This window comes from Rhodopseudomonas rhenobacensis (assembly GCF_014203125.1).
GTDB classification, from domain to species: Bacteria; Pseudomonadota; Alphaproteobacteria; order Rhizobiales; family Xanthobacteraceae; genus Rhodopseudomonas_A; species Rhodopseudomonas_A rhenobacensis.
Genome location: NZ_JACHIH010000001.1, coordinates 283,342 through 393,697, shown reverse-complemented (window position 1 = coordinate 393,697; position 110,356 = coordinate 283,342). Strand labels below are relative to the sequence as shown.

Below are 110,356 nucleotides of genomic sequence, written 5' to 3'. Positions count from 1 at the left end.
CGGCCAGGTTCGTCGTTGCTAATCGCCGCCGAGCCGATCGCCTAGATGCCGGCGTAGAAGAACGATGCCAGCCGGGTCTGGATGTTCTCGGCGATTTCCTGCGAGGCGCGATCCTCGGCGTCGCGGAACGCGCGTTGCCGCGCGAAGCGCTGCATCTGGCCGGGGACGTCGTAGGACACCCGCGCGAACGTGTTGCCGGTGAGGATCACCTTGTCGGTGGCGTTGTCTTTCAGCACGAAGAACGCATCGATGCCGTAGTTCTCGATCGACGGCAGCGCGGTCGACGGATCGACGATCAGCGAGGACCGCGAGGTGACGAGCTTGATCTCCAGCCGATGCGTCGGCGGCATGCCGGTGGCATTGCCGTAGAGCTTGAACATCAGCGCATTGCGGATCTCGACGCCGAGCCGCGCCACCCGCGAGCCGTTCGGCGCGTCGACCGCCGGAACCTCGATGCTGGCCAGCTTGTCGCGCAAGCCCGGCGCGCCGGCGCTACGCTCGGCATACATCGGCTGGAAACAACCGGCGGTCAGCGCGGCCAATGCGGCGACGACGATCAGTCGGGCGGCAAGGCGGGGACTAGCCCACGACATTCACGATCCTTTGCGGAACAATGATAATCTTGCGGACAGGTTTTCCATCCAGGGCCTGTTTTACCGCATCGAGCGCCAAAACGGCAGCCTCAATTTGCGGATTTTGCGCATCCCTGGCCACTGTGACTTCCGCGCGCTTCTTGCCATTGACTTGAACAGGTAGCGTAATGCTGTCCGAGACCAGCAAGCCGGTCTCGATCTCCGGCCAGCGTGCTTCCGACACCAGGCCGCTATGGCCGATCGTGCTCCAGCACTCCTCCGCCAGATGCGGCATCATCGGCGCGATCAACAGCACCAGGATGTCGACCGCCTCGCGCGCCGCCGCGGCCAGCACCGGATCGGCGGCAAGGCCTTCCGGCGCGTTGGCCAGCATGGTCTCGAGGTCGCCGACATAGATATAGAGCTTGGCCACCGCGGTGTTGAAGCGCAGCCGGTCGATGCCGCCGAGAATGTCGGACAGCGCCCGGTGCGCCGCGACCCGCAGCGCCTGCGCGGCGGGGTGATTCGCGGCGTCGACCTTGCCGCCCGGCGCCGGCAGATGCGGCGCCAGCGTCGACACCAGCCGCCACACCCGCTGCACGAAGCGGCTGGCGCCCTTGACGCCGTCCTCGCTCCAGATCACGTCGCGATCCGGCGGCGAATCCGACAGCATGAACCAGCGCGCGGTGTCGGCGCCGTAGCTGCCGATGATGTCGTCGGGGTCGACGGTGTTGCGCTTAGACTTCGACATCTTCTCGATCGGGCCGATCTCGACCGGCTGACCGCTGTCCAACAGGCTGGCCTGCCGATTGTCGCCGTCGGCGAGAATGCGGATTTCCGCCGGCGAGGCGAACGTGCCGTCGAGCGTCTTGTAGGTCTCGTGCACCACCATGCCCTGGGTGAACATGCCCCGGAACGGCTCGTCGAAGCCGACATGGCCGGTGGCCTGCATCGCCCGGGTGAAGAACCGGCTGTACAACAGATGCAAAATCGCGTGCTCGACGCCGCCGATATATTGGTCGACCGGCATCATGCGGTCGACCACCGCGCGGGTGGTCGGCTCTTCGGTATTCCACGGATCGGTGAAACGCGAGAAGTACCAGGACGAATCGACGAAGGTGTCCATGGTGTCGGTTTCACGCCGCGCCGGGCCAGCGCATTGCGGGCAGGCGACATGCTTCCAGGTCGGATGGCGGTCGAGCGGATTGCCCGGACTATCGAATTCGATGTCGTCGGGCAATTGCACCGGCAGATCCTTGATCGGCACCGGCACCACGCCGCAGACCTCGCAATGGATCACCGGGATCGGGCAGCCCCAATAGCGCTGCCGCGAAATGCCCCAGTCGCGCAGCCGGAAATTGATCTCGCGTTGGCCCCAGCCGTCGCGCTCGAAGATCTCCAGCGAGCGCGCCATCGCCTGTTCGCAGGTCATCACGCCGGGTTCGCCGACCCAATGCACATATTGCACGGTTTCGGTCTTGGCCGGCACGAAGGCTGTGTCCTGCACGCTCTCGTCGCTGCCGAGCGGCTTGAACACGTCGATCACCGGCAGCCCGTATTTGCGGGCGAAGTCGAGGTCGCGCTGGTCATGCGCCGGACAGCCGATGATGGCGCCGGTGCCGTAATCCATCAGCACGAAATTGGCGATGTAGAGCGGCAGATGCCAGGACGGGTCGGCCGGATGCGCGGCCTTGATGCCGGTGTCGAAGCCGAGCTTTTCGGCGGTGTCGATCTCGGCCTGCGAGGTGCCCATCTTGCGGCACTGTTCGTTGAAGGCGGCGATTTGCGGATTCGTTTCAGCCAGCGCCTTGGCGAGCGGATGATCCGGCGAGATCGCCGCGAAGGTCGGGCCGTACATGGTGTCGGGCCGGGTGGTGAACACCGGCAGCGTATCAAATCCCTCCGGCGCGCCGACCAGGCCGAAATTGAAGCGCAGCCCTTCGGACTTGCCGATCCAGTTGCGCTGCATGATGCGCACCTTGTCGGGCCAGCGGTCGAGCCGGTCCAGCGCGCTCAACAGATCGTCGGAATATTTGCTGATCTTGAAGAACCATTGCGTCAATTCGCGCTGCTCGACCAGCGCGCCGGAGCGCCAGCCGCGGCCGTCGATCACCTGCTCGTTGGCCAGCACGGTGTTGTCGACCGGGTCCCAGTTGACTTTTGATTGCTTGCGCTCGACCAGCCCGGCGGCCAGGAAATCGACGAACATCCGCTGCTGGTGCTTGTAGTAGCCGGGATCGCAGGTGGCGAATTCGCGCGACCAGTCCAGCGACAGCCCCATCGATTTCAGCTGCGCCTTCATGGTGGCGATGTTGGCGTAGGTCCAGGATTTCGGGTGCACCTTGTTGGCCATCGCGGCGTTTTCCGCCGGCATGCCGAACGCGTCCCAGCCCATCGGATGCAGCACGTTGTAGCCGCGCGCCCGCATCGTCCGCGCCACCACGTCGCCCATCGTGTAGTTGCGCACGTGGCCCATGTGGATCCGGCCGGACGGGTAGGGGAACATCTCCAGCACGTAGTATTTCGGCCGCGGATCGTCGTTCTTGGTGGCGAAGATCGCGTGGTCGTCCCACTGGCGTTGCCAGCGCGGCTCGGATTCGCGGGCGTTGTAGCGTTCGTTGATCATGGGCTGTTCGAAGACTGGCCGGCCGGTTCAAGCGCCTGTGGCAGCAAAAGGAGGATGCGCGAATGAGGTCGCAAACCGGTGCTCGCTCGGCGCGTGAGGCGGGCGACTAGGCCACAAAAGCCGGTGGCGGGTCAATGGCTTGCGACAAGCCGCGAGACGGTGCCGGGTTGCCTGGCGGGCTTGCCTCAGCTCGCCATCGACAGCCCGGAATCCGAACCGCGGACGAAACCGTGCTCGACCACGGCGTTGCGGCCGCGATGCTTGGCGGCATACAGCGCCGCGTCGGCCGCCTCGATCAGGTCACGCGGCGCATTGGCCGGGTGCGGCACGGTGCGGGCGACGCCGACGCTGACCGTCACCTGCTGGAAAATGCTGGTCTGGTGCGGAATGGCGAGGTGGGCGATGGCGCTGCGCACCATTTCGCCGACCTCGGAGGCGCGGTCCGCCTCCGCCAGCAGCAGGCAGAACTCCTCGCCGCCGTAACGCGCGGCAAAGCCGCCGATCTCGTTGGCGATCGCCGCCAGAGTTTCGCCGATCCGGCTGATGCAGGCGTCGCCTTCGGGATGGCCATAGGTGTCGTTGAACGGCTTGAAATGGTCGACGTCGATCATCAACAGCCCGACATCGGAGCCGTTCTGCTCGGCCTTCATCCATTCGAAGTCGAGCCGGCTCTGGAAGCCGCGGCGGTTGGCGAGCCCGGACAAGACGTCGATCGAGGCCATCACGGTGAGGCGGTTGTTGATCGCCACCAAGCCGCGCTCGCGCTCCACCAGATGCGCCGCCATGGCGTTGAAGGCCCGCGCCAGCGGCACGAACTCCGACGGCAGCTGCTTGCGGCAGACCCGCGCCGACCAATCGCCCTGGCCGAATTTCTGCGCCACCTCGGTCATCAGGTTGATCGGCTTCACGATCAGCCGTTCGGCGGCGATCAAGGCGCCGAGCAGCACGATGAAGCAGACCAGGAACAGCTGCAGATAGGCGGTGCGGATATCGCGGTTGATGCCGGCCGACACCTTGGTCTCGTCGACCGCCACCACCAGCCGCGCCGTGGTGCCGCGAATCGGCGCGAAATACACCGCCCGGTTGTTGGCGGGAGGCTCCGCGAAGAACGCCCGCTCCTCGGCGCCGAGATCGTTGACGCCGGAGCCGACCGGCTCGGCCGGAGCGGAGAACGGGCGGCCGATCAGCTCCATCTGGTCCGGCGGGGCCGCCAGCACGGTGCCGTCGCCGTCGACCAAAGCCGCGGTGACGCCGGGGCGGCCGGCGAGGTTGCCCATCACCCCCGACATCCAGTCGAGGTTGAGGCCGGCGACCACCACGGCCTCTTCGCCGCCGTCGATCGCCGACACCGGATAGGCCGCCAGGATGGTGCCCTTGGCGGTCTGCCGGCCGACCAGGAAATCGCTGACCACGAAATCGTGGGTCTCGATCGCCCTTTTGAAATAGGCGCGGTCGCTGATGTTGGTGCCGACGAAGATCGCCGAGGTCGAACAGCGCACGATGCCGTCGGCGCCCGCCACCATCAGCATGCGGATCGACGGCAGGTCGACGCGCAGGCTGGCGCGCAGCGTGGCGCAGCCGCGGCCGATCCGCGACGCCGAGGCGTGGATATAGGCGGACGACTTCAGCACCGCCTCGACCGAGGAAATGATCTCGCGTTGCGAGGCGGCGGTGCGCTCGGCCAGCGCCGCCAGTTCGCTGGACGCCATCGTCACCTGCTTGACGCGGGTGTCCTCCAGCGAGCGGATCCGTTCGACCATCAACGGGCCGACCAGAATCAGCGCCAGCAGCACCAGCCGGGCGCGAATTCCGAATATGCCCTTGAGTTTCGCCTTTTTGCGGTTGAGACCGACGCGTGACATCTTCATCCCCATTCCCCGCCGGATAGGCTATGGGAAAGGGTTCAAGAAGCCTTTCTGCAATTCGCTACAATTCGATCCATCCCCGTAGCATTACCTAGGTTCAACTGCCTTGATCGGGTCCGCAGCCGTCGTCCGAAGTCCGGAAATGTTCTGTTTACCATCGGTGCCGACGCGCCGGGCGGGAGCGCCGGCATGAGCGACGCGGCGGGACTGGCCGAGGTCGAGCGGCAGATCGCGCGGGCCTGCGCCGATGCCGGCCGCGGGCGCGCCGACGTGACGCTGATCGCGGTGTCGAAGACGTTCGAGGCCGAGGGCATCGCCCCGGTGCTCGAGGCGGGGCAACGGGTGTTCGGCGAAAACCGCGTGCAGGAGGCCAAGGCAAAATGGCCGGCGCTGAGCGCGGCCTATCCGGGCGTGCAGTTGCATCTGATCGGGCCGTTGCAATCCAACAAGGCCAAGGAGGCGGTGGCGCTGTTCGACGCCATCCATTCGGTGGACCGGCCAAGCCTGTGCCAGGCGCTGGCCAAGGAAATCGCCGCGCAGGGTCGTGCGGTCGAGCTGTTCGTGCAGCTCAACACCGGCGAGGAGCCGCAAAAGGCCGGCGTGGTGCCGGCCGAGGCCGACGCGTTCATCAAAGCCTGCCGCGACACTTACGGGCTGACGATCGCCGGGCTGATGTGCATTCCGCCGGTCGACCAGGCGCCGGCGCCGCATTTCGCGCTGACCGCCAAGATCGCCGCCCGCAACGGCCTGACCAAGCTGTCGATGGGGATGAGCGCGGATTTCGCCGTCGCCATCCAGTTCGGCGCCACCCATGTGCGGGTCGGCTCGGCGATTTTCGGGCATCGGTGATTGCCGGCTGTCGTGAGTCGTCATCCTGAGAGCCTGTGAATCTATTAGATTTTGCGTTTTTCGAGTTGAGTCAAATCAAGCACTTAGCTGCCACAAAGACGCTGAAATTCGAATAGATTCACAAACTCTGAGGTGCTCGCCGCACTTGCGGCGAGCCTCGAAGGATGACGAACGACGGTGCCTGCGGCCCATCCTTCGAGACGCCCGGCTTCGTCCTTCGGACTTCGCCGGGCTCCTCAGGATGACGCGACCCGCGTGTGAAGGCTCACCCGATCACAATCCTGGTCCGCGGCCCGATCCGCGCCAAGAGCCGCAGCAGCGCGCCGCGGCGCATCGCCACGCAGCCGGCGGTCGGGCCGAAATTGTCGCGGGCGAGATGCAGGAACACCGCACTGCCCCGCCCGGCCACCCGCGGCCCCGCGTTGTGGTCGATTTCGATAATAAGATCATAGAGATGATCGTCGCGCCGGAGCCGATCCCCGGGGCCGCCGGGCGGCCGCCGGACCGGCTGGTTGTAATGCCGGTCGGCGGGGTCTTCGCACCAGGTGTCCTGCGCGGTGATCGGGCGTACCGGCAGAAACGTCGGCGGCCGCGGCAGCCGGTCGGCGCGCCACCACAGCCGTTTGGGGTGAAAGCTGCCGCGCGGCGTGCCGCCGTCGCCCTCGCGCTTGTTGGCCTTGAGGCCGCTTCGGCCGAGCGCGACCGGGATGGTGATGCCGCCGGCGGTCAGCCAGCCGCGTTGCGGGTTGCCGGCGGCGGCGTGGACCAGCACCACGGAGAGCGCGGCGCCGCGCTTCGGCGGGTGCCGCAGAATCGGACGAATCGTCGATAAAGTAACGGGTTGCACCGGATCGCGGGCTTTCCTGCGGTCGCCGCGAACTAAAATTTCACGGCTGTGGAGTTATATTTGGCGGCAAACGTTCCTATCTGGACCACACTACCCCAGCGAATCGCCGCTTGGGAGCGCGATCCGACGAAGGCCCCCGCTCGTCCCGACGCGATCCCGACGCCGCCCAAAGGACCTCATCGATGCCGAACGCTCGCAAGATCCTGATCGTGGACGACGACAACGACCTGCGCGACGCGCTGGTCGAGCAATTGTCGCTGCACGAGGAGTTCGAAGCCTCGGCGGTGGATACCGGCGCCAAGGGGGTGATCGCCGCCAAGGCCGAATCGCCCGACCTGGTGCTGATGGATGTCGGGTTGCCGGATACCGACGGTCGCGAGGTGGTGCGCAGCCTGCGCAAGGGCGGCTTCAAGGCGCCGATCATCATGCTGACCGGCCACGACACCGACTCTGACACCGTGCTCGGGCTGGAATCCGGCGCCAACGACTACGTCGCCAAGCCGTTCCGTTTCGCGGTGTTGCTGGCGCGGATCCGCGCCCAGCTGCGCCAGCACGAGGCCAGCGAAGACGCGGTGTTCACGGTGGGCCCCTACAGCTTCCGCCCCGGCTCCAAGATGCTGACCGGCGCCAACGCCAAGAAGGTGCGGCTGACCGAGAAGGAAACCGCGATCCTGCGCTTCCTGTATCGCTCCGGGCTGTCGCCGGTGTCCCGCGAGACGCTGCTGCAGGAGGTGTGGGGCTACAATTCCGGCGTCACCACCCACACGCTGGAAACCCACATCTACCGGCTACGCCAAAAGATCGAGAAGGACGCGGCGAATCCGGAGATCCTGGTCACCGAAGCCGGTGGCTACAAGCTGGTGCCGTGATACGATTCGGGCGCCGATTCGCTTTTTAGCGAACATTGTCCCTGCGTCCCGATCAGCCGGTCCTTGATGTCGATCGAAGATGATGTTGCCCTGCTCGAGCGCGTCCCGACATTGCGCCTGTTGGGCGACGCCTCGCTACGCATGCTGGCGATCGGCTCCGATCAGCACGTCTATGCCCGCGGCGACGTGCTGTTCAGCGCCGGCGACACCGCGGATGCCGGCTATGTGGTGCAGCGCGGCTCGTTCAAGATCAGCGCCGACGACGCCGGCAGCCACGAGATCATCGCGCAGCCCGGCGCGCTGATCGGCGAACTGGCGCTGCTGCTGGCGATGCCGCGGCCCTCCACCGCGGTGGCGCAGGAATATTCCTCGGTGATTCGCATCGGACGCGGGTTGTTTCAGCGCGTGCTGGAAGCCGATCCCGCCGCCGCCGTCCGGCTGCGCGACGAATTCGCCGCCCGCACCACGAGAATCGCCAGCGAGATTTCCAAGGCTGGGGCGAAGCTGGGGTCGTAGCAGCCCTCTCCTGTTCACTTCTCCCCGCTTGCGGGGAGAGGTCGACCCGGCGTAGCGCAAGCGAAGCCGGGTCGGGTAAGGGGCGCCTCGACAAGGAAGAGCCCCTCACCCCACCCCTCTCCCCGCAAGAGCGGGGCGAGGGAGCGCGCTGCCGTCGCCGCGGCTTCAGCATCCTACTTCACGACACGGCTTCGGCATACTGATTCGGCACTGAGGCAAGCTACGCTTCCACTACAACTCCATCACCACCGTCACCGGCACATGGTCGCTCGGGCGGTCCCAGCCGCGGGCGTCGCGCAGCACCTTGTAGTCCTGCACGCAGGGCCCGAGCGCCGGCGACACCCAGATATGATCGAGCCGCCGTCCCCGATTGGCGATCGTCCAATCCGCGGCGCGGTAGCTCCACCAGGTGTAGATTTTTTCCGACAGCGCAATGCGTTCGCGCGCGACGTCTAGCCAGCCGCCCTGATGCTGCGCGGCCAACAGCTTCTCGCATTCGACCGGGGTATGCGACACCACTTTAAGTAATTGCTTGTGCGACCAGACGTCGTGCTCATGCGGCGCGACGTTGAGGTCGCCGACCAGGATGTGCCGGGCGTCGCCCTGCGGATGCAGCGGTTCGCAACTCTTCATCTCGTCGAGGAAGGCGAGCTTGTGCTTGAACTTCGGATTGAGCGCGGGATCCGGAATGTCGCCGCCGGCCGGCACGTAGAAATTATGCACCACCAGCGGCGACGCGGTGTGCTCGGGCGCGAACGCCACCGAGATGTGCCGGGAATCCAAATTCTCGCAGAACACCCGGATGTCGGTGGAGGCGAACGGCAGGCGCGAAACGATCGCCACGCCGTGGTAGCCCTTCTGCCCGTTCAGCGCGACGTGCTCATAGCCGAGCCGCTTGAACCGCTTCAGCGGAAAGGCGTCGTCGGGGCATTTGGTTTCCTGCAGGCACAGCACGTCGGGCCGCTCGCTCTTGAGAAACTTCGCCACCAGATCGATGCGCAGCCGCACCGAATTGATATTCCAGGTCGAGAGCGAAAAGCGCATGGGGATCCGATCGCGTAAAACGAGGAGGCCTCATCCCGAGGCGCGCGCCCCTGCGCGCGTCTCGAGGGATAAAGCTTGGATGGCGCTAGAGACTCTTTGAAATGGATTGATGCGCTCGCCCAAAACTCACGACGTCATTCCGGGGCGCGAGCAGCGAAGCTGCGAGCGAGCCCGGAATCCATAACCCCGGCAGGAGTATGGATTCCGGACTTGCTCGTTCTTCGAACTCGCAATCCGGAATGACGGCTGTGGTCTTGATTGGACGCCTCAAAACGAAAACGCGCTACCCCGGCGGGGTCGCGTAGTTGGTGAAGTCGATCTTGAACATGCCGGGATCGGGCCGCTTGGTGGCGTCGAGATTGTACACCGCGACGGTGGTGTCGTAGCCCTGCGGATCGGTCACAGTCCATTGCTTGAGCTGATTGTCCTTGGCGCCGATCATCAGCATCAGCCGGCTGGTGCCGACCAGCACCTGCTTTTCCTCGATCACCACCGAGATGAACAGATCGTCGGCGGTGACGCTGACCACGTTGGTATCGCGCAGCAAGTCGATACGGTCGCTGAGCAAGTAGCGCAGCGGGGTCTGCGATAGCGGATAGATGTCCTGGGTGGCGAGCTTGCGGTCGCGCACCGCCACCGAGGAGCCGTCGGCGATGATCGCGATCGGGCTCGGCTCGTCATATTCGAAGCGCACCTTGCCGGGCTTCTGGATGTAGAAGTCGCCCTTGGTGCGGCTGCCGTCGGGCCCGACTTGGACGAAGTTGCCGACCAGCGTCGAGAGCGACGACAGATAGCTGCTGACCTTGGCGGCCTGCGCCTTCTGCGCCGCGTCGAAGGTGACGAACAGCGGGCTCGGCACGTTGCGGCGCGGATCGGGAATCACCGGCTCCGGCGGCGCCTGGGTGGCGGCGCTCGAGGGACCCCGAGTGGGAGTGGTGGTGGCGGTGAGCTGGATGCCGTCGCGCGGCTTCGGCGACGGCTTCGGCAACGGCACGGTCTGCGCCGCGACCGGCCCCGCCAACAGCCCGAGCGCCAGCGCCAGCGCCAGCGCGCGCTGCGCGGCTGCCTTGCGCCGCGAGATCCGGGGCGTGCGGTCGGTTCTCAAAGCGTTGATCGTCACTGCGTCGTCCTGGTCGGCGAGACTGCGGCATTTTACATCGGTTGCGGTCCGGGTGGGGACCGATTTCGCGCGCTGCAACGGGACGGCCACCGGAGATCCTGCAATCCCATCGACCGGCTCGTCGGCCGTCGCGCGCCCTGCGGCTAAGCCAGCGCTGTGGCGATTTCGCGACTCCGGGACGGGATCGATCGGCGGGTTCACGGTCAAAATCCGCTTTCCTCTTCCTCGACCAGGATTTCGCGTTTGCCGGCATGGTTGGCCTGGCCGACGATGCCTTCCAGTTCCATCCGCTCCATCAGCGACGCGGCGCGGTTATAGCCGATCTGCAGCCGTCGCTGAATATAGCTGGTCGAGGCCTTGCGATCGCGCTTGACGATGGCGACCGCCTGCGAGAACAGGTCGCCGCCCTCGCCGCCCATTCCGGTGGCGTCGAATACCGCGCCGTCCTCGTCGGTCGGCTCTTCGGCGGTGACCGCCTCGAGATATTCCGGCTGACCCTGGGTCTTGAGGTGGCGCACCACCTTCTCGACCTCCTCGTCGGAGACGAACGGTCCGTGCACGCGGCTGATGCGGCCGCCGCCGGCCATGTACAGCATGTCGCCCTGGCCGAGCAGTTGCTCGGCGCCCATCTCGCCCAGGATGGTGCGGCTGTCGATTTTCGAGGTGACCTGAAACGAAATGCGGGTCGGGAAGTTCGCCTTGATGGTGCCGGTGATGACGTCGACCGAGGGGCGCTGCGTGGCGAGGATGACGTGGAGGCCGGCGGCGCGCGCCATTTGCGCCAGGCGCTGCACGGCGCCTTCGATGTCCTTGCCGGCGACCATCATCAGGTCGGCCATCTCGTCGACGATGATGACGATGTAGGGCAACGGCTCGAGGTCGAGCTTCTCGGCCTCGTAGATCGCCTTGCCGGTTTCCTTGTCGAAGCCGGTATGCACGGTGCGGGTCAATTCCTCGCCGCGCGCCTTGGCTTCGGAGAGCCTGGAATTGTAGCCGTCGAGGTTGCGCACGCCCAACTTCGACATCTTCTTGTAGCGCTCCTCCATCTCGCGGACCGCCCATTTCAGCGCCACCACGGCCTTCTTCGGGTCGGTGACGACGGGGGTCAGCAGATGCGGGATGCCGTCATAGACCGACAGTTCGAGCATCTTCGGATCGACCATGATCAGCCGGCACTGATCCGGCCTGAGCCGATACACCAGGCTGAGAATCATGGTGTTGATGGCGACGGATTTGCCGGAGCCGGTGGTGCCGGCGATCAACAGATGCGGCATCCGGGCGAGATCGACGATGATCGAATCGCCGCCGATGTTCTTGCCGAGGCACAGCGGCAGTTTCGCCACCGATTCGTTGCCGTCCTTCACCACGAGCAGTTCGCGCAGGTAAACCTTTTCGCGGTGCGGGTTCGGCAGCTCGATGCCGATGGCGTTGCGGCCGGGCACCACCGCGACGCGGGCGGACAGCGCGCTCATCGAACGGGCGATGTCGTCGGCGAGCCCGATGACGCGCGACGACTTGATGCCGGGCGCCGGCTCCAATTCGTACAGCGTCACCACCGGGCCGGGATGCGCCTTGACGATTTCGCCGCGGACGCCGAAATCGCCGAGCACGCCTTCCAGCGCGCGGGAATTGGTTTCCAGCTCGGTCTTAGAGAGCGGCTGGCGGTCGGAGGCCTTCGGCGAGGTCAGCATCGACACCGCGGGCAGTTCGAACTTGTCGGCGGATTTGCGCAGCGGCTGCCGCGGCGCGGCCTTTTTGCGCGGCGCGCGGGCGACCGGGGCTTCGTCCTCCTCGTCGTCCTCAGGCTCGGGCTCGTCGTTTTCGACGACGTCGTCGTGCTCGGCCTCGTCATGATCGGCGTCGGCTTGCGGCGCGATCGACGGGCTGCGGCTGCCGCCGAGCCGCGGCTCCTGGCGTTCGAACGCCGCGGCGCGGCCGGTCGGCGCGCTCGACACCAGCGACCGATAGGCCAGCGTCATGAGACGCGCGAGCCGCGCCTTGGCGCTCATCGCGGCGTGCACCATGAAGCCGAGCGACACCGAGCCGCCGTCCTTGTCGTCTTCCTCCTCGTGGCTGTCGTCGACCACGATCGAGGTCTGTTCCGGTTCGCGGGCGCCGAGCCCGCAGGCCATCACGAACGCGGCCAGCATCGCCGAGCCGAGAATGAGGCCGAGCACCAGCCGGTAGAGAAATCCGGGCGGGCCGAACACCACCGCGGGGGCGCGCACCAAAGCGTCGCCGACCACGCCGCCGACCCCGGTCGGCAGCGGCCAGGCGCCGACCGGCGGCCAGCAGCTGGCGAAGCCGGCGGCGCTCACGGTGCACAGGATCCAGCAGGCGATCCGCAGCGCTTCGCGGTCGAAGGCGCGATGGGTGATCATCCGCCAGCCCCACACCGCGACGGTGAGGATGGTGGCGATGGCACCGAGGCCCAAGATCTGCATCGCCAGATCAGCGCCGATCGCGCCGGAATAACCCAGAATGTTGCGGATCGGCCGCGAGGTGGCGTGGCTGAGGCTGGGGTCCTGCACCGACCAGGTCATCAGCGCCGCGGCGCAGATCATCGCCAGCACCACGAGGCCGACGCCGGCGAGTTCGCGCAGCCGCCGCGCCAGGCTCTCGCGGATGGCGTGGGGCAGATGCCCGACCAGAGGAATCACGCGTTCGATCGCCGGCATGCTCATTGACCCAGTTGCTCATCGAGAATGCGCACCAGCCGATGCAGCGCCTCGGCGGTGGCGTCGGCGTCCTGCACCAGGGCGAGGCGGATATAGCCGGCGCCGGGATTGCTGCCGTCGGGCTGGCGACGCGCCAGATAGCTGCCCGGCACCACGCGGACGCCGCCGTCGCGGTAGAGACTCACCGTCGCGGTCTCGTCGCCGCCGTGCCGCGACACGTCGAGCCACAGGCAGAAGCCGCCGGCGGGCCGCCGATAGCCGTAGCGGTTGCCGAGAATCTGGCCGGCGAGGTCGAATTTCTGTCGGTACAGCCGCCGGTTCTCCTCGACATGGGTTTCGTCGCAATAGGCTGCGACCGCGACGTGCTGCAGCGGCATCGCCACCTGCGGCGCCGCGACGTTGCGCAGCTCGTGGAACAGGTTGAGGAATTTCCTGTCGCCGGCGACGAAGCCGACGCGCAGCCCGGCCAGGTTGGAGCGCTTCGACAGCGACTGGAACGCCACGACATTGACGAAATCCGGCCCGGCCGCCTCCAGCATGCTGCCCGGCGCCTCGCGCGTGTAGATCTCCGAGTAGCATTCGTCGGCCAGCACCATGAAGCCGTAGCGATCCGCCAGCGTTTTCAATTTGGCAAAATAGGCCGGGCTCGCCACCGACCCCTGCGGATTGGCCGGCGACGCGAGATAGATCGCGACCGAGCGCGCCAAGGTCGCCTCGTCGAGCGCGTCGAGGTCCGGCAGAAACCCGGTCGCGGCGGTGGTTTCGAGATAGATCGGCTCGCAGCCGGCGGCGCGGGCGCCGGCGCCATAGGCCGGATAGAACGGGTTCGGCAGCAGGATCGCAGGCGTGCCGGCGCGGGGACCGACGTAGCGCGCAGCGGCAAGCGCGGCGAGGAACAGCCCCTCGCGGCTGCCGTTCAGCACCAGGATTTCGCTCTCCGGATCGATCGGGCGCGGCAGCTTGAAGCGGCGGCCGAGCCATGAGGCTGCGGCTTCGCGGAACGGCGCAATGCCCTTGGCCGCCGGATAGCGGCCGAATTCACCGATATGCTGCGCCAAAACCGGGCCGACGAAGTCCGGCAGCGCGTGCTGCGGCTCGCCGACCGACAGATTGATCAGCGGCAAGGCGGGTTGATAGGGCGCCAGCAACTCGGTCAGCCGCGCGAACGGCGAGCGTTCGGCCTCCGTGCCGGTCGCGCCGGAGCGGTGGCCGGCGTCCTGCGCCGCGCGGGAAGAAGCGGTCTTGGCCATTCGAGGCGCCAGCACTTTCAGGCGATCGATCGCATGCGGGATCGAGCGAAAAACGGATCAGCCACCATAGATACGGCGAGGTTAAGACGCGATTAACCATCGACTTTTGGGTGAAGGAGTTCTGCAGGAGAGCCCTCTCGCGAGGCGTGCCCCGGACGCGGCGCAGCGCGCCGCTGTTGCGGCGTGGTGCGCTGCAGATCCGGGGCCGTTACGGAACGCAGCGCTTGCAACGGTCCCGGCTCACGGCGCCGCGTGAAGTACGCGGCACCGCGTCCGGGACCCGATGCACCCGTAGCCCGGATGAGCGAAGCGAAATCCGGGGCTGTCGCCGCAGCACTCCCGGATTTCGCTTCGCTTCATCCGGGCTACGAATCCCAAACAAAAAAAGGGCTCCAGCTTGCGCCGGAGCCCTGGCGGAGCGGGCGGTGCCCGGTCCGGAAGTCGGGGCGCGGCCTTTCGGTCGCGCCCTCGGGAGACCCTTACATGTTGTAAGCGCGCTCGGTGTGCTCGACGACGTCGAGACCCTCGCGTTCCACCTCGACGGTGGCGCGCAGGCCGACGATCACGTCGACGACCTTGTAGAGGATCGCCGAGCCGATGCCCGACCACACCAAGGTGGTGCCGACGCCCCAGCTCTGCGCGATCAGCTGCGCCACCATGTCGTAATCGGCGATCTTGCCGGCCGCGTAGTCCATGATGCCGGTGCCGCCGAGCGCCGGGTTCACCAGGATGCCGGTGCCGAGCGCGCCGACGATGCCGCCGATGCAGTGCACGCCGAACACGTCGAGCGAGTCGTCATAGCCGAGCGCGTTCTTCACCACGGTGCAGAAGAACAGGCAGACCACGCCGACCACCAGGCCGAGCACGATGGCGCCCATCGGACCGGAGAAGCCGGCCGCGGGCGTCACCGCAACCAGACCGGCGACGGCGCCGGAGATCGCGCCGAGCACCGAGGGGTGACCCTTGATCATCCACTCGGCGAACATCCAGGACAACGCCGCGGCCGCGGTGGCGACGAACGAGTTGGTCATGGCGAGGCCGGCACCGCCGGTGGCTTCCAGGTTGGAGCCGGCGTTGAAGCCGAACCAGCCCACCCACAGCAGCGAGGCGCCGATCATCGACATCGTCAGCGAATGCGGCGACATCAGTTCCTTGCCGTACCCGGTGCGCTTGCCGATCAACAGCGCGCCGACCAGACCGGCGATGCCGGCGTTGATGTGCACCACGGTGCCGCCGGCGAAGTCGATGGCGCCCTTCTTGAACACCCAGCCGGCGTCGGCGTTGACCGCATCAAGTGCGGCCTGCGCGGTGGCCTTGCTGGCGTCGTCGGTCGCAGCGGCGAGCGCCTTGGCGGCGGCGTCGATGGCGTCCGGACCGGCCCAGTACCAAACCATGTGGGCGATCGGGAAGTAGATCAGGGTCAGCCACAGCGGGATGAACAGCGCCACCGCGGCGAAGCGGGTGCGTTCGGCGAAGGCGCCGACGATCAGCGCGGGCGTGATCGCCGCGAAGGTCATCTGGAAGCAGATATAGACCAGTTCCGAGACGTTGGCGTCGACGCTGAAGGTCGCGGCTTTCGAATCGGTGGTCACGCCGGCCAGGAACGCCTTGGAGAAGCCGCCGATGAAATCGGAGCCGCCGGTGAAGGCCAGGCTGTAGCCATACAGCGCCCACAGGATGATCGCGACGCAGACGGTGTAGAACACCTGCATCAGCACCGAGAGCATGTTCTTGGAACGAACCATGCCGCCGTAGAACAGCGCCAAGCCGGGGATCGTCATCAACAGCACCAGAACTGTCGACGTCATCAGCCAGGCGTTGTCGCCCTTGTTGACGGTGGGCTCGGCATAGGCTGCGGTCGCGGCAAACATGCCGACGGCAAGCGCAGCCAGTCCCGCACTGTAGGGACGTTTAGACGTCATATGGTTTACTCCTGATTGAATTTTGGGTGAGCGCGAGATCTTACAGGGCCGCAGCATCGGCCTCGCCGGTGCGGATCCGAACCGCATGGTCGAGTGCGATGACGAAGATTTTGCCGTCACCGATCTGGCCGGTCTTCGCCGCGCTGGTGATGGCCTCAATGGTCTTGTCGACCTGGTTCGAGGCGATCGCGACCTCGATCTTGATCTTGGGCAGGAAGCTCACCGCGTATTCAGCGCCGCGATAGATCTCCGTATGGCCCTTCTGCCGGCCATAGCCCTTGACTTCCGTCACCGTCAAACCGTGAACGCCGATGGCGGTCAAAGCGTCACGGACTTCTTCCAGTTTGAATGGCTTGATAATCGCCATAACAATTTTCATGGGTCCTATCCCCGCTTGGGCCCGGCCTGAACAAGACCGGGCGATCTCGACTGAGGTTCACCACGCGGAGTCTCACTACGCGGGCCAGCCGCCGCCCTATAATCAAATGCCGTGCCAGAACGGCTATATTCCCTAACAGTTTATGACTACGTAGTTTTTCGGGCTCGACCGGGATTTGGTTGCAGCGCGCCAATGCAACCCGCCTAAAGCGTGATCATTCCTGATCAAGAATCGGGCATGACAGGGTTCGACCATAATCGCTGCTCATGGGGAAGGCAGATTGCGCGGCTTTCTCGCGGCAAATCCGCCTGACCGGGCGGGTTCTGGCGCTTCGGCCCGCCGCCCGGTTATTATTTGCGCAGAACGGGCCCAGCGCCCTCGCCTTACTGCAGCGCTTCGCCGTGCTGCGAGATGTCCAGGCCTTCGCGCTCGTGCTCGCGGGAGACCCGCAGCGGCACCATGAGCCGGACCAGCATCAGCAGCATGAAGGTGGCGGCGGCCGACCACGCGAGCGTGACGGCGATGCCGTAGAGCTGGATCAAGGGCTGCATCCAGTTGCCCTCGATCAGGCCGGCGGTGCCGCCGATCGCCGCGGTGGCGAACACCCCGCCGAGCAGCGTGCCGACCAGGCCGCCGACGCCGTGGACGCCGAACACGTCGAGCGAATCGTCATAGCCGAAGCGCTGCTTCAGGCTGGTGCAGGCCCAGAAGCACACCAGCCCGGCGACGATGCCGATAATGATGCCATGCCATGGCGCGACGAAGCCCGAGGCCGGCGTGATGGTGCCGAGCCCGGCGACCGCGCCGGAAATCATGCCGAGCACCGAGGGCTTGCGCCGGGTGATCCATTCGATCGCGCCCCAGGTCAGCGCGCCGGCGCAGGCCGACAGGTGAGTGGCGGTGATCGCCATCACGGCGTGCGCATTGGCGCCGAGCGCCGAGCCGCCGTTGAAGCCGAACCAGCCGACCCACAACAGCCCGGTGCCCATCACCGCCAGCGACAGATCGAACGGCGACAGGTTGTCGGCGCCGTAGCCCTGGCGGCGGCCGATCACTAACGCCGCGACCAGCCCGCCGATCCCGGCCGATAGATGCACCACGAGACCGCCGGCGAAATCCAGCACCCCCGCAGAGCCGAGGAAACCGCCGCCCCAGATCCAATGCGTCAGCGGCACATAGACCACCACGAACCAGCCGATCGAGAACACCAGATAGGCCGAGAACCGCATCCGGTCGGCGACCGATCCCGCCACCAGCGCCACGGTGATGATCGCGAACGTCATCTGGTAGAGCATGAACAGCGCTTCGGGGATGGTCTTGGCGAGCGGGTTGACGCCCTCCATGGTCATGCCGGACAGAAACAGCCGGTCGAACGAGCCGATCAGCGCGCCGTCGCCGGTGAACGCCAGCGAATAGCCGAACGCCACCCACAGGATCGAGATCAGCGCCACGGCGGCCAAGCTCTGCGCCATGGTGGCGAGCACGTTCTTCTTGCGCACCATGCCGGAATAGAACAGCGCCAGGCCGGGGATGGTCATCATCAGCACCAGCGCGGTGGCGACGATCATCCAGGCGGTGTCGGCGCCGTTGATGGTGCCGTCGTCGGCGAGCGCTGCGCTGGAAAAACTCGTTGCCGCATAGCAAGCGGCCAGCGCGGTCGGCGCTGCGCGACGGATCATGGTCATTGGTGAGCCCCCCAGCTCGTGTCGCGTCGCGACGCTGGGTGCGTCGCGCCGGTTAGCGTGACGGCGTCAAAGCGCGTCGCTGTCGGTTTCGCCGGTGCGGATGCGCAGCGCGTGATCGATCGGCGTCACGAAGATCTTGCCGTCGCCGATCTGCCCGGTGCGGGCGCTCTTGGTGATGACGCCGACCGCGGCGTCGGCGAGGCTGGCCTCGACCGCGATTTCGATCCGCAGCTTGGGCAGGAAGTTCACGATGTATTCGGCGCCGCGATAGATCTCGGTGTGGCCGCGCTGGCGCCCATAACCCTTGACCTCGGTCACGGTCATGCCGTGGACCCCGATCTCGGTGAGCGCCTGACGCACCTCGTCAAGCTTGAACGGTTTGATGATCGCGACAACGAGTTTCATGGACCAACCTGGGTTTGAAAAAACGACCCCGGCCGGCAGAATGGCCAGCGGGTTTGTCCCCTCTATATGCCGGGTTTGGCGGCAGCGCGCTTGGAAAATAAGCGAATGGACGGCCGCGAAACGCATTTTCGCCAAAGCCAGCGGCAGCCCAAAATTTGAGCGGGCGAGCTGACTCGCCTAGCCTGCAGGCGTCTCGCTCTCAGGCTTCTCCCGCCGTTCGCGGATCGAGCCCTCCTGCGCGACCGACGCCACCAGCGTGCCGTCGGCCTTGAAGATGGTGCCGCGCGCCAGCGCACGCGCGCCTTGTGCGGAGGGCGAGTCCTGCACATAGAGCAGCCATTCGTCGGCGCGGAACGGGCGATGAAACCACATCGCATGGTCGAGGCTGGCCGGCATCATCCGCTTGTCGAACAGCGTGCGGCCGTAGCGCGCCATCGCGGCATCGAGCAGCGAAAAATCCGACGCATAGGCCAAAGCGCACAGATGCAGCGCCGGATCGTCCGGCAGTTTCGCCGCGGTGCGGATCCAGACGTGAATCTTGCCGTCTTCGATCTTCTTGCCGAAATAGCGCGACAGCTCGACCGGGCGCAGCTCGATCGGCCGGTCGCTCTCGTAATAGCGCCGGATGAATTCCGGCATCTCCTTGAAGAACGGCTGCTTGGAAATCTCCTCGGCGGTCAATTTCTCCGGCGGCGGCACGTCCGGCATCTTGTCCTGATGGTTGAACGACGACTCCTCGTCGTTGTGGAACGACACCATCATCGAGAAGATCGCATGGCCGTGCTGGATCGCGGTGATGCGGCGGGTGGCGTAGCTCCTGCCGTCGCGCAGCCGCTCCACCTCGTAGATGATCGGCACCTGCGGATCGCCCGGCAGGATGAAATAGCAATGCAGCGAGTGCGGCAGCCGGCCCTCGACGGTGCGGCAGGCGGCGACCATCGCCTGGCCGATCACCTGGCCGCCGAACACCCGCTGCCACGAGGTCTTCGGGCTGGTGCCGCGGAACAGGTTCACCTCGAGCGGCTCGAGGTCGAGGATCGAAATCAGGTCAATCAGGCTTCTGGACATCGGCATTCACGGCCTTCCGAGCATTGCGCGCCCTGCCCGCCGCGGTTTCACTCCGCATCGGATGTCTGATAGAACCAAAGGCGGAGCGGCGCGTCTTCCCGCTGCCTGTTTCGCAAAGCTCTGTTTCCCTGGCAAGAGTGAGAACCATCGATATGACGGCACAGCGAGGCATTGTCATCGGAGGCGGCGCGTTCGCCGGACTGGCGCTGGCCTTGGCGTTGCGCCAGGGGCTCGGCCCCGACGTCCCGGTGATCGTCGCCGATCCGGCGCTTTCGCTGCGGCCGTCGCGCGATCCGCGCGCCACCGCGATCGTCGCCGCCTGCCGCCGGCTGTTCGACACGCTCGGGGTGTGGCAGGCGGTGGCGCCGCTCGCCCAGCCGATCCTCGACATGGTGGTGACCGATTCGGCGCTGGAGGACGCCACGCGGCCGGTGTTCCTGACCTTCGCGGGACAAATCGAGCCTGGCGAACCGTTCGCCCATATGGTGGAGAACCGCCATCTGATCGACGCTCTCGCCGAACGCGCCGAGGCCGCCGGCGTCGAGCTGCGCGCCACTGCGGTGGTGAGTTATGAATCCCGGCTCGAGGCCACCAGCGTGACGCTCGGTGATGGCAGCGTGATCGACGCAGCCTTGCTGGTCGCCGCCGACGGCGCCCGCTCCAAGCTGCGCGAGCGCGCCGGCATCGCCACCTATGGCTGGGATTACGATCAGGCCGGCATCGTGGTCACGGTGGAGCATGAGCGCGACCACAAGGGCTGCGCCGAAGAGCACTTCCTGCCGGCCGGCCCGTTCGCGATCCTGCCGCTGACCGGCAAGCGCTCGTCGCTGGTGTGGACCGAAAGCCGCGCCGAAGCGGCGCGGATCGTCGCGTTGTCCGACGCCGAATTTCACCGCGAGCTCGAACAGCGCTTCGGGCTGCGGCTCGGCGAGGTCAAGGCGCTGGACAAGCCGAAATCGTTTCCGCTCGGCTATTTCGTCGCGCAGTCGTTCATCGGGCAGCGGCTGGCGCTGATCGGCGACGCCGCCCATGTGATCCACCCGATCGCCGGCCAGGGTCTCAATATGGGGCTGAAGGACGTCGCGGCCTTGGCCGAGGTGATCGTCGATGCGGCGCGGCTCGGCATCGATTTCGGCCAGGCCGACGTGCTGGAGCGCTATCAGGTGTGGCGGCGGTTCGACACCATGGCGATGGGGGTGGCGACCAATTCGCTGAACCTGTTGTTCTCCAACAAGTCGACGCTGCTGCGCAGCGTCCGCGACATCGGCCTCGGCGTGGTCGACCGGCTGCCGCCGTTGAAGGAATTGTTCATCCGCCAGGCCGCCGGCCTCGGCGGCGAGGTGCCGCGGCTGCTGAAGGGCGAGGCGCTGTAGCGGGCATAAGTGACGCCGCAGCGTTGCCGCGCGCAAAGCCGTCACCACCCGCTTCAAGCGGGTGGCCCAGTACGCCGCAGCGTCGATGGCTGAACGCAATGCACTGGAATACTGGATCCCCGCTTTCGCGGGGATGACGGCTGAGTTTGGAGCGGCGCCAATTTCCAGACGCCGATCGCTTCAGCAAACCCTCACCCGAGCTTGCGGGCTTCTTCCGGCAGCATGATCGGGATGCCGTCGCGGATCGGATAGGCGAGCTTGGCGCCGCGCGAGATCAGCTCCTGGCGCGAGGCGTCGAATTCCAGCGGTCCCTTGGTGATCGGGCAGACCAGGATGTCCAGCAGTTTGCGGTCGACGCCGGCTTCGGGCCGGTCGGAGGCAGAGGTGGTCATGGCAGGCTCCAGCAAAGTTCAATCAAGGCTTCGCGCGTCGGGCAATCATGCACCACGGCGCGGCGGCGCGCGCCGCACCATGGGCACGCGGCGCGGTCGGGCCATTGTAACGCATCATTGTAACGGCGGGTCGCCGCTGGTGCGTTTTTTCGCCAGATCCATCTGCGTCACCGCGACCAGGATTTCGGCGCGGGTCTTGAGATCCGGGGCTTCCAGCATCGCCTGCTTTTCCGGCGGGCCGTAGGGCGACATCATCGCCAGCGCATTGACCAGCGCCTCGTTCGGCGCGGTTTCGATGCCGTCCCAATCGACCTTGAGCCGGTTGGCCTTGAGGAATTCCCGCAGCACCGAAAGCAGCGTCTCGCGGTCGACCGCCTCCTCGCCCTTGCGGGCGGTGAAGTCGTCGACGAACGGCCCATAGTCGACCCGGCATTGCCGGTAGGGCGTGATCGCGGCGAGTTCTTCCACCACCTTGAAGCGGGCGATCCCGGTCAGTTCGAGGATGTAGCGGCCGTCGCCGGCCTCGGCGAACTGGGTGATGCGGCCGACGCAGCCGACCCGAAACAACTCCGGCTTGGCCTCATTGCTGGAATGCGACAGATCCGGCTGGATCATGCCGATCAGCCGGTGCTCGCGCAGCGCGTCGTCGACCATCGCCAGATAGCGCGGCTCGAAGATGTTGAGCGGCATCTGGCCGCGCGGCAGCAGCAGCGCGCCGGGCAGCGGAAACACCGGAATCCGCTCCGGAAGGTCGCCCGGTCCGCGATAGTCGGCATTGCTCGGCATGGACGGCCCCGGTCTGGCTGCGCGCGTGGTCACGACACCCGAATCACGAAAACAGAATGGTCGACAGCCGCTTGCGGCCGTCGACGGTGGCCTCGTCGGTGGCGCCCCAGGCCTCGAACAACAGCACCAGCTGTTTGCGGGCGCCGTCGTCGTCCCATTTGCGGTCGCGCTTGACGATTTCCAAGAGGTGGTCGGTGGCCTCGGTGCGGCGGCCGGCGGCATTCAGCGCCACGGCGAGCTCGAAGCGGGCCTGATGATCCAGCGGGTTTTCGGCGACCTTCTGTTCGAGCTCGGTGATCGGGCCGAGCGCGCTTGCCTGTTCGGCGAGATCGATCGCGGCCTGCACCGCCTTCACGGCGGCATCCTCGCGCTTGCTGTCCGGCACCAGCGCCAGCGTCTGCTTGGCCTGTTCCAGCGCGCCGGTCTCGACGTAGCAGCGCGCGAGGCCAGCCAGCGCCGGCAGATTGTCGGCCTCGACCGCCAGCACTTCGGCATAGACCGCAGCCGCGGTTCCGGCATCGCCCGCGGCGAGCGCGGCCTCGGCCTCCTCGATCAGTTCGCCGACCCCCGGCGCGCCGCCGCCGGCGCCCTGGGTCAGCTTGTCGATGAAGGCATTGATCTGGCTCTCCGGCACCGCGCCCATGAAGCCGTCGGCCGGCTGGCCATTGACGAAGGCGATCACCGCCGGGATCGACTGGATCCCCATCTGGCCCGGAATCGACGGATGCTCGTCAATGTTCATCTTCACCAGCTTGACCTTGCCCTTGGCGGCGCGCACCGCCTTCTCGATCAACGGCGTCAGCTGACGGCACGGCGTGCACCACGGCGCCCAGAAGTCGATCAAGACTGGCTGCCGCTTGGATTCCTCGATCACGTCTTTGACGAAGGTCTGGGTGGAGGTGTCCTTGATCAGATCGGCCGCCGCCGCCCCGTTGCCCTGCTCGATGATCGTCACGTCGCCCTCGCCTTGTTCCAAAGATCGGCCGTTCTAGCACGGCCACAACCTGCACGCATAACCTGGCTCTCGCACCGAATCGCCCCGACCGCCGCGGCACATGGTTTTGTGCGCGAAGGGCGAGGCGCGATAAAGCGTCGCGATGTCGGCCTCGAACCGCATCTTAGGTGGCGCTTGAGCGCACAATTTCAATCGCCTGGCGCAGCATCGGGTTCCAGATGCCGCCATTGCGGCGCAAATTTCCGCGTCCGGGCCGTGGCGCAGCGGTGAAAAGCCGCCGCCGGCGGCAATTTCGGCGCAGTTGGTCGATTCCGCCAAATTGCGGAGCAGATTGCGTCGCCTCGCTGTTGCATTCGTCGGCGGCTTTTGGCATAGGTCTCCGCGTCGCTGGTGACCGCGCGTCGCCAGCCACTCGGATGCGGGTGTAGCTCAGTGGTAGAGCACGACCTTGCCAAGGTCGGGGTCGAGGGTTCGAATCCCTTCGCCCGCTCCAAGTTTTCTCGGCAGTCTCGGATCCTTACGCAGCGCTGCGGCGCGGCTGATCCGTTGACCGTCCCTCCCCACCACATTCCATAGCCGATGCGGGCCCTCTTGCGGGTCCAGCGCAGATCTCGTCAAGGATCGGCGAGAGACCGTCGTTGCGCGCCCGGCGCGGCGCAGACGCTCCCTCCGGACGCAAAAAAGCCCGCGGCGAGCGCGGGCTATTTCTGTCTCTTGGAGGTCTCGAAAGCCTCGCGGCGCGGCGGCTGTGAAAGTCGACGCGCCGGGAGGAGGCCGTCAGGCGCTCTTGGGAATGCCCAGGCTGTTGTGGATCCAGTTCGACCAGGACTGCCGCATGTGCTGGCCGACCATCTGCCCGTCGGACGACAGCATGGTCTTGGCGTTGCGCACCGCGCCCTTCAGGTCGTTCCAGAATTCCTTCAGATTGTTCATCAGACTGGGATGATCCGACACGAAGCGCTGGGTCTTGATGCGGGCGAGTTCAACCAGCGATTCCTGGATCTTGGCGATCGAACGGGCGATCCGGCCGATCTCGTCGGTGCGGCTCAGGGCGTGCAGGCGAACCTGGGTGTTGCCCTTGGCCAACTGGTCGATGTCCTGTTCGAGCTGACCGAGCGGCTCCAGCAGGCCACGGGCGATCCGGGTTCCAACGAAGCCGACGATCGCGAACACTGCGATACCGGCCAGCAGCAGCAGCGTGTTCGCCGCACCGAGGCCGTACTGCGGATCCGAGGTGACCACCGAGTCGGCGGTCTGGATCACCATGCTACCATCATACGACGCCGGCATCACCGCGGCGCCTGCGTCTTTGCTCATTACCAACATGCCGACGACCCTGCCGTCGGAATTCGTCACCGGCGACAAAACCGCGCCGCCCTGATCGACCAGACGGCCGAGCGAGGCCACGCTGTTCGAGTTCTTTGCCTTCTCCGCGCTGACCTTCTGCAGCGCCATCTGACCGACGCCACTGATCGTCAGCGTCACAAACAAGGTGATGCCCAAAACCAGGATTGAGATCTTCTGGGCGAGACTGCGATTTGAGAGATCGAAATTCATCGTCTTTCTCCAACTTTCTTCGATTTTGCGGGCGGCTTGCCCCTCTAAGGTGACAGGCGTGAATTGACGCATAGCCTTCATGGTTAATTAAAAGGTTAATTTCAGCGCAAACTTTTCGTTAAAAACGCTGAATACGCATCACACGCCACATAGCGAACACGACGCAGTTGTGAGCAAGCAGGACTCGTCCACCGAATCACTCAGAGCAAAAACAGGACTAAGTTGTTCTTCAACCTAGATTTGTCGCTCCAGCAAAGGTCGGTCGCCGAATCAATCTTGCGCTGATTCGCACACTAGTAAATATACGATCCGTTTCATCCCGCTATTTGATCCAAAACAAAGACGCCACAAGGGTTTGTCGCTCTCAGGATACCGCTCGCGAGTAGCGGTAAACTGGTTCAGCGAAGCCGGGAAGAGCGTGCAACTACGCGGGGTGTAGTTATCGGCGGCGCCGCCACGCCATCGCGATACCGCCGCTCGTGCCCGGCCTCGCCGCGCAGCCGGGTCCGCCCCTCATTCACGGCATCTCGCGAGCGGTATTTGGGTGCGCGCCGGCGGCCGCGGCGCCCCGGAAAAATTACCGCAGCGCAGGGCATGGTTTGATCCAGAGCAAAGACTCCCCGCGCGTTTGGCGTTTCCTTGCCGCACTGCCCCACAAACTACGAAATTCGCTACGGCTTTCTTGAGGCGGAACCGGATGATCAGACGGCTGATCGCCGTCCGATAGCCTGGATACCGACATCCGACGTGTGTCCCCCTTGACCAAGGGCAACCTGATCGTGCTGGCATCGTGAATATCGAAAACATCGTTCCGACCATCATCCCGCGGCTGTTCGTCAAGCCGTCGCTGGCGCGCGTCGCGGTTTCCCGGGAAGCCCATCCGCGCGCCGCCGAGCTGGCGCGGCTGTTGCTCGCGCCGCAACCCGACGACGCGTTCCGGCTGATCGACCGCAGCCTCGCCACCGAAAAAACCCCGGCCCAATTGTTCACCGCGCTGTTCGAACCGGCGGCCCGCCACCTCGGCGATCTGTGGAGCGCCGACGATTGCAGCGAGTTCGAAGTCACCATCGCGCTGTGCCATCTGCAAAGCGCGATGCGACGCATCAGCGTCGATCGGATGGCGCCGCCGGTGGCCTCCGCCGCGCCGCTCGCCGTGCTGGTGGCGCCGCAGCCCGGCGAACCGCATCTGTTCTGTGCGGCGCTGAACGGCGAATTGCTGCGCCAGGCCGGCTGGGCGACGTCCTGCGAATTTCCGGATTGCGACCTTGCGCTGAAGGACCTGGTGGCCCGCACCTGGTTCGACGCCATCGACCTGTCGCTGAGCCCGGCGCTGCGCCGCGAACACTGGCTGCCGCGGCTCGCCGAAACCGTGCGGCAGACCCGCCGCGCCTCGCGCAACCCCGCCATCACCATCGTGGTGTCGGGCCGGGTGTTCGCCGAGCGCCCCGAGATCGGCGAACAGATCGGCGCCGATGCGGCGTGCGAGTCCGCCGCGCAGATCGAAGCCCTGATTCAGCGCCTGGTGCTGGCGCGCTACGCCGCGCGGCGTCCGGCCAACTTCGCCTGGAGCTGAGCGGCGATTGCGCTTGCAACGCCACCGCCGCCGGCTGCGCGCGGCGACGCCGCGTCATCAACAGCTATGATGCGTCGATTTGATGCACGTCAATGCGACGAATCGGGTTCGGACCTCGCATTGCGCCCGCTGCGCCGAGCGTGGCGGTGGGCGGCGCCGACAGCGGACAGGAACCGCACGCCATTGTACGACGTGACTTAGCGTACGACGTGACATAGCCCCACCACATCCATCATATTCTCTGTGCTTCAACGGCACCGGTTGGATTCAAAAGGGGCGACCAATGCGATCCGAAGCGAAAACCTATCAATTCGACCAGCTCCCGGTGGTCGATTACGACAAGCATCCCGCCTACGGCCGCGTCCTGCCGATGGCGCAGCTCGGCTCCCGTCTCAAGGCGGTGACCTATTTCGCCTATGGGCTGATCCTGGCGGTCGCCCGGCGGCTGATCGACGCCGAAAACCTGCCGCGCCCGCCCGCCGGCGAGCCGAAGCTCGGCTGGATCCTGCGCCATCTGCCGGTCTATCTGCGGCTGATCATCCTGCAGCGACTGAGCCGGCTCGCCGCCGGCAAAGCCTATCAGCCGAAGACCGAGCGCGGCGCCAACATCCTGGCGCCGCTGGAGCGCGACGGCGTCGCCGGCGTCCGCATCGCGCCCGACAAGCTGTTGGAAATCCGCACAGAGCTCGCCCCGCACATCACCATCCTGGAGCAGCGGCTGGCGCTGAAGCCGGCGATCGCGGCGGATGCCGAGGAGGCCCGGCTCTGGCTCGATCCCGAAACCAATGGCGAGATCTACAAGTCGTTCAACCAGACCGCGGCCGATCTCGGCGTGCTGGAGGCGGCGAGCGCCTATCTGAAGCGCCCGGTCGGCGTCGGCCATCTGGCGGTGCAGATCAACGATCCGGTCGAAGGCGCGTCGGAATTCGCCGATGTCGGGGTGGATTCCTCGGCCACCAAGCACTTTCACATCGACACCAGCGGCAACCTCTTGAAGCTGGTGATCTATCTCGGCGACACCGGCCCCGCCAACGGGCCGCTGAGTTACGTGCCGGGCAGCCAGCGCGCCGCCAAGGGACTCTGGGACGGCCTGGTGCGCCGCGCCAACGACTTCGCCGGGCTGTCCTCGACCGCGCCGAGCGCCCGCGAACTGTTCTTCGCGCTGCCGGAAGGCTGGCGCCGCAAGGCCTCGTTCGGGGCCGACCTGGTCGCCGAAAACGACTACGCCCGCTCGATCCTCGACGACCAGTGGCGCGTCACCAGCGACGAGGAAAGCGCGGTGCTGTACGATCCGACCGGCATCCATCGCGACGGCATCGTCAGCGCCGGCCGCCGCACAGCCGTCGTGCTCAAGCTGACCGAGCTTGCGCGCTGACGCTTTTCGTCGCGGCGATTCGACACCAAACGGACAGGCCGATCGCCTGTCCGTTTTTTTATCTGCGCGCGTCGTGGCGGACGGAACAAACCAGCTGCCGGCCGCAGTATTTCGCCAAGTCATTCCATTGACCACGGCGCCGCTTCGGTCACATTCACCGCAGACGAAATGCCGACGCGATGCTGATCTGTTTGTCTCATGCGCCGGCGCTTTTGAATCTCAATCGGACGCATGTGATGTCGAAGATCTCGGAGCCGAGCTGTTCGGAATGCACCCGGACCGCCTGCAACTATCAGGACAAGACCTTTCCGGAATTCTGCCTCACCAAGCAGCTCGACGCCGACGCGGTCGGCGAGGTCTGCGACCTCTATCGCGGCGACGGTGCCGACGCGGCCTTCGCGCACGCCGCCGCCGAAGTCGAGGGGCTGTATTACGGCAAGCTGACGAGGGTCGAGGAGACGCTGGCGTTTGCGCGGCGGATCAAGGCCAAGAAGATCGGCGTCGCCTCCTGCGTCGGGTTGATCGAGGAGGCCCGCACCTTCGCCAAGATCGTGCGGCTCGCCGGCTTCGAGCCCTATACGGTGGCCTGCAAAATCGGCTCGGTCGACAAGACCGCGATCGGCGTGCCGGACGAGTTGAAGATCCGCAAGGGCGGCTTCGAGGCGGCGTGCAATCCGGCGCTGCAGGCGCAGGTGCTCAACGGCCAATCGACCGACCTCAACGTCATCATCGGGCTGTGCGTCGGCCACGACTCGCTGTTCATCCGCCACTCGCAGGCGCCGGTGACGGTGCTGATCGTCAAGGACCGCGTGCTCGGGCACAATCCGGTCGCCGCGCTCTACACCATCAAGAGCTACTCGGCGCGGTTGACCGACGCCGAGCGGCTGCGCGGGCTGTAGGCGGGCGCAGCCGATCGCGCTCATTTCGCTTCACCAAAAAAGGCCGTCCTTCCGGGGCGCAAGCCGCGTCAGCGGCGCGCGAATCCGGAATCTCGCAACGGGGTTAGCACCGTGCCCGCAGCGAGATTCCGGGTTCGCTCGAGCTTCGCTCTCGCGCCCCGGAATGACGGCCAGTAGCTGTGAGGCGCAGCCTCCATGGCACGTCGCGGCGATTGCGCAAACTAAGCTAACCCGTCCCGTAGCGCCGCCCGGCCTCGATGGTCAGCCCCTTGCCGACCGCGCCGAAAGTGTCGCCCTCGACGATCCGGGCGTCCGGCAGCACCTTGGTCATCGCCTTGCGGACATGGGCGAGCCGCACCGAGCCGCCGGTGAGAAACACCGCGTCGATCGCGCTGGCCTCGAGCTGCGCGTGCGCCAGGCACAGCTTGATCCGGGACGCGATCCGCTCGGCCAACAGCCGCGTGTGCTGCACCAGTTGCGGCCGGCCGATCGTCACCGCGAGATCCGGCTCGACCCACTCAAGCGGAATGGCGGCCTGCGTCGCGCCCGCGAGTTCGATCTTGGCGGCTTCGACCTCCATCGCCAGCGTGTGGCCGCGCTGCTCGTCGACCACCCGCAGCAGACGATCGAGCAGCTCCGGCTCTCTGGCCTCGCGGCGGATCTGCCGCAGCTCGGTCGTCACTTTCGGGTCGTACATCTTGTTGATGTCCGACCAGGTCGACAGTTCGTGGAAATAGCGCGACGGCACGTCGAGCCCGGCGCGCAGCATCGGGCTGCGATAGCCGAACAGCGGCATGATCACGCCGAGCGACAGCTGGCGGTCGAAATCGGTGCCGCCGATCCGGACGCCGTCATTGGCCAGAATATCCGCCTTGCGGTCGGTCTTCAGATGCCGCTGCGGCGAGAGCCGCACGATCGAAAAATCCGAGGTGCCGCCGCCGATGTCGGCGATCAGCGCGATCTCTTCGCCTGTGACCTCGCGTTCGTAATCCAGCGCCGCGGCGATCGGCTCGAACTGGAAGGTGACGTCCTCAAAACCGAGCTCGCGCGCGATGTCGCGCAGCGTCGCCTCCGCCCGCCGATCGGCCTCAGGCGAATTGTCGACGAAATGCACCGGGCGGCCGTGCACCAGATTGCGTAAGGGGCGCCCGGTGGCCTGCTCGGCGCGCCGCTTCACCGCGCCGAGATAATAGCCGATGACGTCGCGAAAACTCTGCCGCTGCCGGCCGACCATGGTGGTCTCGTCGATCAGCGAGGTGCCGAGCACCGATTTCAGGCTGCGCATCAGCCGGCCGTGCACGCCCTCCACATAGGCGTCGATTGCGCGGCGTCCGATCAGCACGCTGCGGTCGGCGCCGTAGAAGATCGCGCTCGGAATCGTGGTGTGGTCGGCTTCCAGCGCGCAGAGCACCGGAACCTGGTCGATGATGGTGCCGAGCGTCGTGTTCGACGTTCCAAAGTCAAGTCCGCACGCCGACATCATCGCTCCTGAAAAGGAACGTCCGTCTACACAGTTCGGCGGCGTCGATCTAGCATTATCTTTTGCCGCAATGCTGCGATGATCTGGTGATCAAATCGCGGGCATGCCGCGCGCGGCGCCGCGCCGTCCACAGCGGACGGGACGACGCCGCGGCAGGCTTGATGTCCGAACCGGCCTCGGTCCATAAGCGACACCCTGGTGAACGACCCCTCTTCGAAGAAAGATTCGCGCGTGGCAAATATCAATCGACAGATCGCGGAAGAACTCGGCGTGCGCGAGCAGCAGGTGCAGGCGGCGGTCGATCTGCTCGATGGCGGCGCCACCGTGCCGTTCGTGGCGCGCTACCGCAAGGAAGCCACCGGCGCGCTCGACGACGCGCAGCTGCGCACCCTGGAAGAGCGGCTGAACTATCTGCGCGAGTTGGAAGAACGCCGAAGTGCTATTCTCAATTCGGTGCGCGAACAAGGCAAGCTCGACGCCGCGCTCGAGGCCGCCATCATGGCCGCCGACAGCAAGGGCCGGCTCGAAGACATCTATCTGCCGTTCAAGCCGAAGCGCCGCACCAAGGCGGAGATCGCCCGCGAGGCCGGGCTCGCGCCGCTCGCCGAAATGTTGCTGACGCAGCCGGAGAATGATCCGCAAGCCGTTGCCGCGCCGTTCGTCGACGCCGACAAGCTGGTCGCCGATGTCGCGGCGGCGCTCGACGGCGCGCGCGCGATTCTGGTCGAACGCTTCGCCGAAGACGCCGACCTGATCGGCTCGTTGCGCGAATTGATGTGGTCGAACGGCGTGATGGTGTCGAAGCAGCGCGACAACAAGAAGGACGACGGCGCGAAGTTCTCCGATTACTTCGACTTCTCCGAGCCCTTACATAAATTGCCGTCGCACCGGATTCTGGCGATGTTCCGCGGCGAAAAGGAAGAAGTGCTCGACCTCTCGATCCAGCCCGAAGTGGTCGCGCCGGGTGCAACGTCGGCGACGGTCGGCTCTTATGAGCTGCGCATCATGAACAGGTTCGCGGTGAGCGATCGCGGCCGCCCCGGCGATCGCTGGCTGATCGACACCGTGCGCTGGGCCTGGCGCACCAAGATCCAGGTGCATCTCAACATCGATCTTCGGATGCGGCTGTGGACCGCGGCCGAGCAGGAAGCGGTGCGGGTGTTCGCCTCCAATCTGCGCGACCTGCTGCTGGCGGCGCCGGCCGGCGCGCGCACCACGATGGGGCTCGATCCCGGCTTCCGCACCGGCGTCAAGGTCGCGGTGGTCGACGCCACCGGCAAGGTGGTCGCCACCACGGCGATCTTCCCGCACGAGCCGCAGCGGCGCTGGGACGAGGCGCTGGCGATCCTCGGCAAGCTCGCCCGCGAGCACCGCGTCGAACTGATCTCGATCGGCAACGGCACCGCCTCGCGCGAGACCGACAAGCTCGCCACCGAACTGGTGAAGCTGTTGCCCGAACTGAAGATGTCGAAGATCGTGGTGTCGGAAGCCGGCGCCTCGGTGTATTCGGCCTCGGCCTTCGCCTCGGAGGAATTGCCCGAGCTCGACGTGACCTTGCGCGGCGCGGTGTCGATTGCGCGACGGCTGCAGGATCCACTCGCTGAGCTCGTCAAGATCGATCCGAAGTCGATCGGCGTCGGCCAATATCAGCACGACCTCGGCGAAGCGAAACTGTCGCGCTCGCTCGACGCCGTGGTGGAAGACTGCGTCAACGCGGTCGGCGTCGACGCCAACACCGCCTCGGCGCCGCTGCTGGCGCGAGTGTCCGGCATCGGCGCGGGCTTGGCGCAATCCATCGTGCAGCACCGCGACGCCAACGGCCCGTTTGATTCGCGCAGCGCCTTGAAGAAGGTGCCGCGGCTCGGGCCGAAGGCGTTCGAGCAATGCGCCGGGTTCCTGCGGATTCAGAACGGCAAGGATCCGCTCGACGCGTCGGGCGTGCATCCGGAAGCCTATCCGGTGGTGCGCAAAATTCTCGAAGCCACCAAGAGCGACATCAAGGCGCTGATCGGCAATGCCGAGGCGCTGCGCCAGGTCAGGCCGCAGAATTTCGTCGACGAGCATTTCGGCCTGCCGACCGTGACCGACATTTTGCGCGAGTTGGAAAAGCCCGGCCGCGATCCGCGCCCCGCCTTCAAGGCGGCAGTGTTCATGGAGGGCGTCGAGACCCTGAAGGACCTGAAGCCCGGCATGGTGCTAGAGGGGGCCGTCACCAACGTCGCGGCGTTCGGCGCCTTCGTCGACATCGGCGTGCACCAGGACGGCCTCGTCCACATTTCGGCGATGTCGCGCAGCTTCATCAAGGACCCGCGCGAAGTGGTGAAGCCCGGCGACATCGTCAAGGTCAAGGTGCTCGAGGTCGACGTCGCGCGCAAACGCATCGCGCTCAGCCTGCGGCTCGACGACGAGGTCGGCGCCAAGGCCGACCGCGTGCAGGCCGCGCCGCGCGGCGGCGCCAGCAAGTCCACCGTCGCCGCCTACGCGCCGAAGAAGCAACAGCCGTCCAGTGGCGGCGGCGCGTTCGCCGAAGCCTTTGCGCGCGCCAACGAGAAGGGCAAGCCCGACAAGCCCGGCCGGCGCTAGCTCCCGGCCCGCGTCCAGCAGCTCGATGGTGGTCATGCCGAGCGCACGCGCCGGCTTCAGATTGATGCCGATGTCGTCGAGATCGACGCACGCCTTCGGATCGATGCCGAGCGCCTCCACCCTCTGCTGATAGATCCGCGGATCGCGATCGCCGAACGCGAAGCCGCGACCGGGATGCTGTTGCGCGATCGCTGAACCGCCAAGCCTCGCGTCAACGGCGCGGTCACCGCGCTGTGATTCGTGATCACTCGTAGCGTTACCAGTTCGGCGCTGCAGTTTTGTCAGGCGAAGCTGACGGATCGCGCGATTTCGTGTTGTCGCGACCTGACACTTTGACCGCGTAGTTAGCTGGAAACCGCGCGCGCGCTGTAAGGTGATACCAAAACGACAGAAGCCGCAAAAGAGTCGTTCCCAAGCTGGAACTGTTCTGCTCTTTCATCCTTTGTGTGATCATCGAATTTGTTTCAGAAGGATCGCACGATGTCGGAGACAGCAGCCTTTCGTGAAGCCGGAGCGGCCAAGAGTGGCCACAATGGGCCAGCCTTAGCTAACCCGCTGGCGGGATCGCGCACCGATATCGTCAGCGTCAGCGGCCGCATCGCCACCTACGCGGCGGGGCAGAATCCGGAAGGCGAGAATGCGCCGCCGCTGCTGCTGATCCACAGCATCAACGCCGCGGGCTCGGCGTTCGAAGTCAAGCCGCTGTACGATTTCTACTCCGGCAAGCGCCGCGTGTTCGCGCTCGATCTTCCCGGCTTCGGTCAGTCTGAGCGCAGCGATCACGCATACACCGTGCGCACCATGACCGACGCGGTGCATGCCGCGGTCGAGAAATTGCGCGAGGCCCATGGCGGCGCGCCGATCGACGCCTTGGCGCTGTCGTTGTCGTGCGAATTTCTGGCCCGTGCGGCGCTGGAAACGCCGGACGCGTTCCGCTCGCTCGGTTTCATCAGCCCGACCGGCTTCGAAGGCAAGGCGCGCGACGACGTCACCCACGGCACGCTCGGCAAGCGCTGGCTGCTCGACGGCTTGAAGGCGACCTCGTGGAAGCGCGGGGTGTTCGGACTGCTGACGTTCCGCCCGGTGATGCGCAAGTTTCTGGAAAGCGCCTGGGGCTCGAAGACGATCGACGAGCCGCTGCTCGACTACGACTACATCACCGCGCACCAGCCCGGCGCCGAGCACGCCGCGTTCTACTTCGTCGCCGGCTACATGTTCAGCAAGGACATCCTGCGGATCTACCAGGCCCTGAAGATGCCGGTGTGGATGTCGCACGGCACCAAGGGCAGCTTCACCGACTATCGCCACAAGAAGCGCGTCACCAATCGGCTGAACTGGACCATCGACGTGTTCGAGGCCGGCGCCTTCCCGCACTTCGAAGTGTTGGGCCAGGTCACCAATGCGTACGATGCCTTCCTCGCCAAGGTCGGCCAAGTGTCACGCCGCGTTGTCGTTCCAAACCCGGTATGACGCGAATGTGAAGGCGGTCGCCGCGGTTTGGTAATTGCCAGCTACACGGATCGTCGGCGTTGCGGATAACCTTCGCCGACGGCCACTTGCTTTAGGCTCTTGGAATCGACTTGCATCAGGTGGAGTTCGCAACGCGCGGGCTCCCGGGACATGGGGTTCGGTGAACGGGAATGAGCTTGGCAACTCTTTTGAGCGGCGGATCGGGCTATGACAAGCCAACGCACCCACTCACGCATCATGAAATCCTCGGCCTGATCGCGCCGTTCACGCGGCGCGAGCGCCACGTCGATCTCGGTGCCAGCGACCGCCTCAATCGCCGCCTGGTGTTCAAGCCGATCGACCACAGCGGCGACGGCGAGCCGGAGGTGGCCGACGTCCGCGAGACACTGCTGCTGGAGAACCCGCGCACCGGCCTGTATCGCCTGACCCGCACGCTGACGCGGCGCTGCGGCCTGCATGCCACGCTCACCACCGAAGGCGCCGACCCCGGCGAATTGCTGGAGCGGATCGAGACGGTGCCGCCGCGGCGGCATTTCCGTCGCAACGGCGACACCGTGATCGCGCAAAGTTATCGGCTTGCTCCGAGCGACCCGGCCGCGGCGCACGGCGCCGAGACACTCAACCTGATGCTGACCCGCGGCGAGGCCGAGGTCGAGTGCCTGACGGTGATCCTGCATGCCCCGAGCGTGAAGGGCTATCCGGCCGACATCGACCTGGTGCCGAAGAGTCCCGGGGTGGAATTGCCGGAAGATCTGCTCGCGGTGATGGGCTGGGCCTGGGGTCCGCTGCGCAAGACCCAGCTCGGCTGGAACGGCAAGCTCAAGGTGCGCGGCCACGAGCCGCATCTCAGCGAAAAAGCCGAAGCCAGGCTGCAGCGCACCGTCGCGCATCTGAGCAAGATCCTGGCGCATCCGCCCTGCGCCTTCCACGATACGCTGCGCCGCGCGCGCTGGGGCGTGACGCTGCGCCGCGCGATTCCGCTGCTGTTCTTCGCCGCATTGATCGGCGGTGCCGCCGGGCTCACCTTTGTGGAGATCCCGAAGGACTCCATCATCAACCTGTTGATCATGGGATCGCCGCCGCTGCTGCTGATGCTCGCCTTCGGCATGCGCGACACCCCGCCGCTGGAAATCCCGCCGCTGCCGCGGCGCTCCAAGGCCGCGGCCTGGATGCCGGCGCGGCCCGCCGCGCCACAGCCAGCGGCCATGCCGGCGCCGCAGCCCGCGCCCGCGTCGCAGCCCATGCCCGCGCCGCCGCTCGTCGCATCCGCGCCGGCCGTGGTCCCGGCCGCCGCAACGCCACTGCCGGACAATCAGTCCACCGAACCGAAGGTGATGCTCGATGCTCAGTAATCCGATGAACATTCCTCCGATCTCGATTGCCGGCGCCAAGGCGGCCCTGGTGGAGCAATATGGCGATCCCATCTTGCGACGCCGCGCCTCGATGCTGTGGGGCACCCGCGGGGTCGGAAAATCGTCCATCGTGCGGCAGGTCGCCGAGCATTTCGGGATTCCGCTGGTCGATCTTAGGCTGACCACGATCGAGCCGGTCGATATCCGCGGCGCGATCTATGCCGACGACACGCTCGCCAAGACGGTGTGGTTTCCGCCGGAATTTCTGCCCTCGCCGGATCAGCACGACGGCATCCTGTTCCTCGACGAACTCACCGCCGCCGATCAGCGGCTGCAGATCTCGGCCTATTCGCTGATCCTCGACCGCCGCGTCGGCAACTACCAACTGCCGGACGGCTGGCAGGTGGTCGCCGCCGGCAACGCCTCGTTCCACGGCGCGATCAGCCACGACATGGGCACGGCGCTCGCCGACCGCATGTTCCACTTCAATGTGCAGACCGTGATCGACGCCTTCCTGGCCCACGCGCTGGAGCGCAACTTCGCGCCCGAGGTGATGGCCTATCTGAAGATCCGCCCGGACAAGCTCGACGACACCCAGGCGCAGCTCGCCGGCGAGCATCTGATCGGCGCGTCTCCACGCGGCTGGGAGGATATCTCCAACGTGCTGAAGTCCAGCCTGTCGGACGGCGCCAAGCGGGTGTTCGTGCAGGGCCGCATCGGCGCCGCGAATGCGGCCGAGTTTTTCGGGGTGTTGCGCGAAATCCAGGCCGGCACCGACGTGATCAAGCTGCTCGCGGCGCGTCCGGGTCCGGAGACCGCGGCGCTGTTTCCAAAGAGCCTCGACGGCCTCTACGGCATGACCTACGGCCTGCTCGCCGCCTGCGTCGACGGCCGGACGCTGGCCCGCGCGCTGGAGATCGTCGAGCAGCTGCCGGACATCCGCGGCGTGCCGCTGCCGATCCGCGAGATCCAGACCCTGGCAATGGAGCTTCTGATGCAGCGGGCGCTGTCCAGCGGGCTCGAGGCCGCGATCCTGGAGAGCCCGTCCTATCATCGCTACGACGAGCATCGTCGGGAAAGCCAGCATGCCTGACCTCAGCGTGCTGTATCAGCACCGCGGCACCCGCGCGGTCCAGCGCATGGTGGAGTTCGCGCCCTCCACCGGCGGGCTGGCGCTGTGGGTCAATCATCACGACCTGCCGGTCGACACCGAGGCGCCGGCGGTGATGACCGACGGCAACACCGTGTTCTACGGCGTCGAGTTCGAGGTGATGCCGCTCGAAGACCAGGTCGGGCTGGTGGCGCACGAGGTGCTGCACATCGCGTTGCGGCATCCGCAGCGCTTCCTCGACCTGCGCCGCCAGATCGGCGACGTCGACCTGCAGCTGTTCAACATCTGCGCCGACGCCATCGTCAATTCCACGCTCGGCCACCTGACATGGCTGCGGCTGCCGGCGTCGTCGGTGTATCTCGACCAACTGCTCGGCCGGGTGCTGCAGCAGAAGCTCGACGTCGAAGCGGCGCTGTTGGAGTGGGACGTCGAGAAGCTGTATCGCGCGATCGACGATCGTCCCGAGCAGCAGCAGAACGGCCGGCAGCAGAAGCCCGGCAGCCGCAGCCAGTCCGGCGGCGAGGCCTCCGAGGGCGGCGCGCAGGGCGACGGCGCGCCGAAATCGGACGGGACGCAAGAACGCCCGAGCTCGCGCCAGGACGGCCCGAAATCCTCCAAGGTGCGCGAACTCGGCGGCCAGACCCAGCAGGACCTGGCGCCGAGCGAAGAGGCGCAGGGCGCGCCGGAGGCCGAGGCCGAGCAGGCGCGGGAATGGAGCGAGCGGATCCTGCGCGGCCACGCCGGCGACGGCGCGTTCTCGATGCTGCGCACGCTGATCGCCGACCTGGCGAAGACCCGCACCCCGTGGGAGCAGATGCTGCGCACCCAGCTGGCGCGGGCGCTGGCGCGCAAGCCGGACATCTCCTGGTCGCGGCCGTCGCGTTCCTACATCGCCAATCAGGGCCGCGCCGGCCCGAATCGCCGGTTGCCGTTCGAGCCGGGCTTCAGCCCGACCAAGAACGTGCCGCGGCTGGCGGTGATCGTCGACGTCTCCGGCTCGATTGCCGACGACCTGATGGAGCGGTTCGCCCGCGAGATCGAATCGATCAGCCGCCGCCAGGAGGCCGGCTCGATCCTGATCATCGGCGACGACAAGGTGCGCAGCGTGACGCTGTTCGAGCCGGGCAAGATCAACCTGCGCGACATCGCCTTCACCGGCGGCGGCGGCACCGATTTCACCCCGCTGCTCGAAGAAGCCGGCAAGCACCGCCCGGACATCGCCGTGGTGCTGACCGATCTCGAAGGCCCGGCGAATCTCCGGCCGCGCTTCCCGGTGATCTGGGCGGTGCCCGAGGCCTATGCGGCGGCGGTGCAGCCGTTCGGACGCAAACTCACTTTGAGCTAAATCGCGGGCCAGCATGAGCACGCGCTGCCGAATGGCTGCGGCGGCGTCGGCAATCTGTGCGAGCGGCCCTGGCAACATTATTACTGCATCACGCCATCCTTTGGTGGGATTGTTGCGTCGGCCGAGGCTTGATACCCCAACGGTAGATGGAACCTTCACAACAACGGATTTGCCATGCCGAGCCATGATTCCCGGGTGATGTCTGCCGCGCTTCGCTCCAAGATCATGTCCGCCGAAGACGCCGCAGCGCTGGTGAAGCACGGCGAAAATGTCGGGATGAGCGGTTTTACCGGCTCCGGATACCCCAAGGAGATCCCGCTGGCGCTGGCGCGTCATATCGAAGCCGCGCATGGCCGCGGCGAGCCGTTCCGCATCGGGGTCTGGACCGGCGCCTCGACGGCGCCCGAACTCGACGGCGCGCTCGCCAAGGTCGACGGCATCGAATTGCGGCTGCCGTACCAGTCCGATCCGGTGACCCGCGAACGCATCAATGCCGGCTCGATGGACTATATCGACATCCATCTCAGCCATGTCGCGCAGTTCGTCTGGTTCGGCTTCCTCGGCCATCTCGACGTCGCCGTCGTCGAAGTCGCCGCGATCCTGCCGGACGGCAGCCTGGTGCCGACCACCTCGGTCGGCAACAACAAGACCTGGCTCGACCGCGCCGACCGCATCATCCTGGAGGTCAATTCCTGGCATAATCCGGCGCTGCAGGGCATGCACGACATCTACTACGGCACCCAGCTGCCGCCCTATCGGCAGCCGATTCCGATCGTGACGCCGGGCGACCGCATCGGCGACACCACCTTCCGCTGCGATCCCAACAAGGTGATCGCGGTGGTGGAGACCCACGCGCCGGACCGCAACAACACCTTCACGCCGCCGGACGCCACCTCGCAGGCGATCGCCGGCCATATCCTGGAATTCCTCGGCCACGAGGTGCGCCGCGGCCGGTTGCCGCCGGAACTGCTGCCGCTGCAATCCGGCGTCGGCAACGTCGCCAATGCGGTGATGGCCGGGCTGGAGAGCGGCCCGTTCGAGCAGCTCACGGCCTATACCGAGGTGCTGCAGGACGGCATGCTCGACCTGATCCGCTCCGGCAAGATGACCTTCGCCTCGGCCACCGCGCTGTCGTTCAGCGCCGAAAAGGCCGAGCTGTTCAACCGCGACACCGCCATGCACAAGAACCGCGTGGTGCTGCGGCCGCAGGAAATCTCCAACCATCCGGAGGTGATTCGACGGCTCGGCGTGATCTCGATGAACGGCATGATCGAGGCCGACATCTACGGCAACGTCAATTCCACCCATATCCGCGGCAGCCGGATCATGAACGGCATCGGCGGCTCCGGCGACTTCGCCCGCAACGCCTATCTGTCGATCTTCATGACGCCGTCGACCGCCAAGAACGGCACGCTGTCGTCGATCGTGCCGATGGCGACGCATGTCGATCACACCGAGCACGACGTGCAGATCCTGGTCACCGAGCAGGGGCTGGCCGATCTGCGCGGCCTGGCGCCGCGGCAGCGCGCCAAGGTGATCATCGAAAACACCGCGCATCCGACTTTCAAGCCGGTGCTGCAGGACTATTTCGACCGGGCGCGCCGCGGCTCGACCGGCCAGCACACCCCGCACCTGCTCGACGAGGCGCTGCGCGCGATCCATCCGGTGAGCTGACCGCGGATCGCGGCTTCGGCGCGCGACTTCGGCGCGGACTTGGGCGCGCGACGATTCGCATGCCAGACTTTGGGCGTCATTGCGGTTATGCTGCGCCGATCCGCCGATTGCGCGTGATCGGCCAGCAAGGACGCCGTCGATGAGCGACACCACACCAAAGCCGCAGGCGGAGCAGCCGCGGGTCGAGCCGGAGATCATTCCGCCGGGAGCGGCCTACGATCCGGCGCGCAACCGCGGCTTCTTCAACGAGAGCCTCAGCGAGCGGATCTACGTCACCAAGATCGGCCCGCTCGGCATGATCGGCCTGGTGCTGACCATCGGGGTGGTGTTCGCGGTGGTCCTGGTGCTGCTGCTCGGCGCTTTCCTGCTGTGGATCCCGATCGTCGGGCTGTTGATCGGCGCCGGCCTAGTCGCCGGCATCCTGCGGCCCTATCTGCGCCGGCGCGGGTAGCGGCGCGCGCGAGATGTGTAGGGTGGGCAAAGGCGCACTTGCGCCGTGCCCACCAACACCCATTCGACGCGTTGCGGTGGGCACGCTTCGCTTTGCCCACCCTACGAATTGCTACGAATTGCAAGTACGCGTTCTGCCGCGCCTTCAACCAACAAACAGAGTCATTCCGGGGCGCGAGCAGCTTTAGCCGCAAGCAAACCCGGAATCTCGCAAGCTGGGGCGGCTTCCCACGCCGCGGCAAGATTCCGGGTTCGCTCGGGCTGGCGCCCTCGCGCCCCGGAATGACAGCCGCACCCTATGCGACGGCGCGCGCTACTTCTTCGCGCCGAACGCCTGCAGCGCGGCGGCCAGCTCGGGATGCGTCGTGGCGTAGTCGGCGACCGCAATGCCTGAGGCGATGGCGTCCCAGGCCTGGCGGATCGAGGCGGCGCCGGCCGCCGGGCCCATCGGATGGCCGAACACGCCGCGGCCCGGCACGAAGCCGAAATCAATGCTTCCGACCTTGCGGTAGACGCCTTCCAGCGTCGCCGCCGAATCGCTGCCGCCCGGCACCGGCAGGCACGGCTTGATCGGCCCCATCGGCTCCAGGCAAGCGCGCACGCAGTCCAGCACCTCGTGCTCCGGCGTCATCATCCGCGGGCCGAAGCCCGGCATGATCACCACGTCGAAGCCGGCCAAGCGCTGCAGCTTGGTGAACACCCTTGAGTGGATGCCGTAGGCGGCGAGCCGGCTGAACGCCGCGATGAACGGAAAATGCGCGATCAGCGGCACGGAAGCGTGCTTGCGCAACATCCGCACCGCCGAGAGCCCGACCGGCATGGCGTTGACCAGCAGCGCGTTGGCGCCGTGCTCGACCGCGAGATCGTGCAGCGGAACGAGCCGGTCGACCTCGTCGGTGATGTTGGCGAGATAGATTTTTCGCACGCCGGTCTCACGCTCGGCGCGGCGGCGCGCGTCGCCGAGTGCCGCGGCGCGCTCGGCCAGCGGGCACCAGTCGACGTCGGCCAGCATCTCGTCGTCCTTGGCGATGTCGAGCCCGCCTATCCAGCTCTGATAGCCGAGCTCGGCAAAGGGTGCAGCCGGCAGCCCGATATTCGGCTTGATGACGCCGAAGAAGATCGGCCGCTCGAACGCCTGCAGCTGTTCGCGCAGACCCTGCACGCCGAATTGCGGGCCCTGGAACGCGGCCAGATAACAGTCCGGAAAACGGATGTCCTCGAGCCGGATCAGCGGAATCCCGGGCGAGAAGAACACGCCCTCGCCGCACACCGCCGACAACAAATTGGGCAATTTGGTGCCGAAATTGCCGTGCGGATGCGCGATGGTGACGCGCACCGCGTGCACCGGGCCGGTCGCAGCACACTCCACCGCGATGCTGAATCCGGTCGGCTGCGGCGTGGCCTCCAGCGCCAGCACCTTGGCGGCGAAGCGCGGCCGAAAATCCTCGTCGACGCCGACGCGGCGCCACTGCGCGGTGGATTGCTCGCTGCACAGATGCGCCGCCGCCTCGCGCGGATCGCCGGCGCATTCGAAGCTGAAATCGAGTTCGATGTAGTCGTCGAGGTTGAGCGCGCTGCGCTCGGCGTAGAAGCCCGCGATATCGTCCGGCGTCATGAGTCAGTCCGTTCCGAGCAGTTGCAGTTCGATGCCGCGGCGCTCGCGCGGGCCGTCGAGCTCGATGAAGAAGATCGACTGCCAGCCGCCCAACACCAGCGCGCCGGCGGCGACCGGAATGGTTTCCGACGAATTCATGAACAGGCCCAACAGATGCGAATGCGCGTTGTCGCGGCCGTCGATCGGATCGAGATTGTGCAGGTAGTCGCCGTCGCGCGGCACCAGCCGCTTGAGATAAGTGATCATGTCGCGCTCGAGCTGCGCCTCGCGCTCGTTGACGTTGATCCGCGCGGTGGTGTGCAGCGAACTCACGGTGACGAGGCCGTCCTTGATCCCGGTCGATGTGACCCAGCCGCGGACCTGATCGGTGACGTCGATGATCTGGATCGGCGCGGTGGTTTCGAGCTCAATCCGATGTCGCAGGATTTTCATGAGATCACCCGGGAGGTGCGAGCCATCCCTGCCCGCCGCGCGGGTCTATCCGCCTGTTTCCCGAAAAAATCAACCGCTACGGCGGGTTACGCCAGCCCGGCGAGCACCGCGCGCACCGCACTGCGGGACGGCCTCAGCTTGAATTTGCCGCCGCGGCCGGTGAGAATGATTTTACCGTTCGAGCCCGGAGCGTCGATGTCCCTTCGTATCAGGACCCTGTCCGCGACGCTATTGCTGGCGGTCGCCTGGTCGTGGCCGGCTCAGGCCGAGGGCATCGATACCGAGCATCTGTTCGGTTTTCTTTGAAACTCGCGGATCAAAATACCGTTTCTGTGCTATCATTGCTGCAACGCATGAGGATCTGGCATGAATGCGATTGACCTGATCATTACGGTCTGCGCGGTGCTGTCGCCGGCGACCTGCGAAGAGACCCGGCTGGCGTATTCCGAAAGCGTGTCGCTGCAGCAATGCGTGATGGGCGCGCCGCCCTACATCGCCCAATGGGTCGGCGAGCATCCGAAATGGACCGCGGTGCGCTGGCGTTGCGAACTTCCGCACAGCCGGGCGTGAGCGCCTGAATTCAAAGCCCCATCACCGCGTGTCCCGGACGCGGTGCAGCGCTCTGCGCTGCGCCGCGAGCCGGGACCGTTTCAGATGCTGCGTTCCGTAACGGCCCCGGCTCTGCAGCGCACCGCTCCGCGGTGCGCTGCGTCCGGGGCACATTTCTTATTGTTGGGCAGTTAGTCGCGTCGACGCGCGGCTATTTGTTGCACTGAACCAGATCCTTGTCGGCGATCGAAAACACCGCGTCGGGCCGGATCTCGATGCCGTGCACCAGGCATTGCCGGCCGTCGGGATAGCCGACCCTGGCGTCGTAATGCCCGGGCTGCACGTCGGTGATCTTCAGCCGCTCGTCGTGATCGACCTCTTTGTCCTTGTCGTTCAGCGTCTGGTTGGCGCCGAACGCGTCCTTGCCGGCGGGCGACAGCTGGAAGCTGGAGATGGTCTCGGCGGTCAGATTCCACAGCCGGATGCCTTTGCCCTTGCTTTGCGCAGACGCTGCCAGCGAACCCGACAGCACAGCCGCGGCGGCGAGAACGGCGATGGTTGCAAGGCGCGGCATGAAATCCTCCCCAAGGTCGTTGCTGTTGCCGCCGACTACACGTCAGCGCCGCGGCGCCGTCAATCGCGACGGCGCAGCAAAATCTGCCGGCGGGCCAATGCCGCCGCCGAGCCGCGCGATCTCTGCACTGATCGCGGCGATGTCGGTTGCGCTGCGTGCCGCGCGCGGGACGCTGATCGGAACTTCGGCGAGAATTCGCGCCGGGCGCTCCGACAACAGCACGATGCGGTCGGCGAGCTTTGCTGCGTCGTCGATGCTGTGGGTGACCAAGAGCGTCGTCACCGGCCGGCTATCGACCAGGGTGGCGATCTCGTCGCGCAGCCGCGCCGCGAGCGCGGCATCGAGCGACACCAAGGGCTCGTCGAGGATCAGTACGTCAGGCTTGATCGCGAAGGCGCGGGCCAGCGCCACCCGCCGCGCCAGGCCGAGCGACAATTCGCCCGGGAAGTGATGACGGTGTGCGCTGAGTTCGAGCGTGACGAATAGTTTCGCCAGCGTGGCCTCGTCGGCGTCAGGTGCGAGCAGCCGGATGTTGTCTTCGACCGAGCGCCACGGCAGCAGCCGCGGCTCCTGAAACACCATGCCGATCCGCGCGGCGGGCGGCAGCGCGACGCGGCCTTGAACGTCGCGGTCGAGCCCGGCAATGATCCGCAGCAGCGTGGTCTTGCCGCAGCCGCTCGGTCCGACCACCGCGCCGACCTCGCCGGCGCTGAGCCGAAACGTCAGCGCGCCCAGCACGTCGAAGCGTTCGCCGGCGGCATTGGTCAGTTGTTTGCCCGCGATGGCAACCTCAAGCATGGCGCCGCCAGCGCGACGCGCGCCGTTCGAACGGCTGCACCAGCAGCGTCTCGATCGCTTGCACCAAGGCGGCGAAGCTCAGCGCATAGGCGAGGATCCGGGCGATATCGAACAATTGGAACGCAGTGCCGATCTCGAAGCCGACGCCGTTCGGCCGGCCCAACAGTTCGGCGACCAGCACGATCTTCCACACCAGCGACAGCCCGGAGCGCGCCGCCGCGGCGATGAAAGGTGCTAACTGCGGCAGCACCACATGGCGGAACGCGCGCCAGCGCGGCATCGCATAGACCCGCGCCATCTCGTCGAGCGCGGGATCGAGCGCGCGGGTGCCCTCGCGGATCGTCACCACGGCGTTGGGCAGCTTGTTGATCGCGATCGCCGCGATCGCTGCGGTCTCGGTCAGCCCGGCCCAGATATAGGCCAGCACGATCACCACCAGCGCCGGCAGGTTCAGCAGCAGGATCAGCCAGGGATCGCCGAAGCGGTCGGCGGCGCGGACGCGGCCCATCAGATAGCCGAGCGCGGTGCCGAGCGACATCGCCAGCGCGAAGGCCAGCGCCACCCGCAACAGCGTCACCCCGAGATTGAAGAGCAGCGCACCGCTGCGGGCTTCCGCGACGATCGCGGTGAGCACGGTGAGCGGCGACGGCAGCAGCGTCTCACCGGCCAACAGCGAGCCGACCCACCAGCTGGCGAGGAACGTGGCGAACGACCAAAGCCTCAGCATGGCGGCGTCCCCTCAGCCGCCGGGCAGGCCGCGATAATAGGTGCCGGGGTCGAGTTCGGCGGCAGGTCCCACGATCTCGGCGCCGCCGGTGGCGGCCAGCACCCGATACAGCGCCCGGGCGTCGGCCTCCTCATCGGCGATCGGCCGGCGCGGGATGCCCTCGCGGTAGCGATCGCGATAGGCGCGCAGCGTCGCCGCGTCCGGCGCGCCGGTGAGCGGGGCGATGGCGTCCCAGGCTTGGTCGGAGCTGGCCAGAATCTCCTTGGCGGCGCGGCTCATCGCGATGAAGCGGGCGACGGCGTCGCCATGCGCCGCGGCGAAGCCCTCGTCGAACACATAGCCGATCATCGCCACCCGGCCCTTGGCGCCGAGCCGCGGCAGCAGCTCTTCGATCCCGACCAGGCGGCGGAAGCCCTTGGCTTCGAGTGCTGCGCAGAAATTCCAGTAGTTCAGCGTGGCGTCCATTTCGCCGCTGAGCGTCTTTTGCGCCAGCAGCGGCGGCGCCCCGTAGGCGATGCTGGCCTGCGAGCGCAGATCGATGCCGTCCTGTTTCGCCGCGGCCTGCAGCAGCAGCCAGCTCTTGTCGATCGGCCCCCCGGCCACCGCGAGCTTGCGGCCCTTGAGGTCGGCGAGCGTGGTGATCGGCGAGGCCGAAGGCACCATCACCGCGCCGACCGCGCTGGAATAGGGATAGAACAACAGCCTGGCGCCGAGCCCGCGCTCGCGCGACACCCACAGCCAGTCGGTGACGATGACGTCGGCGGAGCCGCCGCGCAGCGCAATCTTGCCGGCCTCCGGGCTCGCCAGTTCAGTGACTTCAAGATCGAGCCCGGCGTCGCGATCGAGGCCGCGGTCGCGGATTACTTTCAGCTCCCAGGACACCGTGCCGGTCTTCTGCACCGCAAGGCGGATGGTATCGGCGGCGTGCGCCGCCGCGCTGGCGCTGAGCAGCAGCCCGGCCAGCAGGATGCGTGCGAACATCATGATGTGCCTCCCAAGGTGTCACGTTAGTTTCTTGTTGGGCGAGCCGTGTTGCGGTGCGAAAGCGCGCGCTGCAACGAAACCTTTGCCCGCCGGCTTGTTGTTCGTATGGTAGCACGGTCTTAAGATCGCGCGTGATCCCGAAGCCGGCTGGCGTTTTCCGCAGAAGATCATGCGCCAACGAGAAATGAAAGCAGGAGGACCTTATGAGGGCGGCAGAGTCGATGCGACGCGTTGTCGGCGCAGTGATCGTGCTCGGCGCCATGACGGCGGCGAGCTATGCCGACGATGTCAATGATTTCCCGACCGCGGCGCGCGCCGACTATGTGTTCGGCTGCATGAAGGCCAATGGCGAAACACGGCAAGCGCTCGACCAGTGCTCCTGCTCGGTCGACGTCGTCGCCTCGCTGCTGCCTTATGACCGCTACGTCACCGCCGAGACCGTGCTCAGCATGGCGCAGGTGCCCGGCACGCTCGGCGGCCAGTTCCGCTCCTCCGAACAGGCCACCGCCGCGCTCAACGAACTCCGCCGCGCCCAGGCCGAAGCCGAGGTGCGGTGTTTTTGAGAAGGCGATCCGGAAGCGGGCGGCTTGCCAAACACGCCTCACTAATTGTGATTTCCAGCGCATAAAAAGGCGGTCATTCCGGGGCGCGAGCCGCGTCAGCGGCGCGCGAACCCGGAATCTTGCGACGGGAATAGCGCCGTGCCCGCAGCGAGATTCCGGGCTCGCTCGAGCTTCGCTCTCGCGCCCCGGAATGACAATCTTATTGGGCCGGGCGCCGGGTTATTGGGTCGGGCGCCGCAACGCGCCAGTTAGGCCGGTCATGCGCCGGAAATCGCAAGCAACCGCGCTCACATCCCCGACGTCTCCGCCTTCCACTCGCCCTGGAAGACGTGGCCTTCGGTGTCCTTGGCCTCGATCCGGAATTGCTTGCCGCCGGTCGGCACGTAGCTGAACTGGAAATTCGGGTTTTCCGAAATCGAGATGCCGCCTTCCATGGAGAGCACCGGGGCGTCGTCGAGCCAGACCTGCATCTCGTTGACGAAGAACGCCGGGGTGTAGGCCCGGGTCAGCTGATCCATCTGCAGCCCGGAATTGTTGGGATGGCCGATCATGATCTGCGCCTCGCGGGCGCCGCTGCTGTGGCCGTCGCCGGCCTTGGCGAATTGCCGGAACCGGATCTGCCCGAGATTGTTGCGGGCTTCGACCGCGTCCTTGGCGGCCGGCACCGAGCAGCCGCCCGAGGCCTTGACGAAGGTCTTCACCATGTAGAGCTGGCCGTCGCTGAGCTCGGCGATGGCATGGACGTCGGTGTAGGAATTGACCCGCACCCGGGTGGAAATTTCCGACACCCCGGCGTCGCGGCCGAGTTCGAACCGCGCCGCCAGCGGCGACGGATTCTGGTCGATCACCAAAGTGATGGCGCTGACTTTTCGCGCGTCGCCGGGCGGCAGCTTAAGCCGCAGCGTCACCGGCACGATCGCCGCATCCTCGGCGCGGCCGGGCATCTCGATCGCCAGCACGCCATTGCCGTCCTGCATCGCCCGGCCTTTGAAGATTTCCTGCTGCAGGCTCGGCCACGGATCGTAGGGCGCCGGCGCATCGGCGCGCGCCGCCGAGGCGGCTCCTTGCAGCATCGCGACCCCCGCGATCAGGCTCAGCAAGCGGTTCGCCAGCATGCGCTCCTCCTCTCGATCTGCCATCCGCGCGCTCAAGCTACGCGATGCGCGGTGCTATTCCCATTCAATTTCAGAGTATGCTGCAGTTGCGTTGCGGGCGTTGTAGTCGTCGAACATCTGCCAGCGCGGGCGCTCCGACGCCGCCGCGGTGTCGGCCGCCTCCGACAATTTCGCGCCGCGGGCGATCATCGCGCGTGTATCATTGCTGAGTGTTTGCAAGTAGCGCCGCTGCGCGGCGAAGGCCTGATGCGGTTCGGCGACCGGGCCGTGGCCGGGAACCAGACGTTGCGCGGGGATCTTGTCGAGCTGCTCGAGCACCGCGAGCAATCCCTTCAGGCTGCCGTCGATCACGGGAATGTGCGTCACGAACGAAAGGTCGCCGGCGAACAGCGTGGCGGTGGTTTCGTCGAACACCGTCAGGTCGCAGTCGCTATGCGCGACCGGCCAGGCCGCCAGTGTTAGTTTGCGGCCGCCGAGGTCGAGCGTCATGGTCTGATCGACCAGCAGGGTCGGCGGAATGATCCTGACTTCGTCGATCAGTTCATCGCCCAACAGCCGGCGAAACGCCTCGAGATAATAGGGGCCGCGCAGCTTCAGCGCCGCCGGCAATCGATGGTGACCGACGAACGTGGCGCCGTCGGCGACGAATGCTGCGTTGCCGAAGACGTGATCGGGATGGCCGTGGGTGTTGATCACGTAGCGGATCGGCGTGTCGGTCCGCGCCCGGATCGCGGCGCGCAGCCTTCGGCCTTCGCGGACGCTGCCGCCGCTATCGATCACCGCGACGGCGTCGTTGCCGACGACGAAACCGAGATTGCCGATGCCGCCGTCATTGTCCTTCCGCATCAACGCGATGGCGCCGATATGAACGAACACGCCCGGCGCCACTTCGTCGACCGGCAGCGGCGCGGACAGCGGCTCTGCCTGACATTGCAGCGCAGCGAGACCTGCCCATACTAATAGAGTGGTCAGCAGGCGGCGAACACGCATGGGCGATCGACCTGTTAGTAGTTCCGGAGAATGCTGCAGTGCATCTGCCTATCAGGGAATGATTATTATTTTTGTTGCACGCTGCGAGAGGCCAGAATAGCATTTACCTGCATCCGACACCAACCATGGCCTCGGGACACGCGAAAGCCGGGACGGGCGGAAGCTGAGGCGGCGAGGAGCGGTCTTTCGACAAGAGCGCGCCATCCCTGATCGCCTCGATCTGAGAGTGCGACTGATCGTTTCGACGAACGCGTTTCGACCGACGACGTGAGGGATCTTCGACTTCTGCAGGCGAAGCTGGATTGGCAGCCGTCTTGAGCCGCAACGGATAAGACGCCGAATCAAGTGCTGCGAATGAGGTTGCTGCAGGATCGCGTAGTTCGCGACCGACGTCCGCTTATGACGGGGTGATGCTGGGCGCGTCACCTCGAGTGGTGCTTGCTGCAACCGGACTTAGCCAATCGACGCCAAGCCTTCAATCGACTGCCTGGATCGACTGCCTGGATCGACCGCCTAAATCGACTGTCAAAATCGACCGCCGCCAAGAGCAGCCGACTGCGACAGCCCGAGCTGACGGGTTCGATCGTACATTTCGCAAGACGACATAAGCGCTTCGATCCGGGCCGCGGATCGAGCCGCAGGATCTCCAAGACGTCATAAAATAAAGACGTCATAAAATACAAACGCTGCGACAAGGGGCCGATAACAGGCTTCGCTGCAAAGACACCAAGACCAAGAAACCAAAAAGACCAAAAAAGACCAAGACGACCTAAAAACTTCACATGGGAGGATTCGAGATGCACAAGGTGCTATTCGCCGCCTGTTTTAGTGCTGCGGCGGTTATGGCCTCGGGCGGTGCCCAGGCCAATGACGAACTCATCAAGATGCAGCAGAACCCGAAGGACTGGGTGATCCCGGCCGGGAACTACGCCAGTACGCGCTATTCGACGCTGAAGCAGATCACCGCCGACAACGTCGCCAAGTTGCAGGTGGCCTGGACGTTCTCGACCGGCGTGCTGCGCGGCCACGAGGGCGGCCCGCTGATCATCGGCAACATGATGTACGTCCACACCCCGTTCCCCAACAAGGTCTACGCGCTCGACCTCAACGACGAGAACAAGATCGTCTGGAAGTACGAGCCGAAGCAGGATCCCAACGTCATTCCGGTGATGTGCTGCGACACCGTGAATCGCGGCGTCGCCTATGGCGACGGCAAGATCTTCCTGCATCAGGCCGACACCACGCTGGTGGCGCTCGATGCCAAGACCGGCAAGGTGGCGTGGTCGGTCCAAAACGGCGATCCGACCAAGGGCGGCACCGGCACTTCGGCGCCGCTGGTGATCAAGGACAAGGTGCTGATCGGCATCTCGGGGGGCGAATTCGGCGTGCAGTGCCACATGACCGCCTACGACACCAAGACCGGCAAGCAGGTCTGGCGGGCGTTCTCCGAAGGCCCGGACGATCAGATCATGTTCGATCCGGAAAAGACCACCGTGCTCGGCAAGCCGGTCGGCAAGGACTCCAGCCTGAAGACCTGGCAGGGCGATCAGTGGAAGGTCGGCGGCGGCTGCACCTGGGGCTGGACCTCCTACGATCCCGAGCTGAACCTGGTGTATTACGGCTCCGGCAATCCCTCGACCTGGAACCCGAAGCAGCGGCCCGGCGACAACAAATGGTCGATGACCATTTTCGCCCGCGATCCCGATACCGGGATGGCGAAGTGGGCCTACCAGATGACGCCGCACGACGAGTGGGACTATGACGGCGTCAACGAGATGATCCTCAGCGATCAACAGGTCAACGGCCAGAACCGCAAGCTGTTGACGCATTTCGACCGCAACGGTCTCGCCTACACCATGGACCGCACCAACGGCGAACTGCTGGTGGCCGAAAAGTACGACCCGAAGGTGAACTGGACCTCCGGCGTCGACATGGACAAGGCCTCGCCGACCTATGGCCGGCCCAAGGTGGTCGATCAGTACTCGACCGACAAGCAGGGCGAAGACTTCAACAACAAGGGGATCTGCCCGGCCGCGCTCGGCACCAAGGATCAGCAGCCGGCGGCCTATTCGCCGGACACCCAGCTGTTCTACGTGCCGACCAACCACGTCTGCATGGACTACGAGCCGTTCAAGGTGAGCTACACCGCCGGCCAGCCCTATGTCGGGGCGACGCTGTCGATGTATCCGCCTCCCGGCGACACCCATATGGGCAATTTCATCGCCTGGGACAACAAGACCGGCAAGATCGTGTGGTCGAACAAGGAGCAGTTCTCGGTGTGGTCGGGTGCGCTCGCGACCGCCGGCGGCGTGGTGTTCTACGGCACGCTGGAAGGCTACCTCAAGGCGGTCGACGCCAAGACCGGCAAGGAGCTCTACAAGTTCAAGACTCCCTCCGGCATCATCGGCAATGTCACCACCTATGAGCACGGCGGCCGGCAATATATCGCGATCCTGTCCGGCGTCGGCGGTTGGGCCGGGATCGGTCTGGCGGCGGGTCTGACCGATCCGACCGCGGGTCTCGGCGCGGTCGGCGGCTATGCCTCGCTGAACAACTACACCGCGCTCGGCGGCGCCCTGACGGTGTTCGCGTTGCCGCAGTAGCGCTCCAAAACCGCATCCCGGCGTGGGGACTTGCTCCTCGCGCCGGGATGATCGTTGCGGGCCCAGCGGGCCCGCCGGCCGAGCGCCGCCGCGAGCGGCGATGCGGCGGCCACTCGGCTACGACCAAAAAAGCTCCACAAGAAACGTCAACATTCGGAAACGTCGGAGAGAACCCCTTGCGTATGATGCATTTCGGTTTGGCTGCGATCGGGATCGTGGCGTGTGCGGGTCTCGCTTTCGCGGAGGACGCCGCTTCCCCCAGCAACGAAGCGACCACGGTCGGCAAGGTGTCGACGCCGCCGCCCGAGCCCACCCCGATCAAGTCGACGGACGGCAAATATCTCGACAAGGAAGGCAATCCGACGTTCAACATCACCGCGGACGGCACCGTCGACTGGTTCACCTATTCGGGATTCCGGCACTATCATTCGGAGTGTCACGTCTGCCACGGCCCCTATGGCGAGGGCTCGAGCTACGCGCCGGCGCTGAAGGACTCGGTCAAGGACATGAGCTACGGCGATTTCCTCACCACCGTCGCCAACGGCCGCAAGAACGTCACTTCCTCCACCGAGAACGTGATGCCGGCGTTCGGCCACAACCTGAACGTCGCCTGCCACATCGACGATCTCTACATCTATCTGCGCGCGCGCTCCACCGGCGCGCTCGGCCGGGTGCGGCCGGCGAATCATGAGGGCAAGCCGGTCGCCGCGGCGCTACAGGAAAACTCATGCATGGATCAGCGTTGAGCGGGCGCGGCGGGCCGGCCCGGCGCTGCGGTCATGGCGGGCGCGGGGGTTCGATCAACGAGGCAACGGCGATGATGAGATTGAAGCCCGACGGCTGGCGCGCCCGCGCCGCCGCCCTGGCCTGCGCCACGCTGCTGATCGGCAGCAGCGCCCAGGCGCAAGTCCAAGCGCAAGTCCAAGTGCAAGCCCCGGCTCAAGTCCAGGCTCAAGCCCCGGCGCCGCCGCCGGACTCTGCGGATCTGTCGATCGAGCTGATCGATCCCAAGGTGCTGCGGGTCTGCGCCGACCCCCGCAATCTGCCGTTCTCCAACGACAAGGGCGAGGGCTTCGAGAACAGAATCGCTGAGTTGTTCGCCGCCAAGCTGCATAAATCGCTCGACTATGTGTTCTTTCCGCAGGCCACCGGCTTCGTGCGGATGACGCTCGCCGCGCATCGCTGCGACGTGATCATGGGCTTCCCGCAGGGCGACGACTTGGCGCAAGGCACCAATCCGTATTACCGCACGGCCTATGCGCTGGTGGCGAAGCCCGGGACCGAGCTCGACCAGGTCACCACGCTCGACGACCCGCGGCTCAAGGGCAAGCACATCGGCATCGTCGCCGGCACCCCGCCCGCGACCAACATGGCGGTCAACGGCATGATGGCGACCGCCAAGCCGTATCCCTTGATGATCGACACCAGGGTGGATTCCTCCGCCGCGGCGATGATCGGCGACATCAAATCCGGCGAGATCGACGCCGGCATCCTGTGGGGACCGATGGCCGGCTACTACGCCAAGGAGGCCAACCCGCCGCTGCACGTCACGCCGCTGGTCAAGGAAACCCGGGGTCCGCAGCTCGCCTACCGGATCGGCATGGGGGTGCGCGCCGCCGACCAGAACTGGAAACGGCAGCTCAACCGCTTGATCCAGGACAGCCAGCCGGAGATCAACAACATCCTGCTGGAATTCGGCGTGCCGCTGTTGGATGAGAACAACCGGCCGCTCGGCGCCGCAACCGCCGCGAAGCAGCCGTGATGAAGCGGCTGCTCTCCGGCCTGTGGCTGCTGCTGGCGCTGACGGCGCCGGCTGCGGCGGAAGACGGCGCCGCCGCGCCGCCGGAGCCCTCCGGCTATCGCATGGAGGAATATCGCGCGCCGGTGCCGGCAACGCTGCAAGGCGCCCGCGTGCTGTCGACCGCGGAGGCACAGGCGCTGTGGCGCGCAGGCGAAGCCGCGTTCATCGACGCCATGCCGCGGCCGCCGAAGCCCGCCAACCTGCCGGAGGGCACGGTGTGGCGCGACCGGCCGCGGCTCGACATTCCCGGCAGCCTGTGGCTGCCCGACACCGGCTACGGCGCGCTCGCATCAACGATGGAGGACTATCTGCGCGAGGGCCTGCAACGCGCCACCGGCGGCAATCGCGCGCGGCTGGTGGTGTTCTATTGTCAGGCGAATTGCTGGATGTCGTGGAACGCGGCAAAGCGCGCGCTCGGCTACGGCTACAGCAACGTCGCCTGGTATCCCGAGGGCACCGACGGCTGGCAGGCCGCTCACCTGCCGCTGTTGGAGGCCGAGCCGATGCCGCGGATGCAGCAGCCGGCGCCGGCGCAATAACGCTGCTGCTGACGCAATACGTAACCGACGCCATCAAAGTTTGCAGCCTCCGCTGGGTGCAGCCCTCGCTAACTCCCAGGCTGTCATTCCGGGGTTCGAGCAGCGAAGCTGCGAGAGGACCCGGAATCTTGCTACGGGGCAGTGGATGAAAAAGCTCGCTGGTAATTCAAGCTCGAAGTTAATCGAAGCGGCGCGGCATCGGCCCCTCTCCCCGCTTGCGGGGAGAGGGTGGCGTGACAAGCGAAGCTTGGCACGCCGGGTGAAGGGGCGCCGCGTTTTGCCGAGGCGCCCCCTCACCCGACCCGGCTTCGCTGCGCTCCGCCGGGTCGACCTCTCCCCGCAAGCGGGGAGAGGTGAGTCAGTGCCCGTGATCAAGCTGCGCGCTCAATGTACCCTTAGCCGGCAAGTAGGACATGGCCGCGGTTTCGTCCGCGAGCTACTCCATCTCCTGCTGGATCACCCGGGCCAGCGCGAACAGCCGGCGGTCGATCGCCACCGGGACTTCGCAAACGAAGCTGACGACGCGGCGGCGATCGTCGAAGATTCTGGTCTGCCACACCAGCTGATTGCCGAGCTGCTCGATCTTGCCGGCATCCGGCGGCGTGGCGCCCTGCAGCGCCTGCAACGCCAGCGTATCGGCGCGAATCCGCTCCGCGGCGGCGCGCTGCTTGCGGGTGACGCGCTCCAGCCCTTTCAGCACCGAGCCGCGCTCGGCATTCAGGGTGTCGAACAGTCCTGCGAAAATCAACGTCCCGGTGGCGGTTTTGTCGGCGCCGGCTTGCTTGAGAAAATCCGCGACCAGCTTTTCGGCTTCGTCCATCGGCGTGCGCCGCGGCGCCAGCCGCGCCACCAGCGCGCTGATCTTGGCGTTGTCCTTCCATTTGCCGCTGGCCTCGTCGAGCGGCGGCCCGGTCCACACCGCGCTCAGCGAAATCTCCGGCACCTTGGCCTGCACGCAGGGCCAATCCGGATAGCGCGGATCGACGGCGTGTGCGGCGTCGATCGCGCCCGCGAGCATCATCAAGGCCGACATCAAGCGCGAAATCACTCTCACGTTTCGCCTCCCGCGGCGCCGCGGCGGCCGAGACCGCGCGACGGATTATAGGCCAGCATCGCGCCGATCAGGAACGCCGCGGTAGAGCCACCGACCACCGCCAGCGAGATCCAGTTGATCTGGCCGTACAGCGCGAACCTAATCAGCTCGACCGCATGGGTGAACGGGTTGAACTGACACACATAGTAAAGCGCCGGGCTGCCTTCCAGCACCCGCCACAGCGGATACAGCGCTGATGAGGCGAAGAACATCGGGAAGATCACGAAGTTCATCACCCCGGCGAAATTCTCCAGCTGCTTGATGCCGGACGAAATCAGCATCCCAAGCGCGCCCAGCATCAGCCCGGTCAACGCCAGCGCCGGCAGCACCGTGAGATAGCCGATGTGCGGCGGCTCGATGTCCCAGAACCAGGCGATCGCGAGAAACGCATAGACCTGCAGGATCGACACCGCGGTGCCGGCCAGAAGCTTGCAGCTGAGCAGGTACCAGCGCGGCAACGGGCTGACCAACAAGGTCCGCATATTGCCCATCTCGCGGTCGTACACCATCGAGAGCGACGATTGCATGCCGTTGAACAGCTGGATCATCGCCATCAGTCCGGGGGTGATATAGACCTCGTAGAGAATGTAGGTCTCGTAGGGCGGGATGATGGAAATCCCCAACACCTGGCGAAAGCCGGCGGCGAAGATGAACAGCCACACCAAGGGCCGCACCAGCGCCGAGACGAAGCGCTCGCGCTGATGCAGAAAGCGCAAGGCCTCGCGCCAGACGATGCCGTTGAGGCAGATCAGATACTGCGCCGGGGTAAATCCGGTCGGCCGCTCGAGCGCGGGCGCACTCATGAAGCGCCTCCCAGATGGTCGGTGCCGGTGAGCTGCCGGAACGCGGCGTGCAGACCCTCCGTGCCGGTGTCGGTTGCGATCTTCGCGATGGCGCCGCGCGCCAGCACTTCGCCGTGATGCAGGATCACCAGATCGTCGGAAGCTTCGATCTCGTCGAACAGATGCGTTGTCCATAAGACGCTCACGCCGTCGTCGGTCACCAGCCGGCGGACGTGGCCGATGAGATCGGCTCTAGCCTTGACGTCGAGCCCGACGGTCGCTTCATCCAGCAGCAACAGCCGCGGCCGGTGCAGCAGAGCGCGGGCGATCTCCAGCCGGCGCATCTGTCCGCCGGAGAGATCGCGCACCTTGTTGCCGGCGCGATCGGCGAGGCCGATCCGCGTCAGCAGCTGGTCGGCGCGGCTGCGCGCCTCGCCGCGGCCGATGCCGTGCAGCGCGGCGTGATATTGCAGGTTCTGCATCACCGACAGGTCTAGATCGAGGGTGCGCGGCTGGAACACGACGCCGAGCTGCCGCAGCGCTTCTCCAGGCGCGCTGGCGATGTCGTCACCAAAAATGCTGATCCTCCCGGACTGCAGTCCGAACAGCCTGGTGATCAGCGCCACCAGCGTCGACTTGCCGGCGCCGTTGAGGCCGAGCAGTGCTGTGAAACTGGCCGGCTGCACGGCGAACGACACGTCATGCAGTGCGCGGCGGGCGCCATAACTGTACGAGACGCCCTCTATCGATAAGGCCGCGACCGCGGCGGAGCTGCGCGGCGCAGCGGCGCTGTCGATCCCGGCCCTGGGCAAATCGGCCACCGTCATTTCGGCGCAATCGTAATGCCCCAAGGCAATTCACCGACCTGGATGGTCTTGAAGACCTTTTGTGCGGCAACGTCGATCACCGAGACGTCGTTGGAGACGCCGTTGGTGACCAGCAGATACTTTTCGTCCGGGGTGAACGCCATGTGCCAGACCCGTTGCCCGACCAACAGATACTTCTTCACCTCGTGGGTCTTGGCGTCGACCACCGCGACGCGGTTGGCGGGTCCCAGCGCCACGAAGGCGGTGGCGCCGTCGGCCGTCATCGCGATGCCGACCGGCTGGATCGCCTCGCGCCGCATCCCCGGCACCGCGAAGCTGATCTTGCCGGTGACTTCCCGTTTGCCCGGATCGATCACCGAGACGGTGCCGCCGATTTCCGACGACACCCAGAGCTCGGAATTGTCGCGCTTGAATTCGGCGAAGCGCGGCCGCGAATCCACCAGCACATTGCCGACGATCTGCCGCGTCGCGGTGTCGATGAAATGCGCCATGTTGGTGGTCTCGGAGGTGTTGATCAGGATCTTGCCGTCCGGGCTGATCGCCATGCCCTCCGGCTCGACGCCGACCTGCACGTCGCCCGTGCGCACCCGCTTCTCCAGATCGATGATGGTGACGGTGTTGTCGTTCTCGTTGGCGACGTAGAGCGTCTTGCCGCTTTGGTCCTGCACGAACAGTTCCGGATCGGGGCCGGACGGCAGCTTGTCGACGATCTGGTGGGTGGCGGCGTCGATCAGCTCGATGGTGTCGTCATCGCCGACCGCGACCAGCACGAATCTGCCGTCGCGGGTGAATTCGATGCCGCGCGGCCGCTGCCCGACCTTGATGGTCGCGGTCACCGCCCATGTGTCGGTGTCGATCACCGAGACGGTGTTGCTCTTTTCGTTGGAGACATAGGCGACATAGGCAGAAGCGGGCGTCGAGACGACGAGTGAGAGGATGAAGGTTGCTGCGATTACGCCGCGGGTCATTGCGCGTTCGGTGACCCGATGACCGGCTTTAGCAATGGAATCGTGCCCCGGACGCAGCGCAGCGCGCCGCTGTTGCGGCGTGGTGCGCTGCAGAGCCGGGGCCGTTACGGACCGCAGCGCTTGGAACGGTCCCGGGTCTGCGGAGCAGCGCTTCGCGCTGCGCCGCGCCCGGGACACGAGCTTCGAAATGCGCGACTCGTTTCTCATCCGCCCCGTCCTCACTTCAACTTGCATTTGGTTTCCGGACGGTCGACGCCCAGCGTGTCGAGCTCGGAGAATTGGTGCAGGAATCCCTCCTGCGGCGACACCGACACCACCATGCGGCCGTCGACCAGCAGGATCGGCTGGCGCAACTGCCCGTTCCAGTCGCGCAGCGAGAGGCGCTGGCCCTTGAACGCGGCGATGGCGAAATCCGGCCCGTGCAGCACAGCGCGCAACGCCTTCGGCTCTGCGGAGTTGCCACGCGATGCCGCCTCGCCGATCATCCGCGCCGCGATCCAGGCCTGCATGTCGCGCGCGCTCATCCGCCGCGCATTCAGCTTCATGAAGCGGTTCTGCATCTGCACCGCGCCCCATTGGTCTTGCGCGGCGTCCCAACTCACCGGCTTGAGCCCGGCGGAGCCTGCCACCGGCCTCGGATCCCAGGTGCGATATGGCAGGTAGTTGGCGAACACCTCGCTCTCGTCGGCGGCGACCAGCACGTCGTAAGCGGGAGCGGATTGCGTGAACACCGGCATCTGCCGCTGGATCAGCGTCACGCCGCTGTCGGTACGCCGCGCGCCGCCGGTGTCCTCGAACACCCGCTCCTGCACGATCTTGGCGCCGAACCGGGTGGCGGCGCGGCGCAGCGCATCGCCGAACGCCTTGTCCTCGTCATGCGAGCCGACCACCAGCAGCCAGCGCTTCCATTGCTTCCAGACCAGATATTGCGCGAGGCCATCCGCCAGCATGCTGCGGGTCGGCGCGGTGTGCAGGACGTTGCCGCGGCAGTCCTGTTCGCGCAGCCGGTCGTCGATGGCGCCTGCGTTGAGCAGCATGACGCCGCGGTCGTGCACCGCGTCGGCAGCCTGCAGCAGATCGTCGGCGGCCAAATCCGTGATGATGAAGCCGGTGCCGCGATCGGCCAGCGCCACGGCCGCCTTGGCTGGGTCGTCGCCATCCTTCAGGCGGATGTCGTCGAGCGTGAAACGCTGGTTGAGGAACCGGCCGGTGGTATTGTTGTCTTCGATCGCCAGCCGCGCGCCGGCGAGGCCGTCGTCGGGTGCCGGCTGATCGAGCAGCGACAGCGTCGGCGTGCTCGCGGCGCGGCCGAGATAGCCGATCCGGATCTCGACCGGCTCCGCCGCCCGCGCCATGCCGCCGAGCGCACAGAGCAGCAGCGCGGCGGCCATCGCTCGGATCATGACGTCTCCCTGCTGGGCCGCTTCGTTGGGAACCGTTGAGCGACCTTGGAGCTTGAAGGATGGCTGAACCGGGCTACGTTGCAAGTGACAATTTGCCCGCGGGCCGAACACGGATCTCGCTGATGCGAAATGCTGGATGGCTGATCGCGCTGCTGTTGCTTGGGGCGCCGGCGCAGGCCGAGGACGCGCCCAAGGTCGCGGTGTTCGATTTCGAGCTGCTGGACACCAGCCTGCAGGGCGAGATCGAAGGCGCGCGCGCCGACGAACAGGCGCGGCTGATGCGCTCCGGCGATCAGCTGCGCAAGGGGCTGGCGGCCTCCGGCAAGTATCAGGTGCTGGATATCGCGCCGATCAATTCTGCGGCGCACGCGAAAAACCTGCAGGCCTGCGGCGGCTGCGACGTGCAGCTGGCGCAACAGCTCGGCGCCGACATCGCCATTACCGGCCAGGTGCAGAAGGTCTCCAACCTGATCCTCAATATGAACGTCTATCTGCGCAACACCCGGACCGGGCACCTGGTGACGGCGATGAGCGCGGATTTCCGCGGCAACACCGACGATTCCTGGGCCCGCGCGGTGAACTTCCTGCTGCGCAACCGGCTGCTGGCGCCGGACTACGGCCGCCCGCAGCCGCAATAGCCGCGGGCGACGTCGCGCTCAGTCCCAGCCCTCGCCCTGGAAGCCCGGATTGGCGTAGACGATGCCGCCGTCGACCGCGAGCGTAGCGCCGACCACGTAGTCGCCGGCGCGCGAGGCGAGATAGATCGCCGCCCCCGCCATGTCCTGGTCGCTGCCGATGCGGCCCGCCGGCACCCGGCTCGCCACCGCGTCGGCGTTGTCCCGCGCGGCCTTGTTCATGTCGGAGGAGAACGGCCCCGGCGCGATCGCGGTCACCACGACGTGGTCCTTGATCAGGCGCACCGCCATCCGCCGCGTCAGGTGGATCAGCCCGGCCTTGCTGGCGGCGTAGGGGTAGGTCTCCAGCGGATTGACGAAGATGCCGTCGATCGAGGCGATGTTGATCACCTTGCCGGGCCGCTCGGCGGTTGCGGCAACGCGCAGCGGCGCGTGCAAGGCCTTGGTGAGAAAGAACGGCGTCTTCAGGTTGAGGTCGACGACCTTGTCCCAGCCGCTTTCCGGAAATTCGTCGAAATCCGCACCCCAGGCGGCGCCGGCATTGTTGACCAGGATGTCGAGCTTGGGTTCGCGCTTGCCGAATTCGGCGGCCAGCAACTCGATGCCGGCCAGCGTGGAAATATCGATCGGCAGCGCGATGCACTCGCCGTCATATTGCGCGGTGAGTTCTTGCGCGGTGGCTTCACAGGGTCCGGCTTTTCGCGCGGTGATGTAGACGCGCGCCGCGCCTTGGGCGAGGAAGCCCGCGGCGATCATCTTGCCGATGCCGCGCGAACCGCCGGTGATCAGCGCCACGCGGCCGTGCAGCGAAAACAGATCCTTGAACATGCATCCTCCGGTTTATTTTGCCGGAGGTTTGCGGTGCCGCGCCGCCGCTGTCAAGGAACGGCGGTGAGAGTGTTCGGCGTTGTGAATGCAGTGGTGCAACATTGGCAGCGAACTCCCTCTCCCATGGGGAGAGGGTTGGGGTGAGGGGGTACGGTCTATCGAGAGGGCGTAACCCCTCACCCGGCGCTACGCGCCGACCTCTCCCAATGGGAGAGGTGAACTCGGCGTCGTCTTTCGAACTTTAGAGCTGCAGCGGTCGCGCCGACGGCGCGCTACTTCGCGTAGAGTCCTGCATACGTCTCGCGCAAAATATTCTTTTGCACCTTGCCCATGGTATTGCGCGGCAGGTCATCGACGAAGATCACCCGCTTCGGCATCTTGAATTTGGCGAGCTGGCCCTCCAGCGCGGTGAGGATGCCGGCCTCGTCGACGCTTGAGCCCTTGTCGCGCACCACCAATGCGGTGACGCCCTCGCCGAAATCGGCGTGCGGCACGCCGATCACCGCGGATTCCACCACGCCGGCGAGCGCGTCGATCTCGCACTCGACTTCCTTCGGATAGACGTTGAAGCCGCCGGTGATCACCAGATCCTTGCCGCGGCCGAGGATATGGACATAGCCGTCGGCGTCGATCTTGCCGAGGTCGCCGGTGATGAAGTAACCGTCGTCGCGGAATTCGGATCGGGTCTTCTCCGGCATCCGCCAATAGCCCTTGAACACGTTGCGGCCCCTGACCTCGATCATGCCGATTTCGCCGCGCGGCAATTCAGCGCCGCTCTCCGGATCGACCACCCGGGCGTCGACGCCGGGCAGCGCCGGGCCGACCGAGCCCGGCAGCCGCGCGCCGTCATAGGGATTCGAAGTGTTCATGTTGGTCTCGGTCATGCCGTAGCGCTCCAGCACGGCGTGGCCGGTGCGCGCCGCCCATTCGCGATGGGTGTCGGCCAACAGCGGCGCGGAGCCGGAGATGAACAGCCGCATGTTGCGCGCGGCGTCCTTGGTCAATCTCTCGCTCTGCAGCAGCCGGGTGTAGAACGTCGGCACCCCCATCAGCACGGTGGCGCGGCTCATCAGCTCGATGATCCGCTCGGCATCGAGCTTCGGCAGGAAGATCATCGCGGCGCGGGCGAACAACGTGACGTTGCTGGCCACGAACAGGCCGTGGGTGTGATAGATCGGCAGCGCGTGGATCAGCACGTCGCGCTCGGTGAAGCGCCAGTAATCCACCAGCGTCTTCGAATTCGACGCCAGATTGTCGTGGCTCAGCATCGCCCCCTTGGAGCGCCCGGTGGTGCCGGAGGTGTAGAGGATCGCGGCGAGATCGTCGCCGTCGCGCTTGACGGTCTCGAACGTGGGCGAGGCGGCGGCTGCGGCCTCGGTCAGCGAGCCCTGGCCGTCGGCGCCGAGCGTCTCCACGCCGGCGCCGACCTTGGCGGCGATCGCCGCGATGCCGTCGCGCTTGGCCGGATCGCACACCACCAGCTTCGGCTCGGCGTCGGTGATGAAATACTCCAACTCGTGCAGCGTATAGGCGGTGTTGAGCGGCAGATAGACCGCGCCGGCGCGCACCGTGGCGAGGTAGAGCACCAACGCTTCAACCGACTTTTCGGTTTGCGCCGCAACGCGGTCGCCGGCCTTGACGCCGCGCGCCACCAGCACGTTCGCCACCCGCCCGGCGCGCGCGACCAACTCGCCATAGCCGATCCGTCCGCCGTCCCCGGTTTCAATCGCGAGCCGGTCCGGATCATCGAGGCCGTCGAACAGCTGGGCAAACAGATTGGCGTTCATGAGGGATCCTGGAATGCTTCAGGCAATTGGTAGGGGCGGGCGAAGGGCGATCGCGCGAGATGATGGCGGTGATAGCAAGAACGCGCGCGGCAAGGCAACGGAGACGTTGGGCGACGAGGCGGGCCTGCTCGAGCCGGGGACGTTGGGCGCCAGCTTTGAATCGCCGACGCGGCCACAGCGGCAGCGCGCTCCCCTCCCCTTGCGTGGAGGGGAGTCCAGCGCTCGTTGTTCCGTCGATGCGACCGCCACGTGACATCGCGCGATTAGTTTCAGCCTGCGGCAAAAAAGAACTTTCTGAAACTGACCGAAACTGCACGCGTAACTCGGCCAGCGACGACGTAAAGCTCCACGCGAACGAGCGGCGTGGTCGTGCTGCCCCTTCAATCATGCCTGCGGAACTCCGCCGGTCAGTCGAATTCAAAACGGGAGAAACACATGTCCAAGCGCATTGCCTTGCTGTCCGCCGCGGCTTTCGGCGCCCTTGCCCTCGCCACCAGCGTCATCGCGCCCGCCAGCGCCGAAGACAAGAAGATGATGAAGAGCGAAATGAGCGGCGAGAAGACCGTGATGGTCGGCGGCGCCGCCATGTTCCCGTCGAAGAACATCGTGCAGAACGCGGTCAATTCCAAGGATCACACCACGCTGGTCGCCGCGGTGAAGGCCGCCGGCCTGGTCGAGACGTTGGAGAGTAAGGGACCGTTCACCGTGTTCGCGCCGACCAATGCGGCGTTCGCCAAGCTGCCCGCCGGCACCGTCGACACGCTGGTGAAGCCGGAGAACAAGGCGGCGCTGACCAAGATCCTTACCTATCACGTGGTGCCGGGCAAGCTCGAGGCCGCCGATCTCACCGACGGCAAGAAGCTCACCACGGTGGAAGGCGAAGTGCTGACCGTGAAGGCGGCCGGCGGCAAGGTGATGCTGACCGATGCCAAGGGCGGCAGCTCGACGGTGACGATCGCCAACGTCAACCAGTCGAACGGCGTGATCCACGTCGTCGACACCGTGCTGATGCCCGCGTCGTAACGCCACAAGGGTCCCACCGCATCCCGATGTCGTCCCCCGCGGGATGCGGTGTGCGCTCCTGAAACAGGATGCGCCAGCGAGCCGGGGCAACCCGGCTCGCTGTTTCGTGATTGCGCCATGCTGGCAATGTGAAATTGTTGGTGTAAGCCGCGTAACGAACGGCTTGGCGGCGCGTAAGGCCTGTATGAGCCCTCGCGATGGGATGAGACGATGTCGAGCATCACGGTCAGCGACGACAAGGCGATAACCGGCAAGGCGATCCAGCCGGCCTGGGTGCGGCTGCTGCATTGGATCAACGCCGCGGCGGTGATCATGATGATCCTATCGGGCTGGCAGATCTACAACGCCTCGCCGCTGTTCGGCTTCACCTTCTCGCGCAGCATTACGCTGGGCGGCTGGCTCGGCGGCGCGCTGCAGTGGCATTTCGCGGCGATGTGGTTGCTGATGGTCAACGGCGCGATCTACCTGGCGCTCGGCCTCGCCACCGGGCGCTTCCGCAACAAGCTGTTGCCGATCACGCCGTCCGGCGTGCTCGCCGACACCAGGGCGGCGCTGACCGGCCGGCTGTCGCACGCCGATCTCACCACCTACAATTATGTGCAGCGGCTGCTCTATGCCGGCATCATCGCGGTCGGCATCGTCATCGTGCTGTCCGGGCTGTCGATCTGGAAGCCGGTGCAATTGCAGTATCTCACCGCGCTGTTCGGCGGCTACGACGTCGCGCGCTACGTGCATTTTGCCGCGATGGCGGCGATCTGCGGCTTCCTGGTGATTCATGTCGCGCTGTCGCTGCTGGTGCCGAAGGCGCTGCGCGCGATGATCATCGGACGTTGAGTTGAAGATCGTAATGAAGAGCCGTCATTGCGAGCGTAGCGAAGCAATCCAGGGCTCCGGGTGCGGGGCTGCTGGATTGCTTCGTCGCTTCGCTCCTCGCAATGACAGCGCGCTGAGGAGACCACCATGCGCCGCTTGAAATCCCTGCTGATCCCCGGCGTCGACAAGACGCTGCTGGTGCGCGACGCGGCGAAGCTGCTGCCGGAGCCGTCGCGGCGCCGCTTCATCGCCGGCGGCGCCAGCCTCGGCGCGCTGACGCTGCTGACCGGCTGCGACGTCTCGGATTCGTTCTCCGCCGAATCGATGCTGACGCAGATCTCCAAATTCAACGACGCGGTGCAGGCGAAGATCTTCAATCCGAACGTGCTGGCGCCGACCTACACCGAGCGCGACATCAAGCGGCCGTTCCCGTTCAACGCGTTCTACAGCGAGGACGAGGCCCCCGACATCGACGGCGAGGCCTGGAAGCTCGAGGTCTCTGGCCTGGTCGACAACAAGAAATCCTGGACGCTGGCCGAGCTGCATCAACTGCCCGAGGTCAAGCAGATCACCCGCCACATCTGTGTGGAGGGCTGGAGCGCGATCGGCTCGTGGTCCGGCACGCCTTTGCGCGATTTCCTGAAATTGATCGGCGCCGACACCAGCGCGAAGTGGGTGCACTTCCGCTGCGCGGAGGATTACGCGAGTTCGCTCGACATGCCGACCGCGCTGCATCCGCAGACCCAGATGACCTTCAAGTTCGACGACAAGATCCTGCCGCGCGCCTACGGCTATCCGATGAAGATCCGGGTGCCGACCAAGCTCGGCTTCAAGAACCCGAAATACGTCGTCGCGATGGACGTCACCAACGACTACAAGGGCGGCTATTGGGAAGACCAGGGCTACAATGATTTCAGCGGCAGCTAAATCCTCATGGTGAGGAGCGCGCTTGCGCGCGTCTCGAACCATGAGGGGGTCCACGCCGCCGCCGACGACGACCAGACCGATCCCACCGGCAATGCCGGCGGCCGCATCGCCTGCGGCGTGGTGGAGTAGCGCCCGCTTTATGAGTGCGGGTTGATGCATCCGACCAACATCAGGCGGTCATTCCGGGGCGCGAGGGCGACAGCCCGAGCGAACCCGGAATCCTGCCGCGGGATGTGTAGCGCCGCGGTCGTTGCGAGATTCCGGGTTGCCTCGCCGCTCACGCGGCTCGTGCCCCGGAATGACAGCCTTTGGGTCATGACACTCTTCGGGTGAAGCGCATCTTGCTCCCTCACCCCACCGGGCGCTGCAGCGCCGCCAGCAGCGCGCCGAGCGCAAGTGCGGCGGCGGAGACGTTGAGCGCGGCGCCGAGACTGCCGGTGGCGTCGGTGATCGCCCCGGTGGCGATCGGGCCGATGATCTGGCCGATCCCGAACGCGATGGTCATCGCGGCGATCGCGCTCGGCCAGGCCTGCGGCGGATAGTTGAAGCGCACGAAAGCGGTGGTCGTGGTCACCACGGCGAAGAACGCCACCCCGAACACCGCGGCCGACAGCGCCAGCATCCAGGGCGACGACGACAGTAGCGGCAGCGCCGCGCCGAGCCCGTTGACGCCCATCACGATCGCCAGGCTGACCCCGCTCTTGCCGCGCGCGATCAGCCGCCGCCACAGCCAGGGCGAGGCGAAGGCGCTGGCGCCGATCAGGCACCAGAAGCCGCTCTGCGCCGCAGCGCCGCCGCCGGCATCGCGCACATAGGCGATCATGAAGGTCATGTAGGCGATGTAGCCGGCGCCGAACAGAAAGTAGCTGGTCAGGTAGATCGCCACCGGGCCGACCGCGAAGCGTGCCGGCTTGGCCTCGGAGCGCGCCGCCTGCGCCGCGATCGGCCGCAGCAGCAGCGGCAGGCTCAGCACGGCCGCGACCAGGGTCAGCGCCAGCCACACCACCCACCACGAGCCCGGCCCGAGCAGCCCCAGCAGCAGCGGCGCCAGGAGGCCCGACAGCACGATGCCGAGCCCCGGCCCGGCATAGAACAGGCTGAGCAGCAGGCTGGAGCGCTCCGGCACGGTCTGCGCCACGGTGGCTGCCAGCGCGCCGCCCGCCACGAAGGAGACCGCGGCACCGAACCCCGCCAGCAGCCGCGAAAGCCCCAGCAGCGCGAAGTTTCCGGACAGTCCGCACACCAGCAGCGAGGCGACGCAGGCCAGCGTGCCGCCCTGCACCACCCGGAACAGCCCGAACCGCTTCACCAGCAAGGCCGCGACCAGCGCGCCGCCGAGATAGCCCGCGGCATTGACGGTATTCATGAATCCGGCGGCGGAATACGACCAGCCCAGCGCGTCGCGCATGTCCGGCAGCACCAGCGAATAGGCGAAACGGGCGAGGCCGAGGCTGATGGTCGGCGACAGCGCCAGCATCAGGATGAGCCGTGTCGGGTGCGGCTGCGCCGGCGTGCGATCGATCAGGGGCAAGCGTTTCTCCGTCGCCTTTTGCCCTTTCTTGCAGGGTTCGGCGCCGCAGCGCAACGGCCGGCGGCGGGAACGGTGTCTTGCCAATCGCGCAACGCCGTTTTAGCACTCCGCCGCATTCATTCACTCGTCATGCCCGGCCGCGTCGGGCATCCCGCGCCTTCTTCACAACGAGCAGGCCGATTTGGATGGCCGGGACCGCCCCGGCCATGACGCATCTTGAGGAATTGACCATGGCGACCCACAAACTGCTGCTTCTTCCCGGCGACGGCATCGGCACCGAAGTGATGGCGGAGGTGAAGCGGCTGATCGACTGGCTCAATGCCCAGGGCATCGCGCATTTCGAGACCGAAGACGGTCTGGTCGGCGGCGCTTCTTACGACGCCGACAAGGTGGCGATCACCGACGCCACCATGGCCAAGGCGCACGCCTCCGACGCGGTGATCTTCGGCGCGGTCGGCGGATCGAAGTGGAGCGCGGTGCCCTACGAGGCGCGCCCGGAAGCCGGCCTGTTGCGGCTGCGCAAGGACCTCGGGCTGTTCGCCAATCTGCGTCCGGCGGTGTGCTACCCGGCGCTGGCGGATTCCTCGAGCCTGAAGCGCGAGGTGGTCGAAGGCCTCGACATCATGATCGTGCGCGAACTCACCGGCGGGGTGTATTTCGGCGAGCCGAAGACCATCACCGACCTCGGAAATGGCCAGAAGCGCGCCGTCGATACCCAGGTGTACGACAGCTACGAGATCGACCGCATCGCCCGCGTCGCCTTCGACCTGGCGCGCAAGCGCGGCAACAAGGTGACGTCGATGGAAAAGCACAACGTCATGAAGTCCGGCGTGTTGTGGAAAGAGGTGGTCACCGAGGTCCACGCCAAGGACTACAAGGACGTCCAGCTCGAGCATCAGCTGGCGGATTCCGGCGGCATGAACCTGGTGAAATGGCCGAAGCAGTTCGACGTCATCGTCACCGACAATCTGTTCGGCGACATCCTCAGCGACATCGCCGCGATGCTGACCGGCTCGCTCGGCATGCTGCCGTCGGCCTCGCTCGGCGCGGTCGACGCCAAGACCGGCAAGCGCAAGTCGATGTACGAGCCGGTGCACGGATCCGCCCCCGACATCGCCGGCAAGGGCCTGGCCAATCCGGTGGCGATGCTGGCCTCGTTCGGCATGGCGCTGCGCTATTCGCTCGATATGGGCGAATTGGCCGACAAGCTCGACGCCGCGATCGCAGCGGTCTTGGCCAAGGGCCTGCGCACCGCCGACATCAAGTCGGAAGGCGCCACGGTGATCTCCACTTCGCAGATGGGCGAAGCGGTGCTGAAGGAAATGCAGGCGCTGCACGCCTAAGCGCGGCGGCGCGGCTGTGGCAGGATCGGCGCGCGCTCCAGTGGGTCCCGTGTCCCGGACGCGGTGCAGCGCGAAGCGCTGCTCCGCAGAGCCGGGACCGTACCAGATGCTGCCGTCGTAACGGCCCCGGCTTAGCAGCGCACCACGCCGCAAGAGCGGCGCGCTGCGCTGCATCCGGGGCACAGGCCATTTCGATCATGCTCCAACAAAAATGCCCGGCGCGAGCCGGGCATTTTGGTATCGGTTCGATCGATCGCGCCGAACGGCAGCGAATCAGTACAGCGGGAAGCGCTCCGGGTAACCGCCGAGATCGGAGGCCGGGTTGAGCGGCTGGCGGTCCAGCGGGCGGTTGAGGTTCTCCATGCCGAACGAGCGGCCGGGCGGGAAGGCGTAATCGGAGAACTTGCGGTCGCCGGGCAGCACTTCGGTGCCGGCGTCGAGCCAGGAGCGCTTGGTAACGTAGATCCGCGTCCGCGGCCCGGCCTGGTAGGACGAATTCGGTCCGCGCGGCCCGTAGGCGGTGCTGGAGCGATCGTAATACTTGCGTTTCGCCGCATTGGCGTCGGAGCTGGTGAGGCCGATTGCGACAACGGCGACCGCCGCGAGAAGCACCGTGAGTTTCCTCGCGGCAGGGAATTTCAAGGTCATCATGTCCTCATGGCAGTCAGGCAGGTAGGGCATTGTCCGATTCAATCGCATTTTAGCTGCCCGGAGCATCGCGCCACAAGCTCAATCGGGACACAGTGCCGGACAATAATGCCTGCTGACGCAAAATGTTGCACGGCGTCGCGGGAAGGTCCCGGCGCCGCCCGCTCACAGGCTGCCCCGCAGCCGCGGGTTCTGCAGCCCCATCACCCAATCGGCCGTGGCCGGTCCGGACGGCGCGCCGCAACTGCCGCGGCGCAATTCGGCGCGGGCGAACAATTCGGCGAGCGTCGGATCGCCGCCGGCGCTGAGCAGCACCAGCCGGTTCAGCAGGCAAGAGATCCCGGCGCGCCGCGCAGGCTGCGTCTCGCCCTGGCACGACCAGCCGGAGATCCGCAGGCTGGGCTGCGCGATGGTCTTCAGAAAGCCGAGGCAGGCGCGGGGCTGCCCTGCGTCGTCGTCGCGGACCGCAAACAGCGCCACCGCGCCGAATTTGCTGTCGATCAGCCCGGCGGCTTCCAACGGCCGGAGGCCATTCGGGTCGATCCGCGCCGCGAGCTCGGCCGCGGGCGGCAAGCCCTGGCTCGCTTCGGTGCCGGGCCGATAGATTTCCAGCTCGGCGATCGGCGCTTCGCCCGGCGCAGCCCAGCGCAGGACGTCCTTGCGGCCGCCATCGGGGTGCCGCAGGACTTCATAAGTCTCTGTTTTGCCGGATGAATCGAACTGGCTGACGGCGAAGGCCGGATGCGACCGGGTGGCGGCGACAAAGCCCGGCTTGGCGGCGGGGGCGGACTCCTCGCCAAGCAGCGTTGCGGCAAACGGCTGCGCGGCGTGAAACACGATCACCGTGACCAGCGCCAAGGCGGCCAGATAGGCCAGCCCGTGCAGCAAGGTGGCGCGGCAGTCGTCGGCAAAGCTGCGCAGCGCCGGGTGGATCCGGGGCGGATCCATGGCGGCGCGGACGGCCGAAATCGTTCGCATCGAGGGGCTCTGGTAGGGTAGTAGGAGGGACTTTATTTGTGTCGGCGGCGTTTCTCGCATAGAAGCGCTGCCGCTTCCCTTCCGCGGATGGCGGCGGCGAAGCCTTTTTCTTCGGAGAGTCAACGATGGGTTACAAAGTCGCGGTGGTCGGGGCGACCGGCAATGTCGGGCGGGAAATGCTCAACATTCTGGACGAACGCAAATTCCCTGCTGACGAGGTGGTGGCGCTGGCGTCGCGCCGCAGCATGGGCGTCGAAGTGTCCTACGGCGACAAGACTCTCAAGGTGAAAGCGCTGGAGAACTACGACTTCTCGGACGTCGATATCTGCCTGATGTCGGCCGGCGGAGCGGTGTCGAAGGAATGGTCGCCGAAGATCGGCGCGCAGGGCGTCGTGGTGATCGACAATTCCTCGACTTGGCGGATGGATCCCGACGTGCCGCTGGTGGTGCCGGAAGTCAACGCCGATGCGGTCGCGGGCTTCGGCAAGAAGAACATCATCGCCAACCCGAACTGCTCGACCGCGCAGCTCGTCGTGGCGTTGAAGCCGCTGCACGATCACGCGGTGATCAAGCGCGTCGTGGTGTCGACCTATCAGTCGGTATCCGGCGCCGGCAAGGATGCGATGGACGAATTGTTCTCGCAGACCAAAGCGGTGTTCACCGTCGAGGAAGTCCACTCCAAGAAGTTTCCGAAGCGGATCGCCTTCAACGTCATCCCGGAGATCGACGTGTTCATGGAAGATGGCTTCACCAAGGAAGAGTGGAAGATGATGATGGAGACCAAGAAGATTCTTGATCCCAAAATCAAGCTGGTGGCGACCTGCGTGCGGGTGCCGGTGTTCGTCGGCCACTCCGAATCCGTCAACATCGAGTTCGAGAACCCGATTTCGGCCGACGAGGCCCGCAACATCCTGCGCACCGCGCCGGGCTGCCTGGTGATCGACAAGCACGAGCCCGGCGGCTACGTCACGCCCTATGAGGCGGCCGGCGAAGACGCCACCTACATCAGCCGGATCCGCGAGGATGCGACGGTGGAGAACGGTCTGGTGCTGTGGTGCGTGTCCGACAATCTTCGCAAGGGTGCTGCGCTGAACGCGATCCAGATCGCCGAATGCCTGATCAACCGCAAGCTGATCACCGCGAAGAAGAAAGCGGCGTAAACCTGTAGGGTGGGCAAAGGCGTCCTTGCGCCGTGCCCACCTGACTGACGTACGGTCGGTGGGCACGCTTCGCTTTGCCCATCCTACTACTACTTAACGGGGCCGTTACGGAACGCGGTATTTGCGACGGTCCCGGTTCTGCGCAGCCGCGCTAAGGCGCGGCTCCGCGCCCGGGACACGAGGCCTCGCTCGGTGCATGTTTTGATGAAGCTTCGGGGGCTATGATGACGGACCAGCCATCAAAACACCGCACCAATCCTGTCGAGCGGGGGCTGGAAGCCGTGCTGTTCAACAGCCGCTGGCTGATGGCGCCGTTCTATCTCGGGCTGGTGATCAGCCTGGCGGTGCTGTTGTACAAATTCGGCCTGCTGCTGTGGGAGTTCATCCTGCACGCGCCGGCGGCCAAGGAATCCGACATCATCCTCGGGGTGCTTTCGCTGATCGACGTGTCCTTGACCGGCAACCTGATCCTGATCGTGGTATTTTCCGGCTACGAGAACTTCGTCTCGCGGATCGATCCCGGCAAGCATCCGGATTGGCCGGAATGGATGACCAAGGTCGACTTCGCAGGCTTGAAGCAGAAATTGCTGGCTTCGATCGTGGCGATCTCGGCGATCCAGGTGTTGAAGGCGTTCATGAATATCGACGCTTCATTCGACGCCCAGAAGCTCGGCTGGCTGGTCGGCGTGCATCTGGTGTTCGTGATCACCACGGTCCTTCTTGCGCTGTCCGACCGCTGGGGCGGCGATCACGGTAGCGCGGACAAGTCCAGGCACTGACAAGCCGCGCACTGATCAGTCGGCGACGCCGGCGGCCTGGCGCAGTTCATCGATCAGTTTCGACGCCTCGGCCTTGCTGAGCTTGTCGCTGAACGCCTCCGGCCGTTTGGCCTGCTCGCTCAAGGTTTTCAGATAGGACGCCTGGGCGCCGGTCATCGGATCGTCGCCGGAGACCCATTCGTCGGGGTCCTTCTCGGTGTTGGAGCCGGGATTGGTTTTGGGATCGCTGTCGAGTTTGCTCATCACCGCCTCCGTCGCGATGTAACGCGACGGTTCTCGATCCGTTCCCGTCCCCGATCAGCCGAGCGCGAGCTCGCTGGCGGCGTGAAACTTGCCGGTCGCGGGGTCGAGCACGGCGAGCGAGCCTTCGGCGACGCCGAAATAGGCGCCGTGGATCTGCAGCTTGCCGCGGCCGACCAGGATCTCGACGCAGGGGAAGGTCATCAGGTTCTCCAGGCTGCGTTTCACCGCGGCCTTTTCCAGCCGGGTGATGAACTCCTGCATGGTTTCCTGGTCGCGCGGCTCGACGGTCTCGGCCGCGCGCGCGAACATCGCCATCCACTTGCCGATGAAATCGCCGGGCGACAGCGGCGCGGTCTTGTCGACGAAGGCGCGGATGCCGCCGCATTGCGCGTGGCCGAGCACCACGATGTGCTTCACCCGCAACACCTGCACGGCGTATTCCAGCGCCGCGGAGACGCCGTGCACCGCGCCGTCCGGCGCATAGACCGGCACCAGATTGGCGATGTTGCGCAGCACGAACAATTCGCCGGGGCCGGCGTCGAAGATCACCTCGGGCGAGACCCGGGAATCGCAGCAGCCGATCACCATCACTTCCGGCGCCTGGCCGCGCTGGGACAGTTCTCGATAGCGCGCTTGCTCGGTCGGCAGCCGTTGCGTGGTGAAGTTCTGGTAGCCTTGCAGCAGATGTTGCGGAAACGATGCCATCGGTGCGCGCCTCGCGAGATCCCGCCCGGGATAACCATAGGATGCGTTCCGGAACAAGCCTTTCGGCGCGCCGCGCGAAATGTTATCGGCTGCGAAATGTGCAACCGAGGGTGAGTCCATGATCCGTCCGCGTCGCAGCCTGCTGTTCATGCCGGGGTCGAACGCCCGGGCGCTGGAGAAGGCCCGGCTGCTGCATGCCGACGGCATCATCCTCGACCTCGAGGATTCGGTGGCGCCGGACGCCAAGGCCACGGCGCGGGCGCAGATCGCCCAAGCGGTCGCCGACCGCGGCTACGGCAAGCGCGAGGTGCTGATCCGGATCAACAGCCTGGACTCGCCGTGGTGGGTCGACGACCTCACCATGGCGGGCAAGGCCAGGCCGGACGGCGTGCTAGTGCCGAAAGTGTCGAGCGTCGCCGATCTCACCGCGATCGCCGACCGGCTGACCGACATCGGCGCCGACATCTCCATCAAGGTCTGGATCATGATCGAGACCGCGCGCGGCGTGCTGCATGCCGAGGGGCTGGCGGCGGCGTCGCAGGATTCCGAGATGCGGCTGGCCGGCTTCGTGTTCGGGCCGAACGATATTTCGCGGGAGACCGGCATCCGCATGCTGCCGGGCCGTGCCGCGATGCTGCCGATGATGACGCATTGCGTGCTGGCGGCGCGCGCCCACGGGCTGTCGATTCTCGACGGCCCCTACAGCGACATCGGCAATATCGAGGGCTTCGCGCACGAATGCGCGCAGGCGCGCGATCTCGGCTTCGACGGCAAGACGCTGATCCATCCGGCGCAGATCGAGGCCTGCAACGCCGCCTTCACGCCGCCGGCCGAGGACGTGGCTTATGCCCGCAAGGTGATCGCCGCGTTCGCGCAGCCGGAGAACGCCGGCCGCGGCGCGATCCAGCTCGACGGCCGGATGGTGGAGCGGCTGCACGCCGAAATGGCGCAAAAAACCATCGCGATCGCCGATGCGATTGCGGCGATGGGGCGGTAGGCCAAGCCTACGACCCGCTCGACGTGAGGAAGGTGCAACATGGCGACTGAACTGAAGCCGATCCGCACCGAGGCGGATTATCAGAACGCGCTGGTCGAAGTCGAGCAGCTTTGGGGCGCCAAGAGTGGGACGCCCAAAGGCGACCGGCTCGACGTGCTGGCGACGCTGATCGACGCTTACGAGGCCCGGCAGTATCCGATGGACCCACCCGACCCGATCGAGGCGATTCAATTTCGCATGGAGCAGCAGGGCCTCAGCCGCAAGGATCTCGAGCCGTTGATCGGGACCCGCGCCCGCGTCGCCGAGGTGATGAATCGCCGGCGCAGCCTGTCAATCGAGATGATACGCCGGCTGCATGAGCACCTCGGCATCTCCGCGGAGGTGCTGATCCGCCCGACCCGCGGCGACGAGGCGGCGTGAGACGGTCCGACCTGTGATGGCGTGGCGGCATCGGCAGCGCGCGTCCCTCGCCCGCTTGCGGGGAGAGGGTGGCTCGAATGCGCGTAGCGCGTTCGAGTCGGGTGAGGGGGCGTCTCGGTTGAACTCAGGCGCCCCCTCACCCGATTTTCCCGCGCCAAAGCGCGTGAAAGTCGACCTCTCCCCGCAAAGAAGGGAGAGGTAAAGAGGCGCGCGTCCAACCTACGCCCAGGCGCGTTCGGTCTTCGCCTTGTCCTCGTAAGCGTCGATCGAGGCTTTCTTTTCCAAGGTCAGCCCGATGTCGTCGAGGCCGTTCATCAGGCAGTGCTTGCGGAACGGGTCGATCTCGAATTTCACCGTGCCGCCGTCCGGGCCGCGGATTTCCTGCTTGCCGAGGTCGACGGTGACGGTGGCGTTCGAGCCGCGCTCGGCGTCGTCGAACAGCTTGTCCAAATCCTCTTGCGAGACGCGGATCGGCAGCACGCCGTTCTTGAAGCAGTTGTTGTAGAAAATATCGCCGAACGAGGTCGAGATCACGCAGCGGATGCCGAAATCCAAGAGCGCCCAGGGCGCGTGCTCGCGGCTCGAGCCGCAGCCAAAATTGTCGCCGGCGACCAGGATCTTGGCGTTGCGATAAGCCGGCTTGTTGAGCACGAAATCGACGTTCTCGCTGCCGTCGTCATTGTAGCGCTGCTCGGAGAACAGCCCCTTGCCGAGCCCGGTGCGCTTGATGGTTTTCAGATACTGCTTGGGGATGATCATGTCGGTATCGACATTGATGATCTTCAGCGGCGCGGCAACGCCTTCCAGCGTGGTGAACTTGTCCATGTCGATACATCCCTGAATGAAGCCAAGAGTTTAGCCCGATCGCGCGACGGCTCCAAGGGCAATTTCCGCGGGGCCGTGTGCACCTGCTGCGAGGCTCAATCCGCGACTTCGGCCTCGATGGCTTCCATGTCGTCGTCCGACAGCCCGAAATGGTGGCCGATCTCGTGCACCAGCACGTGGCGGACGATATGGCCGAGGCTCTCGTCGTGCTCGGCCCAGTAATCCAGGATCGGCCGGCGGTACAGCCAGATCATGTTCGGCAGCCGGGCGATGTCGTCCTGGCTCTGCTGCGGCAGCCCGACGCCCTGGAACAGGCCGAGCAGGTCGAACTCGCTCTCCGCCTGCATCTCTTCCAGCACCTCGTCGGCGGGGAAATCCTCGACGCGGATGATCACGCCGTCGCAGAGGTCGCGAAACCCCTTCGGCAGCTGGCCGAACATCTCGTGCGCCATCGCTTCCATCTCGGCCAGCGACGGCGATTTTGCCAACGACCACATCCGCCTCTCTTAGAAGATCGGAACCGTTTCCGCAAAGCGCGATCGCGGCGCCCGGTTGACGCCGGCGCGGCAATCGGAGAGCGTAGCGGCGGGGTTTCTTTCGATGCGGGAGCGGGGAATGAGGGACAGAACCATCGCGATCGGGCTCGCGCTGTTGGCGATCGGCCTCGGCGCGCCGCAACTCGCAGCTGCGCAGAGCGGTTCAGCCGTGCAGCAGGCGCAGACACTCGCGCCGGCCGCATCCGACCTCTCGGCGCAGCGCCGCGTCACCCGCCGGCCGCCGACCCGGCTGCGGGTCTATCCGATCTACCGGCCGGGGGCCTACGGGGTGTATCCGCGCTACAACCCCGGCCCCAATGCGGTGCGCGACTGCACCGCGACCTATGTGGAGGAATTCCGGCCGAGCGGCACGGTGATCACGCCGCGGATGAATTGCTTCTGGCGGCGCGGCTGACGAATGGGGGTTGCGATGAGGAATTGGCTCGGAGCCGTGATCGTTGCAATCCTGCTGGCACCTGGCGCGCCGGCGCTGGCTGCATCCGAAACCGGCCCTGGGGCGGAAGTGGCGCGCAGGCCCGACGCGGTTTCCGCCACCGATGTCAGCGCCCGTCGCCCAGCGCGCCGCCACGTCCGCCATCACCGCCACCTGCGGCGCGCGGTGACGTCGCCGACCTACTACGCGCGCCCGACATACTACCGGCCGCACGGCATCGCGCCGTTCTTCCCGTTTGGGCTCGGCTACGGCCTGGAACCATCCTGGTAACAAGTCGGTCCAGCACATGCAGGCGACCCATGCGTGTGCTGCGAGGCGATCGGGCGGTTGTCTACTGGTGAGCACCCGCTGAAACGAAACAGGCGCCCGATGGGCGCCTGAATTTGTTTTAGGTCTCGGCAGCGTTGTTTGGCCTGGCGTAGTTAGCGCCAGTCGCGGATGTCGACGAAGTGCCCGGCGATCGCCGCCGCCGCCGCCATCGCCGGCGACACCAGATGGGTGCGGCCCTTGAAGCCCTGACGGCCTTCGAAGTTGCGGTTCGAGGTCGAGGCGCAGCGCTCTTCCGGCGAAAGCTTGTCGGGGTTCATGGCCAGGCACATCGAGCAGCCCGGCTCGCGCCATTCGAAGCCCGCCGCAATGAAGATCTTGTCGAGGCCTTCGGCTTCGGCCTGTTCCTTCACCAGCCCGGAGCCCGGCACGATGATGGCGTTGACGTTGCCGTTGACGGTCTTGCCTTCGGCGACTTTCGCCGCGGCGCGCAGATCCTCGATCCGGCCGTTGGTGCAGGAGCCGATGAACATGCGATCGATCTTGATGTCGGTGATCTTGGTGCCGGCAGTGAGCCCCATATAGGCCAGCGCGCGCTCCTTGGAGAGCCGCTTGGCCTCGTCGGCGATGTCGGCCGGGTTCGGCACGTAGCCCGAGATCGACACCACGTCCTCAGGGCTGGTGCCCCAGGTCACGATCGGCGGCAATGCTGCGGCATCGAGCCGGAGCTCGTGATCGAAATGCGCGCCTTCGTCGGAGCGCAGCGTGTCCCAATAGCGCATCGCGGCGTCCCAATCGGCGCCGGTCGGCGCCATCGGGCGGCCCTTCAAGTAAGCATAGGCCTTCTCGTCGGGCGCGATCAGGCCGGCTCTAGCGCCGCCTTCGATCGACATGTTGCACACCGTCATGCGGCCTTCCATCGACAGCGCGCGGATCGCATCGCCGGCGTATTCCAGCACGTAGCCGGTGCCGCCCGCGGTGCCGATTTCGCCGATGATGGCGAGGATGATGTCCTTGGCGGTGACGCCGGCCGGCAATGCGCCGTCGACGGTGACGCGCATGTTCTTGGCCTTCTTCTGGATCAGCGTCTGGGTCGCCAGCACGTGCTCGACTTCCGAGGTGCCGATGCCGTGCGCCAAAGCGCCGAACGCGCCATGGGTCGAGGTGTGGCTGTCACCACAGACGATGGTGGTGCCGGGCAGCGTAAAACCCTGCTCCGGGCCGATGACGTGAACCACGCCCTGGCGCTTGTCGAATTCGTTGTAGTAGGTGACGCCGAATTCGCGGGCGTTCTCGGCCAAGGCGGCGATCTGATCGGCGCTTTCCGGATCCGGGTTGGGCTTGGAGCGATCGGTGGTCGGCACGTTGTGATCGACCACCGCCAGCGTCTTCTCCGGCGCGTGCACCTTGCGGCCGGCGGTGCGCAGCCCCTCGAACGCCTGCGGGCTGGTCACTTCGTGCACCAGGTGGCGATCGATGTAGAGCAGGCAGGTGCCGTCGTCGGCCTCGTGCACCAGGTGGTCGTTCCAGATCTTGTCGTACAGCGTGGTCGGGCCGGCGGATTTTGAATCGGTCATGAGATTTCAACCTTGTCGAAACGGAAAGAGAGCAACGGCGAGCGGACGCGAGGCGTCGTCGGCTCAAGCCGTAAGCGCAGCCGTGGTCAGCCGGCCGAAGAACCGCCAGGGCAGGCGGCTGCGGTCGTCGAGCACGATACGTGCTGCCAGCGGACGGATTGGAAACATTCCACTCATATAGCACGATGCGGCGATGGGACAACGGTTCGACTGCGCTGCGCCGCGCGGTTCCAACGAGCCCGTGCCCCGGACGCAGTGCAACACGTCGCGTAGCGGCGTGGTGCGCTGCAGATCCGGGGCCGTTACGGACACAGCCTTCGTCACGGTCCCGGCTCGCGGCGCGGCGCTGCGCGCCACACCGCGTCCGGGACACGGATGTCTGCTGTCGCAACGAAAAAAGCGCGGGCAAACCCCGCGCTTTTCGTCTGAATTGGATTTGACGAGAAGCTTACTCGGCAGCGCCGGCAACGACCTTGGCCGGGCGTTCGGTCTTCTTCTCGACGATGCGGGCGGATTTGCCGCGCAGGTCGCGCAGGTAATACAGCTTGGCGCGACGCACCTTGCCGCGGCGCACCACCTTGATCGAGTCGATCATCGGGGACAGCAGCGGGAACACGCGCTCGACGCCCTCGCCGTAGGAAATCTTGCGCACGGTGAAGCTCTCGTTGATGCCGCCGCCGGAGCGGCCGATGCAGACGCCTTCATAGGCCTGCACGCGGGAGCGCTCGCCTTCGATCACCTTGACGTTGACGATCACGGTATCGCCGGGACCGAACTCCGGAATCACCTTGCCGGCGGACAATTTGTCGAACTGCTCTTTTTCGAGCTCTTGAATGAGATTCATTGCAATTCTCCATCGGCGGCGCGCCCAGCCATCCCGGCGCGGGCTGCGCGACTATCTAGTTATCCTGCCAGTGCGCGGATTTGGCGGTGCTATACGGCAAAGACGAAGCTTTGTCACCCGTCCGTCGTGCTTTTTGGCGGTTTTTGGCGATTCGGTTGCGGCCGCGTGGCGAACAGGTCCGGCCGTCGGGCGCGCGTGAGCTTTTCCGCCTCGGCGCGCCGCCAAGCCGCAACTTTGGCATGATCGCCGCTGGTTAATATTTCCGGAATCGGCCGATCTTCGAACAATTGCGGCCTGGTGTATTGCGGATATTCCAACAGCCCGTCGGAAAAGCTCTCCTCCAGCGCCGAGCCCTGCTTGCCCATCACCCCGGGCAGCAGCCGGACGCAGGCATCGAGCAGCGCCAATGCGGCGATCTCGCCGCCGGACAGCACGTAATCGCCGATCGAGACTTCTTCCAGCCCGCGGGCGTCGATCACCCGCTGGTCGATGCCCTCGAAGCGGCCGCAGACGATCAGCGGCCCGGGCCCGGCCGCGAGTTCCGCGACTTTCGCCTGGGTCAGGGGGCGGCCGCGCGGGCTCATCACGAGGCGCGGGCGGGTTTCGCCGGCGTCAGCCGCATCGATCGCCGCCGCCAGCACGTCGGCGCGCAGCACCATGCCGGGGCCGCCGCCGGCCGGGGTGTCGTCGACGCTGCGATGCTTGTCGGTCGCGGAATCGCGGATGTCGCAGACTTCCAGCGCCCACAGCCCGGACGCCAGCGCGCGGCCGGCCAGGCTGACGCCGAGCGGGCCGGGAAACATCTCGGGAAACAGCGTCAGCACGGTGGCGCGCCAAGGGGTCGGTTCAAAGCTCATGGCTTTCCTTGGCGCGCCGGACCCGCGCCGTCAAATCGGACGATGAGTGAATTCGGAATGGAGCGCCGCGCCCCGGACGCGATGCAATACGCAGTATTGCGTCGCGAGCCGGGGCCGTTACGGACGGCAGCATCTGGAACGGTCCCGGGTCTGCGGAGCAGCGCTACGCGCCCGGGACACGGGAAGCTCGAAGATGGGCTGATCGACGTCAGAACCGCTTCAAATATCCGCCTGCGCCGGGTCGTCGCCTTCGATCTCGGCGGGCAGTTCGATCACCACGCGGCCGGCAGCGATGTCGACGGTCGGCACCACCGCATTGGTGAATGGCAATAGCAGCGTCGGGCCTTGCAGTGGCGCGATCTCGATGATGTCGCCGGCGCCGAAATTATGGATCGCCAGCACCTTGCCGATCGGCTCGTCGGCGGCATTGACGGCGGCCAGCCCGATCAGATCGGCGTGGTAGTACTCGCCCTCCTCGGGCGGCGGCAATTGGTCGCGATCGATGTAGAGTTCGATGCCGTTCAGCCGTTCGGCGTCCTCGCGGCTGACGACGCCCTGCAGCGTCGCCACCAGATGGCCCTTGGCTTCGCGCGCGGTTTCCACTTCGAAGCTGCGCTTGCCGTCCTTGGTGGAGAGCGGACCATAATCGAGCACGGCCAACGGATCGGCGGTGAACGGCCACAGCTTGACCGCGCCGCGCACGCCATGCGGCGCGCCGATCCTGGCGACGCAGATTTTCTCCGCCGGCATCAGCGCGCATTCCCCGAGACGCGGGCAACGCCGCGCGCGGCTATCGGCATCCTCTCCGCGTCATGGCCGGGCTTGTCCCGGCCATCCACGAAGAGACATCGAAAGCTTCGCCTGTGGGCGTGGATGGCCGGGACGAGCCCGGCCATGACGGTGTGCGCCAACGACCTGCTGACCTCATGCCGAGCCGCACGGCATAAGCCGCGCGCGGCAAAGCATGAGGCGATCAGCACGCGCTTACTTCTTGGCGGCGGCTTCAGCGGCGGCCTTGCGCTCCTTGCGGGGCACGGCCTTTTCCGGGTTGTTGCGGGCTTCGCGCTTCTTGACGCCGGCGGCGTCGAGGAAGCGGGCGACGCGATCCGACGGCTGCGCGCCCTTCTCGACCCAGGCCTTGACCTTGTCGATGTCGAGCTTCAGGCGGGCTTCGCTATCCTTCGGCAGCAGCGGATTGAAATGGCCGAGCCGCTCGATGAAGCGACCGTCACGGGGGAAGCGCGAGTCGGCGACGACGACGTGATAGACCGGGCGCTTCTTGGTGCCGGCGCGGGCGAGGCGGATAACGACTGACATGATGTCTCCTTTGAGGTGTCTCGTACGTGTTTCGAAAAATTAGTGAACGGTGGAAGCCCGGCCGGTCAGCCTGAGGCGCGCAGATCGCGCGCCTTAAGTGATCGGGTCGGGCAAAATTCTCATTTCTTCTTGCCGAAGCCCGGGAAGCCGCCGAGCCCGGGCAACGTCGGTTTCCCGCTGAGGCCGGTAAGACCCGGAAGCTTCGGCAGCCCACCGCGCAGGCTGGGCGGCAGATCCTTCGGCAGCTCCGGCAATCCGCCGCCTTGCGCCTGCTGCTCCTGCATCGCCTTGATCTGCTCGGGCGACGGCATGCCGCCGCCGAATCCCATCGCTTGCGCGAGACCAGCCATCGGGCCGCCCTTGCCGCGGCCCACGGCCTTCATCATGTCGGCCATGTTGCGGTGCATTTTCAGCAGCTTGTTGACCTCTTCGACCTTCAGCCCGGCGCCCGCGGCGATGCGCTTCTTGCGGCTGGCCTTGAGGATGTCGGGGTTCTTGCGCTCCTGCCGGGTCATCGAATCGATGATCGCGATCTGCCGGTTCAGCACCTTGTCGTCGATCCGCGAGGCGGCGATCTGGCTCTTCATCTTGGCGATGCCGGGCATCAGCCCCATCAGCCCGCCGATGCCGCCCATCTTGGTCATCTGCAGCAATTGCTCGCGCATGTCGGAGAGGTCGAACTGCCCCTTGCGCATCTTCTCGGCGACCGCGGCGGCCTTCTCGGCGTCGAGATGCGAGGCGGCCTTCTCGACCAGCGACACCACGTCGCCCATGCCGAGGATCCGGCCGGCGATCCGGCTCGGATGAAAGTCTTCCAGCGCGTCGGTCTTTTCGCCGGTGCCCATCAGCTTGATCGGCTTGCCGGTGACGGCGCGCATCGACAGCGCGGCGCCGCCGCGGCCGTCGCCATCGACCCTCGTCAGCACGATGCCGGTGAGGCCGACCTGGGTGTCGAAGGCGCGCGCCAGATTGACGGCGTCCTGGCCGGTCAGACTGTCGGCGACCAGCAGCACTTCGTGCGGGCTGGCGACGGCTTTGATTTCGGCGGCTTCCGCCATCATCTCGTCGTCGAGCGTGGTGCGGCCGGCGGTGTCGAGCAGCACCACGTCGTAGCCGCCGAGCTTGGCGGCCTCGATGGCGCGGCGCGCGATCTGCGCCGGCTGCTGGCCTTCGACGATCGGCAGCGTGTCGATTTCGAGATCGCGGCCCAGAATCGCCAATTGCTCCATCGCCGCCGGGCGATAGACGTCGAGCGAAGCCATCAGCACACGGCGCTTGTCGCGCTGGGTGAGGCGGCGGGCGAGCTTGGCGGTGGTGGTGGTTTTGCCGGAGCCCTGCAGACCGACCATCATGATCGGCACCGGCGGCACGGCGTTGAGGTCGATGATCTGGGCGTCGGAGCCGAGCGTGGCGACCAGCTCGTCATGGACGATCTTGACCACCATCTGGCCGGGCGTCACCGACTTCACCACGGTGGCGCCGATCGCCTGCTCGCGGACCTTGTCGGTGAAGCTCTTGACCACTTCGAGCGAGACGTCGGCCTCGAGCAGCGCGCGGCGCACTTCGCGCATCGCGGCGTCGACGTCGGCCTCGGTCAGCGACCCGCGGCGGGTCAGCCGATTGAGAATGCCACCAAGTTTTTCCGACAGATTGTCGAACATCGGCACAAATCCAGACAACAGCCCTTCGGCGAAAGGCCTGCACAAAACAAATTCGCGCCCGAGGGCGCACAGCGCTGTCGGGCGTTGACCTCCGGTCTCCGGGACCGGGCGGCGGGTCGAAAAGCAAGACTCTTCGAGAAGTGCGGCGGATTTACAGGACGAAGCCGGGGAAAGTCAAGAAACTCTCGGCCGCGCTCACGCGAGCGGCGGCGCAACGTCTTAGAAAATAACCGAAATTGCCGGTCTCCAAGACGATTTGGCGTGACCGATCCAGATCGGAAGGGCCGCAGCCGGGACACTCGCGCTGACGCGCTGCGGTCCTATCCACCGAAAATCCCCCGTTGCCAGAGAATTTCCGGTGGGTCTCTAGGAATTCAGCTTGCGAACAGGCTGTTACTTCTTCGCCGGAGCGGCGACCGGGGCCACGGCCGGAGCGGCAGCGGCGGTCTTGGCGGCGCCATTCCAGTAGCCGGAGAACCAGGTGGTGTTCTCGACCAGCGCGAGGTGAACGAGGATCGCGATCACGGTGACGCTGCCCAGCAGAAGCGGCAGGCCAACGGTTGGGTTAACGACAGTCCAAATACGAGCTTGGTTCATGTTCGATCCCCCTTACTTCAGCCACGGCGAATAGACGTACGCCAGAAAGTGAGCAACGATCGCGATCGCGCCGAACACGCGGGTGCCGTCGATCACATGCTTATGGAGCTCTTCGGACTCCGCGATTGTCAGACCCGTCGGCCAGACCTTGTTCAGATCCTCTGCCATAACTTAACCTCCTGAGAGACTACGACCAGTTTCGTGCTGAACCCGCACGTGGGTATTCCTGCTGCTACGCGAACCAAGTTCGCCCGGTCTCAGCTTCGGTTAGTTCGGGGAATCGCCACGCCTGCGCCGCGCATCAATCCGTGTCAGCAACGCCCGCCGATGCAATTCTCCGGCTTGATTGCAAAACCGCCTGTCGGCTTTTCACGATCAAGTGATTCATGATTATCCTGACAAAGATCTTTGTCAATCCAGCATGACATCTGGTTTTGTCAATCTTCTATGACACTTAGGACTTGTCAGGGTTTTGCCGGACATCTGGAGCGCCCGCCCGGTAGTATGATCCGGCAATAGTTTGCGCTCGGCGGGAAATCACCTAGATAGCCCCTATGCCGTATCGCCGGTTTCGCCCGAAATCCCCCGAACCCCACGCCCAATCTTGCCGCTGACCCGACGCTCCTTGCTGACCATCCTTGCCGGCGGCGGCGCCGCGGCGGCCGCCCTGTCATCATTCTGGATCTCCCGCATGCCCAACTACAGCGGCCCGCGCTCCGATCATTTCGACGGCACGCGGTTCTTCGATCCCGACGGCGTGCCGCCGCGGAGCATCTTCGATGTGCTGCGCTGGCAGTCCAAACGCCAGGCGGCGACATGGCCGGACTGGGTGCCGAACCGTTTCGCCGACACCCCGCCGCGGCGGGTCGACGGCGGCAAGGTGCGGCTGTCGTTCGTCGGCCACGTCAGCTGGCTGATCCAGACCGCCGGGCTGAACATCCTGATCGATCCGTTGTGGTCGGAGCGCGCCTCGCCGGTCAGTTTCGCCGGACCGAAGCGCCACAACGCGCCCGGCATCGCCTTCGAGGCGTTGCCGCCGATCGATGCCGTGCTGGTCTCGCACGGCCATTACGACCATCTCGATCTGCCGACGCTGTCGCGGCTCGCCGCCCGGCATTCGCCCCGGGTGATCACCCCGCTCGGCAACGACCTCGCCATGACGTCGCACGACAAGGCGATCCGCGCCGAAGCCTTCGACTGGCACGACCGCGTCGAGCTCGGCAACGGCGTCGCGGTGACGCTGGTGCCGACCAGGCACTGGACCGCGCGCGGGCTGTTCGATCGCAACAAGGCGCTGTGGGCGAGCTTCGTGCTGCACACCCCGGCCGGCAACATCTATATCGTCTGCGACTCCGGCTATGGCGAGGGCAAGCACTTCCGCCGGGTCGGCGAAGCGCACGGCCCGCTGCGGCTGGCGATCCTGCCGATCGGCGCCTACGAGCCGCGCTGGTTCATGCAGGACCAGCACATGAACCCGGCCGACGCCGTACAGGCGCTGGCCGATTGCGGCGCCGCGCAGGCCGTGGCGCATCATCACGGCACTTTCCAGCTCACCGACGAGGCGATCGACGCGCCGGTCGAGGATCTGCGCGCCGCGCTGGATGCGGCAGGGACGCCGCGCGACAAATTCGCGGTGCTCGAGCCCGGACAGGTGATGGAGATTACGGCGTCGGCTGCTTGATCGCGAACGACACGCTGACCGAGACCCGCAGCGTCTCTTCGCCCTGCGCGACCGGCGCGGAGGCGGCGCGGTCCAGCATCATCTTGCGCATCGGCATCGGGCCGGGCGCGCTTTCTTCCGAAATGCTCAGCGGCGCGCCGAGCGTGACGCCGGCCGAGCGGGCGTAAATCTCGGCCTTGCGCCTGGCATCGGCGAACGCCTGATCGCGGGCGTCGTCGAGCAGCTTGGAGGCGGCGGCGACCGCGAAATCGATGCCGCCGACCTCGTTGGCGCCGGACGACACCAGGGTGTCGATCACGCCGGCGACCTTGCTGACGTCGCGCAGCCGGATGCTGACCCGGTTGCTGGCGCGGTAGCCGACCACGATGTTGGGGCCGGGCCGGTTCTGGTTGGCGTATTGTGGCTGCAGCGACAGCCGCGAGGTCTGCAGATCCTTGTCGTCGATGCCGGCAGCCTTCAGCGCCTGCAGCACCTTGCCCATCGCGACATTGTTGCCCTCGGAAGCCTCGCGCGCGGACTTCGCCTCGGTGGTGACGCCGCCGTCGACGATCGCCAGATCCGGCGGCACCGAGACGCTGGCCTCGCCGGTCACCGAAATCGCCGGCGGCGGCGGGGTCTGCGCCAGCGCCGGGGCGGCGGTCAGCGCGGCGAGGGCGACGAGCCCGATCAGGCGGGAGTTCACCGGCGTCATTTCAGCGGCACGTAGACGTTGATCACCAGCTTGTCCTCCGCGGTCTTCAGCGGATCGGTGATGTATTCCTCGACGAAAGTGTCCTTGGCTTCCAGCTTCTTGTCGTCGAGGTGATTGGTGATCGCCTCGTAGGTGTTGTCCATGTTGTCGTAGGAGCCGCGGTGCACGAATTTCAGCGCCTTGCCGTCGGGTGATTTGCCGAGACTCATGTTCTTGGCGAGGTCCTTCGGCTCCTGCTCGACCGGGATTTCCGCCTGATAGGTGAAGCCGGTGTCGTCGGTCGAGGTGTAGACGATCATCACATTGCCGGCGGGCTTGATGGCCTGCTTGTCGAGCAGCGCGGTCAGCGTCTTGAACGACTCGATCAGCGTCTCGAACGCGGAATCCCAATTGGCGCTGCCCTTCAGCACCACAACGCTCTTGCCGGTGAGGGTGATTTCCTCGCCGAACGGATCGGCGGTCTGCACCGGCGCGGCCGGCGGCGGGGTCGCCGGCGCCGGCGTCACCGGGGCCTCGGCGGCCGCGGGCGGCGGCGTGGCCGGCGTTGCGGCGGGCGGATTGGCGGGGTCGGCGGGTTTCGCCGGCGCCGCAGCAGCCGGCTTGGCCGGCTCCTCGGCGGCGGATTTGGTGGGCTCCGAGGCGGTCGGCGCGGGGACCGCGGGCGGCGACTGCGCCAGTGCCCCGCTGATGCCGATCAGAATTCCAGCTGTCGCCAGCGGCGCAGCCATGGCCAGGCGAAAACAACGCGCAACGTCCATTCTCATGATCTCCCCAAGGTCATGCCCGAACTTGCGCCCGGCGACCGCAGCCTTACTCGCGATAGAGCATGATCCCGAAAACCGGATCCCGGCTTGGGTTAAGATCATGCTCGATCATTCCACCATCCGCCGCCATGCTAACACGCGGCGGCGGATTTCGTCCCCTGCCAGATCTGGGATGCGCCGCGCCCTTGGTTCAGGACGCTCCGACCCGGATTTGCCGCACTGGTCAAGCCGGCGTTGTTCGCCATATAACTCCGGCAGGATCATGGTCATGAGCGCACTGGCACATCGCAGCTTCAGCAAGATGAACGGTATCGGCAACGAGATCGTCGTGCTCGATCTGCGCGCCCGGCCGGTCGCGGTCAGCGCGGCGGACGCCCGCGCCATCGCTTCTGAAGTGCCGTACGATCAGCTGATGGTGTTGCAGCCGCCGCGCACCCAAGGCACCGAGGCCTTTGTCCGCATTTATAATAATGATGGCTCGGAATCCGCCGCCTGCGGCAACGGCATGCGCTGCGTGGCGCGCCAGGTGTTCGCCGAGAGCGCCAGCGACGCGCTGACCTTCGAGACCAAGGCCGGGCTGCTGAACTGCTGGCGCGGCGCTTCGCCGGAGCTCTACACCGTCGATATGGGACCGCCGAAGCTCGGCTGGAAGGACATTCCGCTCGCCGAAGAATTCCGCGACACGAGGTCGATCGAATTGCAGATCGGCCCGATCGACGCGCCGGTGCTGCACACCCCGTCGGTGGTCAGCATGGGCAATCCGCACGCGATCTTCTGGGTCGACGACGTCAACGCCCATGATCTCGCGCGCTTCGGGCCGCTGTTGGAAAACCACCCGATCTTTCCCGAGCGCGCCAACATCACGCTGGCCCAGATCGTCGATCGCGACCACATCGTGATCCGCACCTGGGAGCGCGGCGTCGGCTTGACCAAGGCCTGCGGCTCGGCGGCCTGCGCCACCGCGGTCGCCGCCGCCCGGCTGCGCCGCACCAACCGCACCGTGCACATCACGCTGCCCGGCGGCGAACTCGGCATCGAATGGCGCGAGCGCGACGACCACGTGCTGATGACGGGCCCCGCGGCGTTCGAATTCGAAGGCCGCCTCGACCCGGCGCTGTTCGCCGCCGCCTCCTCGTGAGCGTCGAAGTCGTCACTTTCGGCTGCCGGCTCAACGCTTTCGAATCCGAGGTGATCCGGCGCCAGGCGGAAGCCGCCGGCTGCACCGACACCATCGTGGTGAATTCCTGCGCGGTGACCAACGAGGCCGTGGCGCAGGCGCGGCAATCGATCCGCCGGCTGAAGCGGGAGCGTCCGGGCGCGCGCATTGTCGTCACCGGCTGCGCCGCGCAGACCCAGGCGGCGATGTTCGCCGAGATGGTCGAAGTCGACCGCGTGCTCGGCAATGACGACAAAATGCGCGGCGACGCCTGGCGCGCGGCGCAGAGCGCCTTCGCGGCGCCGGCCGGCGTGTCTTCCGGCGAAAAGATCGCGGTCGCCGACATCATGGCGGTGCGCGAAATGGCGCCGCATCTGCTCGACGGCTACCAGAGCGGGCTGCCGCGGGTGTTCGTGCAAGTCCAAAACGGCTGCGACCATCGCTGCACCTTCTGCATTATCCCGTTCGGCCGCGGCAATTCGCGCTCGGTGCCGCTCAAAGCCGCGGTCGAGCAGGTCCGCGCGCTCGCGGAGCGCGGCCACGCCGAGATCGTGCTGACCGGGGTCGATCTGACCAGCTACGGCGCCGATCTCGCCGGCGCGCCGACGCTGGGCTTGCTGACAAAGCAGATCCTGCGCGAGGTGCCGGAACTGCAGCGCTTGCGCATTTCATCGATCGATTCGATCGAGGCCGATCCCGACCTGCTCGACGCGGTCGCCAATGAGCCGCGGCTGATGCCGCATCTGCATCTGTCGCTGCAAGCCGGCGACGATCTGATCCTGAAGCGAATGAAGCGGCGGCATTCCCGCGCGCAGGCGATCGAATTCTGCGCGCAGCTGCGCCGGCTGCGGCCCGACATCGCGCTCGGCGCCGACCTGATCGCCGGGTTTCCCACCGAAACCGACGAGATGTTTGCCCGCTCGCTGGATCTGGTCGAGGCCTGCGGCTTGAGCTTCCTGCACGTGTTTCCGTATTCGCCGCGGCCCGGCACCCCGGCGGCGAAGATGCCGCAGGTCGATGGAGTCCTTGTTAAAGAGCGTGCCAAACAGCTCCGCGACGCCGGCGACGCGGCGTTGCGGCGGCGGCTCGATGCTGAGATCGGCGCGGCGCGCGAGGTTTTGATCGAGAGTCCGATCCAAGGCCGCACCGAGCATTTCCTCCCGGTCGCGATCGCCGGCGACACCCCGGGCGCGGTACGCCAGCTGACGATCACGGGGCATGATGGGGCAAGATTGCATGGCGGGGCAGGATTGACGGTGTGAGGCCACCTCACACCCCGCGGTCATCGCCCGGCTTGACCGGGCGACCCAGTATTCCAGGGTGTTCCTTGGTGGCCGGGGCTTGGCCTACCCACGATGGCTCTGGAATACTGGGTCACCCGCTTTCGCGGGTGATGACGACAGCAAGCCTTGCGGCGCCGTGCGCCGCCGCTTGCCGCGCCACGTGACAAATGTCCTCCGCTGACAAATGTCCTCCGAGGCTTCGCGGCGATAAATGCTATTCGCCACTCCACCCACAGGCGCGCAGCCGCTGATGCAGATGCGGCGGGGCAGGTGCGATGACCACGATCGGCGGCTTGTTGCGCGAGATCGGGATCACGATTTCGCGGGCGTGCAGATGCAGCGTCGGCTCGCCGAACCGCGGGCCGTTGCCATAGATATTGTCGCCGACGATCGGCCAGCCCATCGCCGCGCTGTGCACCCTGAGCTGATGCGTGCGCCCAGTGACCGGCTGCAGCGCCAGCCAGGTGAGCCCGTCGCCGCGCCCCAGCACCCGCCATTTGGTGGTGGCTGGCTGGCCTTCCGGATCGATCTTCTGCCACCAGCCGCGTTCGGCGTTGAGCCGGCCGATCGGCAATTCAATGGTGCCCTCGTCCTCGACCGGGCCGCCTTCGACCACCGCCCAATAGGTCTTGGAAATCCGGCCATGCTTGAACAGGAGCCCGAGCGACGCGGTGGCCTTGCGGTGGCGGCCGAGCACCAGGCAGCCGGAGGTGTCGCGGTCGAGCCGATGCGCCAAGACCGGCGGCCGCGGCAGCCCGTAGCGCAGGAATTCGAACGAGGATTCCAGGTTGGCGCCGCCCTTCGGGCCGCGGTGCACCGGCAGCCCGGCCGGCTTGTCGATCACCAGCATCAGCCCGTCGCGGTACAGCACCCGCGCCAGGATCTCCTCGGCGGTCAGTTCCGGCATAGCCGTTGGTTCAGGGTGACTTTCGCTCATGGCGCGAAACCGCTAACACAGCCTCATCATGAACGACACGACTGAAACCAAAAAACCGAGCTGGTGGCGCCGGCTGTCCAGTGGCCTGAAGCGAACCTCGAGTTCGATCGGGACGGCGCTCGCCGAATTCGTCACCAAGCGCAAGCTCGACCGGGCGATGCTCGACGAGATCGAGGACGTGCTGCTGCGCGCCGATCTCGGCACCGAAGTGTCGGCGCGAATCGCCGCCGCGGTCGGCGTCGGCCGCTACGACAAGATGATTTCGGCCGGCGATGTGAAGACCATCGTCGCCGCCGAGGTCGAGAAGGTGCTGGCGCCGGTGGCGCAGCCGCTGGTGATCGACGCGGCCAAAAAGCCGTTCGTGATCCTGATGGTCGGCGTCAACGGTTCCGGCAAGACCACCACGATCGGCAAGCTTGCGGCGAAGTTTTCCGCCGAGGGCCGCAAGGTGATGCTGGCCGCCGGCGATACGTTCCGGGCGGCGGCGATCGAGCAGCTGAAAGTCTGGGGCGAGCGCACCGGCGCGCCGGTGATTTCCGGCACGCAAGGATCGGATTCCGCAGGCCTCGCCTTCACCGCGCTGACCGCCGCCAAGGACGACCACCGCGACGTGCTGTTGATCGACACCGCGGGCCGGCTGCAAAACAAGGCCGAGCTGATGAACGAGCTCGAAAAGGTGGTGCGGGTGATCAAGAAGGTCGATGCCTCGGCACCGCACGCGGTGCTGCTGGTGCTCGACGCCACGGTGGGACAAAATGCGCTCTCGCAGGTCGAAGCATTTTCCCGTACCGCTGGGGTCACCGGCCTGGTGATGACCAAGCTCGACGGCACCGCCCGCGGCGGAATCCTGGTGGCGCTGGCGGAGAAATACAAACTGCCGGTGCATTTCGTCGGCGTCGGCGAAAGCGTCGAGGATCTGGCGCCGTTCACCGCGGCGGATTTCGCCAAGGCGATCGCCGGCACCGACAGCGGGAGCTGATAGCCACCATGGACAAGCCCGAGCTACTCGCGACCAACCGGCCGCATCCGCTGTTCAAGCTCGCGACCGAGCTTGGACCCTTGCTGATTTTCTTCTTCGTCAACTCCAAGTTCAATCTGTTCGTCGCCACCGGCGCTTTCATGGTCGCGGTGCTGATCGCGATCGCGGTGTCCTATGTGGTGACCAAGCACGTGCCGATCATGGCGATCGTCACCGCGGTGGTGGTGATCGTGTTCGGCACGCTGACGCTGCTGCTGCACGACGAGACCTTCATCAAGATGAAGCCGACCATCATCTATTGCCTGTTCGCCGCGATCCTCGGCGGCGGGCTGTTGTTCGGCCGCTCCTTCATCGCGATCATGTTCGATCAGATGTTCAATCTGACGCCGCGCGGCTGGCGCAAGCTGACGCTGCGCTGGGCGTTGTGGTTCTTGGCGATGGCGGTGCTCAACGAAGTGATCTGGCGCACCCAGTCGACCGATTTCTGGGTGGCGTTCAAGGTGTTCGGCATGGTGCCGCTGACCATGTTGTTCGCGTTGACGCAGATGCCGCTGATCAAGCGCCATCACCTCGAGCCGGTGACGCTGGAGACCAGCGAGGCCGACGCCGGCGACGTCAGCAAGGGCTGAAAATCCCGCGTTTTTTCTTGCGGCAAAGTTCAGGCAGCTTCGCCGCAAGAATGTCACAAGAAAAATGCGTGTCCCGGACGCCGGGGCGGCGTTGTTCACGCCGCGCCGACGAGCCGGGACCGTTACGAATTCAGCGCTTGAGACGGCCCCGGCTCTGCGACGCAGCGCTGCGCGCTGCGTCTGGTCCGGGGCACGGCTTCAAGTAACAAGCAGCGTCTCGCCTCAGCTCTTCTGCTTGGCGATGATCTTGTCCTTGATGCCGTCATAGGTCTTTTCCGGCACGATCTTCTTCTGCACCAGTTCGTCCTTGCCCTTGTAGGGACGGCCCTTGATGATCGCGGCGGAGTAAGCCTTGCCGACGCCGGGCAGCGCGTCGAGCTGATCGGAGGTCGCCGAGTTGATATCGAGCAGCTCGGTCTTGGTGGCCTCCGCTTTCGCCGGCGCCATCTTCGACTCCGACGGCTTGGTCGTCGGCGCCATGTGATCCATCTTGTGATCGGTGGTCGCGGGCGTCTGCGCCATCGAGGGCGCGGCAGCGAGCAGGCCGAGGGTGAGGGCGGCGGCGGTCAGCGAAGCAAGTTTGAATGTGCGCATAGGGTGTCCTCCTGGGACGTTGTTAGTAACGCGCAGTGAGTAGCGCTTGGAACCATGGCGGCGCCGTGGCCGGCAAATGAACGGCAGATAAAACCGGAAAATTCTTTTTCGGGGTGCTAACTGCCCGCCGCCAGCGCCTTGTCGATCTGGGCTTTCAGCACCTTGTCGATATTCTCCGGCGTCACCGGGCCGACCAGCTTGTAGGCGATGGCGCCGTCGCGGCCGACCACGAAGGTTTCGGGCACGCCGTAGACGCCCCATTCGATGCCGCCGCGGCCGTTGCCGTCGACGCCGACCAGCGCGAACGGATTGCCGTAGCGGCCGAGGAAGCGCCGGGCGTTGTCGGCGGCGTCCTTGTAGTTGATGCCGACCAGCTGGATGCGCGGGTCCTTGGCGAGATCCATCAGCAGCGGCGCCTCGTCGTGGCAGGGCACGCACCACGACGCCCAGACGTTGACGACGCTGACCTTGCCCTTGAACGCCGCCGGATTGAGCCCCGGCACCGCGGCGCCGTCGCGCGAAAGCCCCGGCAACGCCGGCAGCGTCACCTGCGGCGCCGGGCGGCCGATCAAGGCCGAGGGGATCCTGGTGGTGTCGGCGCCGAGCCGCAGCCAGAACAGCCCGGCCAATACGGTGAAGCCGAGCAGCGGCAGCGCCACCAGCCAGGAGCGGCGCGTCGAGGCGGCGGGCTCTATCGGTTGATCGCTCATGAGACCTCCGCGGCGTTGCGCTTGGAGCGGCGGCTGACGCCGGCGGCGTCGAGCGCGCGCAGCTTGGCCTGTTGCTTGCGATAATCCAGCGCCACCCAGACGATCAGGATGGCGACCACCAACGCGCAGACCGCGTAGGACCACACGATGAACGAGGCGTAGGGACCGAGCGTCATCACAGCGCTCCCGATCGCAGTTGGCCCTGCTGTTCGGCGGCCTGCAGCATCTGCAGCGCCCGCACCCTTCGGCGCAAAATCTCGTTGCGCATCGCGGCGAGGTGCAGCGTGATGAACAACAGCGAGAACGCGATCGCCATCACCAACAGCGGGATCAGGAAGGATTTGTCGAGCGCCGGCCCGCCGACCCGCAGCACCGAGGCCGGCTGGTGCAGCGTATTCCACCAGTCGACCGAGAACTTGATGATCGGCAGATTGATCGCGCCGACCAGCGTGAAGATCGCCGCGGCGCGAGCGGCGCGGGAGGGATCCTCCACGGCGCGCCACAGCGCGATCAGCCCGAGATACATCAGGAACAGGATCAGCATCGAGGTGAGCCGGGCGTCCCATTCCCAATAGGTGCCCCACATCGGCCGGCCCCACAACGAGCCGGTGACCAGCGCCAGAAAGGTGAAAGCGGCGCCGATCGGGGCGGCGGCCTTGGCGGCGACGTCGGCCAAAGGATGCCGCCACACCAGCGTGCCGAGCGCCGACAGGCTCATGATGCCCCAGACGAACATCGACAGCCAGGCGTTGGGGACGTGGACGAACATGATCTTGACGGTGGCGCCCTGCTGGTAGTCGTCCGGCGCCAGTGCCGATTGGGCGAGCCCGATCGCCAGCAACAGCGCGGTCAGGCCGGCCAGCCAGGGCAGCAGGCGCTCCGTCAGCTTCAGGAACCGGGTCGGATTGGCGAGATCGATCAGCGTCATGGGCTTCCTGATAATCGGCGGCGGGGCTGCAAGCAATTGCTGTCGGTGTGACGGATTGCGGCTCCGGGAGAGTTGATCGGGGTCAAGGCGGTCATCAATCGAGCCCCTGCCGCAGGCTGGCGGCGGCGGCGAACGGTCCGATCACCATGCTGGCGAGCGACAGGGCGCAGAGAATCTGGAACGGGGTGCCGAACGACACCGGCCCGGTGATCGCGGCGCCGGCGGCGGCCACGCCGAAAATCAGCACCGGGATCGACAGCGGCAGCACCAGCACCGCCATCAACAGCCCGCCGCGATGCAGCGTCACCGCCAGCGCCGCGCCGATCATGCCGGTAAAGGTCAGCGCCGGGGTGCCGACCAAGAGCGTCGCAGCGATCGCCAGCGAGGCGGAACCGTCGAGATTGAGCAGCAACCCGAGCACCGGGGTGGCCACCACCAGCGGCAGGCCGGCCGCCAGCCAATGTGCCAAGGCCTTGGCGGCGCAGGCGAATTCCAGTGGGGTCCGGCTCATCGCGATGAGGTCGAGCGAGCCGTCCTCGTGGTCGGCCATGAACAGCCGGTCGAGCGTGAGAAGGCTGGCTAAGAGCGCGCCGAGCCACAGCACCGCGGGACCGAGCCGCTGCAATAGCGCCAGGTCGGGGCCGATCGCGAACGGCATCAGCACCACCACGGCGAGGAAGAACAGCACGCCGATCAGCGCGCCGCCGCCGACGCGCAGCGCGATTTTGATGTCGCGGCGGATCATCGCGAGGAGGGCGGTCATGAGCGGCACCTCTGCCTCAGTGCCCGGAGACCCCCACCCCCGACCCCTCCCCGCAAGGGGGAGGGGAGGATTGCCGCGATGCGGTGCGCGCAATTCGACGTCTGAATCTTTGTCGCCCCGTCAAACCCCCTCACGCCGCACCCCCGATCCGCAATTCGCGGGCGGCGATGCCGAGCGGGGTGTGGGTGGCGGCGACCAGCAGGCCGCCGCTCTCAAGATGCGCAGTCATCAGGCGAGCGAACATCGCCTGGCCTTCGGCATCGAGCGCCGAGGTCGGCTCGTCGAGCAGCCACAGCGGGCGCTTCACCGCGGTGAGCCGCGCCAGCGACAGCCGGCGGCGCTGCCCGGCCGACAGATACGCCGCCGGCAGATGCGCGATGTGGCCGAGCCCGACCGCCGCGAGGCTCGACTGCGCGTCGGCCGGCTCGCCGCCGAGGAACTGCTGCCAGAAGATCAAATTCTCGGCGACGCTGAGCGAAGGCTTCAGCGCGTCGCGGTGGCCGAGATAATGCGCCTGCTCGGGAAGCGTCAGTTCGCTATCGCCGCCTTCCAGCGCAATGCTGCCGCCGGCCAGCGCCAGTAATCCGGCGATCAGCCGCAGCAGCGAGGTCTTGCCGGCGCCATTGGCGCCGACCACGGCGACGGCTTCGCCGGCCACGGCGTCGAAGTCGAGGTCCGCGAACACCTCGCGGCCGCCCCGCACACATCTCAGCCCGCGCCCTGTCAGCCGCATCAATGCCGTTCCCTGCCCGCGCGGATCACCGCCGAGATCGATCCCGCCGCATTGTCATGGATCAATTGTCGATGTGGCGGTGTCTCTGGAAAGATTCTATAAGCCGGAACTTGATGCAGCACACAATCGGCCCCCGCAAGCCAGTCGGCCCGCGTTTTCTACGCGGTGCGTCGATGTTGCGCGGCGGTTGTAAACGATAAATTGGGACCGCCTCATGACCTCTCTCGACAGCTTCAAGTGCCGGAAGACCCTCAAGGTCGGCGCTAAGACCTATGTTTATTACAGCCTGCCCACCGCCGAGAAGAACGGTCTGAAAGGCATTTCCCGCCTGCCCTATTCGATGAAGGTGCTGCTGGAAAATCTTCTGCGCAACGAGGACGACCGCACCGTCAAGAAGGCCGACATCGTCGCGGTGGCGAAATGGCTGAAAAAGCGCAAGCTCGAGCATGAAGTGGCGTTCCGCCCGGCCCGGGTGCTGATGCAGGACTTCACCGGCGTGCCGGCGGTGGTCGATCTGGCGGCGATGCGCAACGCCATGCAGGCGCTCGGCGGCAAGCCCGACAAGATCAACCCGCTGGTGCCGGTCGATCTCGTCATCGACCACTCGGTGATCGTGAATTTCTTCGGCGACAACAAGGCGTTCGGCAAGAACGTGGTCGAGGAATACAAGCAGAACCAGGAGCGCTACGAGTTCCTGAAATGGGGTCAGAAGGCGTTTTCGAACTTCTCGGTGGTGCCGCCCGGCACCGGCATCTGCCACCAGGTCAATCTCGAATACCTCGCGCAGACGGTCTGGACCCGCAAGGAGAAGATGACCATCGGCCGCACCAAAGGCACCTTCGAGGTGGCCTATCCCGACACCCTGGTCGGCACCGATTCGCACACCACCATGGTCAATGGTCTGGCCGTGTTGGGCTGGGGCGTCGGCGGCATCGAGGCGGAAGCCGCGATGCTCGGCCAGCCTTTGTCGATGCTGCTGCCCGAAGTGGTCGGCTTCAAATTGAAGGGCGCGCTGAAGGAAGGCGTCACCGCCACCGACCTGGTGCTGACCGTCACCCAGATGCTGCGCAAGCAGGGCGTGGTCGGCAAGTTCGTCGAATTCTTCGGCCCCGGGCTCGACCATTTGTCGGTCGCCGACAAGGCCACCATCAGCAACATGGCGCCGGAATATGGCGCCACCTGCGGCTTCTTCCCGGTCGATGCCGAAACCATCGATTTCCTCAAGACCTCGGGCCGCAAGGCCGACCGGGTCGCGCTGGTCGCCAAATACGCCAAGGCGCAGGGCCTGTTCCGCACCAGCGTCTCGCCGGACCCGGTGTTCACCGAGAAGCTGATTCTGGATCTCGGCAAGGTCGAGCCGTCGATGGCCGGGCCGAAGCGCCCCGAAGGCCGCATCGCGCTGCCGGCGGTGGCCGAAGGTTTTGCCGCAGCACTCGCCGGCGAATACAAGAAGGCCGCCGATCCCGCGGCGCGCTTCCCGGTGGAGGGCCGCAATTTCGACCTCGGCCATGGCGACGTGGTGATCGCCGCGATCACCTCCTGCACCAACACCTCCAATCCGAGCGTGCTGATCGGCGCCGGCCTGTTGGCGCGCAAGGCGGCGGCCTTGGGTCTGAAAGCCAAGCCGTGGGTGAAGACTTCGCTGGCGCCGGGCTCGCAGGTGGTGGCGGAATATCTCGCCAATTCCGGGCTGCAGCTCGACCTCGACAAGGTCGGCTTCAATCTGGTCGGGTTCGGCTGCACCACCTGTATCGGCAATTCCGGGCCGCTGCCGGAGGAGATTTCGAAGTCGATCAACGACAACGGCATCATCGGCGCCGCGGTGTTGTCGGGCAACCGCAACTTCGAAGGCCGCGTCTCGCCGGACGTGCAGGCCAACTACCTGGCCTCGCCGCCGCTGGTGGTCGCCTATGCGCTGGCCGGCACCGTGACCAAGAACCTCAATGTCGAGCCGATCGGCGAGGGCCGCGACGGCAAGCCGGTGTACCTGAAGGACATCTGGCCGACCACCAAGGAGATCAACGCCTTCGTCAAGAAGTACGTCACCGCGGCGATCTTCAAGAAGAAATACGCCGACGTGTTCAAGGGCGACACCAACTGGCGCAAGATCAAGACCGTCGATAGCGAGACCTACAAGTGGAACATGAGCTCCACCTATGTGCAGAACCCGCCCTACTTCGAAGGCATGAAGATGCAGCCGGAGCCGATCGTCGACGTGGTCGACGCGCGGATTCTCGCGGTGTTCGGCGACAAGATCACCACCGACCACATCTCGCCGGCGGGCTCGATCAAATTGACCTCGCCGGCCGGCAAGTATCTGTCGGATCACCAGGTGCGTCCGGCTGATTTCAATCAGTACGGCACGCGGCGCGGTAATCACGAGATCATGATGCGCGGCACCTTCGCCAATATCCGCATCAAGAATTTCATGCTGAAGGGCGCCGACGGCAATATTCCGGAGGGCGGCCTCACCAAGCATTGGCCGGACGGCGAGCAGATGTCGATCTTCGAGGCCGCGATGAAGTACCAGCAAGAGCAGGTGCCGCTGGTGGTGTTCGCCGGCGCCGAATACGGCAACGGCTCGTCGCGCGACTGGGCCGCCAAGGGCACCCGGCTGCTCGGCGTGCGCGCGGTGATCTGCCAGAGCTTCGAGCGCATCCATCGCTCCAACCTGGTCGGCATGGGCGTGTTGCCGCTGACTTTTGCCGAGGGCGACTCCTGGGCCTCGCTCGGCATCAAGGGCGACGAGACGGTGTCGATCCGCGGGCTTCAAGGAGATTTGAAGCCGCGGCAGCAATTGACCGCGGAAATCACCTCCAGCGACGGCAGCAAACGCGACGTCTCGCTGCTGTGCCGCATCGATACGCTCGACGAGCTGGAATACTACCGCAACGGCGGCATCCTGCATTACGTGCTGCGCAGGCTTGCTGCTTAAGTCGGATAAAGCCTCACTGCGAAGTGAGTGGCGAGTGATCGGAAGGCCGCCTATGACAAGGCGCCTTCCGATTGCGAAGGCAGGAATTTGGAGACGGCGCGCGTAGCGTGCCGTGGCTCCGTCTTGCATGATCCGGCGTGACACTGATGATGGCGTGGAGCGGATTTCTCAACGGATCGGGCGCGCTCGCCGCCTGCGCGCTGCTGACCACGATCGCCCCCGCCGTGGCGCAACCGCGCGCCGTGGTCGAACTGTTCACCTCGCAGGGCTGCTCGTCGTGTCCGGCCGCCGACAAGATCATCGGCGATCTCGCCAATGATCCGTCGGTGATCGCGCTCAGCATGCCGATCGACTATTGGGACTATCTCGGCTGGAAGGACACGCTGGCGGATTCCCGCTTCAGCGCAAGGCAGAAGGCCTATTCGGCGCGGCGCGGCGACCGCGACGTCTACACCCCGCAGATGATCGTCAACGGCGCGATGCAGGTGGTCGGCAACGACCGCGCGCGGATCGACGGCGCGATAAGCGATACCGAGAAGACTGCGGGCATCATGTCGGTGCCGGTCAAGGTGACGCTGGACGGCAAGCAGCTCAAGGTCGCGGTCGCGGCGGCGGCCGCCGCCGATGGTGCGCCGAGTCCGGCCGAGGTGTGGATCTGCTCGATCTCCAAGGCGGTGCCGATCGCGATCACGCGCGGCGAAAACCGCGGCCGCGAGGTGACCTATCACAACGTGGTGCGGACCTGGCTGAAGGTCGGCGACTGGACCGGCAAGGCCCAGAGCTGGACGGTGCCGATCGAGAACCTCGCCGGCGCCGGCGTCGATGCCGCGGTGGTGTATGTGCAGAGCGGCAGCCGCGAGCAGCCCGGCCCGATGCTCGGCGCGGCTTTGACCTCGCTCGACTGAGCGGCGCGGCCGAACCAATCTCCACAGTTGCTCATACCGGGATACGCAGCCATTCGGGATACTCCGTCATTCCGGGGCGCGAGAGCGTCAGCTCGAGCGAACCCGGAATCTCGCCACCCGCACTCGCTACCCGCACTCTTGGGCGCGCAGCACACACGCGCGGCAAGATTCCGGGTTCGCTCGCCGCAAGCCGGCTCGCGCCCCGGAATGACGCGGGGGTGCGGGCGCGCGCCGCATTTCGAAATGATGATTTTGCAGATGCTGCTTTGGCAGCGCTCAAGCGATCAGCTCAAGACACGAATCAATCCCCATAACAAAAAGGACCAACTCGCGTTGGCCCTCAGTATGGGGATTGATTGTTGCGAACAGGCCCGATCCTGAAGACCCCGGGGGGCTGGGGGCTGAGGAATCCGACGCCGACAAGACCGGGCCAACGCAAGGCTTATATCTCGCAAGCCAGCAGGGCCGCGGTTGGACGGAAATCGGGCGGCAATAAGATTTAACTAACGATCCTGTGACCGATCGTATCAATGCCCGATCCTGCCACGTGCATGATCTCGCTCGCGGCCCGTCGCGGCCCCTTGCGGCGGAGCGCGGTCGGCGCGATCATGTCTGCGTCGTGACAGGAGGTGCCGATGAGTTCGATGTCGGGGGAGGCCGACCCTAGCGGGATACGGCCGGCGGGCGGCGCCGCGGTCGCGCCGCCTGGTCTGGTGACGTTCAATCGCATTGAACTCAATCGCATCCTCAATCTCTACGGCCGCATGGTCGCCGCCGGCGAGTGGCGCGACTACGCCATCGACTTCCTCAAGGACCGCGCGGTGTTCTCGGTGTTTCGCCGCGCCTCCGAGGTGCCGATCTACCGGATCGAGAAGGATCCGCGGCTGGCCCGCAAGCAGGGCGCCTACAGCGTGATCTCCGCCACCGGCTTGATCCTGCGCCGCGGCCACGAGCTCGACCGCGTGCTCTTGGCGATCGACCGCAAGCTCGCGGTGGTGTGAGGGGTGGTCTCGGTATTCGAGGCCGCGCCGGCCACCTGCCGTAGCCGTCATCGCCCGGCTTGACCGGGCGACCCAGTATTACAGAGCGCTTGCGATGGATCACCGGCGCTCTGCAATACTGGGCCCTCCGCTTTCGCGGAGGGTGACGGTCGGTGGCGTGGCCGGCGCTGTGCTCTATCTCGTCGGCTGATCCGCGGGCGTCGTCGCGTCACCCTCGCCCAACGCGCGCTGCATCAGCACGCTGTCGAGCCAGCGGCCGAATTTGAAGCCGACGCTTGGATGCACGCCGATCATCTGGAAGCCGGCGCGGCCGTGCAGCGCGATCGAGCCGAGATTGTCGGAGCCGCCGATCACCGCGATCATCTGGCGGTAGCCGCGCGCCTCGGATTCCGCGATCAGGCGGCCGAGCAAGCGCGAGCCGACGCCCTGGCGCTGCGCCGCCGGCGCGAGATAAATCGAGTTCTCCACGGTGAAGCGATAGGCCGGCCGCGGCCGGTACGGCCCCGCATAGGCGTAGCCGAGCAGCTCCCCGTCGCGTCGGGCGACCAGATAGGGAAAGCCGTTTCCGGTCAGCGCCTCGAAGCGGCGGGTCATCTCTGCAAGATCCGGCGGCGTCAGTTCGAAGGTGGCGGTGCCGCAACGCACTTCTTCGGCATAGATTGCGGTGATGGCGGGAAGGTCGGCCACTGCGGTCGGCCGGATATCGAGTTCGGACATGGCGCGAACCATAGTTTCGCGCCGGCAAATGTGAAGCCGGATTTCGGTGGGAGGGCGTGCGCTGCGCGACGGGATGCGTACCCCGGCTCGTGTCCGGGGCGCGAAGCAGTGCGCTACGCGCGGCTTCGCAGAACCGGGACCGTTACGAAGGCTGCGGGGCACGGCATCTGGGCGCGTGCGACATCCGGGTCCTGAAAAACCCAAGAAAAAAGCCCCGGCCGCAAGGCCGGGGCTCGATGTTTGTCCGATGGATGGACGATGGAAACCGTCAGTCGCGCTGTCCGAGGAGCTGCAACAGCAGCGTGAACAGGTTGATGAAGTTCAAGTACAGCGACAGTGCTCCGGTGATCGCCGCGCGTTCGGCGACGTCGCCGCCCTGCGAGGCGTAGCCGTAGATGTAGTCGTTCTTCAAGCGCTGGGTATCCCAGGCGGTGAGGCCCGCGAACACCAGCACGCCGACCACCGAGACGATGAACTGCAGCATGGTCGAGGCGACGAACAGGTTCACCAGGCTCGCCAGGATGATGCCGAACAGGCCCATCATCAGGAACGAACCCATCCCGGTGAGGTCACGCTTGGTGGTGTAGCCGTAGAGGCTCAGCGCACCGAACGAGGCCGCGGTGATGAAGAACACCCGCACGATCGAGGTGTGGGTATAGACCAGGAAGATCGACGACAGCGAGATGCCCATCAGGGCGGCGAACGCCCAGAACAGCATTTGCGCGGTGGCCGGCTTCAGCCGGTTGATGCCGAACGAGATCGCGAACACCATCACCAAGGGGGCGAGGATGAACACCCACTTCAAGGGGCTGGCGAACATGATGACGCCGAACTCGGTCAGATACTGGCCTCCGCTCACCGAGAACGGCAGGCCCTTGGCGCCGATCGCTGCCGCCGAGACGTCACCTGTGACGGCGGCCATATAGACGCCGAGCGCGGCCGCGCCGGTGATGGCGAGGCCGATCGTCATATAGTTGTAGATGCGCAGCATGTAGGCGCGCAGGCCGGCATCGACGGCCGCGGCATCAACGCGCCCGGCCGCCCGGCCGAAAGGAGAAGCATAGTTACGGTCGAAGTCCGACATGGTCGAAATCCCGTGTTGTATGGCCGCCTAAGGGCTGCGGCCGAGTGCGAAATCTATCTCAAACCCCGCGTGCTGGCTGACATCAATTTGCAGATCAAGTCTGCAACTTGCGTCATCCGTGCGGTGTCTGACCCAATCCGATATGTGGGAAACTAACACATTCCACGCAAGCTCCGATGCGCGGCCGAATGTCGCTACGCCAAGGAGGTTAAGGAAATTCTGCCGCCGAGGCGTCGAAAACCCGCGGTTTCGGCGAATTCCGGCACCGCCGACGCGGTTGCGTCGGAGTGCCGCAATTTCACAGATTACGCAACACCGTGGCGGGCTTCTGATTCAACGCCAGCCAGGTGCCGGCGAGGCCGATCCCGACGGTGACGAGCAGCGCCGCCACCACCACCGCCAAGGCGCTGCCGGCCTGCCAGACATAACTCAGCGTCATCAGCTTGGAGACGATCAGCCCGGCCGCGACCGAGCCCGCCAGCACCGCGAACACTGCGGTTGCAAAACCGATCATCAGATATTCCAGCGCGTAGGCGCCGAGCAGCCGCGCCCTTGTGGCGCCGAGCGTCTTCAGGATCACCGCGTCGTAGACCCGGTGGCGATGGCCGGCAGCGAGCGCGCCGCCGAGCACCAGGATCGCCGAGATCAGCGTCACTGAACTGGCGCCGCGCACCGCCAGCGCCAGATTGGTCACCACGGTGCCGATGGTTTCCAAGGCCTCGCGGACCCGCACGCTGGTGACCATCGGGAACGCGTCGGCCACCGCCTTGATGATGGCGCCGTCGCCGGCCGCGGTGCCGTTCGGCTCGGTCAGCGTCGCGATATGGGTGTGCGGCGCGCCGGCAAACGCATTGGGCGAATACACCACGACGAAATTGATGCCGAGGCTCTGCCAGTCGACGCTGCGCAGATTGGCGATCTTGGCGGAGATGTCGCGGCCGAGCACGTTGACCACCACCTCGTCGCCGATCTTGAGGCCCAGCCCGTCGGCGAGCTTCTTCTCGAACGACACCAGCGGCGGGCCGCTATAGCCCGGCTCCCACCATTGGCCTTCGACCACCTTGGAGCCGCGCGGCACCTCGGCGGCGTAGGTCAGGCCGCGGTCGCTCTGCAGCACCCATTCGGCGTCGGTGGCGGGCTTGAGGTCTTCGGCCTTGACGCCCCGCGCCGACACGATCCGGCCGCGCAGCATCGGCACGTCCTCGATGCTGGCGCCCGGCGCCTGGTCTTTCAGGAACGCATTGAAGCGATCGGTCTCGGTAGAGGGAATGTCGATGAAGAAGAACGAGGGCGCCTTGTCCGGCAGCGCCGCGGTGAATTGCCGGCGCAGATTGCCGTCGATCTGGGTGACGGTGACCAGCACCGCGAGACCGAGGCCGAGCGACATCACCACCGAGGGGGTGAGCGCGCCGGGGCGGTGGATATTGGCGATCGCCAGCCGCAGCATGGTCGAGTTGGCGCGCGGCAGTTTGCGCGCCAACGCCATTAACCCGGCGGCGATGCCGCGCAGCAGCGCGAACACCACCACCGAGGTGGCGACGAAGGCCGCGGCGACGCGCTTGTCGTAGGACAGCCCGATCACCACCGCGACCGTGACGGCGATCACGATCGCCATCCAAATCAGGTGTTTGGGCCGCGGCCGATGCCGCTCGCTGATCACCGCCTCGCGGAACAGCGCCGCCACCGGCACGTCATGCACCCGCGCCAGCGGCCACAGCCCGAAGGTCAGCGCGGTTAACAGACCGTAAACCAAGGACAGCGCCAGTTCGCCGGGATGCAGCGTCGGCACCACCGGCAGCGGCAGCAATTGGCCGAACAGCCCGACGATCGCGTAGGGCAGCGCGGCGCCGAGCGCGAGCCCCATCAAAGAGCCGATCCCGGCCAGCACCATCACCTGGGTGAGATAGATCGCAAACACGTCGCGGCCGGTGGCGCCGAGCGCCTTGAACGCGGCAATCACGTCCTGGCGGCGGTCGATATGGCTTTTCACCGCGTTGGCGACGCCGACGCCGCCGACCAGAAGCGCGGCGAGGCCGACCAGCGTGAGAAACTGGGTGAACCTTGTGATGGTGCGCTCGAGCTGCGGCGAGGCGTTGCCGCGGCTGCGGATTTCCCAGCCGGCCTGCGGCAGCGCGGCGCGGGCCTCATCGGCCAGCGCGTTGGCGACGCGGTCGTCGGCCTGGTTGTCCGGCAGCAGCAGCCGATAGGTCCAGCGCACCAGGCTGCCGGGCTGCAGCAACTGGGTGGCGCGCAGCGCCTGCTCGCTGACCAGGAAGCGCGGCCCGAAACCGACCCCGCCGGAGAGCTTGTCCGGCTCGGCGCCGACCACGCTGCGGATTTCGAACGGCGCGTTGCCGACATGGACCTTGTCGCCGACTTTCAGATCGAGCCGGGCCAAAAGGGCTGCGTCGGCGGCGGCGCCGAACACGCCGTCGCGCTCGGCCAACAGATCCGGCACCGCGATCGGCGGCGCCAGCGTCAGGGTGCCCAGCATCGGGTAAGTGTCGTCGACCGCCTTCAATTCGACCAGTGCCAGCCGGTCGTCGGCGGTGCGCGCCATGCCGCGCAAGGTTGCCGCCACCGAAACCCGGCCGTGGCCGCGCAAAAACGCCAGTTCGTCCGGCGAGGCCTCGCGTTGCATCAAGGAAAACGCCACGTCGCCGCCGAGCAGCGCGCGGCCCTCGCGGGCGAGACCTTCGCTCAACGAGCCCGCGACCGAGCCGACCCCGGCGATCGCCAGCACACCGAGCGCAATGCAGGCGATGAACACGTAGAAGCCGCGCAAGCCGCTGCGCAATTCGCGCAGCGCGTAACGCAGCGGCAACGGCCAGGACAGTGCCGGGCGCTGCGGCATGGGTTCGGAGATCGTTGTCATCGCTTAAGCCGTCTGCACGCGGACGCGATCGGGTGCGGCGACGTCGATGCGGCCGGAGCGCAGCCGCACCACGCGGTCGCAGCGCTGCGCCAGCGACGTGTCGTGGGTCACCAGCACCAGCGTCATGCCGCGCTGGGCGTGCTGCGCGAACAACAGATCGACGATCTGCTTGCCGGTGGTCTCGTCGAGATTGCCGGTCGGCTCGTCGGCGACCAGGATCGTCGGGTCCGGCGCCAGCGCGCGGGCCAAGGCGACGCGCTGCTGCTCGCCGCCGGACAGTTGCGTCGGATAATGCTGCAGCCGTTCGCCCAAGCCCACCGCGGTCAATTCGCGCGCGGCGCGTTCCATGGCGTCGGCGCGGCCGGCCAATTCCAGCGGCACCGCGACGTTTTCCAGCGCTGTCATGGTCGGGATCAGATGGAACGACTGGAACACGATGCCGACATGGCGGCCGCGAAACCGCGCCAGCGCGTCCTCGTCGAGGGCATTGAATGCGGTGCCGTCGACCACCACCTCACCGCTGTCGGGGCGCTCCAGCCCCGCCATCACCATCAGGAGCGTGGATTTCCCCGATCCTGAAGGCCCGATCAGACCGATCGCCTCGCCGGAGCCGACGCGCAGGCTGATATCCTTCAGGATATGCACGCGCGCCGCGCCGGAGCCGAGCGACAGGTCGACATTGGAGATGACAATGGTGTCGGGCGCTCGGGTGTCGGGTGCCTGGCCCTGCGGCGATGAGGTTTTGATGAACTTGTCCATGGCTGGCTCATATGGCGATTGGTTCGGCGCGGTCGAGAGGCGCGGGGCGATGTTTCTGCGCGGCATGGTGACCGCGGTCTTATTCGGAGGTTTGATGAGCGGAGCGAGCGTGGCGCAGACGGCGACGGTCGCTGCCGCCAAGCCGATCAAGCTGGTGGTGCTGGGCGATTCGCTGAGCGCCGGCTACGGCCTGCCGGCCGCCGCGGCGTTTCCGGCGCGTCTGCAAAAGGCCTTGCAGGACAAGGGGATCGCCACCGAGATGGTGAATGCCGGGGTGTCGGGCGACACCGCTTCAGGTGGCCTCGCGCGGCTCGACTGGTCGCTCCCGAAGGATACCGAAGCGGTGATCGTCGAACTCGGCGCCAACGACGCCTTGCGCGGCACCGACCCCAAGGTCACCCGCGAGGCGCTTGACCAGATCGTGACGAAGCTGAAGGCGCGCAACATCGCGGTGCTGTTGTGCGGGATGTACGCGCCGCCGAATTACGGCACGCAATATGCGGCGCAGTTCAACGCGATCTATCCGGAGCTGGCGAAGACCTATCAGGTGCCGCTGTATCCGTTCTTTCTTGAGGGCGTCGCGACCATCGCCAAATTGAACCAGGCTGACGGGCTGCATCCGACCGCGGCGGGCGTCGACACCGTAGTGAAGAATATCCTGCCCACCGTGGAGGCATTTCTCAGCACCGTCGCTGGGCAACGCAGTTGAAAAACCGGCAATCCGCCCTCAACATGAGGTATTCACAGGGCGTTGTACCTACCAGACTTCGCAGTGTCGCAGTTCTGCGTTACGACTAATTGTCGTTGATTCGTTCGTCCTCCTGCCGTGCTTCTGCATCGAGGGTTTGCGATGCCGCGTTTGTTCACTGGACTGGAAATCCCGGCCGAGATCGGCCAGACGCTCTCCAATCTGCGCGGCGGTCTGCCCGGCGCGCGCTGGATCGACCCGGAAAATTACCACGTCACCTTGCGCTTCATCGGCGATATCGACGGCGTCTCCGCCAACGAGATCGCCTCGATGCTGGTGCGGATCAACCGCAAGCCGTTCGACGTCGCGCTGCAGGGACTGCAAAGCTTCGGCGGCAAGAAGCCCCGCGCGGTGGTGGCCTCGGTGGTGCCGTCGCGGCCGCTGATCGAGCTGCAGGCCGAGCTGGAGCGGCTGATGCAGCGGCTCGGGCTCAACCCGGAAGGGCGCAAATTCACCCCGCACGTCACGCTGGCGCGGCTGCGCGACGCCTCCAACCAGGACGTCGCGGATTATCTCTCGGTGCGCGGCTATTTTCCGACCCGGGTGTTCACCGCCTCGCGCTTCGTGCTGTTCTCGTCGCGCGCCTCGACCGGCGGCGGGCCCTATGTAGTGGAGGATTCGTACGCGCTAGCGGGATAGGCGGCTTCGCAGCATCCGCGGAGGTCATCGCCCGGCTTGACCGGGCGACCCAGTATGCCAGAGCGCCGAAATTTCGGGGGCTCTGGAATACTGGGTCCCCGCTTTCGCGGGGATGACGGCCTATTGAGGATCGGCGCCGAGCCCAGCTCTTGCGCAGACCGCGTTCCGCATGGCCGCCTGCGTGAATCCCGGCTTGCATTTTTCCGCGCGGTAATGACGTAAGTGTCGCCATGCTGTCTCCCGACCCCGTCTCGTTCTCCGAACAATATCAGGCGCTGGTGTCCTCCGGCGCGATCGAGCCCGATCCGGCGCAGGCCGGCGCCGTCGAGGCGTTCAGCGTGCTGGAGGCCAATCTCGCCGGCTACAAGCCACCGAAGAAGCCCGGGCTGTTCGGCCGGCTGTTCGGCGCCGACAAGGACCCGCCGCCGCCGCGCGGGCTCTACGTCCATGGCGAGGTCGGCCGCGGCAAGACCATGCTGATGGACCTGTTCTTCGACACCAGCCCGGTGACGCTGAAGCGGCGCGCGCATTTCCACGAATTCATGGCCGAGGTGCACGAGCGGATCTACGCCTTCCGGCAGAACATCAAGCGCGGCGAACTCGGCGAAAGCGCCGACGTGGTGGCGCTGACCGCGAATTCGATCTTCGAGGAAGCCTGGCTGTTGTGCTTCGACGAATTCCACGTCACCGACATTGCGGATGCGATGATCCTGAGCCGGCTGTTCTCAAAGCTGTTCGAGCTCGGCACCGTGGTGGTGGCGACCTCCAACGTGGCGCCGGACAATCTCTACAAAGGCGGCCTCAACCGCGCGCTGTTCCTGCCGTTCATCGGGCTGTTGAAGGCCCGGATGGAGGTGCTGCGGCTCGATGCCCGGACCGATTACCGGATGGAAAAGCTCACCGGGGTGAAGACCTGGCTGGTGCCGGCGGATGCGGAAGCCACCGCCGCGCTCGACAAGGCCTGGTTGCGCTTGACCGGGGGCGCGCCCGGCCATCCGCGCGACATCTCGATCAAGGGCCGCAAATTGCACGTGCCGCGCGCCGACCACCACGTCGCGCGGTTCGGCTTCGCCGACCTCTGCGAGCAGCCGCTGGCGGCGTCGGATTATCTGCGGCTGGCGCATGATTATCACACCATCATCATCGACAAGATTCCGATGATGGACATCGCCGACCGCAACGCCGCCAAACGCTTCATCACGCTGATCGACACGTTGTACGACAACGCCGTGAAGCTGATGGCCTCGGCGGCGGCCGACCCCACAGCGCTGTACCGTGCCACCGAAGGCGTCGAGGCGATGGAGTTCCAGCGCACCGCGTCGCGGCTGATCGAGATGGGGTCGGAATCCTATCTGGCGCTGCCGCACGGCCGCAGCGACTCCACCGCCAGCGGGTCCTCCACCGGCCTGGTCGAAACCTAAGTCGAACGCCGTTTCGTCGTTATCGAGCCGGCTGAACTATTTATGAGCGAACCGCGACTTGAACGGTTCCTGCGAACGGGATAACCCACGCCCCAGCTTTTCCTCCCCTTCCCCCACCCTGCTCAAAGGACAGCTTTCCCATGGCGCGCGACAAGATTGCTTTGATTGGCTCCGGTCAGATCGGCGGAACCTTGGCTCACCTGGTCGGCCTGAAGGAACTCGGCGACGTGGTGATGTTCGATATCGCCGAGGGTGTGCCGCAGGGCAAGGCGCTGGATCTGGCGCAGTCCTCCCCGGTCGACGGCTTCGACTGCAAGCTGACCGGCGCCAATTCCTACGAGGCGATCGAAGGCGCTCGGGTGGTGATCGTCACCGCCGGCGTGCCGCGCAAGCCCGGCATGAGCCGCGACGATCTGCTCAGCATCAACCTCAAGGTCATGGAGCAGGTCGGCGCCGGCATCAAGAAATACGCCCCCGACGCCTTCGTGATCTGCATCACCAACCCGCTCGACGCCATGGTCTGGGCGCTGCAGAAGGCCTCCGGGCTGCCGCACCGCAAGGTGGTCGGCATGGCCGGCGTGCTCGACTCCGCCCGGTTCCGCTATTTCCTCGCCGACGAGTTCAACGTCTCGGTCGAAGACGTCACCGCCTTCGTGCTGGGCGGCCATGGCGACACCATGGTGCCGCTGGTGAAGTATTCCACCGTGGCCGGCATCCCGCTGCCTGACCTCGTGAAGATGGGCTGGACCTCGCAGTCGCGGCTCGACGAGATCGTCGACCGCACCCGCAACGGCGGCGCCGAGATCGTCAACCTGTTGAAGACCGGCTCGGCGTTCTATGCGCCGGCGGCCTCGGCGATCGCGATGGCCGAGAGCTATCTCAAGGACAAGAAGCGGGTGGTGCCGGTCGCGGCCTATCTCAACGGCGAATACGGCGTCAAGGACATGTATGTCGGCGTGCCGGTGGTGATCGGCGACAAGGGCGTCGAGCGCATCGTCGAGATCGAGCTGGCCGGCAAGGACCGCGAGGCGTTCGACAAGTCGGTTGCCGCCGTGCAGGGCCTGGTCGAAGCCTGCAAGAAGATCGCGCCCGAACTGCTCGGCCACTGAGGCTGAAAATCGGACGACGGCGCCGCCGTCAATGCTTTCATGAGCGTTGACGTGCGGCGAAGCCGGTCGGGTGTGGGACGCGGGCCAATGACGGACCGTATCCCTCGCCCCAATCCTCTCCCGATAAGAGAGGCAATATGTGGCCGGTGGTGAGACGAGTTAGGTTCATTCGGCTGGACGAATTCTGGCGAGGGGCAATCAATGAATATCCATGAATACCAGGCCAAAGCGGTGTTGCAGCCGTTCGGTGTATCGCTGTCGAAGGGCGTCGCGATCCTCAAGGCTTCCGACGCCGAGGCTGCGGCCAAGCAGCTCGGCGGGCCGATCTGGGTGGTGAAGAGCCAGATCCATGCCGGCGGCCGCGGCAAGGGCAAGTTCAAGGAAGCCACCGCCGGCGACAAGGGCGGCGTGCGGCTCGCCAAGTCGGTCGAAGAGGTCAAGCAATACGCCGCCGAGATGCTCGGCGCGACGCTGGTGACGATCCAGACCGGCCCCGCCGGCAAGCAGGTCAACCGGCTCTATATCGAAGACGGCTCCGACATCGACAAGGAATTCTACCTGTCGCTGTTGGTCGACCGCGTCACCTCGCGGATTTCCTTCGTGGTCTCCACCGAAGGCGGCATGAATATCGAAGACGTCGCCCACGACAGCCCGGAGAAGATCATTTCGTTCTCGGTCGATCCGGCCACCGGGGTGATGGGCCATCACGGCCGCACCGTCGCCAAGGCGCTGGGGCTTTCCGGCGACCTCGCCAAGCAGGCCGAGCGGCTGGTGGCGCAGCTGTATTCCGCGTTCATTTCCAAGGACATGGAAATGCTCGAGATCAACCCCTTGGTGGTCACCAAGCAGGGCGAGCTGAAGTGCCTCGACGCCAAGATGTCGTTCGACGGCAACGCGCTGTATCGCCATCCCGACATCGCCGCGCTGCGCGACGAGACCGAGGAAGACGCCAAGGAAATCGAGGCGTCGAAATACGACCTCAACTACGTCACGCTCGACGGCACCATCGGCTGCATGGTCAACGGCGCCGGCCTCGCCATGGCGACCATGGACATCATCAAACTGTACGGCATGACCCCGGCGAACTTCCTCGACGTCGGCGGCGGCGCCAACAAGGAGAAGGTCACCGCGGCATTCAAGATCATCACCGCCGACCCGAACGTGAAGGGCATCCTGATCAACATCTTCGGCGGCATCATGAAGTGCGACATCATCGCCGAGGGCGTGGTGGCGGCGGTCAAGGACGTCGGCCTCAAGGTGCCGCTGGTGGTGCGCCTGGAAGGCACCAATGTCGACGCCGGCAAGAAGATCATCCAGGAATCCGGCCTCAACGTGTTGTCGGCGGACGATCTCGACGACGCCGCGCAAAAGATCGTCAAAGCCGTCAAGGAGGCTGCATAAATGTCGGTTCTGATCGATAGCAACACCAAGGTGATCTGCCAGGGCTTCACCGGCAAGAACGGCACCTTCCATTCCGAAGCCGCGATGGCCTATGGCACCAAGATGGTCGGCGGCACTTCGCCCGGAAAAGGCGGCTCCACCCATCTCGGTCTGCCGGTGTTCGACACCGTGGCCGAGGCCAAGCAGCGCACCGGCGCCGATGCCTCGGTGATCTACGTGCCGCCGCCGGGCGCAGCCGACGCGATCTGCGAGGCGATCGACGCCGAGATCCCGCTGATCGTCTGCATCACCGAGGGCATCCCGGTGCTCGACATGGTGCGGGTGAAGCGCTCGCTGCAGGGCTCGAAGTCGCGGCTGATCGGCCCGAATTGCCCCGGCGTGATGACCGCCGGCGAATGCAAGATCGGCATCATGCCGGCCAATATCTTCAAGCCGGGTTCGGTCGGCATCGTGTCGCGCTCTGGCACGCTGACCTATGAGGCGGTGTTCCAGACCACCCGCGAGGGGCTCGGCCAGACCACCGCGGTCGGCATCGGCGGCGACCCGGTCAAGGGCACCGAGTTCATCGACGTGCTGGAGATGTTCCTGGCCGACCCGCACACCACCTCGATCATCATGATCGGCGAGATCGGCGGCTCCGCCGAGGAAGACGCCGCCCAGTTCCTGATCGACGAGGCCAAGCGCGGCCGCAGCAAGCCGACGGTCGGCTTTATCGCCGGCGTCACCGCA

General features: G+C 66.0%; 109 protein-coding genes, 1 tRNA gene and 1 pseudogene (1 of these 111 cut by a window edge). 48 read left to right on the top strand and 63 right to left on the bottom strand.

Annotated features, from left to right (window positions below; translation table 11 throughout):
* Window positions 1-41: 41 nt before the first annotated feature.
* From lptE to HNR60_RS01860, 3 genes are all read right to left on the bottom strand, one after another.
* Window positions 42-593, bottom strand: coding sequence for an LPS assembly lipoprotein LptE (lptE, locus tag HNR60_RS01870; protein ID WP_184253621.1), 552 nt, complete (start codon window positions 591-593; stop codon window positions 42-44).
* Window positions 580-3,198 (bottom strand): leucine--tRNA ligase, encoded by a 2,619-nt coding sequence (gene leuS, locus HNR60_RS01865; protein WP_184253619.1) that lies wholly within the window; start codon window positions 3,196-3,198, stop codon window positions 580-582. Before leuS ends, lptE begins: the two co-directional genes overlap by 14 nt.
* A 185-nt stretch (window positions 3,199-3,383) precedes the next feature.
* Window positions 3,384-5,060, bottom strand: a complete 1,677-nt coding sequence (locus HNR60_RS01860) for a GGDEF domain-containing protein (protein ID WP_184253704.1) — start codon at window positions 5,058-5,060, stop codon at window positions 3,384-3,386.
* 192 nt (window positions 5,061-5,252) lie between these two features.
* Here HNR60_RS01860 and HNR60_RS01855 point away from each other — a divergent pair, with 192 nt between their 5' ends.
* Window positions 5,253-5,912: a YggS family pyridoxal phosphate-dependent enzyme gene (locus HNR60_RS01855; RefSeq protein ID WP_184253611.1), complete on the top strand. Its 660-nt coding sequence runs from the start codon at window positions 5,253-5,255 to the stop codon at window positions 5,910-5,912.
* A gap of 265 nt (window positions 5,913-6,177) precedes the next feature.
* Here HNR60_RS01855 and HNR60_RS01850 read toward each other — a convergent pair whose 3' ends face one another.
* On the bottom strand, window positions 6,178-6,735 hold the full coding sequence (locus HNR60_RS01850; protein ID WP_184253694.1) for a L,D-transpeptidase family protein: 558 nt from the start codon (window positions 6,733-6,735) through the stop codon (window positions 6,178-6,180).
* Between the two features lie 206 nt (window positions 6,736-6,941).
* Here HNR60_RS01850 and HNR60_RS01845 point away from each other — a divergent pair, with 206 nt between their 5' ends.
* Both HNR60_RS01845 and HNR60_RS01840 read left to right on the top strand, forming a co-directional pair.
* Complete coding sequence (locus HNR60_RS01845) at window positions 6,942-7,628, top strand: response regulator transcription factor (protein WP_011470763.1); 687 nt, start codon at window positions 6,942-6,944, stop codon at window positions 7,626-7,628.
* Between the two features lie 66 nt (window positions 7,629-7,694).
* Window positions 7,695-8,144 carry a cyclic nucleotide-binding domain-containing protein gene (locus HNR60_RS01840; RefSeq protein ID WP_184253609.1) on the top strand — a complete coding sequence of 150 codons (450 nt, stop codon included), beginning with the start codon at window positions 7,695-7,697 and terminating at the stop codon, window positions 8,142-8,144.
* Between the two features lie 231 nt (window positions 8,145-8,375).
* Here HNR60_RS01840 and HNR60_RS01835 read toward each other — a convergent pair whose 3' ends face one another.
* From HNR60_RS01835 to tesB, 9 genes are all read right to left on the bottom strand, one after another.
* Window positions 8,376-9,188, bottom strand: a complete 813-nt coding sequence (locus HNR60_RS01835; RefSeq protein ID WP_184253608.1) for an exodeoxyribonuclease III — start codon at window positions 9,186-9,188, stop codon at window positions 8,376-8,378.
* A 283-nt stretch (window positions 9,189-9,471) separates the two neighbouring features.
* Window positions 9,472-10,236: an outer membrane lipoprotein carrier protein LolA gene (locus tag HNR60_RS01830; RefSeq protein WP_184253692.1), complete on the bottom strand. Its 765-nt coding sequence runs from the start codon at window positions 10,234-10,236 to the stop codon at window positions 9,472-9,474.
* Window positions 10,237-10,511: 275 nt separating this feature from the next.
* On the bottom strand, window positions 10,512-12,992 hold the full coding sequence (locus HNR60_RS01825; protein ID WP_184253606.1) for a DNA translocase FtsK: 2,481 nt from the start codon (window positions 12,990-12,992) through the stop codon (window positions 10,512-10,514).
* Window positions 12,989-14,236: an aminotransferase class I/II-fold pyridoxal phosphate-dependent enzyme gene (locus HNR60_RS01820; protein ID WP_184253598.1), complete on the bottom strand. Its 1,248-nt coding sequence runs from the start codon at window positions 14,234-14,236 to the stop codon at window positions 12,989-12,991. Before HNR60_RS01820 ends, HNR60_RS01825 begins: the two co-directional genes overlap by 4 nt.
* Before the next feature lie 479 nt (window positions 14,237-14,715).
* The gene (locus HNR60_RS01815) at window positions 14,716-16,158 is read right to left on the bottom strand and encodes an ammonium transporter (RefSeq protein WP_184253596.1); all 1,443 of its coding nucleotides are present in this window, start codon (window positions 16,156-16,158) and stop codon (window positions 14,716-14,718) included.
* Between the two features lie 40 nt (window positions 16,159-16,198).
* Complete coding sequence (locus tag HNR60_RS01810) at window positions 16,199-16,537, bottom strand: P-II family nitrogen regulator (RefSeq protein ID WP_011470754.1); 339 nt, start codon at window positions 16,535-16,537, stop codon at window positions 16,199-16,201.
* Window positions 16,538-16,920: 383 nt separating this feature from the next.
* A complete protein-coding gene (locus HNR60_RS01805; protein WP_184253594.1) occupies window positions 16,921-18,222 on the bottom strand; it encodes an ammonium transporter in 1,302 nt (433 codons plus the stop codon).
* Between the two features lie 66 nt (window positions 18,223-18,288).
* Complete coding sequence (locus HNR60_RS01800; protein ID WP_184253592.1) at window positions 18,289-18,627, bottom strand: P-II family nitrogen regulator; 339 nt, start codon at window positions 18,625-18,627, stop codon at window positions 18,289-18,291.
* 177 nt (window positions 18,628-18,804) lie between these two features.
* On the bottom strand, window positions 18,805-19,695 hold the full coding sequence (gene tesB, locus HNR60_RS01795; RefSeq protein ID WP_184253690.1) for an acyl-CoA thioesterase II: 891 nt from the start codon (window positions 19,693-19,695) through the stop codon (window positions 18,805-18,807).
* Window positions 19,696-19,847: 152 nt separating this feature from the next.
* Here tesB and HNR60_RS01790 point away from each other — a divergent pair, with 152 nt between their 5' ends.
* Window positions 19,848-21,068 (top strand): ubiquinone biosynthesis hydroxylase, encoded by a 1,221-nt coding sequence (locus HNR60_RS01790; protein WP_184253590.1) that lies wholly within the window; start codon window positions 19,848-19,850, stop codon window positions 21,066-21,068.
* A 191-nt stretch (window positions 21,069-21,259) separates the two neighbouring features.
* Here HNR60_RS01790 and HNR60_RS01785 read toward each other — a convergent pair whose 3' ends face one another.
* The 4 genes from HNR60_RS01785 to HNR60_RS01770 all read right to left on the bottom strand — a co-directional run bounded on the left by HNR60_RS01785 (window position 21,260) and on the right by HNR60_RS01770 (window position 23,574).
* Window positions 21,260-21,460 carry a Trm112 family protein gene (locus HNR60_RS01785; RefSeq protein WP_184253588.1) on the bottom strand — a complete coding sequence of 67 codons (201 nt, stop codon included), beginning with the start codon at window positions 21,458-21,460 and terminating at the stop codon, window positions 21,260-21,262.
* 114 nt (window positions 21,461-21,574) lie between these two features.
* Window positions 21,575-22,246 (bottom strand): LON peptidase substrate-binding domain-containing protein, encoded by a 672-nt coding sequence (locus HNR60_RS01780; protein ID WP_184253586.1) that lies wholly within the window; start codon window positions 22,244-22,246, stop codon window positions 21,575-21,577.
* 43 nt (window positions 22,247-22,289) lie between these two features.
* Window positions 22,290-23,201 carry a thioredoxin gene (gene trxA, locus HNR60_RS01775; protein WP_184253584.1) on the bottom strand — a complete coding sequence of 304 codons (912 nt, stop codon included), beginning with the start codon at window positions 23,199-23,201 and terminating at the stop codon, window positions 22,290-22,292.
* A 163-nt stretch (window positions 23,202-23,364) separates the two neighbouring features.
* Window positions 23,365-23,574 carry a hypothetical protein gene (locus HNR60_RS01770; protein WP_184253582.1) on the bottom strand — a complete coding sequence of 70 codons (210 nt, stop codon included), beginning with the start codon at window positions 23,572-23,574 and terminating at the stop codon, window positions 23,365-23,367.
* A gap of 45 nt (window positions 23,575-23,619) precedes the next feature.
* Here HNR60_RS01770 and HNR60_RS01765 point away from each other — a divergent pair.
* Window positions 23,620-23,694 (top strand) — tRNA-Gly (locus HNR60_RS01765).
* Between the two features lie 284 nt (window positions 23,695-23,978).
* Here the strand turns inward: HNR60_RS01765 and HNR60_RS01760 are convergent.
* Complete coding sequence (locus HNR60_RS01760; RefSeq protein WP_184253580.1) at window positions 23,979-24,758, bottom strand: HAMP domain-containing protein; 780 nt, start codon at window positions 24,756-24,758, stop codon at window positions 23,979-23,981.
* Between the two features lie 790 nt (window positions 24,759-25,548).
* Here HNR60_RS01760 and HNR60_RS01755 point away from each other — a divergent pair.
* The 3 genes from HNR60_RS01755 (at window position 25,549) to HNR60_RS01745 (ending at window position 28,605) form a co-directional block, all read left to right on the top strand.
* Window positions 25,549-26,331, top strand: coding sequence for a cobalamin B12-binding domain-containing protein (locus HNR60_RS01755; RefSeq protein ID WP_347339290.1), 783 nt, complete (start codon window positions 25,549-25,551; stop codon window positions 26,329-26,331).
* Window positions 26,332-26,614: 283 nt separating this feature from the next.
* Window positions 26,615-27,706, top strand: a complete 1,092-nt coding sequence (locus HNR60_RS01750; RefSeq protein WP_184253578.1) for a phytanoyl-CoA dioxygenase family protein — start codon at window positions 26,615-26,617, stop codon at window positions 27,704-27,706.
* Window positions 27,707-27,942: 236 nt separating this feature from the next.
* A complete protein-coding gene (locus HNR60_RS01745) occupies window positions 27,943-28,605 on the top strand; it encodes a DUF1847 domain-containing protein (protein WP_184253576.1) in 663 nt (220 codons plus the stop codon).
* A 226-nt stretch (window positions 28,606-28,831) separates the two neighbouring features.
* On the opposite strand, the gene HNR60_RS01740 is transcribed toward HNR60_RS01745, so the two are convergent.
* The gene (locus HNR60_RS01740) at window positions 28,832-30,085 is read right to left on the bottom strand and encodes an Hsp70 family protein (RefSeq protein ID WP_184253574.1); all 1,254 of its coding nucleotides are present in this window, start codon (window positions 30,083-30,085) and stop codon (window positions 28,832-28,834) included.
* 231 nt (window positions 30,086-30,316) lie between these two features.
* Between HNR60_RS01740 and HNR60_RS01735 the strand changes: the two genes are divergently transcribed.
* Window positions 30,317-32,668, top strand: a complete 2,352-nt coding sequence (locus HNR60_RS01735; protein WP_184253572.1) for a Tex-like N-terminal domain-containing protein — start codon at window positions 30,317-30,319, stop codon at window positions 32,666-32,668.
* A 36-nt stretch (window positions 32,669-32,704) separates the two neighbouring features.
* Here the strand turns inward: HNR60_RS01735 and HNR60_RS24015 are convergent.
* Window positions 32,705-32,803 (bottom strand): annotated as a pseudogene (locus HNR60_RS24015) (HAD-IA family hydrolase); the annotation flags it as partial.
* A 345-nt stretch (window positions 32,804-33,148) separates the two neighbouring features.
* On the opposite strand from HNR60_RS24015, the gene HNR60_RS01725 reads away from it, so the two are divergent.
* The 6 genes from HNR60_RS01725 (at window position 33,149) to HNR60_RS01700 (ending at window position 40,071) form a co-directional block, all read left to right on the top strand.
* Window positions 33,149-34,138 carry an alpha/beta fold hydrolase gene (locus tag HNR60_RS01725; protein ID WP_184253570.1) on the top strand — a complete coding sequence of 330 codons (990 nt, stop codon included), beginning with the start codon at window positions 33,149-33,151 and terminating at the stop codon, window positions 34,136-34,138.
* A gap of 170 nt (window positions 34,139-34,308) precedes the next feature.
* Entirely contained in the window at window positions 34,309-35,490 is a 1,182-nt protein-coding gene (locus HNR60_RS01720) for a hypothetical protein (protein WP_184253568.1), read from the top strand.
* Window positions 35,480-36,583, top strand: coding sequence for an AAA family ATPase (locus tag HNR60_RS01715; RefSeq protein WP_184253565.1), 1,104 nt, complete (start codon window positions 35,480-35,482; stop codon window positions 36,581-36,583). The genes HNR60_RS01720 and HNR60_RS01715 overlap by 11 nt, the downstream gene beginning before the upstream one ends.
* Window positions 36,576-37,946 carry a DUF2201 family putative metallopeptidase gene (locus HNR60_RS01710; RefSeq protein ID WP_184253563.1) on the top strand — a complete coding sequence of 457 codons (1,371 nt, stop codon included), beginning with the start codon at window positions 36,576-36,578 and terminating at the stop codon, window positions 37,944-37,946. Before HNR60_RS01715 ends, HNR60_RS01710 begins: the two co-directional genes overlap by 8 nt.
* Before the next feature lie 174 nt (window positions 37,947-38,120).
* On the top strand, window positions 38,121-39,620 hold the full coding sequence (gene scpC / locus HNR60_RS01705; RefSeq protein ID WP_184253561.1) for a succinyl-CoA:acetate CoA-transferase ScpC: 1,500 nt from the start codon (window positions 38,121-38,123) through the stop codon (window positions 39,618-39,620).
* Window positions 39,621-39,759: 139 nt separating this feature from the next.
* Window positions 39,760-40,071 carry a hypothetical protein gene (locus HNR60_RS01700; protein ID WP_184253559.1) on the top strand — a complete coding sequence of 104 codons (312 nt, stop codon included), beginning with the start codon at window positions 39,760-39,762 and terminating at the stop codon, window positions 40,069-40,071.
* A gap of 312 nt (window positions 40,072-40,383) precedes the next feature.
* Here the strand turns inward: HNR60_RS01700 and HNR60_RS01695 are convergent, their stop codons facing one another.
* Window positions 40,384-41,685: a RuBisCO large subunit C-terminal-like domain-containing protein gene (locus HNR60_RS01695; protein WP_184253557.1), complete on the bottom strand. Its 1,302-nt coding sequence runs from the start codon at window positions 41,683-41,685 to the stop codon at window positions 40,384-40,386.
* A gap of 3 nt (window positions 41,686-41,688) precedes the next feature.
* Window positions 41,689-42,117 (bottom strand): secondary thiamine-phosphate synthase enzyme YjbQ, encoded by a 429-nt coding sequence (locus HNR60_RS01690; protein ID WP_184253555.1) that lies wholly within the window; start codon window positions 42,115-42,117, stop codon window positions 41,689-41,691.
* On the opposite strand from HNR60_RS01690, the gene HNR60_RS01685 reads away from it, so the two are divergent.
* The gene (locus tag HNR60_RS01685) at window positions 42,100-42,423 is read left to right on the top strand and encodes a hypothetical protein (protein ID WP_184253554.1); all 324 of its coding nucleotides are present in this window, start codon (window positions 42,100-42,102) and stop codon (window positions 42,421-42,423) included. The genes HNR60_RS01690 and HNR60_RS01685 overlap by 18 nt on opposite strands.
* Window positions 42,424-42,483: 60 nt before the next feature.
* The gene (locus HNR60_RS01680; RefSeq protein WP_184253552.1) at window positions 42,484-42,687 is read left to right on the top strand and encodes a hypothetical protein; all 204 of its coding nucleotides are present in this window, start codon (window positions 42,484-42,486) and stop codon (window positions 42,685-42,687) included.
* 190 nt (window positions 42,688-42,877) lie between these two features.
* Here HNR60_RS01680 and HNR60_RS01675 read toward each other — a convergent pair whose 3' ends face one another.
* The 4 genes from HNR60_RS01675 to HNR60_RS01660 are packed head-to-tail and all read right to left on the bottom strand — an operon-like array spanning window position 42,878 to window position 45,746.
* A complete protein-coding gene (locus tag HNR60_RS01675) occupies window positions 42,878-43,240 on the bottom strand; it encodes a hypothetical protein (RefSeq protein WP_184253550.1) in 363 nt (120 codons plus the stop codon).
* A gap of 42 nt (window positions 43,241-43,282) precedes the next feature.
* Window positions 43,283-44,038: an ABC transporter ATP-binding protein gene (locus tag HNR60_RS01670; protein WP_184253548.1), complete on the bottom strand. Its 756-nt coding sequence runs from the start codon at window positions 44,036-44,038 to the stop codon at window positions 43,283-43,285.
* A complete protein-coding gene (locus HNR60_RS01665) occupies window positions 44,031-44,765 on the bottom strand; it encodes an ABC transporter permease (RefSeq protein ID WP_184253546.1) in 735 nt (244 codons plus the stop codon). Before HNR60_RS01665 ends, HNR60_RS01670 begins: the two co-directional genes overlap by 8 nt.
* 12 nt (window positions 44,766-44,777) lie before the next feature.
* Window positions 44,778-45,746 (bottom strand): ABC transporter substrate-binding protein, encoded by a 969-nt coding sequence (locus tag HNR60_RS01660; protein ID WP_184253686.1) that lies wholly within the window; start codon window positions 45,744-45,746, stop codon window positions 44,778-44,780.
* Between the two features lie 263 nt (window positions 45,747-46,009).
* Between HNR60_RS01660 and HNR60_RS01655 the strand changes: the two genes are divergently transcribed.
* Window positions 46,010-46,312, top strand: coding sequence for a hypothetical protein (locus HNR60_RS01655; protein WP_430694858.1), 303 nt, complete (start codon window positions 46,010-46,012; stop codon window positions 46,310-46,312).
* A gap of 287 nt (window positions 46,313-46,599) precedes the next feature.
* Here the strand turns inward: HNR60_RS01655 and HNR60_RS01650 are convergent, their stop codons facing one another.
* Complete coding sequence (locus HNR60_RS01650; protein WP_184253543.1) at window positions 46,600-47,427, bottom strand: quinoprotein dehydrogenase-associated SoxYZ-like carrier; 828 nt, start codon at window positions 47,425-47,427, stop codon at window positions 46,600-46,602.
* A gap of 54 nt (window positions 47,428-47,481) precedes the next feature.
* Window positions 47,482-48,417 carry a quinoprotein relay system zinc metallohydrolase 2 gene (locus HNR60_RS01645; protein WP_184253541.1) on the bottom strand — a complete coding sequence of 312 codons (936 nt, stop codon included), beginning with the start codon at window positions 48,415-48,417 and terminating at the stop codon, window positions 47,482-47,484.
* A gap of 797 nt (window positions 48,418-49,214) precedes the next feature.
* On the opposite strand from HNR60_RS01645, the gene xoxF5 reads away from it, so the two are divergent.
* The 4 genes from xoxF5 to HNR60_RS01625 all read left to right on the top strand — a co-directional run bounded on the left by xoxF5 (window position 49,215) and on the right by HNR60_RS01625 (window position 53,360).
* The gene (gene xoxF5 / locus HNR60_RS01640; RefSeq protein ID WP_184253539.1) at window positions 49,215-51,020 is read left to right on the top strand and encodes a lanthanide-dependent methanol dehydrogenase XoxF5; all 1,806 of its coding nucleotides are present in this window, start codon (window positions 49,215-49,217) and stop codon (window positions 51,018-51,020) included.
* Window positions 51,021-51,196: 176 nt separating this feature from the next.
* Window positions 51,197-51,766: a c-type cytochrome, methanol metabolism-related gene (locus HNR60_RS01635; protein WP_430694853.1), complete on the top strand. Its 570-nt coding sequence runs from the start codon at window positions 51,197-51,199 to the stop codon at window positions 51,764-51,766.
* Window positions 51,767-51,840: 74 nt separating this feature from the next.
* On the top strand, window positions 51,841-52,782 hold the full coding sequence (locus HNR60_RS01630; protein ID WP_184253682.1) for a substrate-binding domain-containing protein: 942 nt from the start codon (window positions 51,841-51,843) through the stop codon (window positions 52,780-52,782).
* The gene (locus tag HNR60_RS01625) at window positions 52,782-53,360 is read left to right on the top strand and encodes a PQQ-dependent catabolism-associated CXXCW motif protein (RefSeq protein ID WP_184253537.1); all 579 of its coding nucleotides are present in this window, start codon (window positions 52,782-52,784) and stop codon (window positions 53,358-53,360) included. The genes HNR60_RS01630 and HNR60_RS01625 overlap by 1 nt, the downstream gene beginning before the upstream one ends.
* Window positions 53,361-53,796: 436 nt before the next feature.
* On the opposite strand, the gene HNR60_RS01620 is transcribed toward HNR60_RS01625, so the two are convergent.
* From HNR60_RS01620 to HNR60_RS01600, 5 genes are all read right to left on the bottom strand, one after another.
* Window positions 53,797-54,393: a hypothetical protein gene (locus tag HNR60_RS01620; protein ID WP_184253680.1), complete on the bottom strand. Its 597-nt coding sequence runs from the start codon at window positions 54,391-54,393 to the stop codon at window positions 53,797-53,799.
* Between the two features lie 17 nt (window positions 54,394-54,410).
* Entirely contained in the window at window positions 54,411-55,256 is an 846-nt protein-coding gene (locus HNR60_RS01615; protein WP_184253535.1) for an ABC transporter permease, read from the bottom strand.
* The gene (locus HNR60_RS01610) at window positions 55,253-56,062 is read right to left on the bottom strand and encodes an ABC transporter ATP-binding protein (RefSeq protein ID WP_184253533.1); all 810 of its coding nucleotides are present in this window, start codon (window positions 56,060-56,062) and stop codon (window positions 55,253-55,255) included. Before HNR60_RS01610 ends, HNR60_RS01615 begins: the two co-directional genes overlap by 4 nt.
* Complete coding sequence (locus tag HNR60_RS01605; protein ID WP_184253531.1) at window positions 56,059-57,030, bottom strand: YVTN family beta-propeller repeat protein; 972 nt, start codon at window positions 57,028-57,030, stop codon at window positions 56,059-56,061. Before HNR60_RS01605 ends, HNR60_RS01610 begins: the two co-directional genes overlap by 4 nt.
* 218 nt (window positions 57,031-57,248) lie before the next feature.
* Window positions 57,249-58,433, bottom strand: a complete 1,185-nt coding sequence (locus tag HNR60_RS01600; protein WP_184253529.1) for an ABC transporter substrate-binding protein — start codon at window positions 58,431-58,433, stop codon at window positions 57,249-57,251.
* Window positions 58,434-58,555: 122 nt separating this feature from the next.
* On the opposite strand from HNR60_RS01600, the gene HNR60_RS01595 reads away from it, so the two are divergent.
* Entirely contained in the window at window positions 58,556-59,071 is a 516-nt protein-coding gene (locus tag HNR60_RS01595) for a DUF3280 domain-containing protein (protein WP_184253527.1), read from the top strand.
* A gap of 18 nt (window positions 59,072-59,089) precedes the next feature.
* On the opposite strand, the gene HNR60_RS01590 is transcribed toward HNR60_RS01595, so the two are convergent.
* Window positions 59,090-59,896, bottom strand: coding sequence for an SDR family oxidoreductase (locus HNR60_RS01590; RefSeq protein WP_184253525.1), 807 nt, complete (start codon window positions 59,894-59,896; stop codon window positions 59,090-59,092).
* Window positions 59,897-60,168: 272 nt separating this feature from the next.
* Complete coding sequence (locus HNR60_RS01585) at window positions 60,169-61,683, bottom strand: malonate--CoA ligase (protein WP_184253523.1); 1,515 nt, start codon at window positions 61,681-61,683, stop codon at window positions 60,169-60,171.
* Window positions 61,684-62,118: 435 nt separating this feature from the next.
* Here HNR60_RS01585 and HNR60_RS01580 point away from each other — a divergent pair, with 435 nt between their 5' ends.
* The 4 genes from HNR60_RS01580 (at window position 62,119) to HNR60_RS01565 (ending at window position 64,575) form a co-directional block, all read left to right on the top strand.
* Window positions 62,119-62,706 carry a fasciclin domain-containing protein gene (locus HNR60_RS01580; RefSeq protein ID WP_184253521.1) on the top strand — a complete coding sequence of 196 codons (588 nt, stop codon included), beginning with the start codon at window positions 62,119-62,121 and terminating at the stop codon, window positions 62,704-62,706.
* A gap of 210 nt (window positions 62,707-62,916) precedes the next feature.
* Window positions 62,917-63,540 carry a cytochrome b/b6 domain-containing protein gene (locus HNR60_RS01575; protein ID WP_184253519.1) on the top strand — a complete coding sequence of 208 codons (624 nt, stop codon included), beginning with the start codon at window positions 62,917-62,919 and terminating at the stop codon, window positions 63,538-63,540.
* A 126-nt stretch (window positions 63,541-63,666) separates the two neighbouring features.
* Window positions 63,667-64,446, top strand: coding sequence for a molybdopterin-dependent oxidoreductase (locus HNR60_RS01570; protein ID WP_184253516.1), 780 nt, complete (start codon window positions 63,667-63,669; stop codon window positions 64,444-64,446).
* A 6-nt stretch (window positions 64,447-64,452) separates the two neighbouring features.
* Complete coding sequence (locus tag HNR60_RS01565; protein WP_246432767.1) at window positions 64,453-64,575, top strand: superoxide dismutase family protein; 123 nt, start codon at window positions 64,453-64,455, stop codon at window positions 64,573-64,575.
* A gap of 220 nt (window positions 64,576-64,795) precedes the next feature.
* On the opposite strand, the gene HNR60_RS01560 is transcribed toward HNR60_RS01565, so the two are convergent.
* A complete protein-coding gene (locus tag HNR60_RS01560; protein ID WP_184253514.1) occupies window positions 64,796-65,977 on the bottom strand; it encodes a YbfB/YjiJ family MFS transporter in 1,182 nt (393 codons plus the stop codon).
* Between the two features lie 230 nt (window positions 65,978-66,207).
* Between HNR60_RS01560 and leuB the strand changes: the two genes are divergently transcribed.
* Entirely contained in the window at window positions 66,208-67,320 is a 1,113-nt protein-coding gene (leuB, locus tag HNR60_RS01555) for a 3-isopropylmalate dehydrogenase (RefSeq protein ID WP_184253512.1), read from the top strand.
* Between the two features lie 273 nt (window positions 67,321-67,593).
* Here leuB and HNR60_RS01550 read toward each other — a convergent pair whose 3' ends face one another.
* The gene (locus HNR60_RS01550) at window positions 67,594-67,968 is read right to left on the bottom strand and encodes a hypothetical protein (RefSeq protein WP_184253678.1); all 375 of its coding nucleotides are present in this window, start codon (window positions 67,966-67,968) and stop codon (window positions 67,594-67,596) included.
* A gap of 165 nt (window positions 67,969-68,133) precedes the next feature.
* Window positions 68,134-68,946 carry a hypothetical protein gene (locus tag HNR60_RS01545; protein ID WP_184253510.1) on the bottom strand — a complete coding sequence of 271 codons (813 nt, stop codon included), beginning with the start codon at window positions 68,944-68,946 and terminating at the stop codon, window positions 68,134-68,136.
* 125 nt (window positions 68,947-69,071) lie between these two features.
* Between HNR60_RS01545 and HNR60_RS01540 the strand changes: the two genes are divergently transcribed.
* On the top strand, window positions 69,072-70,106 hold the full coding sequence (locus HNR60_RS01540) for an aspartate-semialdehyde dehydrogenase (protein ID WP_184253508.1): 1,035 nt from the start codon (window positions 69,072-69,074) through the stop codon (window positions 70,104-70,106).
* 224 nt (window positions 70,107-70,330) lie between these two features.
* On the top strand, window positions 70,331-70,885 hold the full coding sequence (locus tag HNR60_RS01535; RefSeq protein ID WP_184253499.1) for a TIGR00645 family protein: 555 nt from the start codon (window positions 70,331-70,333) through the stop codon (window positions 70,883-70,885).
* A gap of 15 nt (window positions 70,886-70,900) precedes the next feature.
* Here the strand turns inward: HNR60_RS01535 and HNR60_RS01530 are convergent, their stop codons facing one another.
* Together HNR60_RS01530 and HNR60_RS01525 are read right to left on the bottom strand one after the other, a co-directional pair.
* The gene (locus HNR60_RS01530; protein ID WP_184253497.1) at window positions 70,901-71,128 is read right to left on the bottom strand and encodes a DUF3072 domain-containing protein; all 228 of its coding nucleotides are present in this window, start codon (window positions 71,126-71,128) and stop codon (window positions 70,901-70,903) included.
* Window positions 71,129-71,182: 54 nt separating this feature from the next.
* On the bottom strand, window positions 71,183-71,833 hold the full coding sequence (locus HNR60_RS01525) for a carbonic anhydrase (protein ID WP_184253495.1): 651 nt from the start codon (window positions 71,831-71,833) through the stop codon (window positions 71,183-71,185).
* Window positions 71,834-71,951: 118 nt separating this feature from the next.
* On the opposite strand from HNR60_RS01525, the gene HNR60_RS01520 reads away from it, so the two are divergent.
* Window positions 71,952-72,830: an HpcH/HpaI aldolase/citrate lyase family protein gene (locus HNR60_RS01520; protein ID WP_184253493.1), complete on the top strand. Its 879-nt coding sequence runs from the start codon at window positions 71,952-71,954 to the stop codon at window positions 72,828-72,830.
* Between the two features lie 39 nt (window positions 72,831-72,869).
* A complete protein-coding gene (locus HNR60_RS01515; RefSeq protein ID WP_184253491.1) occupies window positions 72,870-73,250 on the top strand; it encodes a helix-turn-helix domain-containing protein in 381 nt (126 codons plus the stop codon).
* A 219-nt stretch (window positions 73,251-73,469) separates the two neighbouring features.
* Here HNR60_RS01515 and leuD read toward each other — a convergent pair whose 3' ends face one another.
* Window positions 73,470-74,075 carry a 3-isopropylmalate dehydratase small subunit gene (leuD, locus tag HNR60_RS01510; protein WP_184253489.1) on the bottom strand — a complete coding sequence of 202 codons (606 nt, stop codon included), beginning with the start codon at window positions 74,073-74,075 and terminating at the stop codon, window positions 73,470-73,472.
* A 95-nt stretch (window positions 74,076-74,170) separates the two neighbouring features.
* Window positions 74,171-74,572, bottom strand: a complete 402-nt coding sequence (locus tag HNR60_RS01505; RefSeq protein ID WP_184253487.1) for a metallopeptidase family protein — start codon at window positions 74,570-74,572, stop codon at window positions 74,171-74,173.
* Window positions 74,573-74,690: 118 nt separating this feature from the next.
* Between HNR60_RS01505 and HNR60_RS01500 the strand changes: the two genes are divergently transcribed.
* Window positions 74,691-75,026 carry a hypothetical protein gene (locus HNR60_RS01500; protein WP_246432766.1) on the top strand — a complete coding sequence of 112 codons (336 nt, stop codon included), beginning with the start codon at window positions 74,691-74,693 and terminating at the stop codon, window positions 75,024-75,026.
* A gap of 36 nt (window positions 75,027-75,062) precedes the next feature.
* A complete protein-coding gene (locus HNR60_RS01495) occupies window positions 75,063-75,335 on the top strand; it encodes a hypothetical protein (protein WP_347339289.1) in 273 nt (90 codons plus the stop codon).
* Between the two features lie 152 nt (window positions 75,336-75,487).
* Here HNR60_RS01495 and leuC read toward each other — a convergent pair whose 3' ends face one another.
* The 8 genes from leuC to pufB all read right to left on the bottom strand — a co-directional run bounded on the left by leuC (window position 75,488) and on the right by pufB (window position 82,353).
* Window positions 75,488-76,909 (bottom strand): 3-isopropylmalate dehydratase large subunit, encoded by a 1,422-nt coding sequence (gene leuC, locus HNR60_RS01490; RefSeq protein ID WP_184253481.1) that lies wholly within the window; start codon window positions 76,907-76,909, stop codon window positions 75,488-75,490.
* A gap of 448 nt (window positions 76,910-77,357) precedes the next feature.
* A complete protein-coding gene (gene rplS, locus HNR60_RS01485; protein WP_184253479.1) occupies window positions 77,358-77,753 on the bottom strand; it encodes a 50S ribosomal protein L19 in 396 nt (131 codons plus the stop codon).
* A gap of 113 nt (window positions 77,754-77,866) precedes the next feature.
* Window positions 77,867-78,610, bottom strand: coding sequence for a tRNA (guanosine(37)-N1)-methyltransferase TrmD (trmD, locus tag HNR60_RS01480; protein WP_184253477.1), 744 nt, complete (start codon window positions 78,608-78,610; stop codon window positions 77,867-77,869).
* 219 nt (window positions 78,611-78,829) lie between these two features.
* On the bottom strand, window positions 78,830-79,360 hold the full coding sequence (gene rimM, locus HNR60_RS01475) for a ribosome maturation factor RimM (RefSeq protein ID WP_184253475.1): 531 nt from the start codon (window positions 79,358-79,360) through the stop codon (window positions 78,830-78,832).
* Window positions 79,361-79,594: 234 nt separating this feature from the next.
* Window positions 79,595-79,927: a 30S ribosomal protein S16 gene (gene rpsP, locus HNR60_RS01470; RefSeq protein WP_184253473.1), complete on the bottom strand. Its 333-nt coding sequence runs from the start codon at window positions 79,925-79,927 to the stop codon at window positions 79,595-79,597.
* A 119-nt stretch (window positions 79,928-80,046) separates the two neighbouring features.
* Window positions 80,047-81,588: a signal recognition particle protein gene (ffh, locus tag HNR60_RS01465; protein WP_184253471.1), complete on the bottom strand. Its 1,542-nt coding sequence runs from the start codon at window positions 81,586-81,588 to the stop codon at window positions 80,047-80,049.
* A gap of 393 nt (window positions 81,589-81,981) precedes the next feature.
* Window positions 81,982-82,185, bottom strand: a complete 204-nt coding sequence (locus HNR60_RS01460; protein WP_184253469.1) for a light-harvesting protein — start codon at window positions 82,183-82,185, stop codon at window positions 81,982-81,984.
* Window positions 82,186-82,197: 12 nt separating this feature from the next.
* A complete protein-coding gene (gene pufB / locus HNR60_RS01455) occupies window positions 82,198-82,353 on the bottom strand; it encodes a light-harvesting antenna LH1, beta subunit (protein WP_011470702.1) in 156 nt (51 codons plus the stop codon).
* Between the two features lie 436 nt (window positions 82,354-82,789).
* Here pufB and HNR60_RS01450 point away from each other — a divergent pair, with 436 nt between their 5' ends.
* Window positions 82,790-83,866: an MBL fold metallo-hydrolase gene (locus HNR60_RS01450; protein WP_184253467.1), complete on the top strand. Its 1,077-nt coding sequence runs from the start codon at window positions 82,790-82,792 to the stop codon at window positions 83,864-83,866.
* Here the strand turns inward: HNR60_RS01450 and HNR60_RS01445 are convergent.
* Both HNR60_RS01445 and HNR60_RS01440 read right to left on the bottom strand, forming a co-directional pair.
* Window positions 83,847-84,557 carry an SIMPL domain-containing protein gene (locus tag HNR60_RS01445; RefSeq protein WP_184253465.1) on the bottom strand — a complete coding sequence of 237 codons (711 nt, stop codon included), beginning with the start codon at window positions 84,555-84,557 and terminating at the stop codon, window positions 83,847-83,849. The genes HNR60_RS01450 and HNR60_RS01445 overlap by 20 nt on opposite strands.
* Window positions 84,554-85,315 (bottom strand): GyrI-like domain-containing protein, encoded by a 762-nt coding sequence (locus HNR60_RS01440; protein ID WP_184253463.1) that lies wholly within the window; start codon window positions 85,313-85,315, stop codon window positions 84,554-84,556. Before HNR60_RS01440 ends, HNR60_RS01445 begins: the two co-directional genes overlap by 4 nt.
* Before the next feature lie 274 nt (window positions 85,316-85,589).
* Here HNR60_RS01440 and dapF point away from each other — a divergent pair, with 274 nt between their 5' ends.
* Window positions 85,590-86,459, top strand: a complete 870-nt coding sequence (gene dapF, locus HNR60_RS01435; protein ID WP_184253460.1) for a diaminopimelate epimerase — start codon at window positions 85,590-85,592, stop codon at window positions 86,457-86,459.
* Complete coding sequence (gene mtaB, locus HNR60_RS01430) at window positions 86,456-87,739, top strand: tRNA (N(6)-L-threonylcarbamoyladenosine(37)-C(2))-methylthiotransferase MtaB (RefSeq protein WP_184253458.1); 1,284 nt, start codon at window positions 86,456-86,458, stop codon at window positions 87,737-87,739. Before dapF ends, mtaB begins: the two co-directional genes overlap by 4 nt.
* A 235-nt stretch (window positions 87,740-87,974) precedes the next feature.
* Here mtaB and HNR60_RS01425 read toward each other — a convergent pair whose 3' ends face one another.
* Window positions 87,975-88,667 (bottom strand): RluA family pseudouridine synthase, encoded by a 693-nt coding sequence (locus HNR60_RS01425; protein WP_246432765.1) that lies wholly within the window; start codon window positions 88,665-88,667, stop codon window positions 87,975-87,977.
* Window positions 88,668-88,725: 58 nt separating this feature from the next.
* On the opposite strand from HNR60_RS01425, the gene ftsY reads away from it, so the two are divergent.
* Both ftsY and HNR60_RS01415 read left to right on the top strand, forming a co-directional pair.
* Window positions 88,726-89,676 (top strand): signal recognition particle-docking protein FtsY, encoded by a 951-nt coding sequence (gene ftsY / locus HNR60_RS01420; protein WP_184253454.1) that lies wholly within the window; start codon window positions 88,726-88,728, stop codon window positions 89,674-89,676.
* Between the two features lie 8 nt (window positions 89,677-89,684).
* Window positions 89,685-90,305 carry a septation protein A gene (locus HNR60_RS01415; protein WP_184253452.1) on the top strand — a complete coding sequence of 207 codons (621 nt, stop codon included), beginning with the start codon at window positions 89,685-89,687 and terminating at the stop codon, window positions 90,303-90,305.
* Window positions 90,306-90,527: 222 nt separating this feature from the next.
* Here HNR60_RS01415 and HNR60_RS01410 read toward each other — a convergent pair whose 3' ends face one another.
* The 6 genes from HNR60_RS01410 to ccmA all read right to left on the bottom strand — a co-directional run bounded on the left by HNR60_RS01410 (window position 90,528) and on the right by ccmA (window position 94,033).
* Window positions 90,528-90,899, bottom strand: a complete 372-nt coding sequence (locus HNR60_RS01410; RefSeq protein ID WP_184253450.1) for a ComEA family DNA-binding protein — start codon at window positions 90,897-90,899, stop codon at window positions 90,528-90,530.
* 116 nt (window positions 90,900-91,015) lie between these two features.
* Window positions 91,016-91,609 carry a DsbE family thiol:disulfide interchange protein gene (locus HNR60_RS01405; protein ID WP_184253448.1) on the bottom strand — a complete coding sequence of 198 codons (594 nt, stop codon included), beginning with the start codon at window positions 91,607-91,609 and terminating at the stop codon, window positions 91,016-91,018.
* Window positions 91,606-91,785, bottom strand: coding sequence for a heme exporter protein CcmD (gene ccmD / locus HNR60_RS01400; protein WP_184253446.1), 180 nt, complete (start codon window positions 91,783-91,785; stop codon window positions 91,606-91,608). Before ccmD ends, HNR60_RS01405 begins: the two co-directional genes overlap by 4 nt.
* Window positions 91,785-92,537: a heme ABC transporter permease gene (locus HNR60_RS01395; RefSeq protein WP_184253444.1), complete on the bottom strand. Its 753-nt coding sequence runs from the start codon at window positions 92,535-92,537 to the stop codon at window positions 91,785-91,787. The genes ccmD and HNR60_RS01395 overlap by 1 nt, the downstream gene beginning before the upstream one ends.
* A 94-nt stretch (window positions 92,538-92,631) precedes the next feature.
* Window positions 92,632-93,300 carry a heme exporter protein CcmB gene (ccmB, locus tag HNR60_RS01390; protein ID WP_184253443.1) on the bottom strand — a complete coding sequence of 223 codons (669 nt, stop codon included), beginning with the start codon at window positions 93,298-93,300 and terminating at the stop codon, window positions 92,632-92,634.
* 130 nt (window positions 93,301-93,430) lie between these two features.
* Window positions 93,431-94,033: a heme ABC exporter ATP-binding protein CcmA gene (ccmA, locus tag HNR60_RS01385; RefSeq protein ID WP_184253441.1), complete on the bottom strand. Its 603-nt coding sequence runs from the start codon at window positions 94,031-94,033 to the stop codon at window positions 93,431-93,433.
* Window positions 94,034-94,247: 214 nt separating this feature from the next.
* On the opposite strand from ccmA, the gene acnA reads away from it, so the two are divergent.
* The 3 genes from acnA (at window position 94,248) to HNR60_RS01370 (ending at window position 98,874) form a co-directional block, all read left to right on the top strand.
* Window positions 94,248-96,968: an aconitate hydratase AcnA gene (gene acnA, locus HNR60_RS01380; RefSeq protein ID WP_184253439.1), complete on the top strand. Its 2,721-nt coding sequence runs from the start codon at window positions 94,248-94,250 to the stop codon at window positions 96,966-96,968.
* Between the two features lie 146 nt (window positions 96,969-97,114).
* Entirely contained in the window at window positions 97,115-97,873 is a 759-nt protein-coding gene (locus tag HNR60_RS01375) for a DUF1223 domain-containing protein (protein WP_184253676.1), read from the top strand.
* Between the two features lie 635 nt (window positions 97,874-98,508).
* The gene (locus tag HNR60_RS01370) at window positions 98,509-98,874 is read left to right on the top strand and encodes a DUF2794 domain-containing protein (protein WP_184253437.1); all 366 of its coding nucleotides are present in this window, start codon (window positions 98,509-98,511) and stop codon (window positions 98,872-98,874) included.
* Window positions 98,875-99,048: 174 nt separating this feature from the next.
* Here the strand turns inward: HNR60_RS01370 and HNR60_RS01365 are convergent, their stop codons facing one another.
* The 4 genes from HNR60_RS01365 to HNR60_RS01350 form a co-directional block, all read right to left on the bottom strand.
* Complete coding sequence (locus HNR60_RS01365; RefSeq protein WP_184253435.1) at window positions 99,049-99,591, bottom strand: GNAT family N-acetyltransferase; 543 nt, start codon at window positions 99,589-99,591, stop codon at window positions 99,049-99,051.
* 268 nt (window positions 99,592-99,859) lie between these two features.
* Entirely contained in the window at window positions 99,860-100,675 is an 816-nt protein-coding gene (locus HNR60_RS01360) for a Bax inhibitor-1/YccA family protein (protein ID WP_184253433.1), read from the bottom strand.
* 298 nt (window positions 100,676-100,973) lie between these two features.
* Entirely contained in the window at window positions 100,974-103,550 is a 2,577-nt protein-coding gene (locus HNR60_RS01355) for an ABC transporter permease (protein ID WP_184253431.1), read from the bottom strand.
* A gap of 3 nt (window positions 103,551-103,553) precedes the next feature.
* On the bottom strand, window positions 103,554-104,309 hold the full coding sequence (locus tag HNR60_RS01350; RefSeq protein WP_184253429.1) for an ABC transporter ATP-binding protein: 756 nt from the start codon (window positions 104,307-104,309) through the stop codon (window positions 103,554-103,556).
* Between HNR60_RS01350 and HNR60_RS01345 the strand changes: the two genes are divergently transcribed.
* The 6 genes from HNR60_RS01345 to sucD all read left to right on the top strand — a co-directional run.
* Window positions 104,308-105,018 (top strand): arylesterase, encoded by a 711-nt coding sequence (locus HNR60_RS01345; RefSeq protein WP_184253427.1) that lies wholly within the window; start codon window positions 104,308-104,310, stop codon window positions 105,016-105,018. The genes HNR60_RS01350 and HNR60_RS01345 overlap by 2 nt on opposite strands.
* Window positions 105,019-105,159: 141 nt before the next feature.
* Window positions 105,160-105,696 carry an RNA 2',3'-cyclic phosphodiesterase gene (gene thpR / locus HNR60_RS01340; RefSeq protein WP_184253425.1) on the top strand — a complete coding sequence of 179 codons (537 nt, stop codon included), beginning with the start codon at window positions 105,160-105,162 and terminating at the stop codon, window positions 105,694-105,696.
* A gap of 230 nt (window positions 105,697-105,926) precedes the next feature.
* Window positions 105,927-107,117: a cell division protein ZapE gene (zapE, locus tag HNR60_RS01335; RefSeq protein WP_184253423.1), complete on the top strand. Its 1,191-nt coding sequence runs from the start codon at window positions 105,927-105,929 to the stop codon at window positions 107,115-107,117.
* A 140-nt stretch (window positions 107,118-107,257) separates the two neighbouring features.
* On the top strand, window positions 107,258-108,226 hold the full coding sequence (gene mdh / locus HNR60_RS01330) for a malate dehydrogenase (RefSeq protein WP_184253421.1): 969 nt from the start codon (window positions 107,258-107,260) through the stop codon (window positions 108,224-108,226).
* A gap of 201 nt (window positions 108,227-108,427) precedes the next feature.
* Complete coding sequence (gene sucC, locus HNR60_RS01325) at window positions 108,428-109,627, top strand: ADP-forming succinate--CoA ligase subunit beta (RefSeq protein ID WP_184253419.1); 1,200 nt, start codon at window positions 108,428-108,430, stop codon at window positions 109,625-109,627.
* Window positions 109,628-110,356, top strand: the 5' portion of a protein-coding gene (gene sucD, locus HNR60_RS01320; protein WP_184253417.1) for a succinate--CoA ligase subunit alpha. The gene runs 156 nt beyond the window's last position; only the first 729 of its 885 coding nucleotides appear in the window; it begins with the start codon at window positions 109,628-109,630; its stop codon lies off the right edge, out of view.

What these genes read in the sequence shown, in the direction of transcription:
- lptE (WP_184253621.1), bottom strand. Translation starts at nt 593, where the DNA reads ATGTCGTGGGCTAGTCCCCGCCTTGCCGCCCGACTGATCGTCGTCGCC.
- leuS (WP_184253619.1), bottom strand. Translation starts at nt 3,198, where the DNA reads ATGATCAACGAACGCTACAACGCCCGCGAATCCGAGCCGCGCTGGCAA.
- HNR60_RS01860 (WP_184253704.1), bottom strand. Translation starts at nt 5,060, where the DNA reads ATGTCACGCGTCGGTCTCAACCGCAAAAAGGCGAAACTCAAGGGCATA.
- HNR60_RS01855 (WP_184253611.1), top strand. Translation starts at nt 5,253, where the DNA reads ATGAGCGACGCGGCGGGACTGGCCGAGGTCGAGCGGCAGATCGCGCGG.
- HNR60_RS01845 (WP_011470763.1), top strand. Translation starts at nt 6,942, where the DNA reads ATGCCGAACGCTCGCAAGATCCTGATCGTGGACGACGACAACGACCTG.
- HNR60_RS01840 (WP_184253609.1), top strand. Translation starts at nt 7,695, where the DNA reads ATGTCGATCGAAGATGATGTTGCCCTGCTCGAGCGCGTCCCGACATTG.
- HNR60_RS01835 (WP_184253608.1), bottom strand. Translation starts at nt 9,188, where the DNA reads ATGCGCTTTTCGCTCTCGACCTGGAATATCAATTCGGTGCGGCTGCGC.
- HNR60_RS01825 (WP_184253606.1), bottom strand. Translation starts at nt 12,992, where the DNA reads ATGAGCATGCCGGCGATCGAACGCGTGATTCCTCTGGTCGGGCATCTG.
- HNR60_RS01820 (WP_184253598.1), bottom strand. Translation starts at nt 14,236, where the DNA reads ATGGCCAAGACCGCTTCTTCCCGCGCGGCGCAGGACGCCGGCCACCGC.
- HNR60_RS01815 (WP_184253596.1), bottom strand. Translation starts at nt 16,158, where the DNA reads ATGACGTCTAAACGTCCCTACAGTGCGGGACTGGCTGCGCTTGCCGTC.
- HNR60_RS01810 (WP_011470754.1), bottom strand. Translation starts at nt 16,537, where the DNA reads ATGAAAATTGTTATGGCGATTATCAAGCCATTCAAACTGGAAGAAGTC.
- HNR60_RS01805 (WP_184253594.1), bottom strand. Translation starts at nt 18,222, where the DNA reads ATGACCATGATCCGTCGCGCAGCGCCGACCGCGCTGGCCGCTTGCTAT.
- HNR60_RS01800 (WP_184253592.1), bottom strand. Translation starts at nt 18,627, where the DNA reads ATGAAACTCGTTGTCGCGATCATCAAACCGTTCAAGCTTGACGAGGTG.
- tesB (WP_184253690.1), bottom strand. Translation starts at nt 19,695, where the DNA reads ATGTCCAGAAGCCTGATTGACCTGATTTCGATCCTCGACCTCGAGCCG.
- HNR60_RS01790 (WP_184253590.1), top strand. Translation starts at nt 19,848, where the DNA reads ATGACGGCACAGCGAGGCATTGTCATCGGAGGCGGCGCGTTCGCCGGA.
- HNR60_RS01785 (WP_184253588.1), bottom strand. Translation starts at nt 21,460, where the DNA reads ATGACCACCTCTGCCTCCGACCGGCCCGAAGCCGGCGTCGACCGCAAA.
- HNR60_RS01780 (WP_184253586.1), bottom strand. Translation starts at nt 22,246, where the DNA reads ATGCCGAGCAATGCCGACTATCGCGGACCGGGCGACCTTCCGGAGCGG.
- HNR60_RS01770 (WP_184253582.1), bottom strand. Translation starts at nt 23,574, where the DNA reads ATGCCAAAAGCCGCCGACGAATGCAACAGCGAGGCGACGCAATCTGCT.
- HNR60_RS01760 (WP_184253580.1), bottom strand. Translation starts at nt 24,758, where the DNA reads ATGAATTTCGATCTCTCAAATCGCAGTCTCGCCCAGAAGATCTCAATC.
- HNR60_RS01750 (WP_184253578.1), top strand. Translation starts at nt 26,615, where the DNA reads ATGCGATCCGAAGCGAAAACCTATCAATTCGACCAGCTCCCGGTGGTC.
- HNR60_RS01745 (WP_184253576.1), top strand. Translation starts at nt 27,943, where the DNA reads ATGTCGAAGATCTCGGAGCCGAGCTGTTCGGAATGCACCCGGACCGCC.
- HNR60_RS01740 (WP_184253574.1), bottom strand. Translation starts at nt 30,085, where the DNA reads ATGTCGGCGTGCGGACTTGACTTTGGAACGTCGAACACGACGCTCGGC.
- HNR60_RS01725 (WP_184253570.1), top strand. Translation starts at nt 33,149, where the DNA reads ATGTCGGAGACAGCAGCCTTTCGTGAAGCCGGAGCGGCCAAGAGTGGC.
- HNR60_RS01720 (WP_184253568.1), top strand. Translation starts at nt 34,309, where the DNA reads ATGAGCTTGGCAACTCTTTTGAGCGGCGGATCGGGCTATGACAAGCCA.
- HNR60_RS01715 (WP_184253565.1), top strand. Translation starts at nt 35,480, where the DNA reads ATGCTCAGTAATCCGATGAACATTCCTCCGATCTCGATTGCCGGCGCC.
- HNR60_RS01710 (WP_184253563.1), top strand. Translation starts at nt 36,576, where the DNA reads ATGCCTGACCTCAGCGTGCTGTATCAGCACCGCGGCACCCGCGCGGTC.
- scpC (WP_184253561.1), top strand. Translation starts at nt 38,121, where the DNA reads ATGCCGAGCCATGATTCCCGGGTGATGTCTGCCGCGCTTCGCTCCAAG.
- HNR60_RS01700 (WP_184253559.1), top strand. Translation starts at nt 39,760, where the DNA reads ATGAGCGACACCACACCAAAGCCGCAGGCGGAGCAGCCGCGGGTCGAG.
- HNR60_RS01695 (WP_184253557.1), bottom strand. Translation starts at nt 41,685, where the DNA reads ATGACGCCGGACGATATCGCGGGCTTCTACGCCGAGCGCAGCGCGCTC.
- HNR60_RS01685 (WP_184253554.1), top strand. Translation starts at nt 42,100, where the DNA reads ATGTCGCAGGATTTTCATGAGATCACCCGGGAGGTGCGAGCCATCCCT.
- HNR60_RS01690 (WP_184253555.1), bottom strand. Translation starts at nt 42,117, where the DNA reads ATGAAAATCCTGCGACATCGGATTGAGCTCGAAACCACCGCGCCGATC.
- HNR60_RS01680 (WP_184253552.1), top strand. Translation starts at nt 42,484, where the DNA reads ATGAATGCGATTGACCTGATCATTACGGTCTGCGCGGTGCTGTCGCCG.
- HNR60_RS01675 (WP_184253550.1), bottom strand. Translation starts at nt 43,240, where the DNA reads ATGCCGCGCCTTGCAACCATCGCCGTTCTCGCCGCCGCGGCTGTGCTG.
- HNR60_RS01670 (WP_184253548.1), bottom strand. Translation starts at nt 44,038, where the DNA reads ATGCTTGAGGTTGCCATCGCGGGCAAACAACTGACCAATGCCGCCGGC.
- HNR60_RS01665 (WP_184253546.1), bottom strand. Translation starts at nt 44,765, where the DNA reads ATGCTGAGGCTTTGGTCGTTCGCCACGTTCCTCGCCAGCTGGTGGGTC.
- HNR60_RS01660 (WP_184253686.1), bottom strand. Translation starts at nt 45,746, where the DNA reads ATGTTCGCACGCATCCTGCTGGCCGGGCTGCTGCTCAGCGCCAGCGCG.
- HNR60_RS01655 (WP_430694858.1), top strand. Translation starts at nt 46,010, where the DNA reads ATGACGGCGGCGAGCTATGCCGACGATGTCAATGATTTCCCGACCGCG.
- HNR60_RS01650 (WP_184253543.1), bottom strand. Translation starts at nt 47,427, where the DNA reads ATGCTGGCGAACCGCTTGCTGAGCCTGATCGCGGGGGTCGCGATGCTG.
- HNR60_RS01645 (WP_184253541.1), bottom strand. Translation starts at nt 48,417, where the DNA reads ATGCGTGTTCGCCGCCTGCTGACCACTCTATTAGTATGGGCAGGTCTC.
- xoxF5 (WP_184253539.1), top strand. Translation starts at nt 49,215, where the DNA reads ATGCACAAGGTGCTATTCGCCGCCTGTTTTAGTGCTGCGGCGGTTATG.
- HNR60_RS01630 (WP_184253682.1), top strand. Translation starts at nt 51,841, where the DNA reads ATGAGATTGAAGCCCGACGGCTGGCGCGCCCGCGCCGCCGCCCTGGCC.
- HNR60_RS01625 (WP_184253537.1), top strand. Translation starts at nt 52,782, where the DNA reads ATGAAGCGGCTGCTCTCCGGCCTGTGGCTGCTGCTGGCGCTGACGGCG.
- HNR60_RS01620 (WP_184253680.1), bottom strand. Translation starts at nt 54,393, where the DNA reads ATGTCGGCCTTGATGATGCTCGCGGGCGCGATCGACGCCGCACACGCC.
- HNR60_RS01615 (WP_184253535.1), bottom strand. Translation starts at nt 55,256, where the DNA reads ATGAGTGCGCCCGCGCTCGAGCGGCCGACCGGATTTACCCCGGCGCAG.
- HNR60_RS01610 (WP_184253533.1), bottom strand. Translation starts at nt 56,062, where the DNA reads ATGACGGTGGCCGATTTGCCCAGGGCCGGGATCGACAGCGCCGCTGCG.
- HNR60_RS01605 (WP_184253531.1), bottom strand. Translation starts at nt 57,030, where the DNA reads ATGACCCGCGGCGTAATCGCAGCAACCTTCATCCTCTCACTCGTCGTC.
- HNR60_RS01600 (WP_184253529.1), bottom strand. Translation starts at nt 58,433, where the DNA reads ATGATCCGAGCGATGGCCGCCGCGCTGCTGCTCTGTGCGCTCGGCGGC.
- HNR60_RS01595 (WP_184253527.1), top strand. Translation starts at nt 58,556, where the DNA reads ATGCGAAATGCTGGATGGCTGATCGCGCTGCTGTTGCTTGGGGCGCCG.
- HNR60_RS01590 (WP_184253525.1), bottom strand. Translation starts at nt 59,896, where the DNA reads ATGTTCAAGGATCTGTTTTCGCTGCACGGCCGCGTGGCGCTGATCACC.
- HNR60_RS01585 (WP_184253523.1), bottom strand. Translation starts at nt 61,683, where the DNA reads ATGAACGCCAATCTGTTTGCCCAGCTGTTCGACGGCCTCGATGATCCG.
- HNR60_RS01580 (WP_184253521.1), top strand. Translation starts at nt 62,119, where the DNA reads ATGTCCAAGCGCATTGCCTTGCTGTCCGCCGCGGCTTTCGGCGCCCTT.
- HNR60_RS01575 (WP_184253519.1), top strand. Translation starts at nt 62,917, where the DNA reads ATGTCGAGCATCACGGTCAGCGACGACAAGGCGATAACCGGCAAGGCG.
- HNR60_RS01570 (WP_184253516.1), top strand. Translation starts at nt 63,667, where the DNA reads ATGCGCCGCTTGAAATCCCTGCTGATCCCCGGCGTCGACAAGACGCTG.
- HNR60_RS01565 (WP_246432767.1), top strand. Translation starts at nt 64,453, where the DNA reads ATGGTGAGGAGCGCGCTTGCGCGCGTCTCGAACCATGAGGGGGTCCAC.
- leuB (WP_184253512.1), top strand. Translation starts at nt 66,208, where the DNA reads ATGGCGACCCACAAACTGCTGCTTCTTCCCGGCGACGGCATCGGCACC.
- HNR60_RS01550 (WP_184253678.1), bottom strand. Translation starts at nt 67,968, where the DNA reads ATGACCTTGAAATTCCCTGCCGCGAGGAAACTCACGGTGCTTCTCGCG.
- HNR60_RS01545 (WP_184253510.1), bottom strand. Translation starts at nt 68,946, where the DNA reads ATGCGAACGATTTCGGCCGTCCGCGCCGCCATGGATCCGCCCCGGATC.
- HNR60_RS01540 (WP_184253508.1), top strand. Translation starts at nt 69,072, where the DNA reads ATGGGTTACAAAGTCGCGGTGGTCGGGGCGACCGGCAATGTCGGGCGG.
- HNR60_RS01535 (WP_184253499.1), top strand. Translation starts at nt 70,331, where the DNA reads ATGACGGACCAGCCATCAAAACACCGCACCAATCCTGTCGAGCGGGGG.
- HNR60_RS01530 (WP_184253497.1), bottom strand. Translation starts at nt 71,128, where the DNA reads ATGAGCAAACTCGACAGCGATCCCAAAACCAATCCCGGCTCCAACACC.
- HNR60_RS01525 (WP_184253495.1), bottom strand. Translation starts at nt 71,833, where the DNA reads ATGGCATCGTTTCCGCAACATCTGCTGCAAGGCTACCAGAACTTCACC.
- HNR60_RS01520 (WP_184253493.1), top strand. Translation starts at nt 71,952, where the DNA reads ATGATCCGTCCGCGTCGCAGCCTGCTGTTCATGCCGGGGTCGAACGCC.
- HNR60_RS01515 (WP_184253491.1), top strand. Translation starts at nt 72,870, where the DNA reads ATGGCGACTGAACTGAAGCCGATCCGCACCGAGGCGGATTATCAGAAC.
- leuD (WP_184253489.1), bottom strand. Translation starts at nt 74,075, where the DNA reads ATGGACAAGTTCACCACGCTGGAAGGCGTTGCCGCGCCGCTGAAGATC.
- HNR60_RS01505 (WP_184253487.1), bottom strand. Translation starts at nt 74,572, where the DNA reads ATGTGGTCGTTGGCAAAATCGCCGTCGCTGGCCGAGATGGAAGCGATG.
- HNR60_RS01500 (WP_246432766.1), top strand. Translation starts at nt 74,691, where the DNA reads ATGAGGGACAGAACCATCGCGATCGGGCTCGCGCTGTTGGCGATCGGC.
- leuC (WP_184253481.1), bottom strand. Translation starts at nt 76,909, where the DNA reads ATGACCGATTCAAAATCCGCCGGCCCGACCACGCTGTACGACAAGATC.
- rplS (WP_184253479.1), bottom strand. Translation starts at nt 77,753, where the DNA reads ATGAATCTCATTCAAGAGCTCGAAAAAGAGCAGTTCGACAAATTGTCC.
- trmD (WP_184253477.1), bottom strand. Translation starts at nt 78,610, where the DNA reads ATGAGCTTTGAACCGACCCCTTGGCGCGCCACCGTGCTGACGCTGTTT.
- rimM (WP_184253475.1), bottom strand. Translation starts at nt 79,360, where the DNA reads ATGCCGGCGGAGAAAATCTGCGTCGCCAGGATCGGCGCGCCGCATGGC.
- rpsP (WP_184253473.1), bottom strand. Translation starts at nt 79,927, where the DNA reads ATGTCAGTCGTTATCCGCCTCGCCCGCGCCGGCACCAAGAAGCGCCCG.
- ffh (WP_184253471.1), bottom strand. Translation starts at nt 81,588, where the DNA reads ATGTTCGACAATCTGTCGGAAAAACTTGGTGGCATTCTCAATCGGCTG.
- HNR60_RS01460 (WP_184253469.1), bottom strand. Translation starts at nt 82,185, where the DNA reads ATGAACCAAGCTCGTATTTGGACTGTCGTTAACCCAACCGTTGGCCTG.
- pufB (WP_011470702.1), bottom strand. Translation starts at nt 82,353, where the DNA reads ATGGCAGAGGATCTGAACAAGGTCTGGCCGACGGGTCTGACAATCGCG.
- HNR60_RS01445 (WP_184253465.1), bottom strand. Translation starts at nt 84,557, where the DNA reads ATGACGCCGGTGAACTCCCGCCTGATCGGGCTCGTCGCCCTCGCCGCG.
- HNR60_RS01440 (WP_184253463.1), bottom strand. Translation starts at nt 85,315, where the DNA reads ATGGACGTTGCGCGTTGTTTTCGCCTGGCCATGGCTGCGCCGCTGGCG.
- dapF (WP_184253460.1), top strand. Translation starts at nt 85,590, where the DNA reads ATGAGCGCACTGGCACATCGCAGCTTCAGCAAGATGAACGGTATCGGC.
- HNR60_RS01425 (WP_246432765.1), bottom strand. Translation starts at nt 88,667, where the DNA reads ATGCCGGAACTGACCGCCGAGGAGATCCTGGCGCGGGTGCTGTACCGC.
- ftsY (WP_184253454.1), top strand. Translation starts at nt 88,726, where the DNA reads ATGAACGACACGACTGAAACCAAAAAACCGAGCTGGTGGCGCCGGCTG.
- HNR60_RS01415 (WP_184253452.1), top strand. Translation starts at nt 89,685, where the DNA reads ATGGACAAGCCCGAGCTACTCGCGACCAACCGGCCGCATCCGCTGTTC.
- HNR60_RS01410 (WP_184253450.1), bottom strand. Translation starts at nt 90,899, where the DNA reads ATGCGCACATTCAAACTTGCTTCGCTGACCGCCGCCGCCCTCACCCTC.
- HNR60_RS01405 (WP_184253448.1), bottom strand. Translation starts at nt 91,609, where the DNA reads ATGAGCGATCAACCGATAGAGCCCGCCGCCTCGACGCGCCGCTCCTGG.
- ccmD (WP_184253446.1), bottom strand. Translation starts at nt 91,785, where the DNA reads ATGACGCTCGGTCCCTACGCCTCGTTCATCGTGTGGTCCTACGCGGTC.
- HNR60_RS01395 (WP_184253444.1), bottom strand. Translation starts at nt 92,537, where the DNA reads ATGACGCTGATCGATCTCGCCAATCCGACCCGGTTCCTGAAGCTGACG.
- ccmB (WP_184253443.1), bottom strand. Translation starts at nt 93,300, where the DNA reads ATGACCGCCCTCCTCGCGATGATCCGCCGCGACATCAAAATCGCGCTG.
- ccmA (WP_184253441.1), bottom strand. Translation starts at nt 94,033, where the DNA reads ATGCGGCTGACAGGGCGCGGGCTGAGATGTGTGCGGGGCGGCCGCGAG.
- acnA (WP_184253439.1), top strand. Translation starts at nt 94,248, where the DNA reads ATGACCTCTCTCGACAGCTTCAAGTGCCGGAAGACCCTCAAGGTCGGC.
- HNR60_RS01375 (WP_184253676.1), top strand. Translation starts at nt 97,115, where the DNA reads ATGATGGCGTGGAGCGGATTTCTCAACGGATCGGGCGCGCTCGCCGCC.
- HNR60_RS01370 (WP_184253437.1), top strand. Translation starts at nt 98,509, where the DNA reads ATGAGTTCGATGTCGGGGGAGGCCGACCCTAGCGGGATACGGCCGGCG.
- HNR60_RS01365 (WP_184253435.1), bottom strand. Translation starts at nt 99,591, where the DNA reads ATGTCCGAACTCGATATCCGGCCGACCGCAGTGGCCGACCTTCCCGCC.
- HNR60_RS01360 (WP_184253433.1), bottom strand. Translation starts at nt 100,675, where the DNA reads ATGTCGGACTTCGACCGTAACTATGCTTCTCCTTTCGGCCGGGCGGCC.
- HNR60_RS01355 (WP_184253431.1), bottom strand. Translation starts at nt 103,550, where the DNA reads ATGACAACGATCTCCGAACCCATGCCGCAGCGCCCGGCACTGTCCTGG.
- HNR60_RS01345 (WP_184253427.1), top strand. Translation starts at nt 104,308, where the DNA reads ATGGCTGGCTCATATGGCGATTGGTTCGGCGCGGTCGAGAGGCGCGGG.
- HNR60_RS01350 (WP_184253429.1), bottom strand. Translation starts at nt 104,309, where the DNA reads ATGGACAAGTTCATCAAAACCTCATCGCCGCAGGGCCAGGCACCCGAC.
- thpR (WP_184253425.1), top strand. Translation starts at nt 105,160, where the DNA reads ATGCCGCGTTTGTTCACTGGACTGGAAATCCCGGCCGAGATCGGCCAG.
- zapE (WP_184253423.1), top strand. Translation starts at nt 105,927, where the DNA reads ATGCTGTCTCCCGACCCCGTCTCGTTCTCCGAACAATATCAGGCGCTG.
- mdh (WP_184253421.1), top strand. Translation starts at nt 107,258, where the DNA reads ATGGCGCGCGACAAGATTGCTTTGATTGGCTCCGGTCAGATCGGCGGA.
- sucC (WP_184253419.1), top strand. Translation starts at nt 108,428, where the DNA reads ATGAATATCCATGAATACCAGGCCAAAGCGGTGTTGCAGCCGTTCGGT.